Source organism: Actinopolymorpha sp. B17G11 (assembly GCF_040196095.1).
Taxonomy (GTDB): Bacteria; Actinomycetota; Actinomycetes; order Propionibacteriales; family Actinopolymorphaceae; genus Thermasporomyces.
Window position 1 is genome coordinate 401,247 of the sequence record NZ_JBEFTW010000001.1, and the last position, 113,105, is coordinate 514,351.

Annotated in this window: 105 protein-coding genes, 2 pseudogenes and 1 riboswitch (2 of these 108 cut by a window edge); of the genes and pseudogenes, 56 read left to right on the forward strand and 51 right to left on the reverse strand. The window is 68.4% G+C overall.

What is annotated here, in order from left to right; all coding sequences use genetic code 11:
* On the forward strand, positions 1–52 hold the end of the coding sequence (locus ABN028_RS01750) for an acyl-CoA-binding protein (RefSeq protein ID WP_349328907.1). The gene continues 242 nt to the left of window position 1, outside the view; the window shows 52 of its 294 coding nt (coding positions 243–294); its start codon lies beyond the left edge, outside the window; it ends in the stop codon at positions 50–52.
* A 174-nt stretch (positions 53–226) separates the two neighbouring features.
* On the opposite strand, the gene ABN028_RS01755 is transcribed toward ABN028_RS01750, so the two are convergent.
* Positions 227–1,297: a glycoside hydrolase family 113 protein gene (locus ABN028_RS01755; RefSeq protein WP_349695358.1), complete on the reverse strand. Its 1,071-nt coding sequence runs from the start codon at positions 1,295–1,297 to the stop codon at positions 227–229.
* 144 nt (positions 1,298–1,441) lie between these two features.
* On the opposite strand from ABN028_RS01755, the gene ABN028_RS01760 reads away from it, so the two are divergent.
* The 3 genes from ABN028_RS01760 to ABN028_RS01770 all read left to right on the forward strand — a co-directional run bounded on the left by ABN028_RS01760 (position 1,442) and on the right by ABN028_RS01770 (position 5,494).
* Complete coding sequence (locus ABN028_RS01760; RefSeq protein WP_349328905.1) at positions 1,442–2,071, forward strand: TetR/AcrR family transcriptional regulator; 630 nt, start codon at positions 1,442–1,444, stop codon at positions 2,069–2,071.
* A gap of 172 nt (positions 2,072–2,243) precedes the next feature.
* Positions 2,244–4,670: a glycoside hydrolase family 65 protein gene (locus tag ABN028_RS01765; RefSeq protein ID WP_349695359.1), complete on the forward strand. Its 2,427-nt coding sequence runs from the start codon at positions 2,244–2,246 to the stop codon at positions 4,668–4,670.
* 32 nt (positions 4,671–4,702) lie between these two features.
* Positions 4,703–5,494 (forward strand): HAD family hydrolase, encoded by a 792-nt coding sequence (locus tag ABN028_RS01770; RefSeq protein WP_349695360.1) that lies wholly within the window; start codon positions 4,703–4,705, stop codon positions 5,492–5,494.
* 80 nt (positions 5,495–5,574) lie between these two features.
* On the opposite strand, the gene ABN028_RS01775 is transcribed toward ABN028_RS01770, so the two are convergent.
* Both ABN028_RS01775 and ABN028_RS01780 read right to left on the reverse strand, forming a co-directional pair.
* Positions 5,575–6,222, reverse strand: coding sequence for a response regulator (locus tag ABN028_RS01775; RefSeq protein ID WP_349695361.1), 648 nt, complete (start codon positions 6,220–6,222; stop codon positions 5,575–5,577).
* Entirely contained in the window at positions 6,219–7,373 is a 1,155-nt protein-coding gene (locus ABN028_RS01780; RefSeq protein WP_349695362.1) for a sensor histidine kinase, read from the reverse strand. Before ABN028_RS01780 ends, ABN028_RS01775 begins: the two co-directional genes overlap by 4 nt.
* A gap of 161 nt (positions 7,374–7,534) precedes the next feature.
* Between ABN028_RS01780 and ABN028_RS01785 the strand changes: the two genes are divergently transcribed.
* The 4 genes from ABN028_RS01785 to ABN028_RS01800 are packed head-to-tail and all read left to right on the forward strand — an operon-like array spanning position 7,535 to position 11,286.
* Positions 7,535–8,248, forward strand: a complete 714-nt coding sequence (locus ABN028_RS01785) for an ABC transporter ATP-binding protein (RefSeq protein ID WP_349695363.1) — start codon at positions 7,535–7,537, stop codon at positions 8,246–8,248.
* Complete coding sequence (locus ABN028_RS01790) at positions 8,245–8,997, forward strand: hypothetical protein (RefSeq protein WP_349695364.1); 753 nt, start codon at positions 8,245–8,247, stop codon at positions 8,995–8,997. Before ABN028_RS01785 ends, ABN028_RS01790 begins: the two co-directional genes overlap by 4 nt.
* A gap of 1 nt (position 8,998) precedes the next feature.
* Positions 8,999–10,258 (forward strand): erythromycin esterase family protein, encoded by a 1,260-nt coding sequence (locus ABN028_RS01795; RefSeq protein WP_349695365.1) that lies wholly within the window; start codon positions 8,999–9,001, stop codon positions 10,256–10,258.
* Positions 10,259–10,293: 35 nt separating this feature from the next.
* Positions 10,294–11,286: a GNAT family N-acetyltransferase gene (locus tag ABN028_RS01800; protein ID WP_349328897.1), complete on the forward strand. Its 993-nt coding sequence runs from the start codon at positions 10,294–10,296 to the stop codon at positions 11,284–11,286.
* A 38-nt stretch (positions 11,287–11,324) separates the two neighbouring features.
* Here the strand turns inward: ABN028_RS01800 and ABN028_RS01805 are convergent, their stop codons facing one another.
* Both ABN028_RS01805 and ABN028_RS01810 read right to left on the reverse strand, forming a co-directional pair.
* Positions 11,325–11,858, reverse strand: a complete 534-nt coding sequence (locus ABN028_RS01805) for a SemiSWEET family sugar transporter (RefSeq protein WP_349695366.1) — start codon at positions 11,856–11,858, stop codon at positions 11,325–11,327.
* A 248-nt stretch (positions 11,859–12,106) separates the two neighbouring features.
* Positions 12,107–14,872, reverse strand: coding sequence for a helix-turn-helix transcriptional regulator (locus ABN028_RS01810; protein ID WP_349695367.1), 2,766 nt, complete (start codon positions 14,870–14,872; stop codon positions 12,107–12,109).
* 282 nt (positions 14,873–15,154) lie between these two features.
* Between ABN028_RS01810 and ABN028_RS01815 the strand changes: the two genes are divergently transcribed.
* Positions 15,155–17,140, forward strand: coding sequence for an ABC transporter substrate-binding protein (locus ABN028_RS01815; RefSeq protein WP_349695368.1), 1,986 nt, complete (start codon positions 15,155–15,157; stop codon positions 17,138–17,140).
* Positions 17,141–17,320: 180 nt separating this feature from the next.
* Complete coding sequence (locus ABN028_RS01820) at positions 17,321–18,742, forward strand: N,N-dimethylformamidase beta subunit family domain-containing protein (RefSeq protein WP_349695468.1); 1,422 nt, start codon at positions 17,321–17,323, stop codon at positions 18,740–18,742.
* 34 nt (positions 18,743–18,776) lie between these two features.
* Here ABN028_RS01820 and ABN028_RS01825 read toward each other — a convergent pair whose 3' ends face one another.
* On the reverse strand, positions 18,777–19,982 hold the full coding sequence (locus ABN028_RS01825) for an MFS transporter (protein WP_349695369.1): 1,206 nt from the start codon (positions 19,980–19,982) through the stop codon (positions 18,777–18,779).
* Positions 19,983–20,185: 203 nt separating this feature from the next.
* Here ABN028_RS01825 and ABN028_RS01830 point away from each other — a divergent pair, with 203 nt between their 5' ends.
* Entirely contained in the window at positions 20,186–21,121 is a 936-nt protein-coding gene (locus ABN028_RS01830) for a tyrosine-type recombinase/integrase (RefSeq protein WP_349695370.1), read from the forward strand.
* Between the two features lie 13 nt (positions 21,122–21,134).
* Here ABN028_RS01830 and ABN028_RS01835 read toward each other — a convergent pair whose 3' ends face one another.
* Both ABN028_RS01835 and ABN028_RS01840 read right to left on the reverse strand, forming a co-directional pair.
* Positions 21,135–22,121, reverse strand: coding sequence for a carbon-nitrogen hydrolase family protein (locus ABN028_RS01835; protein WP_349695371.1), 987 nt, complete (start codon positions 22,119–22,121; stop codon positions 21,135–21,137).
* Entirely contained in the window at positions 22,118–23,224 is a 1,107-nt protein-coding gene (locus ABN028_RS01840) for a glycoside hydrolase family 172 protein (protein WP_349695372.1), read from the reverse strand. The genes ABN028_RS01835 and ABN028_RS01840 overlap by 4 nt, the downstream gene beginning before the upstream one ends.
* 158 nt (positions 23,225–23,382) lie before the next feature.
* On the opposite strand from ABN028_RS01840, the pseudogene dgoD reads away from it, so the two are divergent.
* A pseudogene (gene dgoD, locus ABN028_RS01845) lies at positions 23,383–24,530 on the forward strand (galactonate dehydratase).
* Between the two features lie 54 nt (positions 24,531–24,584).
* Here the strand turns inward: dgoD and ABN028_RS01850 are convergent.
* The 5 genes from ABN028_RS01850 to ABN028_RS01870 form a co-directional block, all read right to left on the reverse strand.
* Complete coding sequence (locus ABN028_RS01850; protein WP_349695373.1) at positions 24,585–25,970, reverse strand: sulfatase family protein; 1,386 nt, start codon at positions 25,968–25,970, stop codon at positions 24,585–24,587.
* A gap of 56 nt (positions 25,971–26,026) precedes the next feature.
* On the reverse strand, positions 26,027–26,923 hold the full coding sequence (locus ABN028_RS01855; RefSeq protein WP_349328887.1) for a carbohydrate ABC transporter permease: 897 nt from the start codon (positions 26,921–26,923) through the stop codon (positions 26,027–26,029).
* Positions 26,924–26,934: 11 nt separating this feature from the next.
* On the reverse strand, positions 26,935–27,921 hold the full coding sequence (locus ABN028_RS01860) for a carbohydrate ABC transporter permease (protein WP_349328886.1): 987 nt from the start codon (positions 27,919–27,921) through the stop codon (positions 26,935–26,937).
* Positions 27,922–27,987: 66 nt separating this feature from the next.
* The gene (locus ABN028_RS01865; RefSeq protein ID WP_349695374.1) at positions 27,988–29,562 is read right to left on the reverse strand and encodes an ABC transporter substrate-binding protein; all 1,575 of its coding nucleotides are present in this window, start codon (positions 29,560–29,562) and stop codon (positions 27,988–27,990) included.
* Between the two features lie 199 nt (positions 29,563–29,761).
* Positions 29,762–30,940 (reverse strand): ArsR/SmtB family transcription factor, encoded by a 1,179-nt coding sequence (locus tag ABN028_RS01870; protein ID WP_349695375.1) that lies wholly within the window; start codon positions 30,938–30,940, stop codon positions 29,762–29,764.
* A 69-nt stretch (positions 30,941–31,009) separates the two neighbouring features.
* On the opposite strand from ABN028_RS01870, the gene ABN028_RS01875 reads away from it, so the two are divergent.
* From ABN028_RS01875 to ABN028_RS01885, 3 genes are read left to right on the forward strand one after another with little or no spacing between them, the layout of a single operon-like run.
* Positions 31,010–31,384, forward strand: a complete 375-nt coding sequence (locus tag ABN028_RS01875; RefSeq protein WP_349328883.1) for a VOC family protein — start codon at positions 31,010–31,012, stop codon at positions 31,382–31,384.
* A 1-nt stretch (position 31,385) separates the two neighbouring features.
* Positions 31,386–33,224 carry an ABC transporter ATP-binding protein gene (locus ABN028_RS01880; protein WP_349695376.1) on the forward strand — a complete coding sequence of 613 codons (1,839 nt, stop codon included), beginning with the start codon at positions 31,386–31,388 and terminating at the stop codon, positions 33,222–33,224.
* Positions 33,221–35,101, forward strand: a complete 1,881-nt coding sequence (locus ABN028_RS01885) for an ABC transporter ATP-binding protein (protein ID WP_349695377.1) — start codon at positions 33,221–33,223, stop codon at positions 35,099–35,101. Before ABN028_RS01880 ends, ABN028_RS01885 begins: the two co-directional genes overlap by 4 nt.
* Before the next feature lie 61 nt (positions 35,102–35,162).
* Here the strand turns inward: ABN028_RS01885 and ABN028_RS01890 are convergent, their stop codons facing one another.
* On the reverse strand, positions 35,163–36,425 hold the full coding sequence (locus tag ABN028_RS01890; protein WP_349695378.1) for a YbiU family protein: 1,263 nt from the start codon (positions 36,423–36,425) through the stop codon (positions 35,163–35,165).
* A 198-nt stretch (positions 36,426–36,623) separates the two neighbouring features.
* Between ABN028_RS01890 and ABN028_RS01895 the strand changes: the two genes are divergently transcribed.
* Together ABN028_RS01895 and ABN028_RS01900 are read left to right on the forward strand one after the other, a co-directional pair.
* Positions 36,624–37,694 carry an ROK family transcriptional regulator gene (locus ABN028_RS01895; RefSeq protein ID WP_349695379.1) on the forward strand — a complete coding sequence of 357 codons (1,071 nt, stop codon included), beginning with the start codon at positions 36,624–36,626 and terminating at the stop codon, positions 37,692–37,694.
* Between the two features lie 177 nt (positions 37,695–37,871).
* Positions 37,872–39,284 (forward strand): HNH endonuclease signature motif containing protein, encoded by a 1,413-nt coding sequence (locus ABN028_RS01900; protein WP_349328878.1) that lies wholly within the window; start codon positions 37,872–37,874, stop codon positions 39,282–39,284.
* A 425-nt stretch (positions 39,285–39,709) separates the two neighbouring features.
* On the opposite strand, the gene ABN028_RS01905 is transcribed toward ABN028_RS01900, so the two are convergent.
* Positions 39,710–40,906 (reverse strand): glycoside hydrolase family 76 protein, encoded by a 1,197-nt coding sequence (locus ABN028_RS01905; RefSeq protein ID WP_349695380.1) that lies wholly within the window; start codon positions 40,904–40,906, stop codon positions 39,710–39,712.
* Between the two features lie 352 nt (positions 40,907–41,258).
* Between ABN028_RS01905 and ABN028_RS01910 the strand changes: the two genes are divergently transcribed.
* On the forward strand, positions 41,259–42,380 hold the full coding sequence (locus ABN028_RS01910; protein ID WP_349328876.1) for a GntR family transcriptional regulator: 1,122 nt from the start codon (positions 41,259–41,261) through the stop codon (positions 42,378–42,380).
* Positions 42,381–42,422: 42 nt separating this feature from the next.
* On the opposite strand, the gene ABN028_RS01915 is transcribed toward ABN028_RS01910, so the two are convergent.
* Positions 42,423–43,037, reverse strand: coding sequence for a dihydrofolate reductase family protein (locus tag ABN028_RS01915; RefSeq protein WP_349695381.1), 615 nt, complete (start codon positions 43,035–43,037; stop codon positions 42,423–42,425).
* Positions 43,038–43,189: 152 nt separating this feature from the next.
* Positions 43,190–43,278: riboswitch (SAM riboswitch) on the forward strand.
* A gap of 7 nt (positions 43,279–43,285) precedes the next feature.
* Here ABN028_RS01915 and ABN028_RS01920 point away from each other — a divergent pair.
* From ABN028_RS01920 to ABN028_RS01935, 4 genes are all read left to right on the forward strand, one after another.
* Positions 43,286–43,909 (forward strand): GNAT family N-acetyltransferase, encoded by a 624-nt coding sequence (locus ABN028_RS01920; RefSeq protein WP_349695382.1) that lies wholly within the window; start codon positions 43,286–43,288, stop codon positions 43,907–43,909.
* A 141-nt stretch (positions 43,910–44,050) separates the two neighbouring features.
* Positions 44,051–44,407, forward strand: coding sequence for an ArsR/SmtB family transcription factor (locus tag ABN028_RS01925; RefSeq protein WP_349328873.1), 357 nt, complete (start codon positions 44,051–44,053; stop codon positions 44,405–44,407).
* Between the two features lie 3 nt (positions 44,408–44,410).
* Positions 44,411–44,917: an SRPBCC family protein gene (locus tag ABN028_RS01930; RefSeq protein WP_349695383.1), complete on the forward strand. Its 507-nt coding sequence runs from the start codon at positions 44,411–44,413 to the stop codon at positions 44,915–44,917.
* Positions 44,917–45,537 carry a dihydrofolate reductase family protein gene (locus tag ABN028_RS01935; protein WP_349328871.1) on the forward strand — a complete coding sequence of 207 codons (621 nt, stop codon included), beginning with the start codon at positions 44,917–44,919 and terminating at the stop codon, positions 45,535–45,537. The genes ABN028_RS01930 and ABN028_RS01935 overlap by 1 nt, the downstream gene beginning before the upstream one ends.
* Positions 45,538–45,668: 131 nt before the next feature.
* Here ABN028_RS01935 and ABN028_RS01940 read toward each other — a convergent pair whose 3' ends face one another.
* The 3 genes from ABN028_RS01940 to ABN028_RS01950 form a co-directional block, all read right to left on the reverse strand.
* On the reverse strand, positions 45,669–46,229 hold the full coding sequence (locus ABN028_RS01940) for a GNAT family N-acetyltransferase (protein ID WP_349695384.1): 561 nt from the start codon (positions 46,227–46,229) through the stop codon (positions 45,669–45,671).
* A gap of 96 nt (positions 46,230–46,325) precedes the next feature.
* The gene (locus tag ABN028_RS01945; RefSeq protein WP_349328869.1) at positions 46,326–47,558 is read right to left on the reverse strand and encodes an alginate lyase family protein; all 1,233 of its coding nucleotides are present in this window, start codon (positions 47,556–47,558) and stop codon (positions 46,326–46,328) included.
* Between the two features lie 77 nt (positions 47,559–47,635).
* A complete protein-coding gene (locus tag ABN028_RS01950; RefSeq protein ID WP_349695385.1) occupies positions 47,636–49,633 on the reverse strand; it encodes an ABC transporter substrate-binding protein in 1,998 nt (665 codons plus the stop codon).
* A 331-nt stretch (positions 49,634–49,964) separates the two neighbouring features.
* Between ABN028_RS01950 and ABN028_RS01955 the strand changes: the two genes are divergently transcribed.
* Both ABN028_RS01955 and ABN028_RS01960 read left to right on the forward strand, forming a co-directional pair.
* The gene (locus ABN028_RS01955) at positions 49,965–51,134 is read left to right on the forward strand and encodes a substrate-binding domain-containing protein (protein WP_349328867.1); all 1,170 of its coding nucleotides are present in this window, start codon (positions 49,965–49,967) and stop codon (positions 51,132–51,134) included.
* Between the two features lie 109 nt (positions 51,135–51,243).
* Positions 51,244–52,428 carry an ROK family protein gene (locus ABN028_RS01960; RefSeq protein ID WP_349695386.1) on the forward strand — a complete coding sequence of 395 codons (1,185 nt, stop codon included), beginning with the start codon at positions 51,244–51,246 and terminating at the stop codon, positions 52,426–52,428.
* Here ABN028_RS01960 and ABN028_RS01965 read toward each other — a convergent pair.
* The gene (locus ABN028_RS01965) at positions 52,418–52,954 is read right to left on the reverse strand and encodes an RBBP9/YdeN family alpha/beta hydrolase (RefSeq protein WP_349693637.1); all 537 of its coding nucleotides are present in this window, start codon (positions 52,952–52,954) and stop codon (positions 52,418–52,420) included. The two genes, ABN028_RS01960 and ABN028_RS01965, sit on opposite strands and share 11 nt — an antisense overlap.
* A gap of 127 nt (positions 52,955–53,081) precedes the next feature.
* Between ABN028_RS01965 and arfA the strand changes: the two genes are divergently transcribed.
* Positions 53,082–54,608, forward strand: coding sequence for an arabinosylfuranosidase ArfA (gene arfA / locus ABN028_RS01970; protein ID WP_349695387.1), 1,527 nt, complete (start codon positions 53,082–53,084; stop codon positions 54,606–54,608).
* A 26-nt stretch (positions 54,609–54,634) separates the two neighbouring features.
* On the opposite strand, the gene ABN028_RS01975 is transcribed toward arfA, so the two are convergent.
* Both ABN028_RS01975 and ABN028_RS01980 read right to left on the reverse strand, forming a co-directional pair.
* Entirely contained in the window at positions 54,635–55,126 is a 492-nt protein-coding gene (locus ABN028_RS01975) for a GNAT family N-acetyltransferase (protein WP_349695388.1), read from the reverse strand.
* 17 nt (positions 55,127–55,143) lie between these two features.
* Positions 55,144–55,821 (reverse strand): DUF998 domain-containing protein, encoded by a 678-nt coding sequence (locus ABN028_RS01980; RefSeq protein WP_349695389.1) that lies wholly within the window; start codon positions 55,819–55,821, stop codon positions 55,144–55,146.
* Between the two features lie 144 nt (positions 55,822–55,965).
* Between ABN028_RS01980 and ABN028_RS01985 the strand changes: the two genes are divergently transcribed.
* Complete coding sequence (locus ABN028_RS01985; protein WP_349695390.1) at positions 55,966–56,658, forward strand: TetR/AcrR family transcriptional regulator; 693 nt, start codon at positions 55,966–55,968, stop codon at positions 56,656–56,658.
* 71 nt (positions 56,659–56,729) lie between these two features.
* Here the strand turns inward: ABN028_RS01985 and ABN028_RS01990 are convergent, their stop codons facing one another.
* Entirely contained in the window at positions 56,730–57,506 is a 777-nt protein-coding gene (locus ABN028_RS01990; protein ID WP_349695391.1) for a glucosamine-6-phosphate deaminase, read from the reverse strand.
* A gap of 313 nt (positions 57,507–57,819) precedes the next feature.
* Between ABN028_RS01990 and ABN028_RS01995 the strand changes: the two genes are divergently transcribed.
* Positions 57,820–58,137 carry a hypothetical protein gene (locus tag ABN028_RS01995; protein ID WP_349695392.1) on the forward strand — a complete coding sequence of 106 codons (318 nt, stop codon included), beginning with the start codon at positions 57,820–57,822 and terminating at the stop codon, positions 58,135–58,137.
* A 22-nt stretch (positions 58,138–58,159) separates the two neighbouring features.
* Here ABN028_RS01995 and ABN028_RS02000 read toward each other — a convergent pair whose 3' ends face one another.
* On the reverse strand, positions 58,160–59,806 hold the full coding sequence (locus ABN028_RS02000; RefSeq protein ID WP_349695393.1) for an LCP family protein: 1,647 nt from the start codon (positions 59,804–59,806) through the stop codon (positions 58,160–58,162).
* Between the two features lie 194 nt (positions 59,807–60,000).
* The gene (locus ABN028_RS02005) at positions 60,001–60,918 is read right to left on the reverse strand and encodes a LysR family transcriptional regulator (protein WP_349695394.1); all 918 of its coding nucleotides are present in this window, start codon (positions 60,916–60,918) and stop codon (positions 60,001–60,003) included.
* Between the two features lie 105 nt (positions 60,919–61,023).
* Between ABN028_RS02005 and ABN028_RS02010 the strand changes: the two genes are divergently transcribed.
* The 5 genes from ABN028_RS02010 (at position 61,024) to ABN028_RS02030 (ending at position 66,673) form a co-directional block, all read left to right on the forward strand.
* Positions 61,024–62,151: a hypothetical protein gene (locus ABN028_RS02010; RefSeq protein ID WP_349328856.1), complete on the forward strand. Its 1,128-nt coding sequence runs from the start codon at positions 61,024–61,026 to the stop codon at positions 62,149–62,151.
* Entirely contained in the window at positions 62,148–63,326 is a 1,179-nt protein-coding gene (locus ABN028_RS02015; RefSeq protein WP_349695395.1) for a DUF5624 domain-containing protein, read from the forward strand. The genes ABN028_RS02010 and ABN028_RS02015 overlap by 4 nt, the downstream gene beginning before the upstream one ends.
* A gap of 31 nt (positions 63,327–63,357) precedes the next feature.
* Complete coding sequence (locus ABN028_RS02020) at positions 63,358–64,197, forward strand: HpcH/HpaI aldolase family protein (RefSeq protein WP_349695396.1); 840 nt, start codon at positions 63,358–63,360, stop codon at positions 64,195–64,197.
* The gene (locus ABN028_RS02025; protein WP_349695397.1) at positions 64,194–65,069 is read left to right on the forward strand and encodes an amidohydrolase family protein; all 876 of its coding nucleotides are present in this window, start codon (positions 64,194–64,196) and stop codon (positions 65,067–65,069) included. The genes ABN028_RS02020 and ABN028_RS02025 overlap by 4 nt, the downstream gene beginning before the upstream one ends.
* A gap of 116 nt (positions 65,070–65,185) precedes the next feature.
* A complete protein-coding gene (locus ABN028_RS02030) occupies positions 65,186–66,673 on the forward strand; it encodes an MFS transporter (RefSeq protein ID WP_349695398.1) in 1,488 nt (495 codons plus the stop codon).
* 54 nt (positions 66,674–66,727) lie between these two features.
* Here ABN028_RS02030 and fahA read toward each other — a convergent pair whose 3' ends face one another.
* The 5 genes from fahA to ABN028_RS02055 form a co-directional block, all read right to left on the reverse strand.
* Positions 66,728–67,903 (reverse strand): fumarylacetoacetase, encoded by a 1,176-nt coding sequence (gene fahA, locus ABN028_RS02035; protein ID WP_349695399.1) that lies wholly within the window; start codon positions 67,901–67,903, stop codon positions 66,728–66,730.
* Positions 67,900–68,769 carry a hypothetical protein gene (locus ABN028_RS02040; RefSeq protein ID WP_349695400.1) on the reverse strand — a complete coding sequence of 290 codons (870 nt, stop codon included), beginning with the start codon at positions 68,767–68,769 and terminating at the stop codon, positions 67,900–67,902. Before ABN028_RS02040 ends, fahA begins: the two co-directional genes overlap by 4 nt.
* A gap of 11 nt (positions 68,770–68,780) precedes the next feature.
* Positions 68,781–69,983 carry a homogentisate 1,2-dioxygenase gene (locus ABN028_RS02045; RefSeq protein WP_349695401.1) on the reverse strand — a complete coding sequence of 401 codons (1,203 nt, stop codon included), beginning with the start codon at positions 69,981–69,983 and terminating at the stop codon, positions 68,781–68,783.
* The gene (hppD, locus tag ABN028_RS02050; RefSeq protein ID WP_349695402.1) at positions 69,983–71,188 is read right to left on the reverse strand and encodes a 4-hydroxyphenylpyruvate dioxygenase; all 1,206 of its coding nucleotides are present in this window, start codon (positions 71,186–71,188) and stop codon (positions 69,983–69,985) included. Before hppD ends, ABN028_RS02045 begins: the two co-directional genes overlap by 1 nt.
* A 162-nt stretch (positions 71,189–71,350) precedes the next feature.
* Positions 71,351–71,977: a TetR/AcrR family transcriptional regulator gene (locus ABN028_RS02055; protein ID WP_349695403.1), complete on the reverse strand. Its 627-nt coding sequence runs from the start codon at positions 71,975–71,977 to the stop codon at positions 71,351–71,353.
* A gap of 184 nt (positions 71,978–72,161) precedes the next feature.
* On the opposite strand from ABN028_RS02055, the gene ABN028_RS02060 reads away from it, so the two are divergent.
* The 7 genes from ABN028_RS02060 (at position 72,162) to ABN028_RS02090 (ending at position 78,663) form a co-directional block, all read left to right on the forward strand.
* Positions 72,162–72,797, forward strand: coding sequence for an isochorismatase family protein (locus ABN028_RS02060; RefSeq protein ID WP_349695404.1), 636 nt, complete (start codon positions 72,162–72,164; stop codon positions 72,795–72,797).
* Positions 72,798–72,855: 58 nt separating this feature from the next.
* A complete protein-coding gene (locus ABN028_RS02065; RefSeq protein ID WP_349328845.1) occupies positions 72,856–73,494 on the forward strand; it encodes an isochorismatase family protein in 639 nt (212 codons plus the stop codon).
* A 21-nt stretch (positions 73,495–73,515) separates the two neighbouring features.
* A complete protein-coding gene (locus ABN028_RS02070; protein WP_349695405.1) occupies positions 73,516–73,749 on the forward strand; it encodes a GNAT family N-acetyltransferase in 234 nt (77 codons plus the stop codon).
* A gap of 264 nt (positions 73,750–74,013) precedes the next feature.
* Positions 74,014–75,327, forward strand: a complete 1,314-nt coding sequence (locus ABN028_RS02075; protein ID WP_349695406.1) for a hypothetical protein — start codon at positions 74,014–74,016, stop codon at positions 75,325–75,327.
* Positions 75,328–75,387: 60 nt separating this feature from the next.
* A complete protein-coding gene (locus ABN028_RS02080) occupies positions 75,388–77,565 on the forward strand; it encodes a hypothetical protein (RefSeq protein ID WP_349695407.1) in 2,178 nt (725 codons plus the stop codon).
* 28 nt (positions 77,566–77,593) lie between these two features.
* The gene (locus ABN028_RS02085) at positions 77,594–77,950 is read left to right on the forward strand and encodes an ArsR/SmtB family transcription factor (protein ID WP_349695408.1); all 357 of its coding nucleotides are present in this window, start codon (positions 77,594–77,596) and stop codon (positions 77,948–77,950) included.
* Positions 77,950–78,663, forward strand: a complete 714-nt coding sequence (locus ABN028_RS02090) for a cation efflux transmembrane domain-containing protein (protein ID WP_349328840.1) — start codon at positions 77,950–77,952, stop codon at positions 78,661–78,663. The genes ABN028_RS02085 and ABN028_RS02090 overlap by 1 nt, the downstream gene beginning before the upstream one ends.
* A 58-nt stretch (positions 78,664–78,721) precedes the next feature.
* On the opposite strand, the gene ABN028_RS02095 is transcribed toward ABN028_RS02090, so the two are convergent.
* Positions 78,722–79,810 carry a bifunctional nuclease domain-containing protein gene (locus tag ABN028_RS02095; protein ID WP_349695409.1) on the reverse strand — a complete coding sequence of 363 codons (1,089 nt, stop codon included), beginning with the start codon at positions 79,808–79,810 and terminating at the stop codon, positions 78,722–78,724.
* A gap of 237 nt (positions 79,811–80,047) precedes the next feature.
* On the opposite strand from ABN028_RS02095, the gene ABN028_RS02100 reads away from it, so the two are divergent.
* The 5 genes from ABN028_RS02100 (at position 80,048) to ABN028_RS02120 (ending at position 84,024) form a co-directional block, all read left to right on the forward strand.
* Complete coding sequence (locus tag ABN028_RS02100; RefSeq protein WP_349695410.1) at positions 80,048–80,398, forward strand: hypothetical protein; 351 nt, start codon at positions 80,048–80,050, stop codon at positions 80,396–80,398.
* Positions 80,399–80,514: 116 nt separating this feature from the next.
* A complete protein-coding gene (locus ABN028_RS02105) occupies positions 80,515–81,609 on the forward strand; it encodes a hypothetical protein (protein ID WP_349695411.1) in 1,095 nt (364 codons plus the stop codon).
* A 48-nt stretch (positions 81,610–81,657) separates the two neighbouring features.
* The gene (locus ABN028_RS02110; protein ID WP_349695412.1) at positions 81,658–82,083 is read left to right on the forward strand and encodes a VOC family protein; all 426 of its coding nucleotides are present in this window, start codon (positions 81,658–81,660) and stop codon (positions 82,081–82,083) included.
* A 106-nt stretch (positions 82,084–82,189) separates the two neighbouring features.
* A complete protein-coding gene (locus ABN028_RS02115) occupies positions 82,190–83,488 on the forward strand; it encodes a 4a-hydroxytetrahydrobiopterin dehydratase family protein (RefSeq protein WP_349695413.1) in 1,299 nt (432 codons plus the stop codon).
* Between the two features lie 20 nt (positions 83,489–83,508).
* A complete protein-coding gene (locus ABN028_RS02120) occupies positions 83,509–84,024 on the forward strand; it encodes a GNAT family N-acetyltransferase (RefSeq protein ID WP_349695414.1) in 516 nt (171 codons plus the stop codon).
* 66 nt (positions 84,025–84,090) lie between these two features.
* On the opposite strand, the gene ABN028_RS02125 is transcribed toward ABN028_RS02120, so the two are convergent.
* From ABN028_RS02125 to ABN028_RS02160, 8 genes are all read right to left on the reverse strand, one after another.
* A complete protein-coding gene (locus ABN028_RS02125) occupies positions 84,091–85,875 on the reverse strand; it encodes an ABC transporter ATP-binding protein (RefSeq protein WP_349695415.1) in 1,785 nt (594 codons plus the stop codon).
* A gap of 8 nt (positions 85,876–85,883) precedes the next feature.
* Entirely contained in the window at positions 85,884–87,722 is a 1,839-nt protein-coding gene (locus ABN028_RS02130; protein ID WP_349695416.1) for an ATP-binding cassette domain-containing protein, read from the reverse strand.
* A gap of 54 nt (positions 87,723–87,776) precedes the next feature.
* Positions 87,777–88,694, reverse strand: coding sequence for an alpha/beta fold hydrolase (locus ABN028_RS02135; protein ID WP_349695417.1), 918 nt, complete (start codon positions 88,692–88,694; stop codon positions 87,777–87,779).
* A 41-nt stretch (positions 88,695–88,735) separates the two neighbouring features.
* Positions 88,736–89,941 (reverse strand): FAD-dependent oxidoreductase, encoded by a 1,206-nt coding sequence (locus ABN028_RS02140; RefSeq protein WP_349695418.1) that lies wholly within the window; start codon positions 89,939–89,941, stop codon positions 88,736–88,738.
* The gene (locus ABN028_RS02145) at positions 89,938–90,546 is read right to left on the reverse strand and encodes a TetR/AcrR family transcriptional regulator (RefSeq protein ID WP_349695419.1); all 609 of its coding nucleotides are present in this window, start codon (positions 90,544–90,546) and stop codon (positions 89,938–89,940) included. Before ABN028_RS02145 ends, ABN028_RS02140 begins: the two co-directional genes overlap by 4 nt.
* A gap of 125 nt (positions 90,547–90,671) precedes the next feature.
* Entirely contained in the window at positions 90,672–91,118 is a 447-nt protein-coding gene (locus ABN028_RS02150; RefSeq protein WP_349695420.1) for a CBS domain-containing protein, read from the reverse strand.
* A gap of 86 nt (positions 91,119–91,204) precedes the next feature.
* Positions 91,205–91,849, reverse strand: coding sequence for a TetR/AcrR family transcriptional regulator (locus ABN028_RS02155; RefSeq protein ID WP_349695421.1), 645 nt, complete (start codon positions 91,847–91,849; stop codon positions 91,205–91,207).
* Positions 91,846–93,393, reverse strand: a complete 1,548-nt coding sequence (locus tag ABN028_RS02160) for an FAD-dependent monooxygenase (protein ID WP_349695422.1) — start codon at positions 93,391–93,393, stop codon at positions 91,846–91,848. The genes ABN028_RS02155 and ABN028_RS02160 overlap by 4 nt, the downstream gene beginning before the upstream one ends.
* 167 nt (positions 93,394–93,560) lie before the next feature.
* On the opposite strand from ABN028_RS02160, the gene ABN028_RS02165 reads away from it, so the two are divergent.
* The gene (locus ABN028_RS02165) at positions 93,561–93,992 is read left to right on the forward strand and encodes a PPOX class F420-dependent oxidoreductase (RefSeq protein WP_349695423.1); all 432 of its coding nucleotides are present in this window, start codon (positions 93,561–93,563) and stop codon (positions 93,990–93,992) included.
* Positions 93,993–94,017: 25 nt separating this feature from the next.
* Here the strand turns inward: ABN028_RS02165 and ABN028_RS02170 are convergent, their stop codons facing one another.
* On the reverse strand, positions 94,018–94,608 hold the full coding sequence (locus tag ABN028_RS02170; protein ID WP_349695424.1) for a DUF899 family protein: 591 nt from the start codon (positions 94,606–94,608) through the stop codon (positions 94,018–94,020).
* 39 nt (positions 94,609–94,647) lie between these two features.
* Here ABN028_RS02170 and ABN028_RS02175 point away from each other — a divergent pair, with 39 nt between their 5' ends.
* From ABN028_RS02175 to ABN028_RS02190, 4 genes are read left to right on the forward strand one after another with little or no spacing between them, the layout of a single operon-like run.
* Positions 94,648–95,004, forward strand: coding sequence for an ABC transporter substrate-binding protein (locus tag ABN028_RS02175; RefSeq protein WP_349695425.1), 357 nt, complete (start codon positions 94,648–94,650; stop codon positions 95,002–95,004).
* Positions 95,004–95,921 (forward strand): ABC transporter substrate-binding protein, encoded by a 918-nt coding sequence (locus ABN028_RS02180; RefSeq protein WP_349695426.1) that lies wholly within the window; start codon positions 95,004–95,006, stop codon positions 95,919–95,921. Before ABN028_RS02175 ends, ABN028_RS02180 begins: the two co-directional genes overlap by 1 nt.
* Positions 95,888–96,097: a hypothetical protein gene (locus ABN028_RS02185; protein ID WP_349328822.1), complete on the forward strand. Its 210-nt coding sequence runs from the start codon at positions 95,888–95,890 to the stop codon at positions 96,095–96,097. Before ABN028_RS02180 ends, ABN028_RS02185 begins: the two co-directional genes overlap by 34 nt.
* Before the next feature lie 26 nt (positions 96,098–96,123).
* Entirely contained in the window at positions 96,124–96,501 is a 378-nt protein-coding gene (locus ABN028_RS02190; protein WP_349695427.1) for a hypothetical protein, read from the forward strand.
* 47 nt (positions 96,502–96,548) lie between these two features.
* Here ABN028_RS02190 and ABN028_RS02195 read toward each other — a convergent pair whose 3' ends face one another.
* On the reverse strand, positions 96,549–97,709 hold the full coding sequence (locus tag ABN028_RS02195; RefSeq protein WP_349695428.1) for a hypothetical protein: 1,161 nt from the start codon (positions 97,707–97,709) through the stop codon (positions 96,549–96,551).
* A gap of 23 nt (positions 97,710–97,732) precedes the next feature.
* The gene (locus ABN028_RS02200) at positions 97,733–98,293 is read right to left on the reverse strand and encodes an RNA polymerase sigma factor (RefSeq protein WP_349328818.1); all 561 of its coding nucleotides are present in this window, start codon (positions 98,291–98,293) and stop codon (positions 97,733–97,735) included.
* Positions 98,294–98,795: 502 nt separating this feature from the next.
* Between ABN028_RS02200 and ABN028_RS02205 the strand changes: the two genes are divergently transcribed.
* Complete coding sequence (locus ABN028_RS02205) at positions 98,796–99,152, forward strand: GNAT family N-acetyltransferase (RefSeq protein ID WP_349695469.1); 357 nt, start codon at positions 98,796–98,798, stop codon at positions 99,150–99,152.
* 15 nt (positions 99,153–99,167) lie between these two features.
* Here ABN028_RS02205 and ABN028_RS02210 read toward each other — a convergent pair whose 3' ends face one another.
* The 3 genes from ABN028_RS02210 to ABN028_RS02220 are packed head-to-tail and all read right to left on the reverse strand — an operon-like array spanning position 99,168 to position 102,411.
* A complete protein-coding gene (locus tag ABN028_RS02210) occupies positions 99,168–99,650 on the reverse strand; it encodes a substrate-binding domain-containing protein (protein ID WP_349695429.1) in 483 nt (160 codons plus the stop codon).
* 45 nt (positions 99,651–99,695) lie between these two features.
* A complete protein-coding gene (locus ABN028_RS02215) occupies positions 99,696–100,658 on the reverse strand; it encodes a discoidin domain-containing protein (RefSeq protein WP_349695430.1) in 963 nt (320 codons plus the stop codon).
* Between the two features lie 22 nt (positions 100,659–100,680).
* Positions 100,681–102,411 (reverse strand): alkaline phosphatase D family protein, encoded by a 1,731-nt coding sequence (locus tag ABN028_RS02220; RefSeq protein WP_349328814.1) that lies wholly within the window; start codon positions 102,409–102,411, stop codon positions 100,681–100,683.
* Between the two features lie 225 nt (positions 102,412–102,636).
* Between ABN028_RS02220 and ABN028_RS02225 the strand changes: the two genes are divergently transcribed.
* Positions 102,637–104,094: a hypothetical protein gene (locus ABN028_RS02225; RefSeq protein WP_349695431.1), complete on the forward strand. Its 1,458-nt coding sequence runs from the start codon at positions 102,637–102,639 to the stop codon at positions 104,092–104,094.
* Positions 104,095–104,122: 28 nt separating this feature from the next.
* Here ABN028_RS02225 and ABN028_RS02230 read toward each other — a convergent pair.
* Both ABN028_RS02230 and ABN028_RS02235 read right to left on the reverse strand, forming a co-directional pair.
* Positions 104,123–104,509, reverse strand: a pseudogene (locus tag ABN028_RS02230) (hypothetical protein); the annotation flags it as partial.
* Between the two features lie 182 nt (positions 104,510–104,691).
* Positions 104,692–105,120, reverse strand: coding sequence for a hypothetical protein (locus ABN028_RS02235; RefSeq protein ID WP_349695432.1), 429 nt, complete (start codon positions 105,118–105,120; stop codon positions 104,692–104,694).
* Positions 105,121–105,433: 313 nt separating this feature from the next.
* Here ABN028_RS02235 and ABN028_RS02240 point away from each other — a divergent pair, with 313 nt between their 5' ends.
* From ABN028_RS02240 to ABN028_RS02260, 5 genes are all read left to right on the forward strand, one after another.
* Positions 105,434–105,766: a YciI family protein gene (locus ABN028_RS02240; protein ID WP_349328810.1), complete on the forward strand. Its 333-nt coding sequence runs from the start codon at positions 105,434–105,436 to the stop codon at positions 105,764–105,766.
* Positions 105,763–106,986, forward strand: coding sequence for an RNA polymerase sigma factor (locus ABN028_RS02245; RefSeq protein ID WP_349695433.1), 1,224 nt, complete (start codon positions 105,763–105,765; stop codon positions 106,984–106,986). Before ABN028_RS02240 ends, ABN028_RS02245 begins: the two co-directional genes overlap by 4 nt.
* Positions 106,987–107,148: 162 nt before the next feature.
* Complete coding sequence (locus ABN028_RS02250) at positions 107,149–107,916, forward strand: SDR family oxidoreductase (RefSeq protein WP_349695434.1); 768 nt, start codon at positions 107,149–107,151, stop codon at positions 107,914–107,916.
* Positions 107,917–108,065: 149 nt separating this feature from the next.
* Positions 108,066–109,247 carry an NAD(P)/FAD-dependent oxidoreductase gene (locus ABN028_RS02255; RefSeq protein WP_349695435.1) on the forward strand — a complete coding sequence of 394 codons (1,182 nt, stop codon included), beginning with the start codon at positions 108,066–108,068 and terminating at the stop codon, positions 109,245–109,247.
* A 108-nt stretch (positions 109,248–109,355) separates the two neighbouring features.
* The gene (locus tag ABN028_RS02260) at positions 109,356–110,252 is read left to right on the forward strand and encodes an RNA polymerase sigma-70 factor (RefSeq protein WP_349695436.1); all 897 of its coding nucleotides are present in this window, start codon (positions 109,356–109,358) and stop codon (positions 110,250–110,252) included.
* 37 nt (positions 110,253–110,289) lie between these two features.
* Here the strand turns inward: ABN028_RS02260 and ABN028_RS02265 are convergent, their stop codons facing one another.
* The 4 genes from ABN028_RS02265 to ABN028_RS02280 all read right to left on the reverse strand — a co-directional run.
* On the reverse strand, positions 110,290–111,075 hold the full coding sequence (locus ABN028_RS02265; RefSeq protein WP_349328805.1) for an aquaporin: 786 nt from the start codon (positions 111,073–111,075) through the stop codon (positions 110,290–110,292).
* The gene (locus ABN028_RS02270) at positions 111,072–111,788 is read right to left on the reverse strand and encodes an arsenate reductase ArsC (protein ID WP_349695437.1); all 717 of its coding nucleotides are present in this window, start codon (positions 111,786–111,788) and stop codon (positions 111,072–111,074) included. Before ABN028_RS02270 ends, ABN028_RS02265 begins: the two co-directional genes overlap by 4 nt.
* 3 nt (positions 111,789–111,791) lie before the next feature.
* Positions 111,792–112,484: an arsenate reductase/protein-tyrosine-phosphatase family protein gene (locus ABN028_RS02275; RefSeq protein ID WP_349695438.1), complete on the reverse strand. Its 693-nt coding sequence runs from the start codon at positions 112,482–112,484 to the stop codon at positions 111,792–111,794.
* Between the two features lie 82 nt (positions 112,485–112,566).
* Positions 112,567–113,105: the 3' portion of a flavin-containing monooxygenase gene (locus tag ABN028_RS02280; RefSeq protein ID WP_349695439.1), read on the reverse strand. 553 nt of this gene lie beyond the right edge of the window; 539 of the gene's 1,092 nt are visible here — the last part of the coding sequence; its start codon lies off the right edge, out of view; its stop codon occupies positions 112,567–112,569.

Here is a 113,105-nt window from a genome sequence, read left to right on the forward strand (position 1 = left end):
AGCGTCGGCCAAACGTGCGTACATCGCTCTCGCCGCCGACCTGCCACGGTAGGTCTCGGGTCCCAACGGTCTCGCACACGTGGGCGAGCTGCGACTGCTTCACCCGGCACGGCGAAGTCAACGTTTCCAGCCGCGGCGAACTCGTGGGCAGACTCTTTGCCGAGCACTACCTGCCGATGCACACCAGAGAACTCGCCCACATCGACGAGAGCGTCAAGGGAACGACCTATCTGACCTGACCGGTCGCGGGCCCCGCCGGCCTGCCGCGGTAGTAGTCGGCGAGCGCGGCGAACGCGGCCTTGGGTTCCCACGGCATGCCGGGGTAGGTGTCGCCGGTGCGGTCCTGGAAGACTTTGACGATGCCGTACGACGCCCTGTCCAGGTCGTCGGCGGGGTCTGCGTCGGGGCGATGCGGAAGCTGGTAGCCGGCGAACGTGTAGACGAATGCCGCGTCGACCCCCTCGGCATCGAAGATGTCCAGCAGTTCGCGCAGGTAGGTGGCCTGTTCGGTTTCGTCGCGAAGGTGGTCGCCGGTAAGCCGGACCGGCGTGACGGTCTCCTTGTCCCACTCGATGATCTCGCCGCCACGGGCGCCCATGTCCGCGGCACCGCGATACGTCGCGCAACCGAACTCGGTGATCGCGACGGGCTTTCCCTGCGCGACAAGGGCACGGATGCCCTTGCGGTAGCTGGCGGCGACCTCGACCGATCGGTAGGCGTCGACGGAGATGATGTCGAACGGCGTCCAGTCGACGTTCTCGAACGGGATGGCGGCGTAGCTGACCCTGCCGCCGAAGCTCTCGCGGACCACCGCGACGGCCGCGGCGAGGAATTCGTTGATGCGTACGGGAACGCCCGGCAGTACCTCGCGCAGGCGATGGGGCGCAGCCAGTAGCTCGATGCGCTCGGCGAGCGTCTCGCCGGGCAGAAAACCCTTGTTCAGCAGGCTCAGTTCCGCGCCGGTGACGAACACGACCTCGGCTCCGGCACGGCGCAACCGCTCGGCACGGTCTGCGCAGTCCGCGAGCAGGGCGAGCATCTCGTCGGTGGTCAGGTCGCACGTGAACGGTGAGTACCAGATCTCCAGGCCGAGCTCGGCGGCAATCGTGGCAGCAATGTCCAGCCGGTCTGGATCGCCGCCGATGACGCGGACCGCGTTGCAGTGCAGGTCGTCGCGGATGACGCGCAGCTCGCGCTTCACCACGTCGACGTCGAACGGTTCGCGGGAGCTCACTCCGGAGTTGAGGAAGCCGGTGTCGTAGCTGATGCCGTTGGCTCGCATCTGGATGCCTCTCACTGCAGGGATCGGGATCGGCGCCTTGGGATCTCCCGGCGACCTATCCTCACTATAGGGTACTGCGAGTACCTTAAGTGAGATCCGGTCAGCGCGCTAGACCAAGGAGGCGTAGGGTACGTCTCGTGCCGGAAGGTGGAGGCGTCGATGGCCGATGACCCGTCGGCGAGGGCGGGCGCCACGCCGTCGAGGCGGCGGGGAACAGCCCTCGAGGCGGCGATCCTCCACGCCGCGGCGCAGGAGCTCGCCGAGGCCGGATATGTCGGCCTGACCATGGATCGGGTCGCCAAGAGGGCCGGCACCAACAAGAACGCGATCTACCGCCGCTGGCCCAACCGTGCCGCCCTCGGCGTCGCGGCGTACCGGCATCTGGCGATCGACAGACTGGAGCTTCCCGACACCGGCGAGCTGCGCGCCGACGTGCTGGAGTTGATGCGGGGAGCAAACCGGCACTGGTCCTCGCCTCTGGGTGAGATCCTTCGTGGCCTCCTGTCCCACGTCGGCGACGACCCGGCCGTGCGCAGGGAGTTGCAGGACCGGTTCAGCGACGGCGGCAGCGCCATCTGGCTGACCGTGCTGGGACGGGCCGTAGCTCGAGGTGAGGCCGCCCCGGAGGTCCTCCATCCCCGAGTGGCCACCGTGGCGGTCGTGCTGCTGCGCAACGAGTTCGTCACCCGTGGAGTCACCACGGTCCCCGACGACGTGCTGGTCGAGATCGTCGACGAGGTATATCTGCCCCTGGTCCGCGGGCGCGGGCGCGCATCGGCGCCAGAGTGATCATCGTGACCCCAGGAATTGCGAACCCAGGGGACGTGACGCACGCGAGGTAGCCTGAATTCGACGGCGCCGGAACGGTCACACTGCGGGGATTCCAGAACTTTTCGCCTCATTCTCAGGTTGCGGAAATCCGCGGCAGGGCCGAGTGCAGTATCGGCGCGAGGGGGCTTTGGTGAAGGGCTTTTCGCTGACCTACGACGGATTCGATCCTCCCGGAGAAGGTTTGCGGGAGGCGTTGACCTCCACCGGCAACGGCTACCTGTGTACGCGCGGTGCCGCCGAGTGGGAGGACGCCGACGGCGTGCACTACCCCGCTACGTACGCCCATGGTGGTTACAACCGCGAAACGACAATCATGGGTGGGTTGCCGGTTCTCAACGAGGACCTGGTGAATCTGCCCAACTGGCTGGTGCTCAAGCTGCGCATCGAGGGCGGCGAGGCCATCAGGCTGGCCGACGTCGAGCTGATCAACTATCGGCACGAACTCGACATTCGCCACACCATGGTCGTCCGTGAGTTGCGGTTCCGCGACCATGACGGCCGGGTGACGACCCTGCGCAGCCGGCGGTTCGTCAGCATGGCCGACGTTCACCACGCGGGCATCGAGTGGACGCTCACGCCGGAGAACTGGTCCGGGCGGGTCGAGGTCGTCTCGGCCCTCGACGGACGCGTGACCAACCATGGTGTGGCCCGCTACCAACAACTCGAGGGCCGCCACCTCGACCCCGTGTCGCCACGTACGTTCGGGCCTGAGGTGATCGCGCTGAAGGTCCAGACGCGCCAGTCGAACCTGTACGTCAGTGAGGGCGCGCGGACACGGGTCTTCGACGACAGCGGCGAGCCGATCAGCGTCGAGCGGAGCCTTTACCAGATGGAGGACTACATCCAGCAGGTGCTGGGCTTCGATGTCCACCAGGGTTCGCCGACGCGGCTCGAGAAGATGGTGACCTTCTTCAACTCCCGCGACCCCGCGACCAGTGACACGCTCGAACGCGCGGGAACCTCGGCCCGGCGCTACAAGGACTTCGGCGAGGCGTTGGAACGCCACACCTCGGCGGTGACCGAGCTGTGGTGTGCCTGCGACCTCGACGTGCCGGGCGACGATCGGGTGCAGTTCCTGCTGCGGCTGCACATCGGGCATGTCTTCCAGGTCTGCTCCCATCACACCGCCGACCTGGACACCGGCGTGCCGGCCCGTGGGCTCAACGGCGAGGCGTACCGCGGACATGTGTTCTGGGACGAGCTGTATGTCTATCCGTTCCTGAACTACCGGATGCCCGAGGTCACCCGGTCACTGCTGATGTACCGCTACCGGCGCCTGGGCGAGGCGCAGGCCGCCGCGCGTGAGTCCGGTCTGCGCGGCGCGATGTATCCGTGGCAGAGCGGGAGCGACGGCAAGGAGGAGACCCAGCGAATCCACCTCAATCCGCTGTCGGGACGATGGGAACCAGACCTCAGCCACAACCAACGCCACGTCAACGCCGCGATCTTCTACAACATCTGGCACTACTTCCTGGCCACGGGCGATCGGGCGTTCCTCGGCGACTACGGCGCGGAGATGATGCTGGAGATCGCGCGGTTCTGGGCTTCGATGGCGCAGTTCAACCCCGAACGTGGACGCTATGAGATCCACGGCGTGATGGGCCCTGACGAGTTCCACGAGAAGTATCCCGGTGCCCACGAAGGAGGTCTGCGCAACAACGCCTACACCAACGTGATGGTGGCGTGGCTGTGCCGACTGGCCCAGGAGGTGCTCTCTCTCCTTCCCGCGAGTCGGGTCGACGCGCTCCGTGGACGCCTCGGGCTTCGTGACGAGGAGCTCAGCAGGTGGGAGGACATGAGTCGGCGGATGTTCGTTCCGTTCCACGATGACGGGATCATCAGCCAGTTCGAAGGATATGAGCACCTGGAGGAACTCGACTGGGACGCCTATCGCGCGAAGTACACCAACATCCAACGGATGGACCGGATCCTGCGTGCCGAGGGTGATGACCCGAACCGCTACAAGGTCGCGAAGCAGGCTGACACGGTGATGCTGTTCTTCCTCTTCTCCGCTGAGGAGTTGAAGGCGATCTTCGACCGACTCGGATATCCGTACGCCGAGGAGACCGCGCACCGGAACATCGTCTACTACGACCAGCGCACGTCGCACGGTTCCACGCTCAGTTATGTCACGCACGCGGGTGTCCTGGCCGAGTACGACCCGGTGAGTTCGTGGGAGCGGTTCCGGGTGGCGCTGGAAAGTGACGTCTGCGATGTCCAGGGTGGTACGACTCAGGAGGGCATCCACATGGGTGTCATGTCCGGCACGCTCGACCTCGTCCAGCGGGGGTACGCGGGGACCCAGATCCGCAACGGCGTCCTGTACTTCGCTCCACGGCTTCCTCGGCAGCTGGAACGGTTGCGGTTCTCGATGCAGTTCCGGGGGACCCCGCTCAGGGTGGAGTTCGCCGAGGGTCACCTCACGCTGTCGGTCCATTCCGAGGGCGTGAGCAGGCCGATCAGGGTCGGCGTCGGTGACGTGATCCACGAGCTCTGTCCCGGGGACCAGCGCACGTTCGTGCTCTCCACCGACAACGATCTCGTGCACGACGTCTGAGGACCGCAGCAGGACCAAAGGGGGAAGCAGACATGGCGAAACGCTTCGAGGGCGGAATCTTCGACGTCGACGGCGTTCTTGTCGACTCGCCGCATGAGAAGTCGTGGCGTGAGTCGCTGCGCGAGCTGATGGACTCGGAGTGGCGCGACATCCGCGACCAGACCACCTGGTCGCCGGACGCGTTCACCTCCCAGGTCTACCAGCAGGAGTTGTCGGGCAAGCCCCGCATGGCCGGTGCGCACGCGGCACTCACCTACTTCCACGTGCCGGACGAGGAGGGAAAACGCGTCGAGGAGTACGCACAACGCAAGCAGGACACGCTGATCCGGCTCATCGACGCCGGCGACTTCCACGCCTACCCGGACGCTCTGCGTTACATCATCGCGGTGAAGGACGCGGGCATCGGAACCGTGGCCGCCTCTTCTTCGAAGAACGCCAACCTTTTCCTCAGGCAGATCCGGCTGGACACCTTCGCTGCTGAGCAGGGCATCTCCTCGCCGTCGGTCCACCCTGGCCTCACCCTGCTGGACTACTTCGACGCCAACGTGTCGGGTCGTGACTTCACGCACGGCAAGCCGCACCCGGAGATGTTCCTCGCCGCGGCCCACGAACTCGGCGTGGCACCGGAGAACGCGGTGGTGATGGAGGATGCCGCGGCGGGGGTCGAGGCCGCGAAGGCCGGCGGGATGGCCGCGGTCGGGATCGCCCGCGCCGACGATGCCGCACTGCTGGAAAAGGCCCACGCCGACCTCGTGGTGACCTCACTCGACGAGGTCGATGTCACCGCACTGACCCAGGGGCGCCTGGAAGTGCGTGGCAGTTAGGGATTCGTGTCCTCGGAGTCCGGGTGCGGTGGATTGTCGCAGACGACTCATGTCTGTGACCGCGCCCGCGCCGCGTTCGGTCAGAGGAGACCGGCGTCGCGTACCTTCATCGCGACATGGACCCGGTTGTCCGTGCCCAGCTTGGCGAAGATCCGGGTGATGTTCGCCTTCACGGTCGCGACGCTCACGTAGAGCCGGTCGGCGATCTCGGCGTTGGACGTCCCTCGGGCCACCTCGATGGCGATTTCCCGTTCGCGCTCGGTGAGGGTGGCCAGCTCACGCTCCGCCTCCGGGCGACGCGGTTCGTGCCGACCGGTGGCCGCCGCGATCACCTGGTGGGTGACGCTCGGCGACAGGACCGGCTCGCCCTTCGCCACGGTACGGATCGCCTCGATCATCTTCGGCGGTGGCGTGTCCTTCAACAGGAAACCGTCGGCGCCGAGCCGCAGAGCCCTGAGCACCATGTCGTCGGCGTCGAACGTCGTGAGGACGAGGATCCGCGGCGGTTCCGGCTGCGCCAGCAGCAGTTCGGTGGTGGTGAGCCCGTCCTGGTGGGGCATCCGGATGTCCATCAACACGACGTCCGGCCGGAGATCACCGATCGCGTCCATGGCCTTCCGGCCGTCCTCCGCCTCGCCGACGATCTCCAGGTCGGCCTCGCCACCGAGGATGAGGCGCAGCCCGGTTCGTACCATCGGGTCGTCGTCCACGATCACCAACCGGGTCATCGCGCGGCCTCCCATGGGAGTCGGGCGTCGAGGACGAAGCGTCCGTCGGCGAGGGCGTGGTCGAGTGTGCCGCCGGCCATCCGGGTTCGTTCGGCCAGGCCGACCAGACCCAGTCTCCCTCCGGGACCCGCGGGCGTCCCGAACGTGGTCGGGTTGCTCACCCGGATGCACAGTCCCTCGCCCGGCCGGCCGCCGAGTTCGGCCCGCACCCGACTGCCCGGCGCGTGCTTGCGGGCGTTGGTCAGAGCCTCCTGCACGATCCGGTACGCATGGCGACCGGTGTGTGTCGGCAACAGGTCCCGGTCGGTGATGGTGTCGTCGACCTCGACCTGCTGGCCGGCAGCGCGTACCTCGTCGAACAACGCGTCCACCTGGGCGAGGGTGGGCTGCGGAGCTTCGAGGCCGCCGTCGGAGCGGAGGGTGCCGAGCACACCGCGGAGTTCGTTCAGGGACTGGTGCGCGTTCTCCTGGATCGCCAGCGCGGCAGCACGGGTCTCCTCCGCCGAGAGGTCCGTCCGGTACGCCAGCCCACCCGCGAGCATCGACAGCAGCGAGATCCGGTGGGCCAGGACGTCGTGCATCTCCTGCGCGATCCTGGCGCGCTCGGCCAACCTGGCACGCTCGATCTGCTGCTGTTGTTCGCGTTCGGCCGCCAGCGCCGCTGCCCGCTCGGACGCGGCCAGGTCGCGGCGCCCTCGTAGGTACAGCCCGAAGACGGTCAGCCCACCGAGAACGGTGGTCCCGGTCACGAGGGAGACGACCGTGGCCTGGGTGAAGCCACCCCAGCTGGCCTGTGTCGCCAGGCAGAGCCAGCTCACGACCGCAACGGGGACGAACTGGCGCCAGCGGCGATGCGTACACAGGGATACGTACGCGACGTAGGCGGGGCCGGTCGCCGTGGTGGAGAACGCGGTCAGCAGGGCGGTCGCCAGGGCGGTCTGCCACGGCCAGCGGCGCCGCCACCGCATCAGGACCAGACCGACGAGGCTGAGCCCGACGTCAGCCAGCGCCGACCAGAGCCGGGCATGGTCCTCGGACACGACGTGGACGAGGACGGCGCCGAAGAAGAGCATCGGCAGGCCGGCGCACAGGTAGCGCAGCGCGACGCCCTGCTTGTCCGGGGCCGGCTGGTTCTCCGTCCGGTCGTCCACGGCCCTCAGCCTAGGTCTCATCGAGACGATCTCTTAGCGACCTGGGTCGATATCGGGGTGGCCGCAGGTCTCGATCGCGGGCGGCGGACCTGTCCCCGCGTCTCGGAGTTCTCGCCCTGGGTTCGATGCTCGGCGGCCTGGCAGCAGGTGGACTTGGGTCTGTGATCGAACTCAGGCGAATCAGCAAGATCTACACCGAGGTGAAGGCGCTCGACGACGTGTCCTTCTCCGTCGAACCAGGAAGCATCACGGGGTTTCTCGGCCCCAACGGTGCCGGAAAGTCCACGGCCATGCGCATCCTGGTCGGCCTCTCCCGCCCGACGTCGGGCTCGGCCACGGTGCTCGGCAGGGCGTACGCCGACCTGGACTGCCCGGGGGCCCAGGTCGGCACACTGCTCGACGCGAGCGCCCAGCATCCGGGCCGCACCGGGCGGGAGGTCCTGACCCTGGGGGCGATGCTGCTCGACCTGCCGAGGTCGCGGGTCGACGAGATCGTCGACCTGGTGGGGCTGACCAGCCGAGAGGCCGGCCGACGGGTCGGTGGCTACTCGCTCGGAATGCGACAGCGCCTGGGCATCGGCCACGCCCTCCTCGGCCACCCCAAGGTGCTCGTACTGGACGAGCCGGCCAACGGCCTTGACCCGCAGGGAATCCAGTGGATGCGCGGGTTGCTCCGGCACCTCGCCGACTCCGGGTGCTCGGTGCTGCTCAGCTCGCACCTGCTGCACGAGGTGGAGCAGGTCGCCGACCGGATCGTGATGATCGGCCGCGGCCGGGTCCTCGCGCAGGGCGCCGTCGACGAACTCAGTCGGGGCCGGAGCCTCGAAGACACCTTTCTCGAACTCACCGCGAACGCCGATCGGAGTGCCGCATGAACCGCGCCCACCCGAAAGGAAGACCGATCCCGTTCCCTCGCCTGCTGTCGGTCGAGACCCGCAAACTCTTCGACACCCGCGCCGGCATGGTCGTGACGGGGATCCTGATCCTCGTGTCCCTCGGAGCCATCGTCGGGCGCGGCCTCGTCACCGGCCCGCACTGGCACACCCTGGTCGGCACGGCCGGGATCGGGTTCGGCACCCTGCTCCCCGTCCTCGGAATCCTCACCGTGACGAACGAATGGAGCCACCGCACCACCCTGACCACGTTCGCGCTCGAACCTCGACGTGCGCGGGTCCTGGCAGCGAAATGCCTGCCACCGTTGATCCTGGCCGTCGCCGCCTCGGCGTTCGCGATGCTGGTCGCCGTACCCGTGACGGCCGTCATCGGGAGGGTTCAGGACGTTAGCGCGACCTGGGAAGTCGCGCCGGGCGCCCTGCTTGCCTGGACCGCGTCGAACGTGCTCGTGGTCGCGATGGGGCTCGCCCTGGGCATGCTGCTCCTGAACGCACCTGCCGCGATCGTGATCTGCCTGTCGACCACGGTCGTGTGGTCCGTCGTCAGCAGGCTCGGCGCCGCCGGCGAAGCCCTGGCCGGATGGCTTGACCTGAACACCAATGCCGCCTCCCTGATGTCCGGCGACATGACTGGTGATGATGCCGCCCGCCTGGCGACGTCGATGCTCTGCTGGATCGCCGTTCCGACGGCCATCGGTGTCGTACGCACCGTTCGCAGGGAGGTGAGCTGACGTGCGAACGTCGTTCGTCCGCACGATTCTCGGCGGGGTTGTTGTGGGTCTGGCCCTGATCACGACAGGTTGCGGCGTGGACATGTCCCGGGTGACCTCAGAGGCGGTGGTCCCGCTCGAGCAGGCATCGCTCGACAGCGCCGCCGACAACCGGGTCGTGGGCATCGGTGAGGCGACGCACGGCAACCGGGAGTTCGTGCGGATACGCAAGGTGATCATCGCCAGGCTGGTGCGGGACCACGGCTTCCGTACCGTCACCCTGGAGGCTGACTTCGGCGGTACGGCCGTCGCCAACGACTACGTTCTGACGGGCCGGGGCAGTGCCGTGGCCGCGGCCGAGGCCCTCGGCTTCGACATCTACCGGACGCGCGAGACCGCGGACCTGCTCGCGTGGATCCATGATCACAACGCGAGTGTGGCTGCCGGTGACAAGGTGCGCCTCTACGGCTTCGACATGCAGCGCTATGACCACAACAAGGCCCGCCTCCTGCGTTATCTCGCGACCGTGGACCCCGATCAGGTCCGTTCGGTAGCGGAGTCACTGGCCGACCTCTCCGACGCCACCAGATCCGAACAGGACAAGGAGAAAGTCGCCGCCGCCGCGGACGCGGCCGAGCGGCTCGTCGTCCGGATGAGGGCGAACCGGCAGGCGTATGTGAACGCAAGCTCACCGGAGTCCTTCGCGCTCGCCGTGCACCACGCCGAGACGATCTGGCGTGGGGCCGAGTTGCAGACGTCAGGAAACGACTACGCGCGCAAGCGGGACGCCTGGATGGCCGAGAACGTCAGCTGGATCACCGACCTCGAGAACGCTCACGGACGGAGGAAGGTCGTCGTCGCCGGCCACAACGGCCACATCGACAAGACCGGCGCGGCGTTCCGGTTCGCGTCGATGGGGGAGCGGCTGGCCCGCGCGTACGGTGAGGACTACTTCTCCATCGGCACCGAGTTCGGCACGAGCACGTTCGTCAGCAGGGACGAGGGTTCCGGCGAACGTCGGCGGTTCACGGTGAGCCATGACACGCCGCTGGCGAAGCTGTTCGGCGACGAGCGGTGGGGATATGTCGACGTGGCGCGGGCCTCGTCACGGGCCGGCAACAGTGAGCTGCTTGGCTCCAAGACCCGGATGGGGAGCGTCGGCGACAGCTTCCGGCCGATCTATCGGCATCTGAGCTGGGCTTACACAGTGACGATGGTGCCCGCCCATGCGTACGACGCCCTGGTGTACGTGCCACACGCCGGCCCGGTCACACCGCTGTGACCGCCTCGGCCCCTGATCGGGTTAACGTTCGGCCTATGCGTCCACGCGTGCCGACGGCACGGGAGTTGGCCGGCTACTTCCTGACCGCCCAACACCCGTTGACCCGCTTGTGGGTCGATGACGGCGTGCGGATGGAGCTGCTGACCGCGCAGCGGTTCGACGACGTGGCCCTGGCAACGGACCTGGAGCTCGCGGCGTCGAGGACGCTGCGGTTCGCGCCCGGTCAACCTGCCGAGACACTCCTCAACCGGTGGGTGGGCGCTGGCGAGGATCTCTTCGCGATGGCGAGCATGAGGTACGAGGGCGGAGACCCGACCAGGCCGTTCGTGGACGCGACGGTGACGAGTCGACCGTTCAGGGCCGATGACCTGCCGGCGTTGGCCCGGGCATGCGCGCAGCCCTTCGCGCCGCTGCGACCGCGCTATCTGCGGCTGTGGAGTGCCGAGCCGGTCGACTACTTCCCGGGAACCGCGCGGGACCGGCGGTCTGTCGCCGCGCCGGTGCGGGACCTCCGCGTCGGGACCGGCCAGGTGGTACCAGACGAGCTGGCCCTCGCACCGGCCTCGTCCCTGGCGTACTACGACGAGGCCCGGGTGGCGTACGACGACGTGGATTCCGAGCACCACGCGCATGCGCACCAGGCGGTGCTCTCGGACCGCGACGATCTCGAGGAGTACTTCGCGGCCGGCACGTTGTTCGACGTCACGGTCGGGGGTGAGTGGGCCGGCTACGTCGCGGTGAGCACCGAGGGAGAAACGCTCGGCATGCCGGCGTACGTCGTCAAGGAGCTCGTCCTCGCCACGAGGTTCCGCGGGCGCGGCTACGGAGCACACCTCGCCACGTTGCTCGCCCGTGCCGTGCCGGACGAGACCCGTGTCCTGATCGGCAGGATCCACGCCGACAATCGCGGCGCCCGGCAAGCCGCCGCGCGCGCCGGCCGCGTCGACGTCGGCGGATGGCTCCAGGTGCCCTACCTGTTCCATGATCATGAAGGAAGATCGGCGTATACGCCCCAAGAACCTTCATGATCACGATCATGATCACGGGGCGCTCGGTGACCGTCGAATCAGTTCAGCATGGCCAGATCGCGATGCCGCCCCACCGCAGGTGAGAGCCGGATGTGCTCGACGCGAGGGGCCGCCGGCGTGGGAGGGCACGCGGATCCCACTCGCCGCGTGGGACCCAGCCGGGTTGGCGGTGCCACGCCGTCGGGCTGCGGGCGCGGCTCAGGTTCCCTGCCGGTCGCCGATTCCCTGCCGGCCGCCGATGCCATGGCGGATGCCGGTTCCATGGCCAGACCGGCCTGCGGACGCGCCTCGACCCCTGCGGCCGGGTGACGGCGACGCAAGCGCAGTGCGGTCACGAGTGTCGCACTCGCCCCGAAGAGCCCCGCGGAGTTGACGATCAACAGCGCAGGATCGATCCGGAGCAGGCCGTATGCCAACCAGATCACGCTGCCGGTCAGGGATGCCGCCAGGAAGGTGACGGAGACCTCGCGCGCGGAACCCGCGCGCCGCAGCTTGCGGGTCTGGTCGAGGAGGGCGAGCGCCTGAGCCAGTCCGACGGACGTCGCGACGGCGGTCAGGACACCAACGATCATGAGCGTTGCCTTCGTGGTCGTGGAGGGGGCCCCGGGCTTGTGACTTAGGTCCTTCGGTCGGTGCGGACATTCGCGCCGCATTCACAAGAGTTCAGCCCGAAGGCGCTTCGGCAGATCGCAGATTCGCACCAGATGCAGGAGGGCGTACGCACAGCGGAGCACCGGCAACGTGCAGCGACCTCACCTGAACAGGTGAGTGGTTCACGTCGGGACGGCGGCGAGGCGGCGGCCTTGTGGCGATTCAGCCTTTACGCGTGTTCCAGGACCACCCTGGTCAGCTGCACCCGCGAGTTGACCCGGAGCTTGCCGAAGATCGAACGCAGGTGGGTGCCGACGGTGTTCGGCGAGAGGAAGAGCGCCTGTGCCACCGCACGGTTCGTACGCCCCTCGGCGATGAGCAGGGCGACCTGGCGTTCGGTCTCGGTCAGCGCCGGCCACCCCGAGCGCGGCCGTGACGCCGTGGTGAGCCAACGCCGCCGCCGTACGCCCGCGGTCTGAAGGCGGCGCTGCACCCGGCGGGCCTCACCGGTGGCGCCGAGACCGACGAAGGTGTCCCAGGCGAGATCGAGTTGCTCGACCGCAGCGTCTCGGTGACCGTGCGCGAGCAGGACCCGGCCGTGGTCCTCCACGGCCATGGCGCGACTCAGGGGACGCGGGCTGTCGCGCAGAAGCGTGGCGGCCCGGTCGAGGAGCTCCACGTCGTCGGCGACCAGACCACACGCGTGCGCCGCGGCGCCTTGGACGGTGGGCACCCCCGGGTTGCGCTCGGCGTACAGCTCGGCCAACCGAGCGGCCCGCCGGGCAAGATCGGGATCGTCGGCGTTCCTCGCGATCCGGACGATGATGGGCAGTTCCGCGTGATACCCGCTGTAGGTGTGACGGGTCAGTGCCGCCGGCGAGTCCGCCGCGGCGGCGAGCAGGTGGGCGGCACCCGCCGGGTTTCCCGAGGCGTCGAGATAGAGCGCCTCGGCAAGTGCGCCCTGCGCCGAGCCCAACCGGACCTCCGACCTCCGCCACCGTCTGACCTCGTGCAGATGGCGGTCGGCCTGACGAAGATCGCCACGCAGCAGGGCGATGCGGGCGAGCAGGGAGTACGCCTGTACGCGATAGCTGTACTCCTGCAGGTCCTCGGCCAGTCCCACGATGGTGAGCGCTCCGGCTTCGGCCTCGTCCAGCCGCCCGGCCGCGAGGTCGAGTGCGGCCTGCCACCAGCCGAAGGCCGGCACCTCCCAGGCCCCGCCGTGCTCCTCGGCCTTGCGACGCGCGTCGGCGAGGCCCCAGCGCGCTTCTTCGTACCGGTCGAGGTGTCCCAGCGCCACCAGCTCCCCTGCCTGGGGAAGACCGCCGAGTAACGCCCGAACCTGCTGAAAGTGGTCCAGCGCCGCGGCGAACCGTCCATCGGTGGTCGCGGCATGTCCGAGTGCGCGTAGGGCGGTCGCCCGAGCGTCGCGGTGCCCGAGCTGTTCGGCTTCCATGAGGGCGGCGCTGCCGGCTTCCCTGGCAGCCTCCGGATCGTCGCCGCGCGCCAGTGCGAGGGCGCGCTGTGCCAGCAGCAGCGCGTGCACCGGCGCCGACACCCCGTCGAGGCGAAGAGCCGCGTCGACGCGGGCGAGGAGTTCCTCGTCGACGCCGAGATCCCACAGTGGCCGGGCGAGTTGGGACTGGATACGTGCGGCCGTCTCGTTGTCCGGGGCAGAGCGGAGCAGCTCGTCAGCGGCGGAGATCGCATCCTGCACCCGCCGCGCGTGGACGAAGACGTCCACGACATCCTGGCCCACCTCCAGCTTCAGCGGATCCCGCGGATTGAGGAGTTTGTACGCACGGGTGATCAGGTTGACGGCGGTCGTGGGCGTCCGCGGCACGACGTCGGCCGCGGCATGCCTGAGCACCCCGGCCGCCTGCCGATCTCCCGCCGTTGCGCCCACCATGAGATGGTGCGCGGCTTCGACGGCGGAGCGTCCGGTCGCCAGCAGGTGCTCGGCCGCCGACCGGTGGAGGACACGGCGTGCCGACGGCGCCAGATCCTCATAGGCCGCCTCGCGGATCAGGTCGTGGCGGAACGCCACCTGGTGTCCGTCGTCGAGCAGGAGTCCGTCTCGTACCGAATCCTCGAGCTTGGGCAGGAGCGTGGTGGTCGGCTCGCGGAGCAGTGCCGCGGCATCCTCGACGTTGAACGTGTCGCCAAGGACCGAGCCCACACGGAGCAGCTCCCATGCGCCCGTACGCGATCCGTGCATCCGTCCCCGCAGCGCGTGACGGAGGCGGGTCGGCACCTTCTGACCGGCGGGCGCGAGATCCTCGCCATCGACCAGGGCCTCGTTCACCAGGCCTTCGACCAGCTCCACGGCCAGGAAGGGATTGCCGCCGGCTCCCTCGAGCAGGCGCGTCAGCCGCGGCCCAGGGTGCCGGTCGAGCCGGTCCTCGGCGAGAGCCAGCATCGCCTCGCGGGACAGCGGTCCGAGCTCGATGTGGCGTACGGGCACGTCGCGGCCCACCGCCGCGGCCAGGTCGCTCACTCCCGGACTGTCCGGACGAACCGTGAGGAGCCAGACGATCGGCGAGGTGGCCACGCGGCGCGGAAGGAGCCGCAGGGCGAAGAGCGTCAACGGATCCGCCCACTGCACGTCGTCGACCGCGACGAGGAGCGGAGCGTCCTGGGATCGGTCCTCGAGGGTCGCCGCGAGCCGATCCACCAGCCACAGCTGCTGGTCGAACAGGGGGCCCAGGGCGGCGAAGTCGTCCGCCGAGAGCAGCGGCGGGCGGCTGGACCGCAGCGCGAGCAGCAAGGGGGCCATCGGCGAGATCTGGTCCAGTTCCTCGGCCTTCCCCGCCCCCACCACATATCCGGCGCGTTCAGCCTGGGCCACCATCGACTCCAGCAGGGCGGTCTTGCCCATGCCCGGCTCGCCACTGACGACGACGACCGTGCACTGTCGCGCTGCGGCGGCGTCGGCGAGTACCTGGTGAGCAATGCCCACTTCTGCTGAACGTCCTCGCAGAAGGGTTCGGATCATGAGTAGTCCCCGTACGGATCGAAGCTGGGCCGGAGTCGGATCGGAGGTGGGTCGAAGGCCGATCGTGGAGCGTGGCGTACCACCTGCCACCAGCGTTGCACGCGCCCCAAAATGTGTGCGCCGTGCGTGCCTCCTGTCCCGGTGATGTATCGGCCGAGTTGGCCGATTTGGACTGGAGAAGCAGGATCTCGGGGTCCCCGGCTGAACTGTCCTTGACAGGCGGCTCCCCAGGCAGTGTCGTACCGCGCACGAACTGGTGGACTCATGCCCTGAGGAGGCACCGTGTTCCAGAACGCGTTCACTCGTCGCAATCTGCTCGGCCTCGCACTGATGTCAACGGGCGCGGTCGCGACCGCCTGCTCAGGAGACGGCTCCAACCGGGCACCGTCGGACGCCGCGCCGAGCCGGAAGATGCCCGGTGAGTTCCGCGAGTCCCCGATCCTGGCCCAGCAGGTGAAGTCGGGTGAGTTGCCCGCGCTGAAGGAGCGGCTGCCGAAGAAGCCGTACGTCGTGAATCCCGGCATCCTGGTGGACGACAAGTTCACGCGGATGCGGCCCGGAAAGTTCGGCGGGACCTTCCAGCTGGCCCAGGAGTCGCCGGCGGGCGATCCGATCATCTTCATCGGGATCAACGAGCCGCTGATCTGGGCGCCCAGCGGTCTGGACTTCGACGAGAAGCCGGGGATCCACGGGAACGTCGTCGAGGAATGGGAGGCCAACACCGACGACTCGGTCTACACCTTCCACCTGCGGCAGGGGTTGCGCTGGTCCGACGGTGAGCCGGTCACCATGGACGACGTGCGGTTTGCCTTCGAGGACGTGCTCCACAACGAGGACATCACGCCGATCTTCCCCGACTACCTGCAGGCGGGTAAGCGCGCGGACGCCGCGCCGGCGAAGCTCGAGGTGATCGACGACTGGACGTTCAGCCTCACCTTCGACAAGAGCTACGGCACCTTCCCCATGCAGCTGGCGATCTTCGGCTGGCGAGGGTACGGCGACATCATCAAGCCGCGGCACTATCTCGAACAGTTCCATGTGAAGTACGCGTCGAAGGCGAAGCTGGCCGCCCTGGTGAAGGACGCCTCACTCCCCGAGGGCGAATGGTTCAACCTGTTCAACGCCAAGCAGCTGACCAGCTGGCTGTGGAACGCCACGACCGAGCAGGGCCTTGGGCACCCGACACTGCTGCCGTGGGTGCTCAAGGAGGTCAATGGCGGAACCTTCAACTACGAGCGCAACCCGTACTACTTCAAGGTCGACGCCGAGGGCAACCAGCTGCCGTACATGGACGGCATCCGCTCGCAGGTCGTACAGAACAAGGAAACTCTGACCTCGCGCGCCCTCTTCGGCGAGTTCGACTACCTCGGTGAGCGGGCGACCTTCCGCAAGCTCGAGCTGTTCGCCGACAAGGCCGACAGCGGCGACATCAACATCCTCATCCCCAACCAGCACGTCATCCCGACGACGATCTTCCTGAACCTCACCCACACCGACAAGGTGTGGCGACAGGTCACCGGTGACGTGCGCTTCCGGCGTGCGCTGAGCCTTGCCATGAACCGCGAGGAGCTGATCGAGAACTTCTACCTGGGCGAGTTCGCCAAGCTTCCGGAGGAGACCAACTCCGGAGAGTTCAACCCGGCCGAGGCGAATCGGCTGCTCGACGAGATGGGGTTGGACCAGAAGGACAGCGAGGGTTGGCGCCTGGGGCCGGACGGCGAGCGGTTCCGCATTCCGTTCGAGGTGGCGGACCTGTCGGAGAACCACATCCCGCTGGCCGAACTCGTGGCCGAGTACTGGAAGGAGGTCGGGGTCTACACCACGCTCCGCAAGATCGACGCCACGGTGCTCGGTGAGCGGCAGGAGCTCAACGAGCTCAAGGCCACGGCCATCTGGGTGCACCATCCGATCTGGCGGTCGGCCGGGATGGACGACTACCTCCCCTTCAACAACTGGGGTCCGCAGTGGCAGCTGTGGCACGCCACCAAGGGTGAGGAGGGCGAGGAGCCCCCTGCCGAGGTGCGCGAGTTGTTCGAGCTGCACACCGAGTTCACGTCGGCGCGGCTGGGCTCGCCGGAGAGTGATGCGGCGATCGACGGCATCATCAAGAGCATTCGCGACAACGTGTGGATGCTGAACCCGTTCGAGCAGGCGGACTGGCCGACGTTCTTCACCAAGCGGGTCAAGAACGTCGCGACAGGCGTGAAGAGGGACGTCTACGGCATCATCGTGACCTACAGCATGGAGCAGTGGTACCTAGATGACTAAGTCCAAGGGGAGTCGCCTGACTCGCAGCTCCCCGCATCCCGGCTGGCGGCGTTCTCGTCGATCGGCGCACAAACCCAGTGCGCCTTCCTCCTCGGCCTTGCCATCCGGGCGCGGATGAGCCGCTCGCTTCACCGGCGCCCCCTTGCACTTAGTCATCTCGACGGGGAGTAGGCGTTGTCTGTGGAAGCCACCCCGTCAGACGTCATCCGGGCCGAGAACGCCAAGCCTGGCACGACCGACTGGATTCTCACGAAGGTCACCCGCGACGCCGACGAACAGTACGCTGCCGGCTGGCGTGTCCGGACCGGAATCCAGGGGTACGTCTCGCGCCCCAGCGTCCGGCCGGGGCAGACGTTGACGATCCACGTGAGTGCCGAGCTGGAGGACCGTTTCCAGCTCGACATCTTCCGCATGGGTTACTACGGCGGCACGGGTGGGCGGCTCGTCAGGAGGTTGAGCCCGCTCGACCTCGGGCACCGCATCGCCACACCGCAGCCCACGCCCGCCGACGGCCCGAACCACCTCGTCGAGTGCCGGTGGGAGGAGACCGTCCGCCTGGAGATTCCGCACGACTGGGTGAGTGGTGTCTACCTCGGCAAGTTGCGCACCTGGCGAAACTCCGAGTCCGAGGCGTACATCATCTTCGTCGTGCGTGACGACCGTCCGGCGGACGTGATGTTCCAGGTCTCCGACTTCACCTGGACCGCCTACAACCGTTGGCCGCAGTGGCGATCGTTGTACGACACGCCGACCAGCCCGTGGGACCCTGGGAGCGAGGAGGCCTATGACGCCGGCTTCTTTCGGCCGTACGCGGTGTACTGGAACGGCATCCCGGCCGGTTTCGAACCGTTGACCAACGGGTCGGGGGAGTTCCTGATGACGGAGTTCCCACTGGCGTACTGGCTGGAGAAGGAAGGCTACGACCTCACCTACGTCTCCAACCTCGACACCCACGAGGACGGCGCGGGACTGCTGCGGAGCAAGGCGTTCCTCTCGGTGGGACACGACGAGTACTGGACGCGGGAGATGTTCGGCAACGTCACCGCGGCGAGGGACGCCGGTGTCGGTCTTGCGTTCCTGTCCGGTAACTCGGTCTCAGGTCGGATCGAGATGCTTCCCGGTGCCGATGGCCGTTCCCCTCGTGGAATGACGTTGGTCGACCGCGGATTCGACGAGGCCGAGCTGATGGGGTCGACGTCGCGCGGTGTCGGGCTGGCCGACTGGACCTGTGTCGCCCCGGACCACTGGGTGTTCGACGGCACGGGGATGAAGCACGGCGACAGCATTCCCCACCTCGTGGGATGGGAGTACCACGGTCATCCGGTCGCCACGGGACACGACTCGATTGTGGTCCTCGCCGAGGGCCAGGTGACGAGCGACGTCGGGGAGCCGAGCGATCGCCGTTATGCCGCGACTCTCTACACCGCGGCGAAGGGCAACTACGTGTTCAACGCCGCGACGTGCTGGTGGTGCAAGCTGCTCTCGGCCCCTCCGGCGGCCATGAATCCGCCGTACCTCGACTTCGGCGACGGTGACGACCGGGTCCGGCGGATCACCAGGAACGTCCTCGACCGGATGATCCAGGCCGAGATTCCGCGCTGAGGGGCCCGGTCATCGTGGTCCCGGGCTGAACGCCTCACCGGCGCAGGGCGACGTAGCCGTAGGCCGCGCCGAGAACGAGGAGCGGTACGCCGAGCAGGAAGGGCGCGCGGAGTCCCAGCGCGTTCGCGGCGAGGCCACCAAGAAGAGCGCCGAGTGGCGAGGCGCTGAGGATGGCCGTCTGGTTCGCGCTGGTGACCCGGCCGAGGAGGTCGGAGGGGCTCAGTTTCTGTCGCAGCGTGGTCGTGACGACGTTCCAGACGCCGAACGCGAAGCTGCTCACGGAGAGCATCAGCACGGTGAGGATGGTGTGCGAGGTGAGCCCGAGGACGGCCTGCGCGGCCGCGGCCGACAGGAGCAGGCTGGCGAGCAACACACCGGTCGAGCCGACGGTGCGGGAGATCCGCGCCGCGCTGAATCCGCCGGCCAGTCCGCCGATGGCGCCGATGCCGAGAAGGACTCCGTACGCGCTCGCGGGCAGGTGCAGGATGTCTCGTATGTACAAGACCATCAGGGCGAACCACGCGCTGTCGGTGAGTAGGAAGACGACGCTGAGGACCGTGACGGCTCGCAGCCTCCGGTGGCGTGCCAGCCAGCGTGCGCCGTCGGTGATGTCGCGCCAGAGCCGTCGCGGGCGAGCGCCGACGGACTCCACGGTGGCGTCGCGGAACACGCTCGGCAGGGAGAAGACGAGGGCCGCCGCAAGCGCCGCGGTGCCGGCGTTGACCGCGAACGGGATCGCCGCGACCAGCCCGAACAGGTAGCCGCCGAGCGGCGGTCCGATCAGCTCCGACCCGGCGGAGCCCGCCGTGACAAGTCGGGAGTTGGCCCGGTCCAGCTGCTGGTGTCCGACGAGCTTCGGCGTCATCGTCGTCACGGCGGTGCTGCCCAGCGTCCCGCACGTGCCGCAGGCGAAGGCGATCGACAACAGGAGCGGCAGGCTGGCCCGGTCCAGAGCGACCATGGCGGCAAGGATCGCCACCAGCAGGGCGTTCGCGACGCCGGCCCAGGCCGCGAGGCGCCGGGAGTCGACGCGGTCGACGATGGCGCCGGCAGGCAGGCCGAATACCAACCAGGGCAGCTCCACGGCCGCCGCCGCGGCCGCGACCATGGCGGGGCTCGAGGTGAGTGAGGCCGCCAGAAGTGGGAGGGCCGCACCGTGGATCCCACCTCCGAACTGCGACAGCGTCGACGCGGACCACAGCCGGCCGAACTGCTTCCCGAGCCCCCGCGTCGATCCCATCCCATGCCTCCCGGTAGCCGTTCTGTCGTGGCCCTTGTGTCGGCTCGCCACTTGCCTTGCTTGGCCGACACTGTTTGGCCGACGCTGCTCGGCCGATACTGCGGAATATCGGAAGTAACCTACCTGCTGACTTCTGATATCGGAAGCCTCCGGGAGGCTAGAATCGCCAGCGGAGCTCGAGGGCGAGAGGTGGTCGATCGCAGGTGGCGCTGATCAGCGCGGACCAGGCGCACGCCGCTCTCGAGTCCTACGACGCGCACCTCACGGCCACCGGTCTCGCCGACCAGTCCCGCCGGGCCTACCGGTCCCGGGTCGCGGGCTACCTGTCCTGGCTGTCCGGCGGCGACGTCGGTGGTTCCGATCTCGGCGGCGGCGACCCCTTGGCCGACCGGCAGGCCCGCGACCGCGCCGTGCGGGAGTACCGCGCCTGGGTGACGGGCGAACGCCGCGCTCGCCCCTCCACTGTCAATGCGATGTTGACAGCGGTGGACCACTTCTACAGCCACCTGGGGCTCGGCCCGGCGGAGGTCGTGCGGGAGGAGCTGCCGGATCCCGCACCACGCATCCTGGACGAGGACCAGCAGCGCAGGTTCCTCGACGCCGTTGCCGAGCGGCAGTCCGTGCGCGACCGGGCCATCGCGTACGCCCTCTTCTACACCGGCGTACGCGTGGCCGAACTCGTCTCGCTCGACCTTCCCGACGTGGTGGTCGGCCGGCAGAAGTCCCGCCTCGTCGTGCGCGGTTCCGCTGGTAGCAGCCTTCGCGAGGTCCCGCTGCGGGCCGAGCCGGTCGAAGTGCTGCGGGGATGGATCCGCGAACGGCGTACGTGGCGAGGTGCCGACCACCTCCAGGCGTTCTTCCTCAACCGCCGCGGCGGTCGGTTGACCTCCCGATCCGTCGACGACCTGGTCCTACGCCTCGGCCGCGAAGCGGGCATCGCCGGGGACGCCGACGCGCCACCGGTCACGCCACACGTCCTCCGGCACACGTTCGGGGCCCGGCTGCTCCGCGGCGGCGCCTCGCTCGTCGCCGTCGCCGAGTTGATGGGCCACAAGCGGCTCGACACGACGCGTCGCTACACCCCACCCGACGCCGCGGGTCGGGAGCACGCCATCGGCCTGCTCCTTGCCGGGCACTGAGCGCTACCCGCCTCTACACCTCAGGAGGCGCGGCCCGCAGGCGGAGATTGCGGGCGATCTGTGCGTCGATCTGTTCCGCGCCGATCGTGGCGACCATCGACTCGACGGTCGTGGTGTCGTCCTCGGACCAGAACAGGCCGATGTCCTCGCGCTCGTCGTAGTGGAACCCCACCCGGTCGCCGAACCTCTCCCGGAGTGCGTTGCCCTCCCGCAGGGCGGGCGACCAGCCGAGGACGGCGTGGCTGAGGTCGAGCCGGTGGACCAGCACGGTGCCGTGGTCGTGGATCCGGGCGGCGACGAGACCGGTCGGTTCGTACACCGTGGCGTTGTCGCGTGGGGTGCTCGACACCACGAAGTACCGGTGCCGAGCCGCGTGCGCGGCCGTGCGGACCGTGGCGGGTGAGGCGCTGGGGAACGCGACGATCTCCGCCCCTGCGGCGCCGAGTGCGGCCCAGCCGTCGTCGTAGACCACGTCCCAGCAGATCTGGACGCCCAGTGCCCCGAAGTCGCACGCGAAGACCGGGAAGTCGGCGCCAGGTGTCACGCCGCCCTCGTCGTCGGGACAGCCGACGACACTGACTGGATGCGCCTTCCGGTAGATCCCCGCGACCTCGCCGCGCCGGTCGAGGAGCACGGCGGCATTGGCGTACGACGGACCGGCCGGGCCGTCCTCGGCCAAGTCCAGCGGGAGCAGGAGATAGGTCTGGTGCCGACGGGCGAGGCCGCGGAACCGGTCGACGGCGGGATCATCGAGCCGGACGGACCGGTCCGACGCCTGGTCGGCGTTCGGTGTGAGGACGGCCTCCGGGAGGACGGCGAGGTCGAGGCCGCGTTCCGGCCACGCCTCAACCGCGCGGGCGGCCATCTCGTCCACCAGCGCCGCAAGCTCCTCCGCCCGGCCGGCGAGGCCGGGATAGGGGGCCGCCGCTCCGAAGACGGTCGTCCCGACGACCACCTTGCGCGGAAGGTCGCCCGCCGTCGACCGGCGCCCGGCGCTCATGCGTCGGACCGTGCCGGCGCGTCGGCGCCCGCCGGTGCGAGGTCCGCCAGTCGTGCCGCCCGGTCGGGCAGGGTCGGGAACGGCCGGGAGGGAAGGGACTGGTACCAGTACGCCACGCTGCAGTAGTCGTCGGAGAGGTCGAACATGCCGCGCGGGTCACCGTCCAGGGCCCCCGCCGCCCGGTAGCCGGTGAAGTCGTCCCCGAAGTGTTCCCTTGCCTTCTCGTAGTCTCCGTACCCGATCTGTTGGATCGTCACCGCGAGGCGCTGCCGGAAGTGGATCGGGTCGGCGACGTGCAGGCGGTAGATCGAGTAGAGACCGATGTCGCCGTCGACCAGGGGTGCACCTTGGTACGGCGTGGAGACCCTCCCGAGGCCCCACGCCGAGCCCATGTAGTCCTCGGCGCCGGTGCCGCAGATCGTGGGGTGCTCGCGGTCGTCGTCGAGGAAGAACTTCACCTCGCCCTCGCCCCACCAGCAGTCCCGGTAGATGCTGCGGACGCCGAGAACCGTGCCGAGGTAGACGCCGCGCCCCTCCACGCCGTCGAGGATCACGAAGTCCTGGTGCAGCGGGCACGGGTTGCTCCGCCTGAACTGCGCGTGGAACGCCCCCGCGGTCTCGTCCAGGTCGTCGCCGACGGTGAAGTCGACCTGGTAGAAGAACATCGGGACGTCGGAGCCGGACTCGTTCTCCACCGTGATGCGCGCGTGCTCGCGGAACGGCATCGGGATCCAGCAGTTGAAGCCCTTGCCGCCCTGCATGGACAGCAGGGTCGAACCCATTTCGACCTGCCGGCCGTGTGCCACCCCGAAGAAGTCGCCGAGCGGCACCTCGACACTGGGGTGGGCCTGCCCGTCCCAGTACATCCGCAGGATGGTGTTGCGCAGGTGGTCGACGTTGCCGGGTGGGATCGTGCACCAGATGTGGCGGACGACGCCCGGCCCGGTGTGGTCGAGCAGGGTCGCCGTCGCTCCCCGCGCCAGCGGGGACAGGCAGGGTGACCCCTTCCGCCCGCCGCCCGCCTGGCCGCCGGCGCCCGGAGCGGCGGTCCGGTTCTCCGCCGTCGCCGCCCGGCTCCGCAGATCCTTCAGTTCGTACAGCATGGACGGTTCCATGTCCCTTCGTGGCCGAGACTTCCCGCAGATGAACGCTACGCGAGATCCTGCTGCGGTTCCGCGCGAGTCTTGTCGCCGTAGTGTCGAGTTCCAGGTCCTCACCGGGTCCATCCGAAACCCCCCTCAGACAAGGCGGTTCACCCCTCATGAAGATCACCAGGGTCGAGACGTTCCTCGTACCTCCGCGCTGGTTGTTCCTGCGGGTGGAGACCGACGACGGCGTCGTCGGATGGGGCGAGCCCGTCCTCGAAGGTCGGGCCGAGACCGTACGCACGGCCGTGCACCAGCTGGCGGAACTCCTGGTCGGTGCCGATCCGCTACGTACGGAAGACCACTGGCAGGTGTTGTCGAAAGGTGGCTTCTATCGCGGTGGCCCGGTCCTGTCGAGTGCGGTCGCGGGTGTCGACCAGGCGCTGTGGGACATCGCCGGCAAGGTGCGTGGCGCGCCGGTGCACGAGCTGCTCGGTGGGCCGGTCCGCGACCGCGTACGCGTGTACGGCTGGATCGCCGGTGCAGACCCCGAAGCGATCGCCGAACGTGCAGCGGCCGCTGCCGAGGCGGGCCTCACGGCCGTCAAGATGCTCGGCGCACCACACACTCTCGGTGCGGTGGACACCCCGCGCCAGACCCGTCTCATCGTGGCGCGGGTCGCGGCGGTTCGCGAGGCGCTCGGGGACGACCGCGACCTGGCTGTCGACTTCCACGGCCGGTTCTCCCCGGCAATGGCGCGCAGGGTCCTCACCGTCTGGAGCCCTACGACCCGTTGTTCGTCGAGGAACCGGTGCTGCCCGAGCACGGTCAGGTGTTGCCACGGATCGTGGCGGGCACGGTCATTCCCCTCGCGACCGGCGAACGGCTGTTCTCCCGCGCGGAGTTCCTGCCGGTGCTCGAGGCCGGCATCACCGTGGTGCAGCCCGATCTCTCGCACGCGGGCGGCATCTCGGAGGTACGCCGCATCGCCAGTCTCGCGGAGATCTTCGGCGCCACCCTTGCCCCGCACTGTCCGCTCGGACCGATCGCCCTGGCGTCCTCACTCCAGGTCAACTTCGCGACGCCGAACTTCCTGATCCAGGAGCAGGCCCTCGGGATCGAACACGACGGCGGAAGTGAACTCCTGGCGGACTTCGTCGACTGCGAGGTCTTCCGGCTGGTCGACGGGCACATCCCCAGGCCGACCGCTCCTGGACTGGGCATCGAGGTGGACGAGGAAGCCGTGCGCCGCGCGGACAGGGAGGGCCACAGGTACCGGATCACTCCCTGGCGCCACCCGGACGGTTCGTTCGCCGAGCTCTGAGTCTCGTTTGCCGCGCTCTGGGTCTCGTTGGCCGAGCGCTGGGTCGGGCGGCGATCAGGAGCTGGTGGAAACCCGGCTACGCGGGGTGGAACCGCTGCTTCCCAACGCCGCGAGCTGACGCTGGATGAACGCCTCCGCCCGATCCTGCTCGAGATCCGGGTCGCAGAACTCCTCGCGCAGGCGTTCGGTCAACGTACGCACCACATCCGGCGCGTCCGTGGCGAGGTTCCGCAACTCGAACGGATCGTCGTCGAGGTCGAACAACTGGTGCGGTGCCCTGGCGTTGTGGAGGAACTTCCAACGCCCCTGACGGATCATGAAGGAGCTGCCCCGGGTGCCGTGCCCGTGGTACTCGGCGAAGACCGCCCGGTCCGGATCGTCCGGATGCACCTGCTGCAAGGGGGTTCCCGAGAGGTCCGGCGGTCGAGCTGCGCCGACCGCGGCGAAGGCGGCGGCGTTGAGGTCCAGCTGGGACACGGGAGTGCGCACGCGTACGCCCGACGGGAAACCGGGTCCGGCGACGACCAGTGGCACGCGTACGGAGTCGTCGTACATGCTGCACTTCCACCACATGCCGAACAACCCGAGCATCTCGCCGTGGTCGGAGGTGAACGCCACGACGGTGCGGTCGAGCTGGCCGGTGCGTTCGAGTGTGTCGAGGAGAATCCCCAGCTGCCGGTCGACCCAGGTGACCCGTCCGTAGTAGGCGCGGCGGTGCGCCCGCGTCACCTCCTCGGTGAACACGTCCGTGCCGAAGTGCTTCCGCAGGTCTTCGGCGTACGGATGCTGGGCGGACGTGGCCGTCACGTCGTACTCCGGCAGGTCGTCATGACCGGCGTAGAGATCCCACAGCTCCTGGGTGACGCGGTGCGGGAAGTGCGGCGCGATCAGGTTGACCTCCATCGTCCACGGCTTGCCGAGGTCGGTGGATCGGCCGAGGAAGTCGAGCGCGTCTGCCATCCGTCGCTTGTCGGCGCGGAACGGGTCGTCGACGACGCCGACGCCACGCGCGCGCTGGCGTGCATCGCCCCGCAGGGCAAGGGGTTCGCGGCTGATCTCACCGTCGCCGTCGGCGCGGTAGTCGGCGCCGAGCATCTCGCTGAACCCGAGCTCGTGCGGCCGGCGGTAGGCGTCGACCTTGCCGGCGTGGACGGTGTGCACGCCGGCTTCATCGAGCAGTCGCCCGTAGGACGGGTAGTTGGGTCGGTCGATGACCATCGAGTTGTTGTAGGCCTGGATCTCGTGCACCGGCCGACCCGAGATGAACGACGACCGCGACGGACAGCACAGCGGAGAAGGGCAGTAGGCGTTCTCGAAGACCACCCCACGCGCTGCCAGGCGGTCCAGGTTCGGCGTCTGGACGAACGGATGCCCAGCGGTGGAAGCGATTCTGGGACCGTGCTCGTCGTCTTTGAGGATGAGCACGTTCGTTCCCGTCATGTGGTCAGGCACCTCCGCTGTACCCACGGTGGGATGGACGCCACTGTGGGGTTGGCTCACTGTTTGACGGCTCCCGCGACGCCCTCGACGAAGTAGCGCTGCAGGAAGAGGAACAACACGATGATAGGCAGCAGGCTGATCGTGGCGGCGGCGGCCATGCCGCTCCAGTCGGTGAAGTACTCACCCTGGAAGGAGTAGATTCCCACCGACAAGGTACGCAGCTCCGGCTGGTTGAGGGTGAGCACCAGGGGGAGCAGGAAGTCGTTCCACGAGTGCATGAACTGCAGGATGACCGCGGTCGCGACCACCGGCTTGGCCAGTGGAAGGTAGACCTGCCAGAAGATCCGGAAGAAACCGGCGCCGTCCATCATTGCGGCCTCCTCGAGCTCTTTCGGCAGCTGACTGAAGAAGCCGGCGAAGAGCAGCGTCGCGACCACGTGTGCCCCGCCCGCTTCGGCCAGCGTGATGCCCCAGAGCGAGTCCTGCAAACCTAGTTTGTTGATCAGGTCGAAGACCGGAATGATCGTGTAACCCTCTGGCAGGAAGATGGCGGCCGCGAGCAGGCCGATGACGACTTTCTTGCCAGGAAAGCGGTAGCGCCCCAGCACATAGCCCATCATCGAGACGGCAAGCACGGAGATGATGATGGACATGACCGTCACGAAAACTGTGTTGAAGAAGTAGTCCCCGATGTGGGCGTCATTCCACGCACGGACGTAGTTGTCGAGCCGGATCGCCTTGGGAAACAGGCTCAGTCCGGCGAAGATCTCGGCGTTGGTCTTGATCGACGAGGAAACCATCCACAGGAACGGATAGATCCAGACGAAGCAGACCGCGAACAGCACCGCGGAGATGAGGGTTGTGCGAAGCCAGGTGGTCATGCGCCCGCGGGTCCGCCTCGGGCGCGGCGTGGTCGGCGCACGCTGGCCGGCCTGGCTGTCGAGGGTCACCATGTGTCCTCCTCTCACCCGCCGCCCACCAGTTGGGATCTGGCCTGCGCGGCCCTGCGGGCGACGTAGACCTGGAGGATTGCGATCAGCATGACGACGACGCCGAAGAGACAGCCGGCTGCTGAGGCGTAACCCAACCGGGGCACGCCGCCGGCCTGGTCGGCGGCGAAGGCGGTCTGGTAGATGTAGACCTCGATCACCTGCGTCGAGAAGTACGGCCCGCCCTTGGTCATCGCCTGCACGATCGCGAAGACATGCAACGTGGCGTTGGCGGTGAGCAGGGTGATGATCGCGGCGAAGGGCAGCAGCACCGGAACGGTGATGTAACGCACCAGTTGGAACCTGCTGGCGCCGTCGACCTTCGCCGCCTCGTAGTAGATCTTCGGCACGGTCTGCAGCGCGGCCAGCCAGTAGATCATCGTGATACCGAAGTTCTTCCACACCTCCACGGCCATGACCGACCACAACGCGGTGTCGGGGTTGCCGAGGAAGTCGACGGGTGCTGGCACGATCCCGAGTCCGGTCAGCGCCTGGTTCATCGGACCCTGGAAGGGGCTCAGCACGAACGTCATCACGATGCCGACGATCGCTGCCGTGGTGATGACGGGCAGGAAGAAGAACGTACGAAAGACCGGAGCGAGCCTGAGCATCTGGTTGTTGAGCAGGATGGCGACGAGAAGCGACAACACCAGCCGGACCGGAACCGCGACCAGGACGAAGAGGAACGAACGGCCGAACGCGTCCCAGAACAGCGGGTCGTCGACCAGTTCGCGGTAGTTGTCGAGTCCGACGAAGGTCTTGTCCGCGGTGAACCCGGTCCAGTTCAGGAACGAGAAGTACCACGACATCACCATCGGATAGAACGTGAACATCCCCGCCAGCACCAGCGACGGGACCATGAACAGATAACACCAACGGGACTTGAGGATCTGCTGCCAGGTCCCGCTCGAGCTGCCGCGTCCCGCGCGGGCGAGCTCACGGGTGTCGCGTGTGACCGCCATCACTGACCTCCGGGCCGGAGCTGGCGGGTCGCGCACGCCCCACGTCGCTCACGCGCCGCACGCCGCTCACGCCAACTCGTCGTACATCTCGGGGGTGTAGTCCTTCGTGGGGTCCCAGTTGGGGAACACCCAGTCGTCGCGGGAGACTTCCGCACCCTTGGCCTGCGCGGCCTCGATCGCGTCGTCGAGTGCCTGGTTGCTGCGGTCGTACAGGTCGCGCAAGGCCGCCTTGACGTCATCGACCTGGCCGCTGAAGATGCCCTGGGCGATGTCGACCAACGCTGGTTGCACCGGCTTCTGTTCCAGGATCACCTGGACGGTGTCGGGGTTGCGTACCGCCACCATCGGGGCGGCGTGGAGCAGCCGGTTGGCGACATCCCAACCTGCCTTGGCGCGGCCGGTGAGCAGGTTGGTCTGCCGGGCCCGCTCGTTGGCCTCCGGCATCAACGAGCTCAGGTTGCCCTCGGACGCGGTGACGATGTTCGTCTGACCCTCGAGGCTGCCCATGTAGGAGAACAGGTCGCCCGCGATCTCCTTGTGCTTGCCGTCGGCGAACACGAACGCCTGGTTGGAGCCGACCTCCTGATACGACGCCGGCGCCCACTCGCCCGCGGTGGGGCTCGGCGGCATCGCGACACCGAAGTCGTAGTCCGGGTTGATCGCCGGCCACTCCGGGATGTCCCACGGACCGTCGAAGATCATCCCCGCGACCCGCTGGGGCATCCGCGCGCGTGAGTCGGCGTCGGCCAGGCTGAGGAAGCCGGGGAAGATGCTGCCGTCGGACTTGATCGCCAAGAGGAGTTCGAAGGCGTCGAGCAACTCCGGTGCCGTGAAGGTGAACTCGCCGGTCTTCCAGTCGATCCCCGAACCCGCATCGCCGCGGAGCCCGGCCAACTCGGCCAGGCGGGTCGCGACACCGCTGATCGCCGTACCGGCGAGCATCAGCCCGTAGTAGTCGCCTCCGCCCTGCTGGGTGACCTTCTTCGCCGCCGCGCGGAAGTCGTCCCAGCTGAGTGGCTGGCTCTCCGGGTCGTAGCCGGCCTGGTCGAGATACTCCCGGTCGTACATCAGCAGGTGTCCCCAGCGCTTGCTCGAGGTCACCGGCCAGGCGTAGGTGCGGTCGTTGAAGATGTGCACGCCCGAGATGAAGGCGTTGTCCGGGAATCCCTTCTTCCAGGTCTCGAAGTCCGGGATGAGGTCGTCGATGGGGGCGACCCATCCTTCGTTCACCATCACCTGCACGGGAACGTTGTTCGGCTGCGCGAACACGTCGGGTGCGGTGCCGTTGCGGACGCCGAGTGGCACCACCTCGTTGATCCGCTCCCAGGGTGAGTCCTGGTAGTCGATCGTGATGTTGGTGTGCTTCTTCTCGTACGCCCGGAACAACGGCTCTTCGAACATCGCCTTCAGGTCACCGCTGTCCATCCACTGGAACGTGACCTCGCCGGTCGGCAGCTTCGCACCGCTGTCGGGGATGTTGTACCTTCGCGCCGGCTTCTTGCGTTGCGGGCCGCCGCCGGCATTCGGATCGGTGACGACCTCGCACCCCATCAGGCCGATTCCCAGGCCTGCCCCACCCAGAGCGGCGAGCATGCCCCGCCGCGAAAGGCGGCCACTGATCGGCTGTCCGTTCCTGCCCATCGCCCACTCCTGGTCCTACGAGCCACCGTGCCCGGCGGCTGGAACGATCGAGATATCCGGCGAGTCTGACATCGCATGGTTATACGATTAACTTCACGTCTCGCTGGGTAGGTTGCTCCGATCCGTGGGACCTGTCAAGGCCTCGACCGGACCATCGCCGGGCCGTCGCGTGACCACACCTGGACAGGCGCCCGGCCGCTCAGTCCAGGGCCGTGAGCAGGGTCTGGCACGTTTGGCGGATCGCGTCGCGGTCGACGGCGATGCGCCGGTCGTCCTGGACGGTGACCATTCCGGCCCGCCGCAGTGCGGTGACCTGTCGCGAGATCGTGCTCTGGTGCACCTCCAGCGTGTCGGCGAGCTGCTGCATGGTAAGTGGCCCGTTGTCGAGCAGGTGCAGGGTGATGGCCAGCCGGGTCCGGTCGCCGAGTGCATGCATGGTCGGCGCCAACGCGGCCAGCCGGCCGACGGAGATGCCGGTCCGTTCGCCTCCGTTCGTACGCACGGTCGTACCAGCGGATCGACCCGACGATGTGGTGGTCGCCGACCAGGGCGGTTCGCGGTGTGGGGTGAAGAGCACCCACGTGGTCTGGTCGGCGAAGAGCGACAGGCTCCGGCCCAGGCCGGGTGAGGGCATCACGACCAGCTCGGTCGCGGCCTCGGCGGCGGCGGCGTACTGCTCGTCGGGCCGCAGTCCGGTGACCATGCTGATCCACTGCGCGCCGCCGCAGCCCGGCGGCGGGGAGGGTGTCGACGCGACCGCCGTACGCATGGCGTCGAGTGACTCGCGCCAGACCCGGTCGAGCCAGCCGTCCCAGATGACGTCGAGCAGGTTGAGCAGAGCAGATCGAAACGTCGTGGCGTCGAGCAACTCGTTCGCTCGCTCGGCGGCGTTCGGAACATTCCACGCGCGAAGGACCTCGGCAGCGTCCCGGCGCATCGACGGCGAGGGCGCAGACAGGAAGGTGATTCTCGCCGCCGTCGGCGCCGGATCGCGCGGTGGTTTGCCGTAGTGCATCACCGAGTCCACGCCCCAGTCGATCAGGCCGAGCACGAACTCGTCCGGCCAATCGGCGATCCAGCGTCGCAGCGACGGCCAGTCTGTGTGCCCGGCGTGCTCGGCAGGAAGGTGGTGGAGGAGAACCGCGCGCAGGACGGCGCCGTGCGCCAGCGCCGCCCGGACCGGCCAGCTCTCCTCGACGGCGTCGGCCGGCACCTGCTCCGCCAGGGCCTGCAACTCCGGCGTGGGCATGGCTTTCCAGGCCAGCGCGTAGTCGACCAGCAGCATCGCGGTCGGCATGGTCGCGGCGAGGGTCGGTTCCGCGACCCGCAGTAGTGGAGCTGGCCGCGCATCGGCGAGATCTGGCACCGGTCCGCTCATGTGCCTATTATGCGCATTGCGCAACTCGCACGCCACGGTGGCGTCGGCGTACGGCGAAAGGAGGCCGCAGTGGGCACTCTGGCGTTCGACGGACTGGTGATCTTCTGCGCCGACCTGGAGAGATCGGCGCAGTTCTACGAAGACGCGCTCGGGCTGAAGCGGCAGTCCTCCGAAGGCGACATCGCCCTGCACCTGCCCACCAAGGGCGATCCCGAGGGTGCGTGGCTGCTCCTGCACCAGCGCCACGACCTGTCGCCGCCGCACTACCTTGGCTACTTCGCTGTCGATGACGTCGACGGCATCGTCGAGCGTCTGAGGTCGGCCGGGTACCGGATCAGCACCGAGCCGAACGACCAGCCGTGGGGCGTCCGGGAGGCCGGGGTTCTCGACCCCGACGGTTACGGCCTGACGCTGAGCGCGCCGCTGCCACCGTCGGGTTCCTGAGGTGGCGGTCGCGGCTCAGCCGACCGGCGCGGTCCGGGCCTCGTGGTGGGCTCGGCTCCGTGACTCGGCCGAGTGTCAGCTGCTCTTCCGCGCCATCTGGCAGGCGGACCGCCGGCTGGCCGCCGCGTGGTGGGCGCTGATCGTCGTCCGCGCGGCACTGCCCCCGGCGCTGGCGGTCTCCATCGGCTGGCTGGTCGGATCGGTCGCCGGCGCCCGATCGATCGAGGGAAGCAGCTCACTGGGGCTGCCGCTGGCGGCGGTGGGCGCGCTCTTCGCGCTGCTGCAGGTTCTCGGTCCGTTGCACACCGAACTCGCGACCAACCTGGGGGACCGGACCGCCGCCGCACTCCAGGACCGCCTGGCGACCGCGGCGGTGAGTCCGGTCGGCATCGCGCACCTGGAGGACCCCGACCTGGCGAGCGACTTCAGCCTCGCCCGCGACTTCGACCTCGGGATCACCTCGCCCGCGCTGCGCGTCTGCATGGGTTACATCGGGTCAGGATTCGTCAGTTTCGGCGCCGGCATTGTCTCGGCGCTCGTCCTGTGTGGGTTCCGCTGGTGGGCCGGCCTGGTCCTGCTCGTCGTCTGGCTTTCACCGCACATCCTGCTGCGCGACAGTTTGGCGTGGAACGACTGGCGCTCCGACGAGGTGAGGGAGCACCAGCGGCACGCCGACTACGCGTACCGGATGGCGGTGGACTCCCCGGCGGCCAAGGAAATAAGGCTGTTCGGGCTGGCCGAATGGACGGCGACCCGGTTCACCGACCGGCGCAAGGCACTGCTCGAGATCTCGCTGCAGGCCACCCGCCTCAAGGAGCGTTCGGTCAGCCTCACACTGCTCGTTCTCATGATCGGCAACGGTATCGTCGCGTGGGCGCTGGCGCGGGCCGCGTCGAGCGGTGACCTCAGCCTGTCGCGGCTTATTGCGTACGCGGGAACGGCGATCGGGGTCAGCGCCCTGGCCACGCTGGAGTTCGACTGGTGGCTCGCGGACGGGTCGCGCCCGGTGCCGGTCGTCGCCGGGCTGGAGCCGGCCATGCGTGAGGTTGGCGACCTGCCGGCCGGAACCGCTTCCGCACAAGGGCTGCCGGCCCGACAGATCCGGTTCGACGACGTGTCGTTCGCCTACCGGGCGGACTCCCGGCCGATCCTCGACGGTCTCGACCTGACGATCGAGGCTGGTACGTCGCTCGCGATCGTCGGCCAGAACGGCGCGGGCAAGACCACGCTCGTGAAGTTGCTCGCCCGCCTCTACGACCCGACGTCAGGAACGGTGAGCGCCGACGGCATCGACCTGCGGACGTTCGCGCCCGACTCGTGGCGGGCCCAGATCGCCGCGGCGTTCCAGGACTTCGTGCGCTACCAGCTCACGCTGCGCGAGAACGTCGCACCATCTGGCGCCCCGGATGAGGTCGTACGCACGGCCTTGGCGCAGGCTGGCGCGGCGGACCTGGCCGAGCTCGACACCGTCCTGTCGAAGCAGTTCGCCGAGGGCACCGACCTCTCCGGCGGTCAGTGGCAGCGGGTCGCACTCGCCCGCGCGCTCGCCGCCGTGGCGCAGGGAGCCCAGGTGGTGATCCTGGACGAGCCGACCGCGCAGCTCGACGTACGCGGTGAGGCGGAGGTCTTCGACCGCATCCTGGTGGCCACCCGAGGACTGACGACGATCCTCGTCTCCCACCGGTTCTCGACCGTGCGCCACGCCGACCGCATCTGCGTGCTCGAAGGCGGTCGCGTCGTCGAGTTGGGCTCACATGAGGAGCTGATGGCCGCCGGCGGGCGGTACCGGACGATGTTCGACCTGCAGGCGGCCCGCTTCGCCGAGGGGGAGGACGCGTGACCGCCACCACCGAGCCGCAGGCGCTCCCGCGCACGCTGCCGACGCTGTGGCGTTCGATGCGTCTGGCGGGGGGAGGACGCGTGACCGCCACCACCGAGCCGCAGGCGCTCCCGCGCACGCTGCCGACGCTGTGGCGTTCGATGCGTCTGGCGTACGAAGCCGAACCGAAGCTGATCGCACTGTCGTTCGGGATGGCGCTGCTGGAAGCGGTACCGGACAGCCTGTTCGCGGTCTGGCTGCTGTTGCTCGCCGATGGATTCTCGCAGGGTAGCCAGGGCAAGATCCTTGCCGGCTGCGTCGGCTTGGCCGCATCGGGCGTCGGGTCGTGGGCGTTGCAGACGCTGGCGGGCCGCATCCAACGGACGTTCCGGATGAGGGTCGGCGCGACACTCGAGGGCCACGTCGCGAAGCTGCAGGCGCAGGTCCCGACCATCGAGCACCAGGAGCGGCCGGACTATCTCGACCGGCTCTCGGTGTTGAAGGAGCAGGCCTGGCAGCTCGACCACATGTTCCTCGCGCTGTTCAGCATGCTCGGTGCCGCCTTACGCCTCGCGATCACGCTGGGCCTGGTGATGTCGGTCCATCCGGCCATGGTGGTGCTGCTGGCGTTCGCCCTCCCGACGGTGTGGGTGTCCGCCCGCCGATCCGCGGTGTCCCAGCGGGTGTACGAAGACGTGGCGCCGTACGAACGCCGGCACCGGCATCTCTTCACACTCGGCACGACCCAGGCGCCAGGCAAGGAGGTCCGCCTCTCCCGGATCGGCCCCGACCTGGTGCGCCGGCGTCGCGAGGCGTGGGAGTCGTGGTACGCCCCGCTTGCCCGCACCCGTTGGCACACCGCGTGGTGGCAGGCCGCCAGTTGGTGCCTCTTCGCCGCCGCGCTCGTCGGTGCCGTGGTGGCGACCGCGACCGTCCTGTCCGGAACCGCCGGGGAGGTCCTGCTGGTGGTGACCGCGGGGAGCCGGCTCTCCCAGTACGTCGCGATGACGGCCGGCCAAGCCGACTTCGTACGCATGTGGCTGGACGCGTCGCAGCGACTGGTCTGGCTCGAGTCCTATGCGAACGAGCATCGCGACACCGCGGACGGCGTCGTACCGGATCGGCTTTCCGACGGCATCGTCCTCGACCACGTGTCTTTCCGCTATCCCGGCACGGACCGGTGGGCGTTGGAGGACGTCAGCGTCACGTTGCCGGCGGGTTCGGTGATCGCTGTCGTGGGCGACAACGGAGCGGGCAAGTCGACGCTGATGAAGCTACTGTCGCGGTTCTACGAACCCGCGAGCGGTCGTATCACCGTCGACGGTGTCGACCTGGCGCGGCTGCCCGCCTCGGAATGGCGAGCGCGGATGGCCGGCGCCTACCAGGACTTCTTCACCTTCGAGTTCCCCGCCAGCCACTCGATCGGTGTGGGTGATCTGCCCCGCGTGGACGACCGTCCGGCGGTGAAGGACGCCGTACACCGTGCCGGAGCGGACGACGTCGTTGCCCGCCTACGGGACGGTCTCGACACCCAGCTCGGACCCACCTGGGACGACGGCGTCGACCTTTCGTTCGGGCAGTGGCAGAAGGTCGCGCTGGCGCGCGGCTTCATGCGGGACGGCACCCTGCTCCAGGTGCTCGACGAGCCCACGGCCGCGCTCGACGCGGAGACCGAGCACGCGCTCTTCGAGAGCTTCTCCCAGCAGGCGCGCGGCGGAGCTGGCGCCGGCCGGATCACGATCCTGGTCTCGCACCGGTTCTCGACCGTACGGATGGCCGACCTCATCCTTGTCCTGCAGGGATCCCGACTCGTCGAGGTCGGATCTCACGAGGACCTGATGGCCGCTGGCGGTACGTACGCCGAGCTCTACGGCATCCAGGCCAAGGCGTACCGCTGACGCTTGCGCCAACGCCCGCACGACCCTTCGCCCGACCGAGACGTGCGTCCGGCGTTGTCGGTCAGAGGCCGAGCTGCCTGCGCCCCACAGCGCTCAGGTCGTCGACCGTCGGACGTCCGGTCCAGCTGACCTCGTAGTCCTCGGCGGCGAAGTCGGACGGACTCTTACCGGCAAGGAAGTCCTGGCCGCACCGGGTGGCGTACTCCAGGTTCTTCCGGCACCACGGCGAGGCGGGGACGTACATGACGTTTCCCCACCCCTTCTGGTCCTGGACGGGACCGACGGCGTGGATCATGTCACCGTGCCACCAGACGGTGTCGCCCGGCCGCACGGCCGGGATGGGCGTCAAGGCTGGCAGGAGAACCGCGTGGTACTGCTCGGTGATCGGCAGTGCCTGCCCGTTGACAGCGCCGCAGAGGTCGTCGTCGGCGATGTCGTCCTGGAGCGCGCGGAGGAGGAGGTAGACCATCGCGTGGGGGATCGGAACGACGTGCAGCACGCCTTCGCTGGGCTCCATGTCGGCCAGGGCGGTCCAACCCTGGAAGGTACGGAAGGCCGAGCACATGACGGTGGAGGGAAACTCGTTCACCTCGGTGCGATAGGCGCCGTCCCAGGGATCATAGGAGCGCCAGTCGCCGTCGAAGACGTGCCGGAAGACGTTCTGGTAGGCGGGGAGCACCCAGCGTTCGACGGAACCGGAGTCGGTGTGGGGTGAGAGCCCATCGGACGTGGTGCCGGGTGGTCGGCGACGCACCCGGTCGGGGTAGGCCGTGTCCAGGTGGGGATCGAACCACACGCGTCCTTCGGACTCGTGCTTCCAGAAGCCGTTGAGGAAACTCCGGGTGGCGACCATGTGCGGGTCCTCGCGCGCCTCCATCTGCGGCCTGGACCAGTAGATCGGAAAGATCGGCGGCACTCCCGCGGCCAGGCCGCCGAACACGCCGTCGTCGATCCAGCGGTAGGTCTCGGCGAAGTTGTTGGCCTCGACGTAGTCGACCAGCTGCTGGTCCCACGCCTCGGCACGCTCCCGTTCGAACGTCCCGCGCACCACCGCGCAGCCTCGTCTGCGTACGGCTGTGATGGTGTCGGCGGGGACGGACTGGTGGGCGATGTCGGCGAATTGAACGACCGGCCACACCTCCTCGCCGGCATCGCGCGCGGCGGCAACGGCCGCCACCTCCGTCCGCATGGCGTCCTCGACCTCGCGGAAAACGCCGGCGTAGTCGCCGATCCTGCGCCGCAGGTCCGCTTTCGTACGCGCGATCGCGGCAGGTATGTCGGCCGGCACGTGCGTGGTCCCGGGGGTCGTCTTCGTGGTGGTCATGGTCGGCTCCCACCTCCTTGCCGAGTTGGTCTTGCCGAGTTGGTCTTGCCGAGTTGGTGAGGTTGGTAAGGTTGGCTTACTAACTCTGCTGAGGTTAACCGTGACGGATCGGCTCCCGCAAGAGGTGAGATGACGAGCCCACCGACGCCAGGGCGGCGAGGAGAGCGCGATCTGCCCCGCCTGGCGATGCTGCGCCAGGTGACAGACCGCACTGTCATGGACCACGTGTTCACCGGCGGACGGGTCACCCGCGTCGAGCTTTCCCGGCTCACCGGCATCTCGAAGCCGACGATCTCTGAGTCCGTACGCCGTCTGGAGGCAGCGGATCTCCTGGAGGAGACCGGCGTGCAGACCGGCCGGCCGGGCCGGGTCGCGACCTATTACGAGCTGTCGCCTACCGCGGGATGGGTTCTCGGCCTGCAGGTCAGCCAGGAAGGCGTCCTGGCCCGGTGCGCGGACCTTGCGGGAGGCACGATCGCCGACCGCAGTTACTCCCCGGTGCCGGGCGGTGACGTCCGCGGCCTCGTCCGGCGCCTCCGCAAGGCCACCAAGGACGCTCTTGCCACACCCGGGCCGCTCCGCGCGATCGCCATGTCCGTCGCCAATCCGGTCGACCCCGCGAATCACGAGATCATCGCCCTCTCGGGGTCGCCGTTCCCGGAAGGCCTGCTCGACCCGCGTCAGGTGTTCGACAAGCTGACGGACGCGCCCCTCCTTGTCGGCAACGACGTCAACCTGGCGGTCCTGGCCGAGCGTCGGGACGGCGACGCCGGTGCGGCCGAGAGTGTTGCGTACGTCTATCTCGGGGCCGGTCTCGGCATGAGCCTGTACGTCGGCGACAACCTGGTCCGCGGCGCGAACGGTCTCGCCGGTGAGATCGGCTACCTGCCCGACATCAGCCCGTCCGGGCAGACCCTCGTCGGTGTGTTCGACCGGCTCGGCTTCACGCAACGTCCGGCAACAACGCTCGACGTCGACCGGATTCTGGCCACCCTCGACGCCGGCACCAAGGATGCGGGTCGGGTACACGATGCGGTTGCCCGGGTCGTCGCGGTCATCTGTGCGGTGGTCAATCCGGAGCTCGTCCTCCTCGGCGGACCGATCGGCAGCCATCCCGGCCTGATCGGGCCCGTCCGCGCAGCCGTCGCCGGTTACACGCCGACGCCGGTACGTATCGAACGTCCTGCGGTGGCCGGCCAGGCCCCGCTTGCCGGTGCCGTCCACCGCGCGCTCGACCACGCCCGAGAACTGCTGTTCCAGAACGCCTGAGAGCACGCGGGCAAGGGTCGGCGCGTCAGCCGGCTCGGTCGTAGAGGGGAGATGAGCGCCAGCTGTGGCGGGGTCCGTAGGTCCCGTTGTGACGACGGCTCGAACTGGGCAGATATTACTTGCATATAAGGAGTTCGAGAGATGCGGCAGTGATCATGTACTGGTAGAATCGGCCGTATGTTCGACCACGGGGGTGTGGACTTCTCGGTGCTGGCTTCGGCTGCGCCGGGTACTGAGCTTGGTGCGGTGTTGGCGGGGATCGACACCGCCGCGGTGAACGGCCACGCCCGGGTGATTGTCTTGCAGGCGTGGGAACGGCAGGCGTCGTGGGTGGCGGCGCGGTTCTATGAGTCGATGGCGCATGTGGCGCGGTCACCTGCGTGCACACCTGATTCGCCGCCGGAGTTGAACCGGTGTTTTGGCGAGTTCGCCTCGGCGGAGGTGGGTGCGGCCATTGGGTTGTCGCCGCGGTGCGCGGATCGTGAGTTGTCGTTCGCGTTCGAGTTGACCGAACGACTGCCCGCCACCCACGCTGCGCTCACCACTGGTCGGATCAGCCTGGCCAAGGCACAGGCGATCTCCGAGGAAACCTGCTGCCTGGCACCCGAGCTTGCCGCACAGGCGGAGGATTTCATTCTGGCCGCCGATGACGCCGCGGGGATCGGGTTGACGCGGGCGCAGCTGGTGCGCCGGTTGCGGCGCAAGGTGCTCGAACTCGACCCCGACGGTGCCGAGGAGCGGCGTAGGGAGGCGCAGCAGGGCAGGCGGGTCCGGTTCGGTGCGGGTGTGGATGGGACCGGCAGTATCTACGGCCTGGACCTACCGCTTGCCGGTACGGCTGCGGCACAGGTGTTCATCAAGACCACGGCGAAGCGGATCAAGACCGCCGGTGATGGGCGGACCTTGGCGCAGATCGAAGCCGACGTGTTGCTGGACCTGCTCCGCGGCCGCCAACCCACCCCACCACACGCCGACGCTGCTGCCGATGTCGAGGCTGCTGTCGATGTCGGGGAGTCAGCTTCTGCCACCCGCGCTGACGCCGAGAACAGCTGGGACGACCCGGGTGACGGCGGCGAGTGCGTCGAGACCGGTGACGAAGCCCTGGTGGCGAAGGTGGAGCTGGTCGCGGATCTGGAAACGTGGCTGGGTCTTGGTGACAAGGCGGGTGAGCTTGCCGGGTTGGGTGCGGTCACACCCCAGGTGATCGGTGACATCAAGAACGCCGCCGCGGGCGGGTTCGAGTACTGCCGCACGGTCACCGTCGGCGGGAAGGTTGTCTACCACCAGGCCAGCAGCCGCCGATATAGACCCACCGCTACCCAGCGCAGATTCATTCAGGCGAGGCATCGGGTCTGCGCTCATCCTGGGTGTTCCAGACCTGCCGATTCCTGCGACCTCGATCACGTCGTCGAACACCGGTTAGGTGGACCATCGTGCGCCTGCAACCTCGCCCCGCTATGCCGACGACACCACAGGGCCAAACACGAAGCCGGCTGGTTCTGGACCCAGAACAGTCCCGGCGAGCTCACCGCACAAAGCCCGCTTGGCCACACCTACGCCATCCAACCCGAGCCGCCACCTGGCGAATGACCGGCACCGCCTGATCAGCACTGTCATCCGATCAGGAACGCCGCGGACACGATCCCCACCGATCAGGAAGAACACCGCGTCGCCGCCGATGGCAAGACCCCGACCCAGCCGGGCGGCCGAGTCCCCGACGATGCGGATGTGGGCGGGGTCGGCTGGCAGGTAGCTGACATTCACGGTGGTCCCGACCGGATACCACTTGTCGTCACACACCTCCGGTCGAAGCGACGCTCAAACCCATGCGGACGCCCACGTACGGCAGAGAAGGACCAGACTCAAACCGCACCAGGCTTTCCGCCCCGGTTGGAACGCGCCTCTCTCGCCACGTTGCAGCGGGCTCTGTCGAGCCCGGAGTCAGGCCCCGCTCAGCGCCGAAACCCACGAACGCGGAACTGTTCCCAGTCGCGCCTGTGAGCAACGCGACCGGGTCAGGTGAGCCTGGCGTACCTCGACGGGTGCCACCCGAGCATGGCCTCGATGCGGATCATGCCGGACTGCTCCAGCAGCGTCACGGGGTTGTCGCCGGTGAAGCGGTACAGGCCGGTCGTGTGGTCGCGGAACCGTGCGTACGACTGGTCGGCGTACCACTCCATCGCCTTGCGGTACGAAGGGTGCGTCTCGACCGCCGCCAGCTGCAGCAGGTTGGCGAAGAGGATCGCGTGGAACCTCGCCGGCTGGTCGAAGTAGCGCTCGTTCTCGGCGAGGAAGGCGAGCGCCTTGGCCGCGGTGTCGCGTGCGTGGTCGAGATACTTCTGCTCGCCCGTCGCGCGATGGAGAAGGACGCCGGCGCCGATCATCGTGCCCTGGTTGTACGACCACTGCGTCTTCTCGATGTTCCCGGCGAGGTCGACGTGGTCCCAGTAGAGGCCGTTCGGCGCGAGCATGTACGTCCGCACCCATTCGTACATCCGGATCGACCAGTCGAGGTAGTGGTCGTCCTTCGTCGCGAGGTAGAGGTGGAGTCCGACCTCGGCACCCGGCGCGTTCGAGACGGTGTTGCGGTCGTTGCTCCAGGGGGCCTGTGTCCAGAAGACGCCACCCGGGCAGGGATGGCTCGGGTCCGTGTCCCAGCCGAACACCACGAGGTCGAAGATCTCGGCGGCCCGGCGCAGCGCGGCGGCGTCTCCGCCAGAGGTCATGTAGTGGCGCTGGATGAACCCCAGGGCATTCCACTCGTTGTCGTCGTAGAACTTGTCCCCGCCATGCCCGGCCGGCGGTCGCAGGTAGGAGTCGTACCCAGGCGGGTCGGTCTCGGCGTTCCAGTAGGCCTCGAGAGCCGTGTAGCGGTCAGCTACGTCGTCGGTGTAGCGCTTGCCGATCTCCGGCAGTCCGGCCATGTCCTGGGTCGCGATCATCGCCTGCGAGAACGGCCAGACGTACGACCACGGGTTGCCGCCCGTGTGGGGGTACTCCTCGAGGTAGAACGACGTCTGCGAGTCGTAGAAGTAGCGTTGCAGCGCGGCGTAGCTTTCCCTGGCGCGTCGCGCGTACTTCGTCAACGCCTGCGACGGCACCTGCGCCGCGTGTGCGGTCGATGCCGTCGTTGCGAGTCCCCACCCTGCGGTGGCCGCGAGACCGCCGACCAGCACGGCACGGCGTGACGGCCCTGAAAAGTGATGCTTCACGAGGTCCTCCCGGTGATTCGGCGGTCCCCGTGAGCCGCTCGGTCGACACGTTGGCGCCTGTCCTGCGTGATGGCGTTCCGAGCTCAGGCACCCGGAACGCCATCACTCACAGGGCAACCGAGACCCAAGGTGCTCTCGATATATCAACATGTCAATGAGATGACATGTCCGTTTCCGGGCGACTGCGCGGTGCGCGGTGTGGTCGCGCGATGGCGCGGGCTAGACAGCCAGGACTGCTGTGACGCTTGGAAGGGTTGGCCATGCGAGACGTTCACGGTGCGGTGGTCGCAGGATAGTATGCACATGGTCGCAAGATGGTATAGATCTGCCCAGCCGCCCCTCGGGAGGACGCGTGCCCGATCCATTCCTCTACGAGCGGGTCTACGACTACGTCCTCCACCAGATCCGCACCGAGACTCTCAAGCCAGGGGAGCGGGTCCCGTCCGAGAAGGAGCTGGCGGAGCAGTTCGGCGTCAGCCGCATCACCTCCAAGCGGGCGCTTCGCATGCTCGCCGAAGCCGGTGTGGTCGACCGCAGGCGCGGCATGGGGTCGTTCGTGACCGATGACGTCGGCCGCATCGACGCCGTACGTCACGCTGGTGCTCGACCACGTGAGCGGCCACCGAGCACCGGCTGCCTCGCCCTGGTGCTTCCCGACGCCTCTGAGGCGTACGGGCTGGAACTCCTCTGTGCGATCGAGGAGCGGTGCGCAGAACTCGGCTACCACCTGGTCGTCCGGCGGACCCGGGACAGTCAGCAGGTCGAGGAGCAGGCGATCGATGCCCTCGTCGGTGGTGTCGCGGACGGACTGATCGTCTTCCCTGTCCACGGGGAGTTCTACAACGCAAGCCTGGTGCGGCTCGTGCTCGACCGCTCTCCGCTCGTCCTGGTCGACCGGTACCTTCGTGGGATCCCGGCATGCTCGGTCTTCACCGACAACGCAGCCGCGGCTCGTGCCCTCACCTCTCGCGTGCTCGACCAGGGACACGAGCAGGTCGCCTTCCTGTCCCCACCGGTCGAGAACACCTCCAGCATCGAGGAACGGATGCAGGGATACCGTGACGTCCTGCGTGAGCGCGGACATCCACCAGACGCCGAACGCTGTTTCACCGAATTCCACAGCACACTGCCGGGGTCGCGGTCAGCGGACGTGGCGAGCGCCGACCGCGAGGCTCTGCGCGCTTTCCTCAAACGCGAACCAGGCATCACCGGCTTCGTGGCCTGCGAGTACAACATCGCCGTCCTGCTGCGACAGGTTCTCGAGCACGCGGGTGAATGGGATCCCGACCGTCGGATGATCGCCTGCTTCGACTCACTGGAATCGCCGACTGATGCCGGCACCTTCGTCTACATCAAGCAGGACCAGCAGGAGATGGGCCGCCGCGCCGTCGACCTTCTCCACGCCCAGCTGGGCGGCGACGACGTGCCGCTCAGGTCGGTCGTACCGTTCACCCTTGTCGATCCGACCAGGTGAAGGCTGGGAAGAACCCCGCGACAGCAGGCGTTCGTCGGCCTGTCAGGACGGGCGGACGGCGTAGATGAGGTGCAGGGCGCGATCCCCCTCGATGGTCCGCGGGTTCTCCAGCAGTTGTTGGGGCAGGGAGGAGGATCCGAAGAAGCGCTTCCCACTGCCGAGAATGACCGGTGCCACGCTGAGGTGGACCTCGTCGACCAGACCGGCCTCGAGAGCCTGGCGCCCGATGTCGCCCGAGGTCACCGACACGTCGCCGTCGCCGGCGTAGGCCTGTGCCTGCGCGATGGCGCTGGGCACACCATCGGTGACGAACGTGAACGGCGCGTCGGGGAACCCCCAGTTGGTGGGCGGCTGGTGAGTCACCACGAAGACGTGATCGCCTGCCGCGGGTACGCCGTGCCATCCGTTCGTGATGTCGAACAGGTGCCGACCGATCACCGCCGCGCGAACATTGCCCGAGGTCGAACGAATGTACTCGGCGCTGGCGGCGCTCACATGGAAAACCCGGTCCGGATCTCCCATGGTTGTCGCCACGTCGCCGTTTCCGTACCACTCGAACAGTGGGCCCACATTGTCGTTCTCGTCCGCGATGAACCCGTCAACGGACACCGTGGCCCCCACGATCACTTTGCCCATGATCGGGACCTCCTCAGTCATCCTCATTCGTTTGCCGAACCGCCGATTCCGCGGGTGACGCAGGTGCAGACCACGATCGTGGCGCGGATTCATCGGTGTTCGCGGCAGTTCGCCGGTTCGGTGGCGGCCGACGTTGACCGCCGTCCTACGCCGAGGCATGATCCCCTCACCGAGGTTCATCCAGAGGATCCGAGGGACCTGGCCCAATGACGGTCCGGCAACCTGCCCTACGGCAAGGTGCCAATGCCAGGAACGATGAGGAGGCACTCATGAGCGCATGGCTCGATGTGCCCGTACTCCATGGATCGTTCGTTCGGCTGGAGCCACTGGCGATGGCTCACGCGTCGGATCTGGCGCGGGCCGCGGAGGAAGATCGCCGCACCTACGGCTTCACCGTGGTTCCCCGTGCCGCCGGGGTGAAGGAGTACCTGGCGACCCAGTTCGCTCGCAGGAGCGAGGGACTCACGCCCTTCGCGCAGGTCCGGCAGCGGGACGGTATGGCCGTGGGTTGCACAGCCCTCTGGAACCCGCGAACGTGGCCGGACCGGCAGGACCTGCGCGCCATCGAAATCGGCTGGACCTGGCTTGCGGCGTCGGCGCAGGGCACGGGGATCAATGCCGAGGCAAAGCTGCTGCTCTTCACGTATGCGTTCGAGACGTTGGGGGTGGCCCGTGTCGACCTCAAGACGGACGCCCGCAACGAACGTTCGCGCCGGGCGATCGACGGCCTCGGGGCGCGCTTCGAGGGGGTGTTGCGCAGTTGGTCGGCCTCGTGGGCGCCTGGGGAGGCGGGGGCGTTGCGCGACTCGGCCATGTTCTCTGTCGTCGCGACCGAATGGCCGTCCGTCAAGTCGGCACTCGGCGCGCGGATCGAGGGCCTGAGCATTCGATAGGGCCTGAGGCGAGCCTCGACGTCTATGCGGAGTACGGCGTGACCCCTCTCTGCGAGGGATTTCCCGGATACACGCTGGATCTCGCTGCCGCCTGATTCCTCACGACTTGACGCATGCCGATATGGGCATATGATGGCGGACATGGCACGAGCCGCGACGACGTCGGACGTCTTCAACGCGATCGCCGAGCCGCGGCGCCGGGAGATCCTGGTGCTGCTGCGGGCGGGTGAGCGGCCGGTGACCGAGTTGGCCCGGGAGTTGGGGATGACCCAGCCGCGCGCGTCCAAACACCTGCGGGTGCTCCGGGAGGTCGGGCTGGTGCGGGACCGCAAGGCAGGCAAGCAGCGCCTGTACGGCCTTGACGCCCGCGGGCTGCGACCGGTCCACGAGTGGACCGGTGGGTTCGAGCGCTTCTGGAGCGAGAGCTTCGACCGGCTGGACGCGTACGTGCAGGACCTGAAGCAGGCCCGTCTAGAGCAGGCAGGGCAGGAGGAGTAGCTGATGAGCGCGACGGGACGAGGAGGGCCGGCGCAGTCCGCGACGGCTGACCGGGAGATCGTGATCTCCCGGGTCATCGACGCCCCGCGGGAGCTGGTGTTCGAGGCGTTCACCGAGGTGCGGCACCTGTCGCGGTGGTGGGGGCCGGAGGGGTTCACCACGACCACGCGGTCGTTCGAGTTCGGCGTCGGCGGGGAGTGGGACTTCGTGATGCACGGGCCGGACGGGACGGACTACACCGAGTGGATCTCCTGGACCGAGATCGCCCCGCCGGAACGGATCGCGCTGCTGCACGGTGAGTCCCGCGGCGACCCGAACGCCTTCGAGTCGGTCCTGACGTTCGAGCCCGACGGTGCGGCGACCCGGATCGAGATGCGCACGGTGTTCCCCACCAAAGAACTGCGCGACGAGGCGGTCGAGAAGTACCACGCGATCGAAGCCGGCCAGCAGACCCTGAGCAAGCTGGCGGCCTACGTCACCGAGATCACTCGGTTGGGAGCGGAGGACTGATGGCCGGGAAGGTGTTCTTCAGCGTGTCGATGTCGCTGGACGGTTTCATCGCGCCCGAGTCCCTCGGGGACTTGATGGGGCAGCAGTGGGTGGAACTGCAGCGGTGGGTCTTCCCACTGCGGTTCTTCCGGGAGAACCTGAAGCTCGGCGGGGGCGGCGAGGAAGGGCGCGACAACGAGATCGTGCGGGAGACGTATCTGCGCACCGGCGCGAGCGTCATGGGCAAGCGCATGTTCGACGCCGGCGAGCAGATGTGGCCGGAGGAGGCGCCGTTCCACACCCCGGTGTTCGTCGTGACGCACGAGAAGCGTGACCCCTGGGAGCGGCCGGGCGGGACCACCTTCCAGTTCGTCAACGACGGCATCGAGGCCGCCCTCGACCAGGCCCGCGAGGCCGCCGGCGACCGAGATGTCCGCATCGCGGGCGGCGGCGCGACGATCCTGGAGTACGTGAACGCCGGCCTGATCGACGAGTTCTCGATCGCGCTGTCGCCCGTGCTGTTCGGCTCCGGAATCCGCCTGTTCGAGGGCGTGGACGCGGGCCGCGTGGCCCTGGAGCCGATCCGCGCGGAGCCCTCCCCGAGGGTGACGCACCTGACCTACGCCGTCCGGCAGCGGTAGGCGCACGGCGGACGACACACGGCGGACGACACACGGCGGACGGCGGACGCGAAGGAACACCCACGCGGGCCCCGAATCGTGAGCCGCGTCAGGGATCAACTGACGGTTGGTCCACGAACCCGCCCGCCGCCTCAGCGATAGTCATGTGCGAGAAGGCCGTAGATCGCACTGTCGTGAAAGGTGCCGTCCTCCTCCAGGGAGTACGCCCGCCGAAGGCCTTCTCGCTGAAATCCCAGTCGCTTGAGCAGGCGTACCGACTCGTGGTTGTCGGCGATCGTCTCCGCCTCGACGCGGTTGAGGTCCATGCGGGTGAACCCGAACCGGAGGATGGCCTCGAGGGCTTCAGTCGCGATCCCGCGGCCCCAGTAATCGCGCCGGAGGTCATAACCGATGTCGGCGCGGCGATGGAATCTCTCCCAGGAGTTGAATCCGAAGAGACCGATGGCGCGACCATCGCCGCGATGCGTGACCGCCCAGGAGATCCCCCTCTGCGCGGAGTAGTCCCGGCGAATCTCGTCGATCAGGTGGGCAGCTTCGGTCACGTCCCGCATCGGCGCGGAGTTGTACTTCTGCACCTCGGGGTCGCTGCGCCAGACGAACAGGTCGGCAGCGTCGGCAGCTTCCCACTCCCGCAGCACCGTCCGCTCGGTCGAAAGGTGCGGAAATGTCGAGAAGTCGAAAATGGCCGTCACGCCGGCACGCCTCCTGCTGTATCTGAGGCAGATCAGTCTAGGGCCGCGGCCGCACTTGTCCTGGTGGGCGTTTCCTGGCGGTCGGGCGATCGGCGATCACCACGGATTGTTCGCGTGGGTGAGGGTTTCCCAGGCGAGGAAGTAGTTGGCCCCGGTCGGCCTGACGCCCGGCGTCTCGAGAAGTCGTTCCGTCCGCTTCAGCCTGACGCCGTACCGGTTGTGGTAGTGGTTGAACGCCACCTCCAGGGTCGGGCCGAGGGTGCGCTCCTTCGTTCCACCACACAGCCAGTCCGGAGGATCGGCGCCGAGGTCGTACTTCGCGTGGAACTCCAGCGCCTTGGTGACGCGTTCGCCCACTTCGGAGTAGAGCTGGAGCCCCTGGAGTCGGGCTGTCTCCGCCACGTGTGCCGTCGCGTCGATTCCCCAACCCACATAGCCGAAGTTCCGGCAGGTCTCCTGCGAGAGGCCGTCGACGAACGTCGTCTGGCCGTGCCAGTAGTCGATCAGCTCCTCCGGCGTGTCCTTCCCGCCGTCCGGTGGCGGATGGGGCAGTGGTCCGTCGGACTCGAGGTAGAAGTATGCGGGCACCCGGCGTTGCCAGATCCCGATCGCGTGGTCGAAGGACTCGCGGTCGTCGAGGAACACCGATATTCCGACGGCCGCGTCCATCATGATGAGTTCCCAGTTGCCGTTGTGTCCTGGTCGGCGGTCGAACACCTGCGGCAGGTGAACCTCGCGCAGCATCGTGGCAAAGCGTTCCACCCGGTCGGCCGGCCAGCCGTCGTAGGTGTGCCGCATCAGCTCACCCGCCCGCGCGAACGACGCACCCGACCACCCGGCCTGCAACGGTGCGTTGCTGTTGGTGTGTCCGGTCAGCGTCGCCGACCAGGCGTCCAGGATCTCTGTCGCCTTGCGGGCGTGGGCTTCCTCGCCGGTGAGGTTCCAAAGGAGCGCGTGCGTGTAGGCCGCGAGGGCATCTTCACGCTCGTCCGTGCAACCGTGGTTGGGATTCGAGTTCGACCCGCACTCGACGACCACCCACGGCTTCGGCTCCCGCGTGAGGGAGGCGAGCGCGCTCGACCGCATGGCGGCGAACGCCGTCGCCCACGGCTCGGCCCCCGAAGCCACCTTCTGCCGAACGAACTCCAGCTGCCCTGCACTCACCAGGACACCAGGATGCCGAAAGTCCGAACCCGCTGTCTGCTGGGTGTCGGCCCCCGCGGGCGTGGTTGCCGCCCGAGTTGGCTCACCGTGGGAAGGAGCGCCGAAGGTCAGCATTCCCGCACATGTCAGGGCGGCGACCGCCGCCAGTCTCCGTGATGCCCGCATCCGCCACTCCTCTTTTTCCGTACGCCGGTACTCAGGGATCGTCGGGTCCGCCGCACGGGCGGACCTGGGGTGCGCTGCTATTCGATGAAGTACTGCTCCGGACTGGTCGGCCCTGGCGTGGGGTAGAGGTACGCCTCGGGCATCGTCTTCGGCACATTGTGGAAGTTGTTCGCGACGATTCCGTAGCCACTGGTGGGCAGGACGGTGCCGATGGCCCAGAACTCCTCCTTGGCGATCTGCAGGATCTGCCGCATGAGGTTGGCCTGTTCGCCCTTGTCGGTCGTACGCCGGACCTCGCCGTAGAGCTCCATCTGCCGCTTCGCGGCCGGCGGAGGCTCTCGGCCCTCGCGGCCGCCGGAGGTGAACCACAGCGCCCAGGGCGTGGCGAAGATCGACTCATGGTCGAACGGCATGTACCACCGCAGGTCCAGGATGGCGTCCTGCAGTCCGCCGTCACCCTGCCAGACGCCGGCATCGTGTTCGTTGGCTTCCTTGCGTTCGTAGAAGAGCGTGCGGTCCTCCGCCTTGACCGCGATGTCGACGCCGACCTCGGCCCAGTAGCCCTTGACGAGGTTCATGGCGTCGACCCAGAAGTCCTTCAACGTCGGTGTCGGGATCTCTACGGCGAAGCGGATCGGTTCGCCGTCGGGGCGTAGCCGGATCCCCTGCGCGTTCCGCTCGGTGAACCCTGCCCGGTCCAGGTGCGAGTTGGCCTTGTCGACGTCGTAGTCGGTGTACTGCGTGGCAAGTTCCTCGTCGTAGAACTCCGACTCCTTGCGCGGCGCGCCCTGCCAGGGCACACCCTGGCGCTGGAGGACGGCCGTGATGAGCTCGGGCCGGTTGATGGCGTGGGAGAGGCCGATCCGGAAGTCCTTGTTCTGGAAGACGTCTCGCAGCGCCTTGTCCTTGTGGGCGAGGTTCAGCCCGATCATCATCTCGTTCATCAGGGCCGGGAGGAGGTCGAAGAAGTCGAAACCCTTGGCCTCGCGTCCGCGCGCGATCACCGGCTTGTTGCGTACGGTGTTGATGTGCCGGCAGTGCATGTTCAGCTCGCCGTTGCTGGCCTTGAGGACGATCACCTGGGCGTCGTTCACGATGTCGAAGACGACCTCGTCGAGGTAGGGGAGCTGCCGGCCGTCGCGATCGGTCTTCCAGTAGTACGGATTGCGTTTGGCGACCATGCGGGTGCCGGTGCCGAGCGCGGTCGTGTACACCCACGCGTTGAGTGTCGGAAGGTCAGGATTCTCCGCACCTTCGGTCTTGCCGCCGTAGAACTCCACCCAGTCGGCGGCGTTGGACTCCTCCACCAGAGTCTCGACATTCTTGTTGTACTTCTTGTGGAACTTCTCGAGATGGTGCCGCGGCGAGATCAGCGATGCTCTCGGCGTCGCGAGATGCTCCAGGAAGAGCCCATGTGGCTGGGAGAACACGAACCGCACGGAGAGGTCGTCCGGCGCGTCGACCTTCGGCGCCTCGCCGTTGGGCGCCAACCAGGTCGGGGGGACCGGACTCAGCTCCTCGTTGAGCAGCTCGTCCTCGACGACGTAGAGCACGTCCGCGGCTGTGAAGGGTTCTCCGTCCGACCACAGCAGGTTCTTCCTGAGGTGGAACGTGTATTCCTTGCCGTCGTTCTCGACATCCACCGACTCGGCGACGTTCGGAACGACCTTCCTGAAGTCCGGCGTCCAGCGCACCATCGGGTCGTAGCCGACCGTGCGGTCCAGCCAGGTCACGTCGGCGGGACCGAGCAGAACCGAGTGCCACGTACCGCCGTAGCGGCCGGGGCGGTCGACCACGTCGACGACCAGGGGCGAGGCGGGCATGCGTTCCCGCAGCGGAGGCAGCTTGCCGGCCTCGACGAGTGCGGCGAGATCTGGAGCCTGAGTGTCCCCGGTGGCGCCCCGGCCACCGTTCCTCCCGGACGGATCACGCGACAGGAGGTCGCAACCGGTCGACGAGGCGGTCGCCAGAATGGTGGCACCGCCGACGCGTAGGAGGTCGCGCCTCGACAACCCGCGCTCGGACATTGCTCGTCGGGCCGGCCTGCGGTCGGACAGCCGGTGGGAGACGTTCATGCGTCGCAACCCTTCTGATGAGCGTGGAGCGGTGTGTTCTTCTGACACTGAGGAGAGCGCTTTCCTCGCTAGCCACCTCGGCGGGCGCCCGGGTGGGGGCGTCTCGATGCCGACGGATCTGCGACGTCTGTGTGCGAATAGCACCAGACTGTTCGAGAGTTCTCACACCGTCGTGCCAGGGCGGGACATTGTCAAGAGATCTAGGCGAAATCTCGGGGCAATGTCTCGTCATGCGAACAATGATGTTCGATAACGCAATCAACGACACAATGGTCCACGGCCGCAGAACGACACCCGCCAGCGCTTCGACCGCTGACCGAAAGCGAGACCCATGGACGCTGAAGAACGCCGGTCACAGATCCTGGATCTGGTCCGGGCCCGCGGGTTCGTCCGCGTCACGGATCTCGTCGCGGACTTCCAGGTCTCCTCCATGACGATCCGCCGCGACCTCGCTGTCCTGTCCGGGCGCGGCGTGATCGAGAAGGTCCACGGCGGTGGTGTCGTCGGCCCAGCGACGTCCGCTCCGCCCGAGCAGAGCCTCGGCCCGGCGGACCCGGATCACCAGCGGGCTTCGGGGATCCAGGGCCAGTCGGCCGACGGCAAGGACGCCGGCACCCACATCGGGATCGTCGTTCCCAGTGGTCACTACTACTTCCCGATCGTCGTGGGCGGCGCGCGTCGGGTGCTTGACGCCAGGTCAGTCCGGCGGGCGCTGGCGATCTCCGGCTATGACCCCGAGCAGGATCGGGTCCTCGTCCAGCAGTTGCTCGACGCCGGGAGCACCGGGCTGCTCCTCGCACCGAGCGTCGCGCTCGGAGACGAGAACGCTGAGCGCATCGACTGGTTGTTCGAGCTGCCTGTTCCTGTCGTTCTCGTCGAGCGTACGGTGACCTCAGCCGATCGCGGCGCGGCGCTGTGCTCTGTGCGTACCGACCATGAACTCGGCTGCGAACGCGCGGTCCGCCACCTTGCCCGCCTCGGCCACCGCGGGGTCGCACTGGTCACCCAGGGGACCTCGCAGACGAAGAGCCGGGTGATCAACGGATGGCAGCATGCGGTGGTCGCATGCGGTCTGGACAGCGCGCTCTCGCCACTCGTCGCCACCAGCCCACAGGCGAACCTCGACCTCTGGCCGACCAACGATGCCATCCGTTCCGTCCTCGACGAGCTTCAGGAAGCGGGAGCGACCGCCGCGCTCGTCCACAGCGACCAGACCGCACTCCCTCTCCTCCACCATGCCCGGATGCGGGGGTGGCGCATACCGCAGGACCTGTCCGTCATCGCGTACGACAACGAGATCGCGGAGATGGCGGACCCACCGCTGACCGCCGTGTCGCCGCCGAAGGCATGGGTCGGTCAGGCGGCCGCGGAGCTGCTCATGGAGCTGGTCGCGGGTGCCGGCTCAGGCCCCGTCCGGCACGTGGTGGCCGAGCCGGAGCTCGTCGTGCGCAGGTCGACCGCCGCGCCCCGGACGACGCCGCTTCCGGAGCCCCTGTCCTGACGGCTGCCTCGCGGCCCGACCGATACTTGGTGTCAACCCGGCGTCGACGCCGGGCCGGTGTCGACGCCAGGCGCGGGCGGGCGAGCGAGAGACGGCGGCAGGAGGAACGATGGGAAGTACGCCGAACGGGGCATTCCCGCGCCGCAACCCGGCTTCCCGGACCGTGTTCTCGTCGATCCTTGCGCACGGACCGTCTTCCCGTGGTGACGTCGCGCGGCGTACCGGCCTGTCGGCGGCCTCGGTGACGAAGTCCGTCCGGCCTCTTCTCGCGGCCGGGTTCCTGCAGGAGGGGGACGCCGCCGGAGGCAGCGTCGGGCGCCCAGTCCGTGAGCTCCGGGTCCGGCCGGAAGCCGCGTGGTTCGCCGGAGTCAAGGTGACCGGGGACGAGGTCGTCGGCACGCTCACCAACCTCTCGGGTGTGGCGCTCGCGAGTGGCCGGCTGCCGCTCAGATCCCCTCGCGTGCGGACGGTCGTGTCGAGGATCTCCGCCGCCGTACGGAAGCTGCGCGACCATGCCGGTGGCGAGCTGGCGGCGGCCTGCGTCGCGGTCTCAGGCGAGGTCGAACGCGACACCGGGCTCGTGCGGTTCTCGCCTTTCCTCGACTGGCACGACGTACCGCTCGCCGAACTCGTCGAAGCCTCGCTCGGGATCAGCACGGTCGTCGAGAACGACGTACGGGCGCTCACGTTGGCGGAGAGTACGACGGGAGCGGGCGTCGGTGCCTCGGTGCTGGTCGTCGTCACCATCGGGACCGGGATCGGATGCGGGATCGTCGTGGACGGGCGGGTCCTGTCCGGCGCTCACGGAGTCGTGGGCGAGCTCGGCCACATCCCACTCGGTGACCCAGCCACCCCGTGCTACTGCGGTGGTCACGGATGCGTCGAGGCGGTGGCAGCCGATCCGGCGATCGTCCGGAGGGTCAGCCAGGCGACGGGTGTTCCCTTGTCCACGATCGCCGAGGCCGCCGAACTCGCGAGGTCCGGTGGACCTGCCGCGAAGGTGTTCGCCGACGCGGGTGCCACCCTCGGTCGGGCGCTGGCGACGGTCGCCAACCTGGTCGGCCCGGACCGCATCATCGTCAGCGGCGAAGGGCTTGCGGTGTACGACCTGTTCGCCGAGCACGTTCGGACCGCGTTCGTGGATCAGGCCTATGGTTCCGCGGTTCAGTGCACGATGGTCCTGCAGCCACATTCGTTCGAGGACTGGGCGCTCGGTGCCGCCGCGGTTGCCCGCGATGCGTTCCTGCGGGGCCGGACCCGAGACGCCGTGGGCGCGTCCCGGCTCAGTCGATGAGCTTGTCAAGGAGTTCGAAGGTCTCGTACGGCTGGTCGTGGTCGCCGAAGTGCCCGTCGTCGCGGACGATCTGGGTGCCGCCGAGTCGTTCGAACATCGCGCGCCCCTGCCGGTCGTCGCAACCGTAGGGGTCGTGGCGGGAGTTGATGAAGTACAGGTCGCGGACGTGGGACCTGATCGCGGCCCAGTCGTAGGTGGCCTGCAGCACAGGCTCGTCGCTGGCATTCGGCGGTGTGGAGTACCCGGCGACGAGAACAGCCTGGGCCACGGTGGCATCGATGTGCTCGAGGATCGCGAGGAGGAGCGCGGCGCCGCCGGAGTGGCCGATGAGCACGGTGTGCTCGTCGAAGGTGTGGTTGGCCAGCACCTTCGGCAGGAACGTGGCGATGGGCTCTACATTGAGGCCGGGGTAGTGCGGGCTCTCGACGGCGTACCCGCGGTCGGTCAGCCGCCCGCGTAGCCACGGGAGCCAGCAGACGTCAGGGTCGGCGCCTGTTCCGTGGAAGATGATCGCCTTGCGGCTCACAGGATCGTCCTTTCGTGACGGTCGGGTCCGCCGCACCCCCATAGCCGGCGTACACGGGCGGGTGCTGCCCATCTTTACACCAGCGGCATGATCGGATGTCGTCACGACAGCACTGGAGGGAATTGTTGTGGAGAAGCACCCAGCGCAGTTGTTCGTGGACCCGCACCATGTCGTGGGCAGGGTGGATCCGCGGCTGTTCGGGTCGTTCGTCGAGCACATGGGCCGCTGCGTGTACGACGGGATCTACGAGCCGTCCCACCCGAGCGCAGACAGCCACGGCTTGCGCGGCGACGTACTGGACCTCGTGCGGGAGCTGGACGTTCCGATCGTCCGCTATCCCGGGGGGAACTTCGTGTCGGGCTACCGCTGGGAGGACGGCGTGGGCCCGACGGACGACCGGCCGTCGCGGCTTGACCTGGCATGGCGGTCGACCGAGACCAACGCGTTCGGCCTGCACGAGTTCGCCGAGTGGTGCCAGGCGGCGGGCACGGAGATGATGCTCGCCGTCAACCTCGGCACCCGGGGGGTCGACGCGGCGCGGACGCTGGTGGAGTACGCCAACCATCCCCGGGGTACGCAGTGGTCGGACCTTCGCGTCACACACGGCGCGCCGGAGCCGTTCCGCGTGCGCACCTGGTGTCTCGGCAACGAGATGGACGGTCCCTGGCAGATCGGGCACAAGACGGCGCAGGAGTACGCCCGACTCGCCGAGGAGACCGCCAAGACGATGAAGTGGGTCGACGGCTCCATCGAGCTGGTCGCGTGCGGGAGTTCCGCGCCGTCGGTGGCGACCTTTCCCGACTGGGACCGGGTCGTCCTGGAACATACCTACGACCATGTGGAGTACATCTCGGTGCACCGCTACCTCTCCCGCGCCCGCGGGCTGGACGACTACCTCGCGTCGGGCATCCACACCGACGAGCAGATCGAGGCGGTCATCGCGACCTGCGACCACGTACGCGCGAAGAAGCGGAGCCGCAAGCGGATCCACCTCGCCTTCGACGAGTGGAACGTGACGCCCACCCGCCACGAAGGTCCCGGCAAGGAGGAGCCGGAGGACTGGCCGTTCGCACCACCGATCGCCGAGGGCACCTACGACGCGGTCGACGCGGTGGCCTTCGGTGGCATGATGCTGAGCCTGCTGCGCCACGCGGACCGGGTCCGGATCGGCTGCCTCGCGCAGCTGGTCAACGTGCTGGGGCCGATCAAGACGCGGACGGACGGCCCCGCCTGGCGGGAGACGATCTTCTACCCCTACCTCCACGGCTCGCGGTGGGGACGCGGGACCGTCCTGGATGTCGTGGCACAGTCGCCGACGACGCCGGTCGAGAGCCTGGGTGACGTGCCTATGCTCGACGCCGTGGCGGTGCGGGCCGACGACGCAAGCGTGACGGTGTTCGCCATCAACCGCTCCACCGATGCGGAGCTGGACCTGACGCTCGATCTCCGTGCGTTCGGCGACGTCTCGGTGATCGACAGCCTGACGATGTACGACGCCGAAGGCGGCGCACGGAACACGCCGGACGAACCCGACCGGGTCCTACCGCGCCCACTGCCGACGGCGGTCGACGGCTCCACCGTGACGGCCAGCCTCGCGCCGGTGTCGTGGAACGTCCTGCGCTGCGGCGTGACCCGGGAGGCAGCTGTGGTGTGACGACTGTCGAAGGCCGAGGTGACAGCTCATCGGCGTACGTCCTTCACGTATCTGTGGCAGGGCACGGGAATCGGCCCGTGAGCACCAGGCGCGGAGTGGACGAACGGCCCGGTGTCGGTCCAGCCGCGGCGCTCGTAGAAGCGCCGCGCCATGGAGTTGCCCGGCACGACGGCCAGCCATGCGGTCGCGTGGCCGGCTCCGCCGACCTGACGTTCGGCGTCGTCGAGGAGGAGATCGGCGATGCCGGCGCCTCGATGGGCGGCCGCGACGTATACCTGGTCCACCTCGTCGGCGTGCACCATGACGAAGCCCGCGATCTCGCCGCTGGCCAGCGCGACGGTGGTGTCGTCGACGCGTTGGGCGGCACGGGTATGGAACGACTCGGCGGTCCGTGCGGTGACGAGGTCGTCCGGCACGTTACCGAGGTGGGCGTCGTTCCAACCGGTGCGCCAGATCTCCGCGATCGTCGGTGCGTCGCCAGGACGCGCGCGGCGCACCTCGATCTGCTGGTCGGTCACGGCGTGCATCGTACGACTCAGGCATCAGGATGCGGCACCGTGCGGTACAGGTGGATGGAGGCGGCAGCGAGCCAGCCCCAGATCGCGAGGACGGCGATCCACAGGGTGAGAACGCCGAGTTCCCGGCTGGGCATGACCGCCCCGCTGAAGAACCCGACGACCACCACGATGCCGCTGATCCTCGACCACCACGCCCACGTGGTCTCCCGCCGTCGTGCACACCACCTGGCGACGACGAACGTGGCCGCTGCGAGGAGCAGGAAGCCGACCGCGCCGAACGCGAAGTGGAGGATGCCGCCCAGTGACAGCTCGCTCGTGGAGGCTCCTTCTGGGAACCCGTCCATCGGGTCCGGTGCGAAGATCGCGCTCGCGACGAGGCACACGCCGAACGCTCCGAGGAGAATGCCCGCCCAGGAGGTCCCGCCCGACCGTCGCATCGCACGGGTGAATCCCAGGGCCGCCGCCATCGTCATGAGTCCGGTCAGGGCGAGGTTGAGCGTCTGGATCCATCCGTACGCCCCGAGCATGAGCAGGCTGAGCGGATGCCGGGTGATGTCGAATCCGTCGCGGGTGAGCGCGAGCACGACCCCGAGCGTGAGGTAGAAGGGACCCGCGACCACGCCCCAACCGAGGAGGGAACGGGTGACGGCGGCTGTGCGGTCGAAACGCTCGTTCAGCTGTGACGTGCTGGTCATGGGCTTGGACCCTTCTGCTCGGACCGGAGCCAGCGGCGGGTGTAGTGCACTCAGTAGGGCAATACTGCACTTGTGGGTGTAGTTATACACTGATCAGTACCCGAGTGGAAGCGGAAACGACGAGATGAGAACAGGGGGCTCCGGGTGGCCACAGGGAGACAGCCCACGCCAACCGACGCTGCGGCACTCGACCCGCGGATCGCACGCTCGCGCGCGGCGATCGTCGCCGCGGCATCCGAGCACTTCCTGACGAACGGATATCTCGGGGCGAACGTGGACGACATCGCCGCGGAGGCTCGGGTCTCCAAGCGAACGGTCTACAACATCTTTGGTGGGAAGGAGCAACTGTTCCGGGAGATCCTCGCCGAGGCCTTCGCCGTCGCCGAGCGATTCTCGACCGAGGTTGTCTCCACGCTGGCTGACGCCGACGACGCCGACGAGGCTGCGGCCGAGCTGAGGGCCACCGCCGTCAACCTGGTCCGCCCTGTCCTGAGCGGGCGGGTCGTGAGATTGCGGCGGCTGCTCATCGGAGAGGCGGAGCGGTTCCCCGAGCTGGCGAGGGACTACTACGAACGCGCACCTGACCGGGTGATGGACGCGCTTGCCGGAGCGATGGCCCAGCTGGGTAGGCGCGGGTTACTGTCTGTCGACGAACCGCGCCTGGCCTCTGAGCACTTTGCCTTTCTGGTCCTTGGGGCCCCGCTCGACCGGGCACTTTTCACAGCGAGCGACCAGGAGCCTCTGACCGACGAGGTTGAACGCCGTGCACTCCAAGGTGTCGATGTGTTCCTGCGGGCGTACGGCCCGGTCCGGAACTCCACCGGACCGGCCGGCTGAGACAAGCTGACCGAGCCTTCAGGGCGCCACCAGCGAGCGGCCCCGAGTGGTGAGGTGGCCGCTCGCTGCCGTCAGCTGTCGAGCAGCGATGCGGACTGCCGATCGAGCAGCAGTACGGCGTGTTCCTGGTGTCGAAGAATGGTCGCGGGGCACGCGGGCGAGACCTCGTCGTACACCGTCGCTCGTACGGCGGGCGCCTTGCGGAGCTCAGGCACCACCACCTGGAGGGCGCGCGCCGACAGCAGGGCGGGCACGGTCACGGTGATGGCACGGGGCGCAGTCTCCTCGACAGAGCCGAAGTGCCCTTCGCCGACCTGCTGGACGCGCGACTCGTGGTCGAGCTCGATGATCCGGACCCAGGCGTCGTCGACGAAGTCGACCTGGTGGGGCTCGTTGAACGCGATATGGCCGTTCTCGCCGATTCCCATGCACACCAGATCCAGCGGCTCCGCGCGCAGGAGTCCTTCGTACCGCCTGCACTCCGCCTGCGGATCCGGTGCGTCTCCTTCGATGTAGTGGACGTGCGCCGGCCTCAGCGGATCGGTGATCCTTTCGCGGATCCAGCGGCGGAAGCTCGCGGGGTGTTCGGCGGACAGGTCGAGGTACTCGTCGAGGTGGAACACCGTGACCGCATCCCACGGCACGCCAGCCTGGTCCTGCAGGGCGGCGACGAAGTCGAGCTGGGAGTTGCCGGTCGCGAGCACGACCCGCGCGCTCCCACGAGCGGCGACCGCGTCCCGCACCACCGTGGCGGTGAACTGGGCGGCGGCACGACCCAGGCTGGCCGAGTCGTCGAAGATCTGGATCCGCAGCTTGTCGACCCGACGTTCCTCAGCTGCTCCGATCACGCTGCCTCCCAGAAGACGATGTTGGCCTCGCTCGAAGCTCGCTGGCTCCGGCCTGGAGCGGAGGCGCCGGCGGTCCCGTGCGCGGGTGGGGTCTGATGCTAACGCTGCAGCAACCGCGCACGAAGATGCGGCCGTACGAAGGTGCGTGCCCTCAGGCGTAAAATTTCTTGTAGGACCTCAACCCTGGCGTCCATACCCGCAAGGGCCCACGCCTCTGACATCGCGGTCGGCGGGGGACGGGCAGGCCGCACAGAAGTGGTGCCTGGGCCGGTCGGTCGATCATGGACGCCGATCGCGGAGGGAGGGCCGTACCATGAGGTTTCTCCGCGGAGTTTCCGCCATACCGGTCTTTCTGCTCGCCACTGTCCTGCTTGTCGTCGCTCTCGTCCTCTGCGTGACGATTCTCCTGCTCCCGTTGGGAGTTCCGCTCGCCCTCCTCGCGATCCGCGTCTACGCGGTCGGAGTGAGGTTGCTGCTACCGCGCCACAAACTGCCGCGCCACAAAGAGGTGAAGCGCGGGGTCCGCACGAAGTGGCGTCGGGCGTCCAAGCACCCGGCGAAGCGGATGAAGAAGGTATCCAATAACGCCAGAAAACGCGTACGCAAAGTGCGGAAGGCCGTTCACATCTGAGCTGCTGGGCCGCTGCCGCAGCCTATCCCTCGTCGTAGGCACACGCCTGGGTGAGGTTGTCGAGGTGGTCCGGCGGTGAAACCTGCTTGTCGTCACTTGTGTGCAGCGCCTGCCGAACTATCGACCGCATGTGGGCGAAGTCTGGATTCGAAGGCTTGATGACATCGCGGAGGAAGGCGACATTGGTCACGTTCGCCTGCTTCACCTTCAGCCCGAGGTCGACGAACGCCGGAAGCGTCGAGGCCGGTATGTCACTCTGCACGATGTCTTTCGACGTCTTCGCGACAGCTTCATAGCGGGTGAGGAGCGTTACTGGGTTGGCCTGGTCGATGATCGCCTTGATCACACACCGCTGGCGAAGCATCCTGTCCCAGTCACTCGCGCCGTAGCGGCCGCGGGCGAACCAGAGTGCCTTCCATCCATCCATGCGCTGGTTTGGCCCTTCCTCGATGTAGCTGTGCGGCTTCAGGCCGGCGTCGGCCTCACCACCGATCGCGACGCGTTCGTTGACGTTGAGGGTGAGCCCTCCGAGTGCGTCGATGAGCCGCTCGAAACCCTTCAGGTTGACCAGGACGTAATAGTCGACCGGGATCGCGAGCGCACCCGACACGGCCTGTTTCACCGCGACAGCGCCGGGGTCGGCGGCCTTGACGAGACCGGGATGCGCCTCTGGGACGCTCTCGTAGACTTCCGTGAGCAGCTGCTCCTCCACGTCACCAGGGGCCTGGAACCCGTTCGGGTACGCCTGTGCGAGGGCACTTCCGGTGGGGAATGGCACCTTCTGCAGGTTCCGGGGAACGCTGAACAGCACGGTGTCACCGGTGTGGGTGTCGATGCTCGCAAGGATGATCGTGTCCGTGCGGGTCCCCGTCCGGTCCGGACCTGCGTCACCGCCCAGCAGCAGGACGTTGATGCGATCGCGCCCACCCCACGGGTCTTGTACGACGCCAGCGGGGCTCGCCGGAGCGGGGCTCGCCGAGGCTGGCTGGGTCGGCGCTGGCTGGGTCGGCGTTGCCTGGGTTGGCGTTGCCTGGGTTGGCGTTGCCTGGGTCGGCGTTGCCTGGGTTGGCGTTGCCTGGGTCGGCGTTGCCTGGGTTGGGGCTGGCTGGCTCGGCAGTGCCTTCGTCGGTGCGGGACTCGTCGATGCCGGCCCTTGCACTGCGGGACTCGTCGGTGCGGGACTCGTCGGAGCGGGCCGCGACGCATGCGTGGCCGTGCTGGTCGATGCGAGACTGTTCGCTGCTTCCTGTACGGAGAAAACCTGTTCGATCACGCTCTTCTGAATCAGCGCGTAGCGTCCTGCGACGACGAAAGGTGCCAGGACCGCAAGTGCCAGCGTGCCGGCAACCAGGTTCCCGATGATCGTGGACGAGCGACGCCGGGTTCCGGCCGTGGGGCTCAGCGAGCGATAGGTCACGATCACGAGCAGGCACCATGCCGCGCCCAGCGTGGGCACAATGAGCCCGATGAGCAGCAGCGCTCGTGGTTCGACCGACCAGTGCAGCAACGTCCGCTGTCCGCTGAGGGCAAGAGTGCCTCCGGCCAGGCACAGAACGCCGAAGATACCGACGACTGTCAACCCGAGCCTGCGCCGCCCCGCGACGATCAACCCGGTGCCGGGAATGATCGTGCCGAGGACTGTCATCGCGACGGCGAGTGGCACGGACATCGGACGGCGCCGGGGTGCGGAGCTGGTTTGCTTCCCAGACATACTTTGGTTGCCAGACATACATGGAGTCTTCCTACGGGCGGTGTTCTCCTGAACCTCCTCCCTTGAACCCCTTGCCAGGTTCGGCAGATGCCAGAATTGCGTCATCACCTCGAGTGCGCGGGCCGCAGCTCGCCGGTGTGACCCGGTTGGGCTCAGCGGGCCTCGGCGACAGGTAGTTCGGCACTGATCGCCCGCAAGGCGGCGATCACCGCGGCGATGCGCGGTGAGAGGTGCTCTCCGTCCCGGGCGATCACGACGTTGTGTCGAACGGTGTCGAGCCCCTCGATCGGAATTCGCACAAGGTGGGCGTCGGCGCCGGCGGGTGTGAGCTCCGGGGCGATCGTGACGCCCCATCCGATGCCCACCAGCCCGATCGCGGCGCCGATGTCGTCTACGGTGGCGGTCACCCGTGGCTCGAAGCCGGCCGCCGTGCACAAGCTCGTCGTGAGCCGGCCGAGCGCGCCGTCGAGGCTCACGATCCACGACTCGTCCCGCAGCTGCGCCATCGCACACTTTCGTGCGTGTGCCAGCGGATGCTCCAACGGAACGCAGAGCCGCAGCGGGTCATGTCCGAGCACCCACTCGCGCAGGCCGGAGGTGCCGCGATGGTGTGCGGAGCCGTACCGCGACACGATCACCATGTCCAGCTGGTCGCGGACCACCGCCTCCGGCCCGGCGTCGTCGGTGGTGGCGGCCAGCCTGATCTCCATGTCGGGGAACCGGCGACGGACGTCGGTCAGGGCACGACTCATGATGCGCGGGCCCTCGCGGAACGGCACGCCGACCCGGAGCAACCCGGAGACGCTCGCGGCGTCGTGGGACAACGTCGCCTCGGCGGCCCGCAGCTCGGTGAGGATGCGTTCGGCGTGCTCGACGAGGGCGCGCCCTGCTGTGGTCAGCGTGATCCGATTGCCCGCCCGCTGAACCAGCGGTGTACCGGCCTCCTTCTCCAGGGCGGCCAGCTGCTGGGAGACGGCCGAGCGCGTGTAGCGCAGGGCGCGGCCTGCGGCCGCGATGGAACCCTCCGACGCGACTGCCCGCAGCATGATCAACTTGCGAACGTCGAGCATGTGTCCAGCTCCGCTAACGGTCAGAGTCGTCAAACGTAACGTCAGCTTACTTGCCTCGGCCAGCGGGCGTGACCTGTACTTGTCCGCGACGTGTGAGGAGTCGGTATGTGTGCAGCGCGGCTCACCGAGTGGTGTCGAATACCGACCTCCGGTGCACGGGCTGTCGAACCCTTCGAGCTCGACGGGATGTCGCTGTTGGCCGTGCCGCAGCTCGCCTACGACCTGCCGGGACGACCCGCCGACATGAACGGCGGCGACAGCGACACCGACCTGTTGCTCCTGCGCAGGACCCCCGGAGGCTACGAGCCGTTCCAGACCCTTGCTGTCCCCGGCGGCGAGGACGCGGAGTTCTTCCGCATCGGCGACCGTGCGTTCCTCGCCACGGCGAGCATCCGCCGCGGCCGGGGCCCTTATGAGTACGCCACGGAGTCGACCATCTACACCTGGTCCGGCTCGCGCTTCGAGCCGTTTCAGGCCGTCGCGGGCTTCGCGGCCAAGCAGTGGCGCCACTTCACCGTCGCGGAACAGCATTTCCTCGCGCTGGCCCAGGGTGTCGCGCTGCCGGACACCGCGCCAGTGAACCGGCCGTCACTGATCTTCCGCTGGGATGGCGAGGCGTTCCGGTTGTCGCAGGAGATCTCCTCGCGGTGGGGGTACAACTGGCATGCGTTCAGCGTGGGTGGTCAGGACTTCCTGGCCCACGCCGACCACGTGGAGCCGTCCCGCCTTTATCGCTGGGACGGCGGTCGTTTCGTCGTCCACCAGGAGGTTGCCGAACGACACGGCCGCGCCTTCGCCACCTTCCACGCCGACGGTCACGACTACCTGCTCGTCGCCTGCCTGCTCAGCCCGTCGCGCCTGCTGCGCTGGGACGGTGACCGGTTCGTCGATCACCAGGTCCTGGACGGGTTGGGCGGCCGCGAGCTCGCCGTACTGCCGGGAAAGCACGGGCCGTACGTGGTTCGGGTCAACTTCATCCTCGGCACCCGGGAGGCGCCGGACACGGCGCTGAGCTCGACGCTCTACCAGTGGCACGACGAAAAGCTCGCCGTCGTGGGGGAGTTTCCCACTTTCGGTGGCACCGACGTCGCGGTGTGCGCCGACGGGCAAGGGCCGCTGGTCGCGGTCTCGAACGCGCTGAGCGCCGACGTCCGGTTCGCGACGGACACCGTGGTCTACCGCTTCACCGAACCAGCGCCGCGCCAACGCGACAGAGGTAGGTGCGCAAGGTGACCGCTGCCTGCGAGAGTCCCGAGCTGCTTCGGCTGTTCACCGCCTACACGGCCCAACCCGAGGGCATCGGCAGGCAGCTGGCACGAGCCGTCGTCACCCGCAGCACCAACGACCCGCTGATCGTCGCGACCGGCGCCGACCTCGCGATCTACCCCGGCGGTGGGAAGCCGCCGCAGGTCGAGAGCTTCCGCCTCTCACCCCGTGGGTTCAAGGAGCTGACCGCCGTATCCCACCTCGGCCCTGCGGTGGCGAGCCTGGTTCACCTGCGCACCGTGCTCGGTGACAGCTCCTGGCGATCCGGCGCAGAGCGCCTGCTGGCCGAGGTCACCTCGACCCGGTTGGCGAACAGCGTCGAGCTGTGGCGGGACCGCATCGCCGTCGAGGCGTTCCAGGGACGGGAACAACAGGTCGCCGATCTGGTCGACTACTCCTGCGCGATCACCGCGCGCTACCTGGCCGCGGCGCTGGCCGACGAGGACTACCTCACGCCGGAGACGCTGCGGTCGGACTTCCTCGCCGGGGGAGGCGAGGTCGAGGTCCCCGTACCCATGAACCACATGATGGTCGCGACGTTCTTCCTCGCCGGCCTGGACGTGAGCTTCCGCATCACCCGTTGGCTGCGTTCGTACGACATCGATTGGGAGCGGGCGATGGTCGTCATCGCCGGCCAGCAGGGTCGCCCGACGGCCGGTGTCACCTGGGCCACGAACAGCGTCGCCACGATGATCCTTGGCGCATCGAGCCACCGCCTGCCGCTGGAGCGGATGTACCTGGCTCCGCACGCGGAGACCTTCGCCACACCGACCGGTGGCGACCTGTCCGAGGTGGCCGCGTTCGAGCAGCGGTTCCGCGACCTCTGGTGTGGCACCAGGGCAACCGTCGAGCTCGGAGCCGTGATGTTCGACGGCTACCCGCGGTACGCCCCGGCGGGCGTGCGATTCCCGGATGTCAGCGACCCGGCGGTCACCGAGGTCAGCGAGATGCCGTTCATCGGCTCGGCGGACGACATGCACGCCATGGTCACCAGGCTCCGGGTGCTGCTGGAGGACCCGCGGCAGCTGCTGTCCGGTGCCGTTGTCGACTTCGCCGTCGAGTCGCTCGCGGCGGCCAACTACGACCCGACCCGGGTGGTTGTTCCCGGGCTGACCGGGGTGTTGTACCCAACCGACCTGTGAGGAACCCGACGGATCTGTGAGAGGTGGTGTGATGCGTACACACGACGACTCGGCCGGCGACGACTTCCTGAGCCGCCTTCGCGCCGGTGGGCTCACGCTGATGATGGGCATCCGCTGCGGCCGTACCACCGACGTCGTACACATCGCCCGCTCGACGGGGCACCACGCCATCCTGGTCGACCTGGAGCACTCCACCATGTCGACCGACGTGGCTGCCACATTGTGCGGCGCGGCCGACAGCCTGAGCATGACGCCGTTCGTACGCATCCCCGAACGCGAGTACGGCATGATCGGCCGGCTGCTCGACGGCGGAGCGCACGGAATCGTCGCTCCGCGGATCGAGACCGTGGACCAGGCCCGGCTGGTCGCCAGGGCGTGCCGGTTCGCCCCGCGCGGGCAGCGCTCCCAGACCGCCATGGTTCCTCAGCTCGGCATGCGGCCCCTGCCAGCTGGAACGCTCAATCCCGCGCTCGACGACGCGGTTGTCGTGCAGATCCTGCTCGAGACGCCGGCCGGTATCGCGAACGCGGACGCCATCGCGGCGCTGGACGGCGTTGACATGCTCGCGATCGGCGCCAACGACCTCACCGCCGAACTCGGCGTGCCCGGACAGTACGACGATCCGCGGGTGCGTGAGGCTGTCGCCACGGCGGCGCGGGCATGCAGGCACCACGGAAAGCTGCTGACCGTCGGCGGCGTCGGCGACAAGGCGAGCTTCGAGGCGCTCGTCGCCCTCGGCGTCTGTCCCCTGGTGTTGACCGGCATGGACGCCGCCCTGCTCTACCAGGCCGCCGGTGCCAGCGCACAGCGAGCGATCGCCGCCCACCAAACGACATCACCTGGTCACGCTGACAGCGAGGACACCTCATGACTCCCGAATTCGCGCGTACCCTGCCGATGCGGCGGGCCGAGACGAACACCAGGCCGCGGTTCGTGCTGCCACCTCGGAGCTGTGACACGCATTTCCACGTGTTCGACCCGGGATATCCCTGTGTGCCGGAGCCCCTCTACACCTTCCCGGACGCAAGCCTGGAGAAATACCTCCGGCTCACAGAATGGCTCGGTATCGAACGCATGGTTCTGGTGCAACCGACCTACTACGGCACGGACAACACGTTGTTGCTCGACGTCCTGCGGAACCTCGGGCGGTGCTGCCGGGGCGTGGTGCGCATCGACGACGACATCGCCGACAGTGAGCTCGATCGCTATCACGAGGCCGGGGTGCGCGCGATCCGCCTCGACCTGTTCGCCCGCGCCTCCTGGCCGCTGGATGATCTCGTGGCCTACATCCAGAAGATGGCGGCCAGGGCGCGACCGCGCGGGTGGCACCTGCAGTTCTACACACCTGGCGCGACCGTGCGGGACCTGTTGGGATTCTTCGGCGACCTCGAGGACACCTTCGTCATCGACCACATGGGATACATGAAGGAGTCCGACGGGCTGACATCTGCCGATTTCGAGCGGCTGCTGAAGATTCTGGACGGCGGAGCGTGCCACATCAAACTGTCGGGACCGTACCGGGTGGTGGCGGGCAAGCCGTTGTCTGCCGCCGAACCGATCGGACGCGCACTGGTCGAAGCCCGACCTGACCGGCTCATCTGGGGCTCGGACTGGCCACACCTCCCCGATGGCCAACGTGACACCGGGGAGCTGCTGAACCTGCTCGCGGACTGGGCGCCCGCCGAGGGAGACCTTCACCAGATCCTCGTCCGTACACCCGAAAAGCTCTTCTACGCCTCCTGACCCGCGAATCCGCGGGGGCGTCTCCATCGATATTCACCATTACGAAAGGAATCAAAGGTTGCCTTCTTTTGGCCCATTCGACGAGCCAATTCGACCTTTGTACGAAAGGAATCATCATGGTGCAACCCTCGACAGCGTCGCATCCCGGCGACGCGCCGGGCGGCGCTAGCGCGAATAGCGACTGGCGGCTCCGCGCTCCCTTCGCCATTCTGCTCGTCGCACTCCTGTGGGCAGCGCAACTGGTCAACGCGGCGTCGGTGATCACGGCGACCGCCCAGGCACAGATCGCGCAGTACTTCCACACCACGCAGATCGCGTGGTACAGCCTCATCTACGTCCTGTGCGGGACGTTGCTGTTGCCGTTCGTCGTCAAGCTCGGCGACATGTTCGGCAAGAAGCGCATCATGATCGTCGTGATCGTCATCGGCCTGATCGGCGACGTGATCAGCGCACTCGCCCCCACCTACGCGGTGTTGCTGATCGGGCGGGCGATCTCCGCGTGCTACGTTCCTGTCGCACCGTTGGTCTTCGCCACCGCTCGGGACATCTTCCCCGCGCGCCGGGTCGGCACGGCCACCGGCATCATCGGCGCCACGCTGGGTGCGATCATCGCCGTCGGCCCGCTGATCGCGGGCTTTCTGTTGGACAACGTCGGTTTCCGTGGCGCGATCTGGTTCGTTTCGGCCTGTACCGCGGTGGCGCTCCTGTTGGTCATCGTGCTCGTCCCCGAAACTCCGCGGCGCGCCGCCGGGGCCTTCGACTGGCTCGGCGGGGTCCTGCTGGGCGCGAGCATCATCGCCTTGATGTACGGCGTCAGCCAGGGATCGGTCTGGGGATGGCTGGACGCACGTGTGCTGGCGCTGGCCGGAGGTGCGGTCGTCATCCTGCTCGGCTTCGTCCTCGTCGAGCGAAGAGTCGCGCATCCGTTGCTCGACCTGCCGATGCTGTCACGGCGTGAGGTCGCCACGGTGTTGTCCGCCGGCTCCATCGTCCAGGGCACGGCGTTCGTCGCGGCAGCGATCATGACCGTGGTCATTCCGCTCTACCCGCGGATTCCCGGTGTCTCCGACGGGTTGGGCTGGTCGGCCATGCAGGGTGCGCTCGTCGGCCTGCCGGCAGGTGTCGTGTTGTTCGTCGTCGGCATGGCGGCGGGCGCGTCGACCCGCCGCTTCGACCCTCGGGTGCCCTGGCTGCTCGGCGTCGTGATCACCATGGCGGGGCTGGTTGCGGCGGGCTTCTACCACCACAACGCCGTTCAGATCATCGCCACCGGCATGCTCACCGCGCTGGGTGCCGGCATGGTGTACGCCTGCAACCCGATCCTCATCCTGTCCGCGGTGACGCCCCGCGAACAGGCCCTGGCCAGCGGCATGTCGCTGATGTTGCTCGGTGTGGTGATCACCTTCGTCACCCAGGTGCTGTTCACGGTGCTGGGCAGTCACTCCACCGTCGTGAAGGGCACCGCGCTCTACCTCGATGCCGGCTACCGCAACGGCTACTTCGTCCTCGCCGGATGCGTGCTGATCGGCCTGGTCGTCTCGCTTCTGATCCCGAAGTTGCGCCGACCAGCCGACATCGAAGCCGGAACCGCCGCGGCCGGGTAGTCCCTGCAGCAACTTCAGCGCCTACCCGGGTTGAGTGCTGGTCGTCCAGGCGCATCACGTTGGCGGTGGCACCACTGTGCCGCGTACGTCACCGAATCCGAGACGCTCGCCGCCGGCGGCCGGTGCGGTCGCCGAGATCACCACCTCGTCGCCGTCCTCCAGGAACGTGCTGGACCGGCCGCCGACGTCGAGCGGTTCCCGACCACCCCAGCTCAGCTCGATGAACGAGCCTCGTTGGTCTGACTCCGGACCGGAGATCGTGCCCGAGCCGTACAGGTCGCCGGTGCTGGTGGACGCGCCGTTGACGCTCATGTGGGCGAGCATCTGTGCCGGCGACCAGTACATCTCGCGGTACGGCGGGCAGGAGACCAGCTGGCCGTTCCACCGCACCTCGACGTCGATGTGCAGTCCCCACGGGTGTTCCTCACGGAGGTAGGGCAGCGGTACCGGCTCCTGCGGTGGTCGCGACACCCGGGCCGCGTCCAGCGCGAGCATGGGCACCACCCACGGCGAGATCGAGGTGGCGAAGCTCTTGCCCAGGAACGGACCCAGCGGGACGTACTCCCAGGCCTGGATGTCGCGGGCCGACCAGTCGTTGACCAGGACAGCGCCGAAGACCCGCTCGGCGAACTCGCCGACCGGCACGGGCCTGCCGAACGGCGACGGCGTGCCGACGACGAAGCCCAGCTCGGCCTCGATGTCCAGACGCCGGCAGGGGCCGAAGACCGGCGAGTCACTGTCCGGCGTCTTGTACTGCCCGCAGGGCCGGACGATGTCGGTGCCAGACACCACGACGGTCCCGGCGCGGCCGTGGTAGCCGACCGGCAGGTGCTTCCAGTTCGGCAGCAGCGGCGGCGAGTCAGGGCGGAACATCCGGCCGATGTTGGCGGCATGGTGCTCGGAGGCGTAGAAGTCGACGTAGTCGGCGACCTCGATCGGCAGGTGCATCCGGACGTCGGAGACCGGGTGGACGGCGGAATCAGCTACCTCGCCCGTCGCCAGGTCGGTGACCCGCCGGCGAACCTCCACCCAGCGGTCGATTCCCTGCGCCATGAAGGCGTTCAAGGACGGTCGGGCGAACACGTCGTCGTCCAGCGCCACCGCGAGGTCGAGCACGTGGTCTGCGACCCGCGTGCCCACGCGCGGGGCTTCCCCGGGCATGGAGAACACGCCATAGGGCAGGTTGGCCAGCCCGAAGAGCGAACCCTCCGGGATCGGGATCTTGCTCATCTGGGGACTCCGTCACCGACGCGAACCAGTCCGAGCTCCACGAGGTCCTCGACAGGCTCGCGGATGCTGCAGGTGCCGAACGACAGGAAGCGCGCTCGAACCGCCGCGACTGCATCACCGTCCAAGCCGGCGATCCGTCGGGCGATCGTGCCGGCATCGCGTTCGGCCAGCACCGTGGCCAGTGCCTGCGCACCGGCCCCACGCAGAGCCGCATCGACGGCGAGCAGCAGGTTGAGGAAGCCGTGCTGCTCGAACCCCGTTGCCAGGTCGGTGTTGCGTACGCCGTGATGCAGTCCGGCGGTCGCCTTGAACGGCACGCCGGCGTCAACCAATGCCGTGATCCGCCCGGCGAGCTCGGCTTCGCCAGGATAGAGGTCTGCGCTCATCCCGCCGGTGCGAAGCTTGGCTCGGTAGCCGTGCCGCGCGCATTCGGCGATGGAATCACCTACGCGGTCGTCTCTCGGGATCTCGACGAACACCGCCGTGTCCGGGCAGGCATCCAGCGTCCGCTCGAGCGCGGCGAAGACCTTCACCGTTTCGTACGCCTCCGGCATGGCGACCTCGAGCGCATCCAGGCGTACCGGCAACGCGGCGACACCGGCCAGCACGGACGGCACCAGTCGCGGCCACGCAGGTAGCGTGACAGCAAGATCGAGCCGCTCAGCATGGTCGAGCCGGTCGGCCGGGTCCAGCAGAGTGCGGAGCTCGGAGAGGGCGTCGGCGGGCACCACGAGTGGACCGACCAACCCGCCGTAGCGGGCCGTCCGGTGCCGCAGATGCGCGGGCACGGCGTCGCGAAGCGGCATCCGGCCGGGCGGGAAGACGGCAGCGTCGTCACACAGGCGGGCGAACAACGCTGGAATCATGGAGTCACTCGTCATTGCGGACCCCGGCCGGCCCAGGTCCAGGCGTAGCGGCCGTCGTCGCTGGCGATGCCGGCCTCGCCCAGCTCGAGGGGCCGGAACGTGTCGACCATGACGGCGAGCTCGTCGACCTGGTGGACTCCAAGCGATGCCTCGATCGCGCCCGGCTGCGGGCCGTGGGCGTAACCGCCCGGGTGGAGTGAGATCGACCCGAGCCCGATCCCCGAGCCCTTGCGCGCGGCGTAGTCCCCGCCGACGTAGAACATCACCTCGTCGGAGTCGACGTTCGAGTGGTAGTAGGGCACCGGGATCGCCAGCGGGTGGTAGTCGACCTTACGCGGGACGAAGCTGCACACCACGAAGTTCGTGCCCTGCCAGGTCTGGTGCACGGGCGGCGGCTGATGCACCCGGCCGGTGATCGGCTCGAAGTCGGCGACGTTGAACGTGTACGGATACAGGCAACCGTCCCACCCGACCACATCGAACGGGTGGGTCGCATACGCCATCCTCGTGCCGAGGATGCCGGACGGTCCCGCGCCCCGATGCTTGACCAGCACCTCCACGTCGGTGCCCTCACACACCAACGGCTCGGCAGGGCCACACAGGTCGCGCTCGCAGAACGGAGCATGCTCGAGGAACTGCCCGAACCGCGACAGGTACCTCGCCGGCGCCCCGATGTGGGAGTTCGCCTCGATGCAGTACGCCTGAAGCGGCGCGTGGCCTTCCAGGACCCAGCGATGCGTGGTGGCCCGCGGGATGATCACGTAGTCACCCGGCCCCACGTCCAGCACGCCGAACACCGTCTCGACCGTCGCCGTGCCTGCCTCGACATAGACACACTCGTCACCGACGGCATTGCGGTAACACGGCGAGGGTTGCCCTGCCCACACGTAGCTGATGCGTACATCCGCATTCCCCAGCACCAGCCGCCGGCCGGTCACTGGATCCAACGCCTTCCACTCGGCGTTCTCGAACAGCCCATGCAGCTTCAGATGTCGCGGCACCAACGGGTGGTTCGGCCGGGTCGCAAGATCCCCCATCTCCCACGGTTGCGAGTCGACGATCGCCGACGGTACGCCCACGTGGTAGAGCAACGACGAATCCGAGGAGAACCCCTCCTCACCCATCAACTCCTCGCGAAGCAGTGACCCGTCCGGCTGACGAGCCTGCGTGTGCCGCTTCGCCGGCACGTCGCCAACCCGGCTGTAGTACGGCATCAGAGGTTCCCTCGCTTCGCCTGCTCGCGTTCGATCGCCTCGAAGAGGGCCTGGAAGTTCCCCTTGCCGAATCCGAGCGAGCCGTGTCGCTCGATGAACTCGAAGAAGACCGTGGGCCGGTCGCCGAGCGGCTTGGTGAAGATCTGGAGCAGATACCCGTCCTCGTCCCGGTCGACCAGGATGTGCCGGGAGCGCAGCTCCTCGATCGGCACGCGGACCTCGCCGATCCGGGCGCGCAGCTGCGGGTCGGTGTAGTAGGAGTCCGGAGTCTCCAGGAACTCCACACCCCGCGCGCGTAGCGTGTCGACGGTGGTGAGGATGTCGTTGGTGGCAAGGGCGAGGTGCTGGACCCCCGGGCCGCCGTAGAACTGCAGGTACTCATCGATCTGGGAGCGCCCCTTACCGACGGCGGGTTCATTGAGCGGAAACTTCACCCGACGGTTGCCGCTGGCCACCACCTTGCTCATCAGCGCGGAGTACTCGGTGGCGATGTCGTCGCCGATGAACTCCGCCATGTTGGTGAAGCCCATGACCCGGTTGTAGAACCGCACCCACTCGTCCATGGCGCCGAGTTCGACGTTGCCGACCACATGGTCGAGCGCCTGGAACAGCCGCTTCCGACCGCCGGCGGGCCGGACCAGGGTGGAAGCCCTGGCGACATAACCGGGCAGGTAGGACCCGGTGTAGTGGGAGCGGTCGACCAACGTGTGCCTCGTCTGGCCGTACGCGGCGATGACCGCCAGTCGTACGCTGCCGTGCTCGTCACTCACGTCGTGGGGTTCGGCGAGCACCGTGGCACCCTGACTCCGGGCGTGGGTGATGCACGCGTCGACGCCGGGCACCTCGAGGGCGATGTCCACGACGCCGTCACCGTGCTGGCGATGGTGGTCGGCCAACGGGCTCGCCGGATCGGCGGCGCCGTTGACCACGAAGCGGACCGCGCCGCTGCGCAGGACGTAGGACCGGTGCTCGCGGTTGCCGGTCTCCGGGCCGGAGTAGGCGATGAGCTCCATGCCGTAGACGGCCTGGAAGAACAAGGCGGCCTGGGTGGCGTTGCCCACGATCCACGTCACCGCATCCCAGCCGGTGACGGGGAACGGGTCGCCATCGGCGTCATAGTCGACGAGGCCGACGAGCTCCCGAAGCTGGTCGAGATCGAGTTCGGCGAGTCGCTCGCCGCTGGTCAACGTCTGGTCAATGGTCATTGCGCGGCCCTCCGGGACGGCGATGTGCTGGCGCAATGAATAGTCAGTCGGCATGGGCCAGGCAAGGTGGCGCATTTGTGCTGGCTGGTTTGCCCTCTTTCCGACCTGGCCAGCCGAGTTGGCTGTACATATTGCCCAGCTGTCGGATCGTCGCCACGGCCGTCACCGACGAGGGCTGTCCTGATCGTCGGCTTCGAAGGAGACCACGGTCGCCAGCAGTGCGCGAAGACACGTCGTCAGATGAGCCTGTAGCGTCGCGGCGCTCATCTCGGCCAGGGCGCCGGCGCGCGCGATGTAGCGGCTGAACGTCACGCCGATCAGCAACGACGCCATGAACGGCGCCACGGCATCGGTCGCCTCCTCGCCCAGGATCTCGCGGTAGACCTCGGACGTGCTGCGCTGCATGGCCTCGAGCAAACGTCCGGATGCGTTGTCGTCGACGACGGCACTGCGGAGCAGGGCCAGGAGCGGGTCGGTCCCGGCAGACGTTTCCATCCGTCGTACGTATCCGGCCGCGAGCCGCTCGGGAAGCGTTTCCAGCGGGCCCGCCGCGTCGTCGGCGAGGTCACGGGTGCCAGGGACCGCGGCGAGGAACAGTTGCTCCTTGGTCCCGAAGTGGCGGACGACGAGACCGTGAGTCACTCCGGCGCGCCGCGCGATTTCGCGCAGGGTCGCCTGCTGATACCCACGCTCGGCGAAGACCTGTGCCGCGGCGGCCAGGATCGCCTCACGATTGAACTCGGGGTCGCGCCTGTAGCGGCGCTGCGCGGCCGCGCCTTGCTGGCTCATGTCAGTGAAGGTACCGGCGTATGCGACCAGACTCGGGCAGGCTGCCTTCTCCTGATTAATGACCATCTGGACATTACGGCGACATGCGCCCTACACTCTGCTGACCGCATGGTCATTACGGATCGCCCGGGTCCCGAGAACCTGAGCTGAGCCCACGACCCGGAGCGCGGCGAGGAGGTGAGTCATGGCTCGTCATCTCACGGCGGAGAACAGCGCGATGGTGCTGATCGACTACGCGATCGGCTTCGCGACCATGTTCCGGTCGCAGGCGACCGCCGACAACGTCAACAACGCGACGGCTCTGGCGAAGATCGCACGCATCTACGGCCTGCCGCTCATCGTCACCAACGGACCCGATGACGCACCGGCGGGCCCGCTGTATCCGGAGCTCACGGCGGCGCTGGGCGTCCACACCTTCATCGAACGGTACGGGGAGTTCGACGCCTTCGACCGGGAGGAGTTCGCCACCGCTGTGCAGGCGACCGGGCGGCGGCGACTGGTGATGGCCGGCCTGATGACCGAAGGCTGCCTGTTGGCGACCGTGTTGACCGCCCTGGATCTCGGCTTCGAGGTCTTCGTCGTCGAGGACGCATCGGCGGGCGAGACGCGGGGGACGCACGAGACGGCGGTGCAGCGCATGATCCAGGCGGGTGCCCGCCCGGTCACCTGGTTGAGCCTGGCATCGGAGTACCAACGCAGCTGGTCCAACGAAAAGACCTCCGCGGCGTTCGGCGAGCTGCTGAGCCAGCACAATCCGGCGTTTGCACTGCACTACGCCCACGAGAACCATCTGCGGCCGCCGTCGCCGACGGCCCTCTGACCCAGCAGTGCCCACCGGGCGACTACTGCGCCCGACTCCACCACCGCGGGGAGGATCGATGGAGATCGAACGCCGCACCGCCGCAAACACCGCGATCGTGCTCATCGACTACGTGACTGGTTTCGCGAACATGATCGGGTCACAGACGATCGACCAGAATGTCGCCGGCGCCCGTGCGCTTGCGCAGACGGCGATGGCGTTCGGCGTTCCTCTTGTCGTCACCATGGGACCCCGACGGGATCCGCGCGGTGTCCTCTACCCGGAGGTGGCAGAGGTGATCGGCGAGCATCCGGTCGTCTACCGCCAGGGATCCTTCGACGCCTTCGCCTATCCCGGCTTCGAGGAGGCGGTCAGTGCGACCGGCGTCAGGCACCTCGTCCTCGCAGGGCTGATGACCGATGGATGCGTGCTGCAGACCGGCCTCACCGCGCTCCGCCGTGACTACGGCGTAACGCTTGTCGTCGACGCCACCGCGAGTGGAACCGAGGTCGCCCAGCAGGCAGCCATCAGCAGGCTCACCGCTCTCGGGGTGACCCTCACGACGTGGCTGTCCTTTGCCGCCGAGCTGCAGGTCAGTTATGACAACACCGAGACGCTCGCGGAGTTCCGCAAGATCCAGGCGAACTCGCCGAGCTATGCAAAGCTTCAGGTCACGCTGGCCGGGACGCTCAGCCGCGCCAGTGGGTGCAAGCCCTGAGATGATGCTGCGATGGCCGATATGACCATCGACGACTTCACGCCATCGCTGTTGGATGCCGCCGATCGCCAGCGATCCGGCATCGGGACCGCGCTCATCAATGCGCTGGAGGTGCGTTTATCCGGTGTAGAGCAGCTGTATCTCCTCACCGCACGCGAGAGCCCTGCGCACCGGTTCTATGAGCACTGTGGCTTCCGGCCCGCTCGCCGCCAGGGTGTGATGGTCAAACGGTTGGTGGGCACCACCCAGGAGTGAGGGGTGGACGTTCCTCGCTGGGAGGCGTCGAGGAACTGGGGCGTGATGCCCCTGGCGGCCAAGGCCCCGGCATCGCGGGTCTGGCTCGTCCTCGCCGACGGTGACCTCACGAATGTCAATCCTGCCAGGTCCTGGCGCGCATGGATGGCGCCCTTGGTCCGCGTCGGGAGGGGTCCCGGGCCGACTGCTGTGCACTAGGTCATCGTTCCGCGTGGGCGGGCGGCAGCCAACTGGCGGCGATGGAGCACAGATGGGGAGGGCCTGATGCGAAGTCCGTTACGAAAGCCGGCCGGGGTCCTTGCGGCGGCCGTGCTGGTGGCGACGGCGGCCTGCAGTGGTGAGGCGATTCGAGACGACCGCGGCGACGCCGACGGCACTCCAGGGGCACGAAGTACGCGTGGCCTGGGCTTCAGCGGTGATCCGAAAGTCCGGCCGGCATTGGCGTTCGAGCGCAGGCCGGCGCACGTCATCCCGTTCGGCCCGATGGAGCATCCGCCGGTCACCCTGTACGGGCGGGCCGTCTGGATCGCCGACGAAGCCGGCGTGACGGCAGTGGACGTGACCACTGGCAGGACCATCACCCGCGTCAAGCCCAGGCACAAACCGTTGTACGAGGCACATCAGCCTCAACGCCTGACCAAGGACGAGGGCGAGTACCTGCAGTACCGCGTTCTGCCCCCGCAGGTGGCGCAGATCAACGGCGCACCGGCTGTGCTCGCCATCGTCCCCGTCGAGCTCGGGACCCGGAACGGAGGCGCGCCGCAGAACGGGTTCGAGGTGATCGCGGTGCGGGCTGCCGACGCCAAGGTGATCTGGCGGCTGCCCGTCGACATCGACGGCGAGCCGGACGGCCGGCTGGGTGCGTCTGTGTGGCGACCTCCGTACCACGGTATGGCGGCCGTTCAGTGGACCGTGGACGGCGGCCTGCGGGGCACCTTCGCGATCGCGCTGGAGAAGCCGCGCCTGCTGTGGCAGCGTACGGACTTCGAGCTGATCGACGGCTACCAGCAAGCCTTGGTCGGCTTCCGCGACAACGGCGACGATACCTACACGATCGCCGGGGCAAGCCTCGCCGACGGCCGCGACCTGTGGAACCTGTCGGAGCTGTCCGGCGAGATCTCAGCCGGTGGCCGGTACGACGAGAGCTATGGCGGCGGGCCGTGGAGTCTCGTCGACGACGACGCTCTTGGCGCCAGGCTGGTGGAGATCGCGACCGGTGACACTGCCCTGTCCGGGAAGACCGGCTTGAACGCCGACATGACGTGCGGCATGCGTGAAGGCGGCAGTGCCGTGCTGTGCACGTCGAAGAAGGCTGGTGCCCTGGCGTTGGACGTCGGCACCGGCGACGTGCTGTGGGAACGCGCGCCCGGCACCGGGCCGGACGCCTGGAGCGGCACGGTCTCGACGATCACCAAGGACTACGCGTACGTCGACCGCTCCGATGGGCCGGTCGTCATCGACGTCCGTTCCGGAAAGGTGGTCGGTGCCGACTCCGGCATCGTTCCCGATCGGGCCAACGCCTACGCGGGGCTCGTCTTCACCGGCACCGACATCGAGATCCACCTCCCCCGCAGCTAGCCCGGCGCTGAACTGCTCGCACCGCCTCGGTGCGGGACGTGGAATGGAAGGAGAGCCATCGTGAGGTCGCGACTTGTCGGCGTCATCGCCCTGGTGCTCGGTGTGCTGCTGTCGGCTCTGGCCACGTTGCCCGCTGCCGCGGACCCAGCCGATCCGTACAGCGATGTCCCGCGGAATCGGATGTACGAACGCGCGAGCGAGCGGGAGCTCTGGGCGAAGCGGGTGCGCGACGGCAGGGCCTCCGGTAATCCGGGTGAGGCGAGGAAGCACGCCGCGGTCAACTATGCCGCGGTCTGGTGGCGGATCACCGGCTACGACGACGACACCATCCGCCGGTTGCGGTGGTTCGCGAAGTGGAACGAGAGGAACCGATCGCGCACCAGGACAGAGCCGCCGCTCGTGGACATCACGATCATGACCGCGAAGGAGCTGCGGCGCGACAACCGTGCGCTGTACGACGAACTCGTCGAACGCGGTATGCGCGACGATGATGTCGTCTCGCAGATGGTGACCAGGAGCACCCCGCCCAAGAAGGGAGAACGCGGCTATCACGCCGAGGAGATCCTGCTCCGCCTGCGGTACAACCTGGAGTATTTCGACGCGCAGCTCGAACGCAGGGGTGTCGAGGAGATCGACCAGGAATTCCTGGAGGAGATAGGCGAGGATCTGCGGCCGCGCTCGGGAATCGTGTCCACGCCCAGGGATCTCATCTACGGTGTCACCGAGCGGGAGCCCTGCAGCTATTCGGGCTCGCCGGCCTGCCACCGATACTCCGATCTCCTGGACCACATGGTGCCCTACGGCGAGAAGATGGAACGACGGGCGGCCCAAGGCGACCTGGCGCGCATCCTGCAACGAACGGCGCAAGAAAACGTGGCACGGCTCATCACCACGACCTACGTCCGAGATGAGGTCACCAAGGCACGTCGTCCCTTCCAGCCGGCCGAGCTTCCCGGCAGGCGCTATGACTACGAAGGAGACGACCCCAGGCGGGACCCGCCAGGGCTCGAACGAATGCTGGACCCCGCTCACCAGGACAGCGGCGGCATCGACTTCTCCAACCTGGAGCTGCGGTACATGGCAGAGGACTCGTCCTCAGGAACGAAGGACGGCGTGCGGTATGCGTTCAGCGGCGAGCCAGGTGGATCGACGGACACCCGGAGCGCCTTGACCGGTGCACGAAGCGTCAATACCGCGTCCGATGCGTTCTTCGTCTGGCTGGCATTGCCGGAGTCCAGCTTCTGGGTCAATCTCAATCCGAACGAGCCCCACCGCATTGTCGGCCACCAACTGGACAAGACGGACGTCGGCCGGATCATGCTTGACGCCGACCTGCAACTGAAGAAGACGGTGGGCACGCTGATTCACCCCGATTCCTCACAGGGCAAGCAGTTCTGGAGCAGCCTGCAGGGCTACAACGGCGAACGCTGCTTCTCCCACCGGGTATGGATCACGCCGAAGCCCGCAAAGATCTATGACGAGAACGGCGAGCTGTACATCATCGACGCCCCGCTGGATGTGCAGATGGAGCAGGAGTACATCCAGAACGTGGGGACCGGCAAGTACCAGGGCTGCCCGTATCAGCCGGAGGCGATCGAGAACCACAACGCGGACATGTATCGCCGGCTGGTTCTGCCCCGGCTCATCGATTCGGTGAACACCGCGCCGGAGTACGCCGCGTTGCGGCAGATCTACCTCAGCCGGATCGCCGCCGAGTGGTACCGGGAACGCAGCAGAACGCATGCGATGGAACTCACCAACCTGATCGACAGCGGCGATGTCGCACGCTGGCCGGCGGCTGAGAGCTGGACCCCGAAGGACACCTACAGCCGCTATCTCCGGTCGTACACAAAAGGCGAGTTCCACACCCCGTCGTACACCTATGGCGGCGTCATCCTCACCGATGTGCCGAAGCAGAAGGTCACCAGGGCAGAGTTCGAGCGCAGTTGGCCCGGCGCGCGAACGGCCGTCACCAAGGCGCTGAACGGCGAATCCACCGAGGCGGCCAGGGGTCAGATCTGGTTCGGCGGCACCTCGACCGAACCCACGAAACAGCGACCGCAGCCGACCACGGGCGCGCAACCAGTCAACGGCATCGGCTGGCCGCCGCACCTGGTACAGGTCCTGCTGCTCGCGCTGGCAAGCGCCGCCCTGCCGCTTGCGATCGTCATCTGGCGACGGCGAACGCGAGCCGGCCACCCGCCAGGGCTGACAGGCGGAGAGTCCACTCTTACCTGAATTCACGATTCCCTGTATCGTCGCCTCCATGGTGACTGCCGCGACCGACATCGACGTGCTCGCCCGCTTCGGCCGGGCGATGGCAGATCCGATTCGTTGCCGGCTGCTGCTGGCGCTGCGGGAGGCCCCGTCCTATCCGGCCGACCTTGCCGACGTCCTCGGGATCAGCAGGACCAGGCTGTCCAACCACTTGGCCTGTCTGCGTGGCTGTGGTCTGGTCGTGGCCGTCCCGGCCGGTCGACGGGTCCGCTACGAACTCGCCGACCCTCGGCTGGGTCACGCCATCGACGACCTGCGCTCGACCGTGTTGGCTGTTGCCGCCGACCAGGCCTGCACCGACACCACGATGGAGCCATCCCCGGCCGCGCTGAGGCGGCACCGCTGATGGCCTCCGCTGTCACCGCGGCGCTGACCGAGCGGCGCCGGAGCCAACTCACCAGCCGGGTCCGCTGGCTGGTCGCCGCCACCATCAGCTACAACGTCGTCGAGGCCGCAGTGGCGCTCACCGCTGGAACGATCGCCTCGTCGACCGCGCTGATCGGGTTCGGGCTGGACTCGGTGATCGAGGTTTCCTCCGCCGCCGCCGTGGCCTGGCAGTTCTCCGCCCGGGACCATGCCGTCCGTGAAGCGCGGGAACGCCGCACGCTGCGGATCATCGCGATCTCGTTCTTCGCCCTGGCGGCGTACGTCACCGTCGATGCCGTCCGCGCCCTCACCGGCGGCAGCGAGGCCCAGCCCTCCGTGCCCGGAATCGTTCTCGCCGCCCTCTCGGTAGTGATCATGCCGGTCCTGTCACTGGCCCAGCGACGTACCGGACGCGAACTCGGCTCTGTCTCGGCCGTCGCGGACTCCAAGCAGACCCTGCTGTGCAGCTACCTCTCCGCCGTCCTGCTCACCGGCCTTGTACTCAACAGCACACTTGGTTGGTCCTGGGCCGACCCGCTCGCCGCTCTCGCCATCGCCGCGGTGGCCGGCAAGGAAGGCTGGGAAGCCTGGCACGGCAAGGGCTGCTGCACCGCAGCCGGAGTCACGACCTCACCCGGCGCCCACCAACCAGGGCAGTCATGCACCTGTGCACCCGGCTGCGACTGCTCGTGACACCTGAGCTAGCGCGGAACCCTGCCAGCTTCTGGACGTAAGACATGGGGCGTCGACGTCATTCTGGCTGGCCTCGCGTCCAGGAGGACTTCGCCTCCGCGGCGATGCCGCGGGCGTTCTGGGCGTACGACTTCTCCGGCTCCCTGGCCACGGCGGCATCGAGGACTGCGGGGTCGACGTGGATGGGCACGTCAGTGACGAGTGCGAGGTTGAGGGCGTCGCTGGGCCGGGCATCGACGGTGACGCCGCCTTCGAGAACGGCCTGGGCGTAGAAGACCTTGTAGGTGGCGAAGTCCTTCTCGGTCAACTGGGTGATGCGGACCTCACGGAGCCGGCCGCCGGTTGCGTCGACGAGAGCGGCGGCGAACTGGTACGCGGTAGGTCTCGGCAGCTCGACGTCTTCCAGACTGAGCGCCAGTGCGGCCGCCTCGGCCCGACCGATCCAGATGGGCAACTGCCGTTGCCCGTCGACCTCGGTGAGCAGGACTATGTGCCGATCGGGCGGGGTCTCCTTGACGACGTCGGTGACCCGCATGGGGACGAGTTGGCTCCCGGTCTCGGACATGGTGAGCTGTTCCTCTCTGGGGATGGCAAGTCGCTGCCGGAGCGAAGCGCGCGCTTTGTGCAGGCGGGTCTTCACCGCACCTACAGGGATGTCGAGGTGGGCGGCCACCTCGGCCTGAGTGAGGCCGGCGAGGTAGAACAACGTCACTGCATCGCGTTGGCCGGCAGGAAGGGTGGCGACAGCGGCCCGTACCCGGTGAGCGGCCTCGGCGGCCTCGGCGAGCTCCTCCGGACCGGGGTCCTGCTCGACGGGCTCTGGCATCCGTCGCCCGCTGGCCAGGACATCCAGGGAGTACGCCGGACGGCTCTCGGTCTGAAGGTGCCTGCGGCACAGGTTGAGCCCGATCCCAGCAAGCCACGGCCCGAAGCGGTCGTCACGGCGCAGCCGCTTCAAGGCGAGCATGGCGGCGACCACCGCCTCCTGCGCCATGTCTACGGCCAGGTCGTGGTCGCCGAGCATCCGGGCGCACAGGGCCCGTACCAGCGGATAGTGCCGGGCTACCAGCGCCGCGAACGCGTCCTTGTCGCCGTCACGGGCGGCGGCCACAAGTCCGATTTCATCCCACGCCACAGGCCGGGCCATCGATGCGATCACCTCCGCCGACGTGTCCTCACTGGTGGGTAGTCACGTGGCGGCCGTCGCAGGTTACCCGGCCTGTCACACCCCGATCTTGAACGCGGCCCGAGGACGTTGCTTGACGAGGCCTGTTCGGCGCTCACCCGAGCGTGAGCTATCACGTTGGCGGGCAGAGATCGGCAGGCCACAGCGTGCGAGCTGAGCCGGGACCGGTCCCGAGCCGCCGAGGTTAGTGTGAACGCCATGCCCGCATGTGACATCTGCGATGCGCCACCCGGTCCGGACGCCAAGCGGTTCACCGCCGATCGGCTGCGTGCGGCCGTGGACTCAGGTTACCGGCCCGCCGCGGTCATCGAGCACTACCGGAGCCTGGCTGGCAGGCTCGGCCTCGACCGGGGCGACGACCACTGGTACGGCGAGTGGGTCGCGCAGGTGCGCCAGGACCGGACCGACTGGTTGCTGTGCCAGTCCTGCTGGACCGGACTCGAGGCACACCTGAAGCGGCCGGACACCGGGCAGTTCGCCGGCGCGCCGCCGGTGTCCCCGTCGGCGTCCCCGCCGCGGCGACGCTGGTTCGGCCGCTGGCGGCGGTAACGGTAACTCGACCGCCGCGTACAGGACACAAGATGTCCCGTACGCCTGCCACACTCTGAACCCACTCGCCCAGTCCCAGGGGTGAACGGGGAGGAGCGACGACGGAAGGGGAAGGCATGGCGACGGGCAGTCATCCTGCGGTGGATTGGCTACTGGGCTCGGACGAGCCGGCCATCCGGTTCCTGACACGTCGTGACGTCCTCGGCGAGGCGGTTGACGAGGACGCGAGCGAGATCATGTCCGGTCCGAAGGTGACTGCGCTGTTGTCTGGCCAGCGGGACGACGGCGCGTTCAGGGGTGAACCTGGAATCATTCGCCGCTATCGCGGGAACAGCCGTAGGCCGGAGGATGTCATAGGCGTCGATCACGTGCCGGCCGGTGTTGCCGGCCACTGGAAGTCGACGCAATGGCGGCTGGTCTCGCTGGTCGAGCTTGCCATTCCACCGGGCGAACCCCGTACCGTCGCGGCCGCGAACTACCTCCTGAACGACATTCTCGACCGCCGCCGAAATCGTTTCGGTCCAAAGATCATCAACGGGCTGCCACGCATATGTGTGAACGCGGAGGGAGCCGCACTGGTCATCGGCTCCCGGCTGGGGATGGCTGCCGACCCGCGGGTGCAGCAGATGGCCGAGGCGCTGCTCGACTGGCAGTGGCCCGACGGCGGATGGAACTGTCACCGCAACGCATCCGGGCGCCGCTCCAACTTCCACGAGTCGATCAATGCCGCGTGGGGGCTGCACGAATATGCACGGGTGACCGGCGACGCCGCAGCCGCGGCCGCCGCCGACCGGACCGCTGAGCTGTATCTGCAGCATCGTCTGTTCTACAGCCTGGGTACCGGAATCCCCAGCCGCTTCCGACCCCACCCACCGCCGGCAGGCCAGGTGATCAACACGCGTTGGCTCCAGCTTGGCTACCCGTCGTACTGGCACTACGACATCCTGGCCGTCCTGATGCTCCTCGCCCGGATCGGCCGGATCGACGACGCCCGCGCCAGCGACGCCCTCGACCTGCTCGCACGCAAACGCCGACCCGACGGCCTGTGGGCCGCCGACCGACAGTGGTGGACACCTCCCGAGAGCCGCTTCGCCCACCAACACGAGGTCGTCGACTGGGGACGAGCCCACCAGCCCAGCGAGATGATCACCCTCCACGTCCTCCGAATCCTGCGCGCCGCCAGACGCCTCGCTCACGCAGGCGTTGCCTAGGAGGTCCCACGCATCGCGAAAACACCAACCAACCGGCATGAGGTCACCATGGACAGGCCGTCCCGGATACAGCTCGGTGCACTGACGATCGCGGCAACGCGGCCACGGATGCTGGCCCGCTTCTACTCCACGCTGCTGGGCTGGCCCTACATCAGGGAGGAGGAGCCTGGACCGGGACGACCACCAGACGCAGGCTACGCGCTGGTCTGCCCTCCTGACGGCGTGGCCGAGCCGGCCTTGAACTTCGAGTACGACCCCCACCATCGACGTCCCGTATGGCCGAGCGTCGAGGCGGAGCAGACCACTACGCAACACCTGGACTTCGGTGTGGACGATCTCGACGGCGCGGTTGCGTGGGCGATCGAGTGCGGCGCCACTCTTCCCGACTTCCAGCCGGCACCGTCACAGCACCGCGTGATGATCGACCCCGAGGGTCACCCCTTCTGCCTCTGCGCCAGCGGGGAGGAAACCTAGCGGCGAGCTGCCGGGCGCTCTTCCTGCTGGACCTGCGTGCCCCTGGGGGAGTTCGTTGCCCAGATTTGGGAGGCCGACGGTCGGTGACCCGTGGCATGCTGCCGCCATGGGTCTGACGGCGAAGCAGTTCCAACAGGCGGGCGGCGTCGAGGACTGGCGGGTGCTCGCGTTCGGGGCGAGCGCCTGGTTCGACGCTCCGTCGCAACCGGCCGGCGCGGCGCTGGTTCGCCGCGTTGCCGAACTCACCGGCAGCGCCGATCACCTGCCGGACATGGACCTGCGCGCCGGTGGGGTCCACGTCCGGATCGGCACGCCCGGTTCTGCGGGCTTCACCCAGACTGACGTGGCGCTGGCGCGGGCGATCTCGGCGGCGGCGCGGGACCTCGACCTGGCAGCCGATCCGTCCTCCGTGCAGACCGTGCAGCTTGCGATCGACGCACTCGACAAGCCCGCGGTGATGGCGTTCTGGCGCGCCGCGCTCGGCTACGAACGGCTGGATGACGACGACCTGGTGGACGCGATGCGGCGGGATCCGGCGATCTGGTTCCAGCAGCAGGATCAGCCACGGCCGCTGCGCAACCGGATCCACGTCGACGTCGCTCGCCCGCATGCGCTCACCCGCGAAGGGGTGGGAGCGGTCGGCGGCCGCTTTGCCGATGTCGGCGACGTCACGCTCGCCGACGCCGAGGGGAACGAGGCGGACGTCATCCCGGTGGGGCCAGGCGACGCGCTGGGCGAGGGACCGGAGACAGCCGACTGGCGCGACATGTTCGGCGTGATGACGTTCTACCCGCTCGCCTCTCCCTTGCGGGCAGCCGAGCTGGCCACTGTCGTGGCCGGTCTGGCCGACGACGCGGGCCTGCCGCTCCTGGTGGACATGCGCCCGGACGGCGTCACGATCGACTCCGGCAAGGACCAGGGGGAGGACGAGGGATTCGGTGACCTGGCTCGCCGGGTCCAGGCGGCGGCGCGCGGCATGGCGCTCACTGCGGACACGACTCGTCTACGCTTCGTTCAGATCGGGATCGACGCGGTCGACATCCCAACGGTCCGGGGCTTCTGGCGGGCTGTCCTCGGGTACGAATACGACCCGCGGTCCGAGTTCGGGGTCACCGACATCTACGATCCGCGCCGGCTCAACCTGCCGATCTTCTTCCAACAGATGGACGCCTCGGAGGAGGCCAGGCGCAACCAGCGCAACCGCATCCACGTCGACCTTTTCGTGCCCGACGACCAGGCTCGCGGGCGCATCGACGCAGCCATCGCCGCCGGAGGGCGGATCGTGTACGACGACGAGGCGCCGGAATGGTGGACCCTCGCCGACCCCGAAGGCAACGAGGTGGACATCGCGGTCTCGGTCGGGCGTGAAGAACTCTGGCTGGCCGCGCGAGCAGAGTCGAACTGACACTTCGCAGCGACTGAAGGGTGAAGGTCTTGGGGACGATCCACACGGGTGTGGTGGAACTGCACCTGACGGTCCGGGACATGGAGGAGGCCGACCTGCCGCTCGTCGCCTGCTTCTACTCGCCACTGGGCCTGGAGAAGATGACCGAGGAGCTCGAGCGGGCGCGCCGTGGCGTCGTCGACCATCTGGTCGTGTGCTCGCCAGTGGGGCTGCCGGTCGCGAAGGGCGCAGTCAACTACGACGAGAAGCCCGAGGCGGGGGTGATCTGGACCCTCTCCGTCCGCACCGAGCTGCGCTCGCTCGGGATCGGGTCGGTGCTGATCGCTGCGGCCGAGGATCGGATCCGGGCGCGCGGACTGCGCCGTGCGGAGATCAGTGCGGAGGAGAACAATCCACGGGCACGTGCGCTGTACGAGCGGCTGGGTTACGTGGCGTATGGCAGGGAGCCCGCCTCCTGGGACCAGGAGGCGGAGGACGGCACGATCCAGCGGTACGAGACGATGTGCACGGCGTTGCGCAAGGACCTTGGCCCCTGAGGCAGGTCGATCATGTGGGCTCGGTGTCCGCCCGGACCCCTCGGGGGTGCGGTACGTGGTCGTTCCCTAGCGATAGGCGCGGGCCTGCAGTTCGAACAGTTCGGCGTAGCGCCCGCCGGACCCGACCAGGTCCTCATGCGCTCCCGTCTCGGTGATCTGACCGTCTTCCATGACGACGATCAGGTCGGCCATGCGTACCGTCGAGAACCGGTGTGACACCAGCACCGTGAGACCGCCCGTCCGGGCCGCCGCCACCTTGGCCGCCGCCGCGAACTGCTCGAACAGCGCGTGTTCGGCGGCCGGGTCGAGCGCGGCGGTCGGTTCGTCGAGCAGCAACAGCAGGGGCTCGTCCCGCATGAACGCACGGGCCAGCGCGAGCCGCTGCCACTGGCCGCCGGACACCTCGACCCCTTCGGAGAACCGCTTGCCGAGTTGGGTGTCGAGCCCGTTCGGTAGGTCGCGTACGACGCCGACCGCACCGCCGCGACGAAGCGCGGTCCCCACCGTCTCTTCGTCGTCCATCCGGGCGAGATCGCCGATACCGACCGACTCGCGCACCGTGAACTCGAACTTGGTGAAGTCCTGGAAGCTCGCCGACATCCGCTGCCGCCACTCGCCAGGCGGGATGGCGCGCAGGTCCACGCCGTCGACAAGCACCGCCCCCTCGGTCGGGTCGTAGAGCCGGGCGAGCAGCTTCACGAGTGTCGTCTTGCCGGCGCCGTTCTCGCCGACCAGCGCCACTGTCGAGCCGGCTGGCAAGCTGAGGTTGACATGGGACAGCACCGGCTTGTCCGAACCGGGGTAGGCGAATCCGACGTCGCGCAGGACGATTCCGGAAGTCAGCCGTTTGGGTGCCGGCGCGCTGGTCTCAGCCCACGCGTGCTCCTTGGCATACTCGCGCAACCAGTCGTAGCGGGCGAAGCTCCGGATCACCTCGCCGACCCAGTAAACGTTCTGTGCGATCCCGCCGGTCATCTGGTCGATCTGCGGCGCGATCAGCAACAGCAGCACGACATCGCCGGCACTGGCCTGGCCCTGACGCGCCCGCCACACCACCCAGATCACCGCGGCGATGTAGGCGGCCGCGAATCCCAGCCGCACCGTGCCGTCGATCAGACCGCCCCGCTTCGTGGCGCCGAACAGCACGCGATAGCGGTCGTTCTGCAGCTTGATGATCCGGTCGACGAGCACCGAGTTGAGCCCGAAGACCCTGAGCTCCAGGCCACTTCGCGGATCCTTCGCGATGTCGGCCAGCCGGTCGGTCAGGCGCTCCTGCTGCATGGTTTCTTCCCAGGCCTCCTGCTCCATCCGACCACTGACGTACGCCGACCAGATGCGCGCCGACCCGAGCAACGGCAGCACCAGCAGCAGTGGATGGACCGACGCCAGGAGCGTGAGCACCGTGGCCGTGTTCGCCAGTGTCGCCACTGCGAAGAGCAGGATCTCGGCGCCGACGCCCAGCCGCCAGGAGCGCTCCCGGATCAGCTCCAGCCGGTCGGCGAAGTCGGAGCGCTCGTGATGCATGATGCCCGGCACACCCGTGGTGACATCGAGCAGGTCGGCGTGCACCTGGCGGGCGACGCGTTCCTGCGCGGTGTCGCGCATCGGATCGGTCAGCACCATGCTGACGAACGACACGGCGAAACCGGCGACGATCACCCCGATGCCCCACCCGATGGCGGAGGTCTCCGTGCCGGTGAGACCGTCGACGAGCAGCTTGACGCCGTACGTCTGCATCGGTGACGTCACCGACTGGACGGCGACCAGCAGGCACAACAACCCCATGAGCACAGGAGCGGCCCGGAACGCGGTACCGAGCCAGAGCCGCAGGATCCGCACTGTCCTATCCATCGACTGGCCTATCCATCGACCGCCTCCAGCTCGGTGTCGCGCTCACCGGTGACGTAGCGCTCGGCCTGCAACCGGAACATCGAGGCGTACGTGCCGCCAAGCTTCACCAGCTCGTCATGGCTGCCGGACTCGGTGATCCGGCCGTCGGCGAGCACGCAGATCCGATGCGCGTCGCGGACGACGGAGAACCGGTGCGAGATGATCAACGACGTCACGCCGCTGGTCAGCTCGAGATAACGCTCCACCAGCTGGGCCTCGGCGCGTGCGTCGAGCGCAGCCGCCGGCTCGTCGAGCACCAGCACGCCCGCACCGGCGTGGACGGCGAACAGCGCACGCGCCAGCGCGAGCCGCTGCCACTCGCCGCCGGACAGGTCGACGCCGCCGTCGTAGGTCTTGTCCAGGATCGTGTCCCACTTGTCCGGCAGCGCGTTGATCACGTCCTCGATGCCGGCCTCCCGCGCGGCCAACTCCAGCGCGCCGGGATCCTTGGCGTGTTCGACGGCGCCGAGGACGACGTTGTCGGTGGCGGGCAGCGGGAAGCGCAGGAAGTCCTGGACGATCGCCGCCACCCGGCGCTGCCACGCACCGAGATCGAGCTCGGCCAGGTCCGTACCGTCGATCGTGATCCGGCCGCTGGTCGGCTGGTAGGCGCCGCCCAGCAGCTTGACCAGGGTCGACTTGCCGGCACCGTTGACACCCACCAGTGCGAGGGCCTCCCCCGCCCGGATCTCGAGGTCGAGCCCGCTCAGCACCTCGTGGTCTGAGCCTGGGTAGCGGAAGCTCACGTTCTCGAAGCGAATCGCCTCTCGCGGCATCTTGTCCACCACGTCGTTCACCTCGGCGTCGTTCACCTCGGCGACGGGCTCTGGATAGCGCTCGGCGATCAGCTTCGGCAGATCGCGCATCGAGCGGTAGGCCGACAACGCGCGTCGGATCATCATGACGCCGAAGCCGTTGTAGGACATGCCCACCGCGAGGATGGCCGGGACGGTGGTGGCCACCTGGGTCAGCGGGAGGTCACCGGCCAGTGCGGCCCGGCCGACCAGGAGGACCGCGCCGGCCTGCGCACCGAGATGGATCACGCCGACGCCGATCGCGGCGACCGTCCCACGCCGTCGGGCCTCCCAGACCGGCCGGAACGACTCGGTCCACTTCGCGACGTACCGGTCGACCAGAAAACTGCCCAGGCCGAAGACCCGCAGCTCCTTCGGTGCGTCGCGCATGCCGAGGTTGAACGCGTAGTCGGCCTGGCGCTGCCCCTCGGTGTTGCCGAACCACGAGTCGAGCTCGCGCTCGCAGGTCGTCGCGCGGTAGTACTCCATGAAGAGGGTGACCGCGACCAGCCCGATCGCGACGGGCCAGGAGAACATCTGTCCGACGAGCGCGGCCGAACCGAACAGGGTGAGCCGGCTGGACAGGAGCCAGCGCACGTTGCGTACACCACGGCCGACCTGGAAGCCGGCCTTGCCCTTGGCATGATCCTGGATGTCCTTGATCTGCGGGTCTTCCAGATGTGCGATCCGGCGCGGACGCAGCACCGGCTCGGTGATGCCGATGGCAAGCGCGCGGTGGACGTGGTTGTCGAGGTTGAGTCCGATCATCTGGTCGAACGTCGGCAGCATGCTTTCGACCAGGAACGCCGCGAGCAGCGCGGCGAGCAGCAGGCTGAACGCGGTCAACGACAGCGCGTCAGGCTTGTTGGCGATCACTCCGGGCACCGCGCCGACGACCTGGCCGACCAGGAACGTCAACAGCACGCTGAGCCCAGCGGAGGCGATCGCCAGCGCCAGCGACGTGGCGGCACTGGCGGGTGCGATCCGGAACATGTAGCGAAGGAGGGTGAACATGGCTCGACGACCGTAACGCCGGCCGCCGACACACTCGACCGGTTTTCGGCCGACCTAGGCGAGCCCGAGGAACGAGCGCCTGGCCTCGTCCGCCGTTCCGCCGTTGAGCGACAGTCCCAGCAGGTGCCATCCGCCGGACACGATGTGCAGCTCCGCCTGTGGGATGGTCGCGGCGGCGTGATAGGCGTTGCTGGGTTCGGCATCGCCGTCCTGCGAGCCGTGAAGCACCAACGTCGGGCAGGTGACGCCGGCCGTCAACGAGTCGTCGAGCGTTGCCCACTGTTCGAGGTCGTTCTCCAGGCCGGGTTCTCGGTCCTCATAGGGAGTGAGCGCGCCCAGCACAGCGCGGACATACTCCATCTTGCTGCGATCGGTCAGAATCCAGTCGACCGTTGTCCGCCGGGTCTGGCTGTCGAGGGACGACTCCTGTCGCACGAAGTCGGAGATGGCGGTGCGGGGCCAGCGGTGGGCGGCGACGGAGGTGAGCCACGCACCGTGGCGGCTCAGGTAGATCATCTTGACGAGGGCAGGTATTCGGGGGGCGTAGTGCCGGCTGATGGCGGACTCGAGGACCAGCGCGGTCGTCCTGGTTGGGTGTCGGCGGGCGAACTCGATGGCGGGCGGTCCGCCACCGCTGAGGCCGTAGGCGACCACTCTCGCCACGCCGAGCTCGTCGAGCAGAGCGGTAGCTGCATCCGCCTGCTCCGGGAAGGTTCGTCCCACCTCGAGTGGCGTGCGGAGGTAGCCGGGGCGGGACCAGCCGATGAGCCGGCAACCGAGGCTCGCCAGGGGAGCAAGCAGGTCGGTCTGCTCGTGGCCGCCGGGTCCACCGTGGAAGTACAGGACCGGCAGGCCGGTCGACGACCCGCTCACGGTGTACTCGATCGGCCCCGTACGCGTGGTGGCCAACTGGCTGCCCATCCTCAGCTCCGCTCGCCGTCGGGTGGCGAAACGCTTGTAGCCGTACGGCATGAGCACTCCCTTCGCCGTCGCGTCCACCGACGGGTGCGCGCTTATCCGGAGACGATCACCCGACGGCCGCCCTTGTCCGCCAGCCGCGTGACGACCGCCGTCGACTTGCCGGCTATCGACCCGGCGACGTAGCGATCGAGGAGGGGAAGCCGGGCGAGCCTCAGGATCGCGCGGCGCATCCGGAGCTGCAGGGCCGAGCGTGGAAGGAACCACCGGACGCTGTCCCTGGCGACCCGCTGCTTGGCTGTCACGACTGGCCGCATGGCACGCTCGTACTCGACCAGGGCGGCGTCGACAGTGCCGGCGCCGGCCAGGTGTTCGGCGAGGACGTATCCGCCGGCGATCCCGAGAGACGCTCCCTGGCCCGCCAGCAGCGACACCGCACCGCAGGCGTCGCCGACGAGGACGACCCGGCCCCGGCTCCAGGACGGCAGCTCGATCTGGGCGACCTGGTCGTAGTAGACCTCGGTCGGTGCCGGGCAGGCGGCCAGTGCCGTGGGAGAGATCCACCCCAACGAGGCGTACTCGCGGCGAATCGCCTCCCGCGGATCGTCGGGCAGCGTCGGGTCGGGCGTGCGGTGCACCGCGAACACGGCGACCTTTCCCTCGCGTAGTCCGTAGAAGCCCAACTGTCTGTCGACGGAGTCGGTCAGGCAGAACTGTCCGTCGACCTGTGCATGGATCGCGTCATCGTCGAACACGAACGCCGCGGTGTGGAAGCCGAGGTACCGAAGGTAGGTGTCTTCCTCGCCGAAGACGATCCGGCGCACCGCGGAGTGAATGCCGTCGGCTCCCACGAGTACGTCTGCTTCGAGCACGGCGTTGTCGGACGTGGTGACCGCCACGCCGTCCGCGTCGTTGGCGACGGAGATGATGCTGGTGTCGAATCGTAGGTCCACGGTGTCGGGCAGACTTTCGCGCAGTCCACGTTCGAGATCTGACCGCGTGATGCTCAACAGCCGACCGCGCACGATCTTGGCGAACTGTGCGAACCGCATCCCGGCACGGCGGCGTCCCGCCCCGTCCCGATAGGTCACCTCCTCGACGTGATAGCCGAGCTCGGCCAGGCGAGGCAGGACTCCCATCGCCTCGGCCGCGTCGTAGCCGGGGCCGAAGAAGTCGAGCATGTAGCCCTGCGTGCGTGGAGCCGCCGCCTTCTCCAGGACAACGACATCCCAACCGAGGGCGGCCAGCCGCTGTGCCGAAGCCAGCCCGGCGATCCCGGCACCACACACCACAGCCTTCATCTGCTTGCACGATCCTTCCCGTTGCCCCGCTGTTGTCGGCGAGCAGGTGTGAGGAGCCTTGCCAGGACAGGCGTCACGGTCGCGGCACTCGTACCGGGGCTGAGCGCCCGGTGCAGGACGAGCCCGTCGACCGCGGCCGCGACAACAGCGGCGGTCTGGTCCGGTGCCGCCACGCCGAGCCGCGCGAACCGCCTGGCGAGCAGCTCTCGGAAGTCCGCGACGACTGCCGCGAGTGCCGTGTGCAGCGCCTCATCCCGGGTCGCGGCCAGGAAGGACTCGACGAACAGCAACGACATCGGATCACGCCCGCTGTAGCCGTCCAGGGCCGACAGGATCACCTCCAGGGCGGCCTCCGGTGTCGAGGCATCCTCGAGCAGCGTCCGGAACTCCTCCATGACGCCGTGCATACTGTCGAGCGCAGCCCTGGACAGCAGCGCCTGCACCGACGCGAAGTGGTAGTGCACCAACCCCGGCGCAACCCCGGCCCGCTCGGCAAGCATCCGCGTACTGACCCCCGACCAGCCGACCTCCACGATCAACTCGGCTGCTGCGGCCAGCAGTCGTCCCCGCACTTCCCGACCACGGACCGTCGCCGATGCGGCCATCACACGCCCTCTGCGGTCATCGAGATTCCTGGTCATTCGCCCTGGGCGGTTGCCCAACTTTAGCATCGCGCGATGACAGCGCGACACCGAGGACGAAGGTCGCGGTCGCGATCAGGCGGTGACGCTCAAGTGCCCAGCATTCGGTCGAGCAGGGTGTCCAGGATGATCACCCCGGCCAGCGACCCGTCCGGCCCCACGACGGCTACCAGTGGGCTGCGGGTCCGAGCCATCAGCGCTGCGATCTCCAGCACGGTGGCCGAGGGGTCGACGACCGGTAGCTCCCGGCGTTGGTCGGGTAGGCATTCGCGGACCGTACGGTCCTCCAGTCCACGCAGGAACACGTCGGCGTGCGCCTCGTCGATCACCCGGGCGAGCGCCGGATCGTCCTGACAGTAGGCGGGCACACCGAGCCGCAGCACCTGGGTGCCCGGCAGTACGGTCGCCGGCCGGTTCTGCTGATCGACGACCACCAGGCCCGGCAGATTCTGGCCGGCGAGCAGCCGAGCCGCTTCGATGGCCGATGTGTCCAGGCCGACTGTGGGAAAGTCGGCCGCAAGGTCGCGTGCCCGCATCGGAAGCTCCTTCGTCCGGAATCGCTTCAACGACGCCGACCAGACTTCCCGGCACACCGCCGAGGACACTATCCCATCGCCGGCGGTCAGTCGCCGAGGCTGCCGAGGGCGTCGAAAGCCTGGTCGATGAGGTCGGGGAGTTCGGGTGTGCCGTTGCCCTCCGCCCACGTGGTGATCGCAGTGGTGAGTGCAGCCAGCGCAGCAGCTGCGACGACGCGGGTCTCCAAGGTGACGTCGGAGTCGGCGCGGGCCGCCAGCGTCTGGGCGAACAGCTGCTCCGTGGCGGCCAGGTTGTGGATCATTCGGGCCCGCAGGGCCGGAGTGTGCAGGATCAGCCGGGTTCGGACGAGGAGGGCGTCCCGGTCGGCCGCGTAGACGAGGCCCAACCCTTGGCGGATAGCTTCGCGGAGTGTGGTGAGCGGGCCTTCGTCGCCGGGGCGGCCCTCGATGAAGGCGACCAGCAGCGGGTCGTACTCGTCGTTCTCGACCACTGCTTCCTTGGTGGGGAAGTAGCGGAAGAACGTCATGTGCGACACGCCCGCGGCCGCCGCGATCTCGGCGACCGTCGTCGTCTCGTAGCCGTTGGCCAGGAACAGCCGCAGCGCGTGCTCCTGGATCGAACGCCGGGTCTGCGCCTTGCGCTGCTCGCGAAGACCGGGCGGGCTGGGCCGGCCCTCCGAGGCAGGTGCGGGTGCCGGTCCGGATGAGCGGTTGACGCGGCGCGGGGTCACAGTCGACCAGTCTCCACGAACCGGCCCAACCAGCCGTCCAGATCCTCGCGGCCCAACCCGCTCCGCCACGCGAGGTGGCCATCGGGCCGGACCAGCATGCTGAGCGGGGCGGACGTGCCGATCGGCTCGAGAACGGTCACGCCTTCGGCGCCGAGGCGCTCGAGTGCGGTCTCCTCGTCTGCGCCACCGACGGCGGCCGCCGGGCGGAGGAATGCCCACTGGCCACCGAGCTCTGCGTGCAGCCGGGTGCGGGTTCCGTCGGACCGCTGGCAGGCAAGATCCGGCACGCGGTCGCCGACCCGTGGGGTCCCGCCGGTCGGCGCCCACCGCAGCGGCCTCGGCCGCTGATCACCGAGCGGGCCGTTGCGGTAGGTCACCTTCAGCTGCGAGGCATGCTCCCAGATCAACCGCTGGATGGTCGGCCGGTCCATCAGCGGGACGAACAGGTGGTCACGAACCCACCGGGCGGGCGCGTTGTCGCCCAGCACCAGGCCGGTCATCGCGCTGGTGGAGCTCAGCACGTCGGCTGCGATCGGGCGACGTTCGGCCTGATAGGTGTCCAGCAAGGCGACGCCGGCGCGGTCGCGTAGCACCAGGGCAAGCTTCCAGGCGAGGTTCTCGGCGTCACCCAGCCCGGTGTTCATGCCCTGTCCGCCGAACGGGCTGTGGATGTGCGCCGCATCGCCGGCGAGGATGATGCGCCCGCTGCGGTAAGTCTCGGCCAGCCGCCGGTGGACGCGGAACGTCGAGGTCCACACGGTCCCGCGTACGGTCGTCGACGCGCAGCCGGCCTCGTCGCGCAGGAGGCCGATGAGGGTGTCGAGCACGGCACCAGGCGGTGTCCCGGCCGTGGGCGTGGGCGTTGGCTCCACTGGTGCCATCAGCCGCCAGAGGTCCGCACCCGGTAGGGGAAAGGCGCCGAGCATCCGATCGCGCCGCAGCCACACCGCGACACCATCGCGAGGAAGCGGAAGGTCGGCGTGGATGTCTGCCAGGAGGAACCGCTCGATCAGCGGGACACCGGGGAATCCGATGCCGGCGAGTTTGCGGACCTGGCTGTGCGCACCGTCGCAGCCGACCAGCCACCCGGCCCGTACGACCTCCCGCTGCCCGGCGACCTCGACGCCCACGCCCGTCGTGTCCTGACTGGCGTTCACGACCTCGCGTCCCCACTCGACAGGGACGCCCAACTCGAGCAGCCGGTCGGCGAGAGCGGACTCGATCTCTGCCTGGGAGACGAGCAGGCCCGGCCTCGTCACCAGCTTCGTCCGTTGGCCCACCCGCAGCGTGGCCGCACGGCGCCCGTCGAGGTGCACCGCGACGTTGGCGATGCCGAGGGACCGGTCGGGCAGGTCGCCGAGCGCCCCCAGACGGTCGAGCACCTCGGCACCCCGCGGTTGCAGGCCGAGTGCGCGAGACGTGGTAGCAGGTCCGACCGCCTTGTCCAGGACGCGAACCGAGGCGCCGCCCTCCACCAACCCGCAGGCGAGGGCGAGCCCGGTCGGCCCGGCACCGACAACCACCACGTCCACACGTCCAGTCATGGAGGTAAGTGTTATTGACTAACGTATGTTAGTCAATAACACTACGAGGGTCGCCCGAGGTTTCGGTCGGTCCCGGACAGCTTCGCCGTCAGTGCGACGCTGCGGCGCCACCGTCGAGGCCCGAATCGCCAGGAATAGTCGGCAGCCCGTCGTGGGTTCGCTCGGACATGACCGTCACACCATTCAGCCCGCGCACGCTGCTCGCGCAGAGTCGACTCGGTGTCCTCGCGACGATCAAGTCGAACGGCCGCCCCCAGCTTTCCCCCGTCACGCCCTTCTACGACCAGGAGGCCGGCATCATCTACGTGTCGATGACCGAGGGACGCGCCAAGACGGCGAACCTGCGTCGTGACCCGCGGGCCGCACTGGAAGTCACCAGCCCCGACGGTTGGGCGTGGGCCACCGCCGAGGGCACGGCGACACTCACGGGTCCAGGAACCGACCCCCACGGCCCCGAGGTCGAGGCACTGGTGGACTACTACCGCGCCGCCGCCGGAGAGCACCCGGACTGGGACGAGTACCGATCGGTGATGGTGTCCGACCGTAGGGTGCTCATGGCGATGACGGTCGATCACGTGTACGGCGCCAAGATCCGCTGACACCTGTCCTGCAGGGCGTCGACCGTCAGGTGCTGAGGTCGTCGGAGCGTCCGGCGTCCACGCGTGGCCACTGCGCGATGGGACGTCCGTTGGTGCGGAAGGGGTTGGCATCCGAGCGCGGCGGCGGCCAGCCGGCGGGTGTGTCCTGCCAAGCCTCGCGCCGGCCGTAGGCGGTCATGTCCAACAGCCCATAGGTGTTGTCCATCGCCTCCAGGCCGCGGCCGCTTGTCCAGTACGTCTCGAACACCCTGTCCTCGTGTCGCAGGTAGCAGACCAGAGGCGCCGGGGACCGTTGGCGATCGCCGAGCAGGGCATCCGCCGCGTCCTGCGCCGAGTACCAGGGCACGTCCCACCCCATGAAGTCGCGGTAACGGACGCTCACGTCGTACGGGCCCTGGCACAACGTGGCGTACGTGACGTCGCGCGAGTGCAGGTTCGACAGCTCGCGCACCTGGCCATTGAAGAACGTGCAGCCCTCGCACTGTTCGGCCGCGGAGTGGCCGACGTGCCACATGTGGAAGTACGCGATGAGCTGCTCCCGGCCCTCGAACACGTCGAGCAACGTGACGGGCCCCTTCTCGCCGATCAGCGTGACCGTGGCGTCGACCTCCACCATCGGCAGGCGTCGCCGTGCCGCCGCGATCGCATCACCCTCGTGGGTGTGCAGTACGGCGGGAACCTGCTGCTGAGCGCGCCTGCCGCCAATGACCTGCAGATCAGGCAGTACATGTACGGCCATTCGCTGTTGCGCTATCTCAACGACGGCCTCGATATCGGGCCTGGCCTGGTTTCGAGCTGGGAGACCAACGACGACGCGTCGGAGTGGACGCTGCACTTCCGCGAAGGGCTGAGGTGGTCCGACGGCGAACCGTGGACCACCGCCGACATCATGTTCTGGTGGGAGGACATGGTCCTCGACGAGGACCACACCGAAACTCCTCCCGACGAGTCGAAGTCCGGCAAAGGCACCCTCATGAAACTGACCGCGCGCAGGACGACCACACCCTGGTGATGACGTTCGACGCGCCCGGTCCCCTGACGGCGGCGCGGCTGGCCAGCTACGTCAACAGGGGCAACGGCACCACCTGGATGGAGCCGAAGCACTACATGCAGCAGTTCCACCCCCGGTACAACAAGTCCGTGGGCAAGGACTGGGCCACCGCGGACGGTGAGTTCGACCGGAAGCGCGACTACACGGCCAATCCCGAGTGCCCGACGATGACTGGTTGGCGGCTGAAGTCCTACCGCGACGCCCGCCAGGCGGTCTGGGAACGCAACCCTTACTACTGGTGCGCCGACCCCGACGGGCGACAACTTCCGAACATCGACACGTTGACCATCGCGGTCGTCGACGATCCGGAAGTCGGTCGCCTGCAGATTCAGGAAGGCAGTCTGAACTACGTTCACGGACCGTTCGCGGGTCTCACGCTGGCCGACATCTCCGGGTTCAAACAGACCGAGAACCGTAGTGGTGTCGAGGTGCTCCTCTGGGACGGCGGCAGTGGCACGGGATCGATGTTCTATTTCAACTACGACCACAAGGACCCGCGGATGCGCGCGTTGGTCCGCGAGCCGAAGTTTCGGCAGGCGCTCTCGCACGCGGTCGATCGGGACGAGGTGCAAAAGCAGGTCTACTTCAAGACCGGTGAGCCGACGACGGGCACGATGAGTCCGAAGGCCATCGAGTGCCAGGTCAACGACGAGGGAAGGAAGGTCTACCGCGAGTGGCGCGACTCGTACGTGACGTACGACCCGGCCCGTGCCAAGGCCCTGCTCGACGAGATCGGCGTCGTCGACAAGGACGGCGACGGGCGGCGGGAGATGCCAGACGGGAGCCCGCTGAAGATCCGCCTCGACTACCCGGCCGAAACCACCGAAGATCACCTGCAGAAGAAATGTCGTACGGCTGCCGGCCGCGCGACCTGCTGAAACGTGACTGGGAGGCCATCGGCGTCACCGTCGCTCAGAATCCGGTCTCACCCGACGCCTTCGGTGTTCAATGGGACGCGGGTCTGCTGGAGACACAGTCGGCCTGGGAGGTCGGCAACGGCCCCGACCATCTCGCCCAGGCGGCGTGGCTCGTCCCGATTGAACCCACTCGCTAGTCTCCGCTCGAGGGTCAGTTCTACAAGTGCGCGGCACGCCGGAGGAGAAGTCCCAGAAGGACGTCGATCCGTTCGAGCGGACCCCGCCACGGATGGAGCCCGACCCGGACGGACCGATCGCCGCCCTGTGGAAGCTGTACGACCAGAGCAAGGTCGAGCCGGACGCGATCAGGCGTCGGCAACTGGCCTGGGACATGGTCAAGATCCACGTCGAGGCCGGACCTTTCTTCATGGGGACGGTGTCGAACACACCGCAGCTGGTCCTCGCGCACAAGGACCTCAGGAATGTGCCGCGCCGGGAGAACCTTGCCCTCGGCGGTTTCGTCAATCCCTGGCAGCATCCGTCGCCAGCGGTCTACGATCCCGAGGCGTACTTCTGGGCCAACCCGGACGAGCACACCTGAGTAGAGGGTGCGGCCTGGACGCCTCAGGCCGCACCCTCGAATCCGGATCAGGGCCGGTCAGTCTGGCTGTCCACCGGCGCCCGCAGAAGCGTCTCCCTGACCGACAGTGGGGCGGGCACGTCGAGATTCAACAGCCGCGGATGGCCGAGGATCGCGACCTCGTACCCCATGACGAAACCCGTCTCGGGATCGAGGAGGAGCGTCTCGCGGAGGGTGGAGGTCGGGTAGTCCGGCGCCGCGCCACGTCGCTCCTGTGCCACGATCGCGAGGGAGGTCTGCTTCCGCCACGTGGTCGTCGTGTACGCCCGAAGTGGCAGGTACCGCGTGTCGGCCCAGTCGAAGTGTTCCTCATGGTCGGCGAGGACCCGGAGGAGTGCCGCACGGACCTCAGGGCTGAGCCGCGTTCCCCGTCCCCCTCGCCCGTCGCCCAGCTTGGGCTCACCCGACAGCGTGGCCACAGCCGCGAGAAGCTGCGCCGTGCCGTTGTCCTCGATCGGCTGACTCCGCATCGCCCGAAGCTTCGCGGCCATCGCCTGCGGATCCGAGGGGAGGGTGCGTGGCCGGCCGAAGTGGCCAGGTGGGTAGATCGTGTCCTCGATCCCTTCTCCCCACCTGCGTGCCTCCGCGCGGGCCCGCTCGGTCGCGGGATTCGGGAAGTAGGGCCTGCCGTAGTGCTTTCTCTCCCGTCCCGAACCATCCTGGTTGTTGATCCACTGCTCGGTGACGGTGGGAACGGCAACCGACTCCGCGCCGCCCGGGGCCTCCGCGTTGGTGCTGAGGTCCCAGCCCCACGACTTGCCGTACGTATATGGCCCGACCGCCGGAGGCGGGAGTTTCTCGACCTTCTCGGCCAACTCCCGCAGAACCTGCCGCGTGGTGCGGCCCGGGATCGGCGCCAGCGCCAGCACCGGTGGTGTCACCGCGGCCTGTGCGGTCGGACGCGAGGAGCGTCCCGGCATCGGCAGTTGGTCGGCCAGGACAACCGCCGCACCGGCTGCACCGGCGACACCCAGGGCCAGCACCCGCCGGCGCGCCACGCTCGTGCCCGAGCCTCGTTGTCGACCGGCGGCGTCGGCGTGTGCGTCGAGTAGGGCCTCCACCCGCCGGGTCACCCGCGCGGAGATCTCGGTGTCCCGATCGACCGCCACCGCAGGGTCGGCCGGCATCAGCGTCCGCACCCGTCCCACGTCCCTGCTTGTCCTGGTCACCTTGCTCACCTTGCTCATCTTGATCACCGCGTCCGTTCTTCCAGTCGCATCGCCTGCGTGCTCTTCGCCACCTCGGCGCGTTCGTCCGCGGCCAGCCGCTCCCACCGCTCCAGCCGACGTCGCGCCCTGTGCAGCCGGACCGCGAACGTGGCAGCTGAGCAACCAAGGACCTTCGCGGCTCCGGCCACGTCCATCCCCTCCCAGGAGACGAGCATCAGCACCTCGCGGTCGCGGACGGAAAGTCCGCGTAGCGCATGCACCGCGGACGCTCTGTCCAGCGCCGCAGCCTCAGCCGCCGGTCCAGCCGCCTCACCGGTCGACCCACGTAATCGCTCACCCAGCCGGGACGCACGTTCGCGCTGGCGCATGACGTCGGCCGCCACCCGTCTCGCTATCCCGTACAACCACGGCAGGACCTCACCCCGGAGCTGCCTGCGGCCACGCCAGGCGAGGAGGAACACCTCCGCTGCGGCATCCTCCACGGCGTCCGCCGGCAGCCTCCGCCACAGGAACTTCACCACCAGCACGTGATGCCGCTGATACATGTCCTCGAAGGACGCCCGATCCGTCAGGTCTGAGCCCACGCCACCCTCCCCGTCCGCCTAGCAAGCGTTTCCGCACCGCTCGCGTTCGAGGAGACAGACGGCCTGAGTCGTCGATCATTACAGGATCTCCTCGAACGCCTGGCTCACGTCCGCGCATCCGCGAGCGTGCCGCGGGTGCGACCCGGACGTCGCGCCGTCAGCAGCCCTACACTGTTCTGCCCCAGGCCCCCAGGCCCCCCAGGCCCCCCAGGCCTCGAGGCACCGGGCCCCAGGCGCAGCAGGAGGCGAGCGGTCGTGACAGGCCTCTTCGACTTCTCGGCGTATCCCAGGCTCACCACCGAACGCACGGTGCTGCGGGAGTGGCAGCCCGGAGACGCCGCCGACCTCTTCGTATGGCGCAGCGATCCCGAGGTGCAGAGACACAACTCCGAGCCGATGCGGGACGTGACCGAAGCCGCCCAGCTGATCAACGCTTCGCGGGGCCTACTCCGCGCAGCGAGGGATCTTCTGGGCGGTCACCCATCGCGGAGATGGGCGTGCCATCGGCCTTTTCGGGTTCAACTCCTGGGAGAGACACCACCGCCGGGCAGCGATCGGCTACGACCTCAGACGCAACTACTGGGGGCGCGGAATCGCGACGGAGGCTCTCGCGGCCATCCTCAGCTTCGGGTTCACCCGCATGGACCTCAACCGGGTCGAGGCGGAGACGATCGCCGATAACCATGCGTCAGTACGACGGCTCCAGCGCCTGGGGTTCCAGCGCGAAGGTCTCCGGCGGGCGTACACGGTGGAAGAGGACGGTACGTTTCACGACAGTGCGATCTACGGCCTCCTCGCCTCCGACTACCGGCGCCTCCGCCCCGCCCACACCGTCAGGTCGCCGGATCGACGAGAGTGAACGGGACGACCGACTTCAGCGGCACCTGGTCGCCGCGCAGCTGGTCGAGGAGAAGGTCGACGGCACGGCGCCACGCCCCATCTCCTGCTGGTCCTGCTTGATGTAGACGAAACTTCCGGCGCCCTGGGGTGATTCCAGGGAGTCGAAGCAGGCGATCACCCGGTCGGGTTCATTCTCACCGGCGTCTTCGAGCACCTGGCGCAGGAGGACGGCGATGTTGTACTCGCAGGCCACGAAACCGGTCAGGCCTGGCTCACGTTTCAAGAAGGCGTGCAACGCCTCGCGATCCGCCCTCGCCGCGTCGGCTGACCGCGAGCCCGGCAGAGTGCTGTGGAGCTCGGTGAAACAGCGTTCAGCATCCCCGGGGAACCCGCGTTCGCGCAGGGCGTCCCGGTATCCCTGCATCCGTTCCTCGATGCTGGAGGTGTTCTCCACCGGCGGCGAGAGGAAGGCGACCTGCTCGTGTCCCTCGTCAAGCACGCGTGCGGTCAGGGGCACCCTTCCAGATACTCCAGGCTCACCTGAGGGCGGCGTACCAGCTGATCACTCCGCCGCGCTCTCCCGGCCGAACAGCACGATCTCGGCGGCGGAGGCGTAGTCCGCGATCCCTTCGGTGGCCAGCAGCTGGATATGGCGTGCCCCCGGAGCGCTGAACGCGGCGGTCTTGCGGGTGGCGTCGCCCACCCAGGTGCCACTCGCCACCTCGGTGAAGGTCACGCCGTCCTCACTCGCCAGGATCGTGTACGCCGTGATGGTGCCGTTGAGGTTGCCGTCGACGCGTGGCTGGTAGGACAGTTCGGCGACGTCGTAGCGTCCGCCCAGGTCGAAGGTGATCGACTGCGGGAGGAAGGTCCGATCCGGACGGAACCTCGCGTGCCAGATCGTGGCGGTGCGGCCGTCGATCGCCTTCACCGCCGCGTTCTCGGGCTCCTGGGCACTCGTCGACGTCACGCCCATCTGGCTCGGCGGCACGCACCGGCGGTCCTCCGGAGCGGACACGGCGACCGGAACGGAGAGCCGCGCCTTCGGCGGTCCGGGCTGTGCCTCGGGCTCCGCGCCGAGTTCCACGTCGTAACCCCCGTCGAGGGTCTCCTCGGGCACGTAGAGCTGGACCGGCACGGTCACCGTGGCGCCGGCGGGAACGTAGGTGGAGATGCGGGTGTTCGGGCTCCACAGCGGCGCCTCGGGGCTGATGTGGACATCGACGAACGTCGCGGCCGACTGGTTCGTGACCGCGACGCGGATGATCTCGGTCATGCACTGCCGCAGCTCCAGGCGCTCCGGCTGGGCGGACAGCACCAGCGACGAGGGGCCGGACGCCTTCGCCGCCGCTCCCGACGCTCCGGACGCCGCGGCGGCGCCGGAGGCCAGGGCAGCAGGAAGGACACCCGACAACAGCAGGAACGCGGTCGCTGCCGCGAGGATGCGGTGGACGCGGTGGGTGCGGTGGGTGCGCGCGGAGACGACCGCGGAGACGACATGGACGCGGAGGCGACGGTCACGCATCGGATAGCTCCTTCGCTGGCTCTCAGCTCGTCGGGCCGCGGCCCAGCCGGTCGTCCTTCTGCCGGCGTTCTTCCTCGGTCTCGAACGCCGACGACGGCAACGACGGCACCGGGTTCTGGTCGGCGAGTTGCAGACCCGGATTCCCTGCCTCGGTGACGAAGCTCGCCCGGGTGTAGATCTCGGCACCGGGTTGGGTGATGTAGGGCAGGACGCGATAGTCCGAGCGCCACAGTGCGGGCGTCAGCGTGCAGCTGACGTAACCGCGCTGGCCGTTGAAGAACTTGATGTGCGGGTTCTCCGCGAGGATCCGGTCACCGGTCTCGGTGCTGTCGGCACCGTCACGTCCCGAGGCGATCGACGTGCCGATGAACTCCACACCGATCGTTGGAGCGGCCGGGTCGCTGAAGTCGACCTTCAGATCGCTTGCGTAGTTGGCGTGGACGTCTCCGGTGAGTACGACCGGGTTCTCGATCCCGCCGTCGGCGATGGCCCCCAGGACGCGGTCGCGCGAGGCGGCGTACCCGTCCCAGGCGTCCATGCTGAGCAGCACGTCCGCACCAGCGGCGAAGTCGCGCTGGGCCATGAACACCTGCTGCGCGATGACGTTCCAGGTCGCCGACGAGGAGGCCAGACCGTCGAGCAGCCACGCCTCCTGCGCATGACCGGGAAGGCTGCGGGCGGGATCGAGGCTTTCGGGGTTGGGCGGATCGGTCCCGTCGCCGGCGGCCTGATCGTCGCGGTACTGACGGGTGTCGAGGACGTTGAACTCGGCGAGCGTGCCGAACCGCAGCCGCCGGTAGAGACCCATGTCGGGTCCTGCCGGCATCGAGCTGCGGCGCAGTGGCATGTGCTCGTAGTACGCGCGGTACGCATTGGCCCGCCGGACCAGAAACGCTTCTGGCGAAGGGGTCTGGCTGCTCGCCTCTGGGATGAGGCCGGCGTAATTGTTCTCGACCTCGTGGTCGTCGGAGGTCACGATCCAGGGAAAGGCGGCGTGGGCGGCCTGCAGGTGCGGGTCGGACTTGTAGAGCGCGTACTGCAGCCGGTACCTGTCCAGGGTGACGGGCTCGGTGATGAGGTCGTCTGGCAACACTTCGGGATGGTTGCGATATCCACCGTTGGGCGGGACTCCGTACTCGTACATGTAGTCGCCGAGGTGGACGACCAGATCGAGATCCTCGGTCGCCATGTGTGCATACGCCGTGTAGTAGCCCTCGCTGTACATCTGGCACGACGCGAACGCGAACCTGAACCGGTCCGGCCGCGAACCTTCTGGCGGCGCCGTCCTGGTGCGTCCCACCGGGCTGATCTCGCCGCCAGCGGAGAACCGGTAGTAGTACCAGCGGGCCGGCTCGAGCCCGGACACCTCGACATGGACCGAGTGGGCGAGTTCGGGAGAGGCGAACGTGGTCCCCGAACGTATGACGGATCGGAAGTTCTCGTCCTCGGCGACCTCCCACCGGACACGCACGCGGACGTCGGGCATCCCGCCGGCACCACTCACGTCCAACGGCTGCGGGGCGAGCCGGGTCCACAGAACGACACCGTCGGGCAACGGGTCGCCTGAGGCGACTCCGAGCTGGAACGGATAGTCGACAAAGCTCTGCTTGGCCATGGTGCGGGTGGTGAAGGGACCCTGGCCGAAGACGAGTGCCGTGGCAGCTCCCGACGCGACACTCAGGAACTTCCGCCGATCCAGGTCGCTCGCGAGGTGGCGGTTCCGCAGCAGTCGGCCGACAGGATCGTCCCGCATCACGCCTCATTCCCTCCCACGCCGTGACCCTGCACGACGCCCACGCCCGGTTCGTGATCTTGGTGCCCGTGAAGGTAGACGAACGGACGGTCGCGAGGAATCGCCAGCGGGGGAAGCGGACGTCCGGTTCCGGCGCTGCGAGGTGCGGCGGCCGGGAGTTTCCTGTGGTACGCAAGAGCACTAGCACACGGCTTCGCTCCACCGACGCGAGAGGAAGCGCCACGCATGACACCACCTCCGGTCCCTCGACGGCGACGCGTCAGCAGGCGGACCCTCACCGCCGGTCTCGCGGGTGTCCTCGGCGCAGCAGCAGCCGCGACGTCGGCACCCCTACCGCCCACGGCGTACGCCGGTGTGGTCGCACCGAGGGCGGCCAGGAGCCCTGTCGTTTCCGGCGCCTACACCCAGGTCACGGTCGACGGTCAGCGCACCGGCCTCGGGTTCGAAGGTGCCGAGCACGCACTCGTCGCCTATGCCGCCATGCACCGGGTCACGGGTGACGCGCATCAGCGCACGGTCTTCGAGGCGCTGCTGGAGTACGTCCTGGCCCGCCGGCCCACCCACATGGGTTCCCTTCTCGGCGTCCAGGTCCTCAGCGATCCGTACCTGCGGGCCCATGCACAGCTGATGGCGAACGTGGACCGGCAGGCCGCGACGCTCGTCCAACGCTTCGCCGATGATCCCGACCGCCTCCTGCGTACCGGCGACATCCGTACGCTGGCGGGCAACGCGAGCTTCCTCACCGCCTACGCACGCCACCACGCCGATCGCGGGACCGCCGGAGGCGGAAGCGACAGTGAGGGCTCACCCACGGCAAGTCTTGTGAGGGCGGCGGATCCGAACGATGTCGACATGGTCGCCACGGCCCTGCTCGACCGGTTGGTCGACCTCCAGCTCACCCTGCCAGAGGCCATCGACCGGTTCGACAATCCCCGGCTGGTGGGCGGGTTCCCTCATCTGGTCGAGGGACCCGACGGCTCGATGGGAGCCTGGGACGTTCGTACGTGGTCGCCGGCGATGTTGTCACTGGACCAGTACGCGGGTGTGCGCGCCCTGTCCGACGGCTTCGGCCGCTACCGCAGGCCAGCCTACGAGCGCAGCGCCGCTGCCGCGGCCCGGCCTCTGCTCTCGACCACCGCCATCGATCCTGACCTGCTCTACGCCGGAAGTCCTGCGGGCTTTCCGCTCGACGGCGCGGAGTTCGCGTTCGGCGAGGAGACCGGGGAGATGCCGTACCTCCTCAGTTACGGATGGTCTCCCAACGCCGTCGCGGACCTCGGCACCGCGCTGCGTGCCGTGCTCGCCAACCGCGTGACCGTGCCCCGGTCCCGCCCATGGGCCGAGCTCTACTGGCGCGACGAGCCTCCGCAAGCTGTGCTTGACAGGACGAGGTTCCACGCCGGCCTGGCGGCTAAGATCGCGTTCACCCACCGGTTCGTCGAAGCGACCCAACTGCCCGTGCCACCGGAGTTTCCCTGGATCGACCTCGAGCGGACGACGTTTCCCGGCACCGGCGACGACGACATCCGCCGCGGCGGGTGGTACGACGGGTCGGGCCGGGGCGCGATGTCGGCGGTCTACTCCCGCATCGCCGTCCACGGATACGTCGCGAGTGGCGGCGCCGACAGCGCCATGCTCGGCCGCGCGGGTCGCTGGTGGGACGCGATGATCGTGTGGGAGTGAGGCTGCCACCTCGTCCGAGCTCACGACGTCAGCGGTACGCCTTGGCCTGGAGGGTGTAGAGCTCCGCGTACGTCCCGCCGGCGGCCATCAGCTCCTCGTGTGAACCGACCTCGACGAGTCGGGAGCCCTGCAGCACCAGGATCAGGTCGGCCATGCGTACGGTCGAGAACCGGTGCGAGACGAGGATGGTGATCCGGCCGCGACGGGCCCGCCCACCACGCTCACCGCGACCTCCCGCGCCACCTTCTGTCGTGCCCTCGCGGGCCTGCCGGGCGAAGCTCTCGAACAGCGCGTGCTCGGTCTCGGCGTCGAGGGCCGCCGTCGGCTCGTCGAGCACCTGGAGCAGCGTCCCGTCGCGCATGAATCCCCGCGCCAGCGCGACCTTCTGCCACTGCCCGAACGACAGGTCGACACCGTCGGCGGTGTCGCGATGGTCACTCGCGTACGACTCGAGCCAGACCAGACGCTGCGAGGCGTCCAGCCACATGCGAACGAAGTCGGCGCTGCCGGCGTTCATTGCGACGTACTGCGAGAGCCGGCTCCCGGCCGTCACCACCAGCAGGACCTCCCCAGCGGTACCGGACAGGACGGTGGCGGTCACCACCACGGCGCCCACGAGCGCGGCCGCGAAGAGGCACCAACTCGCTGCCTGCCACCACGCCGTGTGCCACCGCGTGCGGGCGAGTGGTGCGTACCACGACTCCCACTCCTCGCGCGGGCGGCGCACCAGGTCCGTGCCGATCCGGGAGAGGCGAACTCCTTGCCCGACGCCTGCGTCGTGCCGAGCATGAACAGATGCCGGTGGCGGCGTTCGTGGGGTGCCACCTCCTCATAGACCCGCTGCGACACGGCGGACCGCCGGGCCGAGACCCAGACCGTCGGAAGGGCGAACACCAGCAGCAGCACCATCGCCGGATGGACCGACATCACCAGCGCCAACGTGATCATCAGCCGGACCGCTGAACCGAGCACGTTGAACAGCGCGAGATACATGTGGTCGAGCTGGTACGTCTGTTCCTTCAGCACCGAGAGCCGGTCGAGGTAGTCCGGCCGCTCCTGGTGTTCGATCGTCGGGACTCTCCCGAACGAGCAGTGCTTGCCTGCCAGGTGGTCCTGTCCACGACGCGCGGCCGGCCGATGTTCGAGTCATCGTTCATGGTCGCCTCCATTTGGCTGTGGTCATGCCCACCGACGAACGGGACCCGCCGCGATTCGACACCGATCGAACGGATCCCGAAGATCTTCTTCCGGGGCTCACCCAGGGCGGACACCACGGCCTGCGGTGTCCGCCCTACCGTTTGTACAGTCAGGTCGGACGTCGTGAAGGAGGTGTAGGTCGGTGAAGTACGCGTTGGTGATCTGGCACGGCGAGGAGCACGCTGAGTCGCCGCAGGAGATCGACGCCTGGCCGGACCACAAGGCCTGGATGGACGACCTCGTGGCCCGCGGCATCTTCCACGGCGGCGCCCGGCTGCGGCCCACGGCCACGACGAAGGTGCAGGTCCGCCGTGGCGAGACGCTGGTGTCCGACGGCCCGTACGCCGAGACCAAGGACCTCATCGGTGGGTTCCTCGTGATCGAGTGCGCGCACCTGGACGAGGCGATCGAGATCGCGGCGGGGCATCCGTTCGCCGCGTTCGGCACGGTCGAGGTCCGACCGGTCTGGGAATGACGCGGGAGTCGAGCGACGACGTCGAGGCCGCGGTCGCCCGCGCGTTCGCGACGGAGTGGGGACAGGTCGTCGCCACACTCATTCGCATCACCGGCGACTGGGACCTCGCCGAGGACAGCGCGGCAGACGCGTTCGCCACCGCGCTCGAACGGTGGCGGCGCGACGGCATCCCGCGCAGTCCCGGCGCCTGGCTCACCACCACCGCGCGCAACCGGGCGACCGACCGGATCCGCCGCGAGGCGACCGGCAACGCCAAGCTGCGCCAAGCCGCGCTGCTCGCGCGCGACGGCGACGAGCCGGCCGAGCCCGACGAGGTGCAGGACGATCGGCTCCGGCTGATCTTCACCTGCTGCCACCCCGCGCTGCCGTTCGAGGGCCGGGTCGCGCTCACGCTACGGACGCTGACCGGTCTCACCACGGCGGAGATCGCGCGCGCGTTCCTCGTCCCCGAACCGACGATGTACCAGCGGCTGACCCGCGCCAAGAAGAAGATCCGCGAGGCCGCGATCCCGTACCGGGTACCGCCCTCGCACCTGCTGCCCGAGCGGCTGCCCGCGGTGCTCGCCGTCCTCTACCTGCTGTTCAACGAGGGGTACGCGGCGACCGCCGGCGCCGACCTGATCCGGCAGAACCTCAGCGCCGAGGCGATCCGACTCGGCCGCCTGCTGGTCGAGCTGCTGGCCGAACCCGAGGCCAGGGGCCTGCTCGCGCTGATGCTGCTGCACGACGCCCGGCGCGCGACGCGAGTCGGGGCCGACGGCGAGTTCGTGCCGTTGGACCGTCAGGACCGCACGCGTTGGGACCAGGCCGCGATCGCCGAAGGCCTGCGGCTGCTCCCGTCGGCGCAGGGTCCGTACCAGTTGCAGGCCGCGATCGCCGCCTGCCATGCCGTCGCGACGAGCGTCGAGCAGACCGACTGGGCACGGATCGTGTCGCTCTACGACGCTCTGCTCGTCCACGCGCCGTCACCGGTCGTCCGGCTCAACCGCGCGGTCGCCGTCGCGATGGCCGACGGGCCGGCGGCGGGCCTCGCGCTGGTCGACGAACTGGCCGCCTCGGGTGACCTCGCCGGCTACCACCTGCTGCCCGCGACGCGCGCTGACCTGCTCCGGCGGATGGGCGACTCCGAACGCGCCGCCGAGGCGTATCGCGAGGCGTTCACACTCGCCGCCACTGACGCGGAGCGCACCTACCTGAGGGCCCGGCTCGACGAGCTCTGAGCGCTCCGTGCGGTCCGATCGCTCCCGTGGCGCACGTCACATAGCCGTGCTGTCACAGGGATCGGGTCGCCGGCATCTTCACGTTCGTCAGGACGCCGCGCGAACCTTCCGGGCGGCCCGCAACTCCACGAGACAGACCTGTCTCGGACGGGAGCTTTGGTCATGAACGAGCACACCACACACCGGAACGTGGCCATGATCACCGGAGCGAACAGAGGGATCGGCCGCGCGACCGCCGAGCAGCTCGCTGCGCTGGGCATGACCGTCTTGATCGGCGCCAGAAACCAGCGGCGCGGAGAGGAGGCCGCCACGGCCGTGCGCGCGGCGGGCGGCGACGCGCACGCGATCACCCTGGACGTCACCGAGCCGACCACCATCGCGGAGGCCGCGACCTGGGTCGAGAAGCGCTTCGGCCACCTTGACGTGTTGATCAACAACGCTGGCATCACCGGGTCCGGGCGGGTCTCGCCCGAAGACGCCCACGACCAGGTACCCAGCTCGGTCGACCTGGACATGGTCCGGTCGGTGTTCGAGGCCAACGTCTTCGGGGTGATTGCGGTGACCAACGCCATGCTCCCGCTGCTGCGGCGGTCGGCGGCGCCGCGCATCGTCAACGTCAGCAGCGCCGCCGGGTCGCTGACCATCACCAGCGCACCGGACGGTCCGCTGGCGGGACTGCCGACGTCGGCCGCGTACACGCCCTCGAAGACCGCGCTGAACGCGCTGACGGTGCAGTACGCCAACGAGCTTCGAAAGGACGGGATCCTCGTCAACGCCGCCGACCCCGGCTATGTCGACACGGAAATCAACAACCACAGTGGGCACCTCACCCCCGCACAGGGCGCCGCAGTCGTGGTGCGCCTGGCGACGCTCGACGCGGAAACTCCGACCGGCGGGTTCTTCAACGAGGACGGCCCGGTGCCCTGGTAGCCGTCAGGTGAATAGAGCCGCTGGCGGGAGATGCACCGCAGACGCAGGCGTCGGCGTCGTCAAGACGCTCGGGTTCTTCAGACACGGATGTCACAGCGATCGATCGCGCGGTGTCTTGCGGTCGAACTCCAAGAAGCGAGGGACACACCATGACTGAGAACAGCGATGTGGTCGTGATCGGCGGCGGGTATGCCGGTGTCATGGCCGCCAATCGCCTGACGCAGCGCGACGACGTGACCGTGACACTGATCAACCCGCGCCCAACCTTCGTCGAGCGGATCCGCCTGCACCAGCTGGTGGGCGGGTCCGGCTCCGCGGTCACCGACTACAGCGAGTTCCTGGCCGAGGGCATCCGGCTGGTGGTCGACGCCGTGACGCGGATTGACGCGGCCGGGCGGAGCGTGACGTTGGCGACCGGCGGCACCCTCGGCTACGACTACCTGATCTACGCGGTGGGCAGTGGCAGCGCCGACACGGGTGTGCCCGGTGCGGACGAGTTCGCCTACCCGATCGCCACCCTGGAGGCGGCGCTGCGGCTGCGGCCGCTCCTCGACGCCACGCCCGCCACGGCCGCGGTGACGGTTGTCGGAGCCGGCCCGACCGGCATCGAGACTGCTGCCGAGCTGGCGGAGCAGGGGCGCCGGGTGACGCTGGCGTGCGGCGATGTGCTCGGCCCGTACCTGCATCCTCGGGGTCGAAACTCGGTGGCCAAGCAGCTGGCCAAGCTCGGAGTGAACGTGGCCGAAGGCCCCGGCGCGAAGGTGACGGCGGTGACGCGCGATGCCGTGCGGCTCGGTGACGGCCGCGAGTTGCCGAGCGCGGTGACCATCTGGACCGCCGGCTTCGGCGTGCCGGACCTGGCCGCGCGCAGCGGGCTGAGCACCGACGCGCTGGGCCGCCTGCTCACGGATGAGACGTTGACGAGCGTGGACGACGTGCGCATCGTCGCGGCTGGGGATTCGGCGGCACCGTCGGACCTGCCGTTCCGGATGAGCTGCCAGGCCGCCACGAGGATCGGCGCACATGCCGCCGATACGGTGCTCAGCCGGATCGCGGGTGAGCAACCCGCGCGGATCAACGTGGGGTTCTTCGGCCAGTGCATCAGCCTTGGCCGTCGTGCCGGCATCTTCCAGTTCGCCTCCAGGGACGACTCCGCGAACAGGTTCTATCTCGGTGGCCGACCTGGCGCGAAGCTCAAGGAGTTCGTTTGCAGGCACACCGTCAAGCATCTGGCGGACGAGGCGGGCAATCCCGGCGCGCTCACCTGGGTCAAGGATGACAGGCGCCGGCAGTTGCTGCGGGCCAAGCGCGGCGAGGTGGTGGCCCGCTGACCGGCAGCCTAGGCGAGGCATCCGTGTGCGGACGTGTCGCCCAACGGATCTGGACGCATGCGTGAAGGGCGTCGGCAACCAGACCGCCGCGAAGGAGAGGGTGGAGATATGAGCGACCACGCCACCAACCCGGCGACCGAGGCATTCGTCGCCCACCGCAACCTGCTCTTCACCGTCGCGTACGAGATGCTCGGTTCGGCGGCCGACGCCGAAGACGTCCTCCAGGAGACCTGGCTGCGGTGGGTCAGGGTCGACTTGGGGCAGGTGCGCGACCAGCGCGCCTACCTGGTCCGGATCACGACCCGGCAGTCGCTCAACCGGCTGCGCACCATGAGGCGCCGCAAGGAGACATACATCGGCCCCTGGCTGCCCGAGCCGCTGCTCACGGCTCCGGACGTGGCCGAGGACGTCGAGCTCGCCGAGAGTGTGTCGATGGCGTTGATGCTCGTCCTCGAGACGCTGTCGCCGACCGAACGCGCCGTCTTCGTGCTGCGCGAGGCCTTCGACGTCAGCTACGACGAGATCGCGGCTGCCGTGGACAAGAGCCCCGCAGCTGTCCGCCAGATCGCGCACCGCGCCCGTCAGCACGTCGATGCCCGCCGCCCTCGTGAGGCGGTCTCCCCGAACGAGACTCGGGCGGCTCTGGAGTCGTTCCAGCGCGCGCTCGCAACCGGGGACCTGCAGGGCCTCCTTGACGTGCTCGCCCCTGAAGTCGTCCTGGTGAGCGACGGCGGCGGCGTCAAGCAGGCGGCGCTGCGGCCGATCATCGGTGCCGACAAGGTGGCCCGCTTCATCGCCGGTGGCTACGGCAAGGCCGTTGGCGCGCTCGCCACTGTCCCCACCGTGGTCAACGGCAACCCGGCACTCGTCGTACGCCTGGACGGCGAGATCGACGGCGTTCTGGCGCTCCGTGTCGAGGACGCCCGCATCATCGGCCTCTACTACGTCCGCAACCCGGAGAAGCTGTCCCGGGTCGAGTCCGAGATCCCGCTCACCCTGCGATGAATGCCGGTGGAGGAGCCCCACCGTGCAACGCCCCTTGTCAGCGCCCGATGGGGTCCGAGTGCGCACTGCCCTCTCTGGCGTGAGTGGACCCCTTGCTCGCCTTGGCTGCGTGGGCCTGCTCCGTGCGGGGGTACAGCACGGCGAGGAGGGCGGTGCCGGCGGCTGCCCCGACGAGCTGTGCGGCGATGAAGGGTGGCGTCGAGGCTGGCGAGATGCCGGCGAAGGTGTCGGTGAAGGCGCGACCGAGGGTGACCGCGGGGTTGGCGAAGGAGGTGGAGGAGGTGAACCAGTAGGCGGCACCGATGTAGGCGCCGACGGCGGCCGGCGCAGCGGCCTGTCTGCCGGTTCGTACGAGTGCGAAGATGAGCAGGACCAGGCCCGCCGTGGCGACGATTTCGCCAAGCCACAAGTGGGGCCCGGTTCTGGTGGTGGCCGACCATGACACGGGAGGGAGTGTGTACATCAGGTTGGCCAGGATCGCGCCGAGCGCACCACCGGTTGCCTGGGCGGCGATGTAGCCGCCGACGACCTGACCGGACAGATTGTCGCCGGTGCGCCTCCGGAGCCACCAGTCGACCAGAGTGACCACCGGGTTGAAGTGCGCGCCGGACACCGGTCCGAAAGTCAGGATGAGGACGGCGAGCGCGAACGTGGTGGCGATCGAGTTTTCCAGCAACTGCAGGCCGGTGTCGTTCGGTGAGAGGCGGGACGCGGCGATGCCGGATCCGACGACGGCGGTGACGAGCAGGCCGGTTCCGAGGAGTTCGGCGACGAGCCGCCGGCTGAGTGGCGGAGTCGCGGCGGTTGGCTTCTCTGCGGTCATCGAATCGTGGGTACGTCGAGTTCGGCGAGCAGGTGCCTGACTCGGCGTTCGATCTCGTCGCGGATAGGGCGCACCGACTCGACGCCCTGTCCGGCCGGGTCGTCCAGGGACCAGTCCTCGTAACGCTTGCCGGGGAAGAGCGGGCACGCGTCACCGCAGCCCATGGTGACCACGACGTCGGCGGCCTGGACGATTTCCTGGGTCCAGGGCTTGGGGAATTCTCGGGAGATGTCGATGCCGCGTTCGGCCATGGCTGCGATGGCGGAGGGGTTGATCTCCGTTCCAGGCGCGGAACCGCCGGACCATGCGACTGCGCGATCACCGGCGAGGTCGGTGAAGAAGCCCAGGGCCATCTGGCTGCGTCCGGCGTTGTGGACGCACAGGAACAGGACCACGGGCCGGTCGTCGTGGCTTCGGTCTTCGACCTTGGCCAGCGCGGCGAGGCGCTGGCGGGCGAACCGTTCGGCCAGCAGGGGCAGGTAGTCCGGGACGGTGCTGGTGGCGGCGAACTGGCGGTAGCTGTGGTGCAGGAACCGTTCGATGGTCTCCGTGCCGAACGCCTCGGCGAACTCCTCATGCAGCCGTTCGGCGGAGCTGTGGAGCGCTCGCCGCTGGTCGATGGTGAGGTCGTTGCGTCGATACTCGGAGGGTTCGTCGTCGGTGTCGGTGCGGTTCACCGGCGCGGCGATGCGATGGTCGGTGCGGTCGGTCATGGATCAGGCTCCTGGCCTCGGTGGTGGGACGAGCGCGGGTGCGAGTCGGTCGATCCGTTCGGCCAGCTCGGCGTAGGCGGACTCGAACGCCTCATCGGTGTCGGCTCCTGCGGGATCGGGGACCGACCAGTGCAGGCGGTCGGAGTCAGCAGCCGCGAGGTGTTCGTGGGCCGTGTCGCAGACAGCGACGACGAGATCGTCGGGCCGGCGCACGTCCGCGACGTGGGCGGTGCGGGCGCGGGCAAGGGACAGCCCATGCCGACGGGCGATCCGAGCGGCGCGGGGATGCACCCGCGCGGCGGGCTGCGTGCCGGCGCAGACCACCGGGATGGCGCTGCGCCGTGGCCACATAGCTGCCGCGAGCTGGGAGCGCGCCGAGTTGTGCGTACAGACGAACAGGATCCGGCTCGTCGCTGCGAGCGGGGGCGGGGCTATTGCAGAGATGGCGCCGGGCACCAGGCGCAGGTAGGTGCGGCGACGGTCGCCTTCGGAGCGGGTGCGGACCAGTACGCCGGCGTCCTGCAACACCTGCACGTGGTGGGCGACGAGGTTGGTGGCCAGCCCCAGGCGGTCGGCGATCTCCCCAGGGGACACGTCGCCCACGGCGAGGGCGTCGACGATCGCCAGCCGGGCGGGCTCGCCGAGCGCGGCATGCACCCGTGCACGCCCTGCCAGCGAAAGTTGCTCAATAGACATTGACTCAATACTCGGTGAGTCATGGTCCGCCCGTCAAGGGCGGGCGGTGGCGCGGACGTCAGGCGAACGCTCGCGCCACGGGTCACCCCTGGAGTCCGACGGCTACGGCCGCGCCGCGCGCGTGCGCCGCGAGCGGGCCGACGACGTACTCGGCGTCTCGGCTGGCGCCGCGCAGAGTGTTGGAGGAGAAGGAGCGCTGGAACTCCAGCCCCACGTAGGCAAGGCCCGCATGGGTGGAGGAGATGCCGCCGGCATGCAGTGGGGCACCGGTGGGGTCGAGCGCGCCGAGGGGCTGAAGGTAGCCGAGGTTGGGTCGGTAGCCGGTGGCGAAGATCACCGCGTGGACGTCTTCGGTGGCGCCGTCGGCCCAGACGATCTGATCGTGGTCGAACGCGGTGAACATCGGGCGCCGGTCGATCAGCCCATCGTGCAGAGCGGCGGCGTAACTGCCGGTGTCGAGAACGAGGGTCTGCTGGACGATCTTGGCCAGCCATGCGGGTGGGAGGTAGTCGAAGCCGGAAACGGCGAGCCAGTAGTGCAGATCCCTGCCGAGTCGTCGTTGCGGGAGGAAGTTGATCGGATGGCGGGTGGCGAGGGTGACGGTGGCGACCTGGGCGAGTT

What these genes read in the sequence shown, in the direction of transcription:
- ABN028_RS01835 (WP_349695371.1), bottom strand. Translation starts at nt 22,121, where the DNA reads ATGAGCGCCGGGCGCCGGTCGACGGCGGGCGACCTTCCGCGCAAGGTG.
- ABN028_RS02225 (WP_349695431.1), top strand. Translation starts at nt 102,637, where the DNA reads ATGACACCACCTCCGGTCCCTCGACGGCGACGCGTCAGCAGGCGGACC.
- ABN028_RS02130 (WP_349695416.1), bottom strand. Translation starts at nt 87,722, where the DNA reads ATGTTCACCCTCCTTCGCTACATGTTCCGGATCGCACCCGCCAGTGCC.
- ABN028_RS02055 (WP_349695403.1), bottom strand. Translation starts at nt 71,977, where the DNA reads ATGAGCCAGCAAGGCGCGGCCGCGCAGCGCCGCTACAGGCGCGACCCC.
- ABN028_RS01945 (WP_349328869.1), bottom strand. Translation starts at nt 47,558, where the DNA reads ATGCGGGCATCACGGAGACTGGCGGCGGTCGCCGCCCTGACATGTGCG.
- ABN028_RS02145 (WP_349695419.1), bottom strand. Translation starts at nt 90,546, where the DNA reads ATGGCCGCATCGGCGACGGTCCGTGGTCGGGAAGTGCGGGGACGACTG.
- ABN028_RS01775 (WP_349695361.1), bottom strand. Translation starts at nt 6,222, where the DNA reads ATGACCCGGTTGGTGATCGTGGACGACGACCCGATGGTACGAACCGGG.
- ABN028_RS02125 (WP_349695415.1), bottom strand. Translation starts at nt 85,875, where the DNA reads ATGGATAGGACAGTGCGGATCCTGCGGCTCTGGCTCGGTACCGCGTTC.
- ABN028_RS02215 (WP_349695430.1), bottom strand. Translation starts at nt 100,658, where the DNA reads ATGCGTGACCGTCGCCTCCGCGTCCATGTCGTCTCCGCGGTCGTCTCC.
- ABN028_RS02170 (WP_349695424.1), bottom strand. Translation starts at nt 94,608, where the DNA reads ATGGTGGAGGTCGACGCCACGGTCACGCTGATCGGCGAGAAGGGGCCC.
- ABN028_RS01915 (WP_349695381.1), bottom strand. Translation starts at nt 43,037, where the DNA reads ATGACTGAGGAGGTCCCGATCATGGGCAAAGTGATCGTGGGGGCCACG.
- ABN028_RS02180 (WP_349695426.1), top strand. Translation starts at nt 95,004, where the DNA reads ATGACGTTCGACGCGCCCGGTCCCCTGACGGCGGCGCGGCTGGCCAGC.
- ABN028_RS02270 (WP_349695437.1), bottom strand. Translation starts at nt 111,788, where the DNA reads ATGACCGACCGCACCGACCATCGCATCGCCGCGCCGGTGAACCGCACC.
- ABN028_RS01805 (WP_349695366.1), bottom strand. Translation starts at nt 11,858, where the DNA reads ATGATCGTTGGTGTCCTGACCGCCGTCGCGACGTCCGTCGGACTGGCT.
- ABN028_RS01930 (WP_349695383.1), top strand. Translation starts at nt 44,411, where the DNA reads ATGAGCGCGACGGGACGAGGAGGGCCGGCGCAGTCCGCGACGGCTGAC.
- ABN028_RS01870 (WP_349695375.1), bottom strand. Translation starts at nt 30,940, where the DNA reads ATGAGCGGACCGGTGCCAGATCTCGCCGATGCGCGGCCAGCTCCACTA.
- ABN028_RS02140 (WP_349695418.1), bottom strand. Translation starts at nt 89,941, where the DNA reads ATGAAGGCTGTGGTGTGTGGTGCCGGGATCGCCGGGCTGGCTTCGGCA.
- fahA (WP_349695399.1), bottom strand. Translation starts at nt 67,903, where the DNA reads ATGAGCAAGATCCCGATCCCGGAGGGTTCGCTCTTCGGGCTGGCCAAC.
- ABN028_RS02250 (WP_349695434.1), top strand. Translation starts at nt 107,149, where the DNA reads ATGAACGAGCACACCACACACCGGAACGTGGCCATGATCACCGGAGCG.
- ABN028_RS02105 (WP_349695411.1), top strand. Translation starts at nt 80,515, where the DNA reads ATGGCGACGGGCAGTCATCCTGCGGTGGATTGGCTACTGGGCTCGGAC.
- ABN028_RS01855 (WP_349328887.1), bottom strand. Translation starts at nt 26,923, where the DNA reads ATGGTGACCCTCGACAGCCAGGCCGGCCAGCGTGCGCCGACCACGCCG.
- ABN028_RS01900 (WP_349328878.1), top strand. Translation starts at nt 37,872, where the DNA reads ATGTTCGACCACGGGGGTGTGGACTTCTCGGTGCTGGCTTCGGCTGCG.
- ABN028_RS01825 (WP_349695369.1), bottom strand. Translation starts at nt 19,982, where the DNA reads ATGGGATCGACGCGGGGGCTCGGGAAGCAGTTCGGCCGGCTGTGGTCC.
- ABN028_RS01800 (WP_349328897.1), top strand. Translation starts at nt 10,294, where the DNA reads ATGCGTCCACGCGTGCCGACGGCACGGGAGTTGGCCGGCTACTTCCTG.
- ABN028_RS02030 (WP_349695398.1), top strand. Translation starts at nt 65,186, where the DNA reads ATGGTGCAACCCTCGACAGCGTCGCATCCCGGCGACGCGCCGGGCGGC.
- ABN028_RS01950 (WP_349695385.1), bottom strand. Translation starts at nt 49,633, where the DNA reads ATGAACGTCTCCCACCGGCTGTCCGACCGCAGGCCGGCCCGACGAGCA.
- ABN028_RS02095 (WP_349695409.1), bottom strand. Translation starts at nt 79,810, where the DNA reads ATGGCCCGGCCTGTGGCGTGGGATGAAATCGGACTTGTGGCCGCCGCC.
- ABN028_RS02110 (WP_349695412.1), top strand. Translation starts at nt 81,658, where the DNA reads ATGGACAGGCCGTCCCGGATACAGCTCGGTGCACTGACGATCGCGGCA.
- ABN028_RS02165 (WP_349695423.1), top strand. Translation starts at nt 93,561, where the DNA reads ATGACCGTCACACCATTCAGCCCGCGCACGCTGCTCGCGCAGAGTCGA.
- ABN028_RS01840 (WP_349695372.1), bottom strand. Translation starts at nt 23,224, where the DNA reads ATGCTGTACGAACTGAAGGATCTGCGGAGCCGGGCGGCGACGGCGGAG.
- ABN028_RS02020 (WP_349695396.1), top strand. Translation starts at nt 63,358, where the DNA reads ATGCGTACACACGACGACTCGGCCGGCGACGACTTCCTGAGCCGCCTT.
- ABN028_RS01960 (WP_349695386.1), top strand. Translation starts at nt 51,244, where the DNA reads ATGGGAAGTACGCCGAACGGGGCATTCCCGCGCCGCAACCCGGCTTCC.
- ABN028_RS01810 (WP_349695367.1), bottom strand. Translation starts at nt 14,872, where the DNA reads ATGATCCGAACCCTTCTGCGAGGACGTTCAGCAGAAGTGGGCATTGCT.
- ABN028_RS01865 (WP_349695374.1), bottom strand. Translation starts at nt 29,562, where the DNA reads ATGGGCAGGAACGGACAGCCGATCAGTGGCCGCCTTTCGCGGCGGGGC.
- ABN028_RS01980 (WP_349695389.1), bottom strand. Translation starts at nt 55,821, where the DNA reads ATGACCAGCACGTCACAGCTGAACGAGCGTTTCGACCGCACAGCCGCC.
- ABN028_RS02010 (WP_349328856.1), top strand. Translation starts at nt 61,024, where the DNA reads ATGTGTGCAGCGCGGCTCACCGAGTGGTGTCGAATACCGACCTCCGGT.
- ABN028_RS02005 (WP_349695394.1), bottom strand. Translation starts at nt 60,918, where the DNA reads ATGCTCGACGTTCGCAAGTTGATCATGCTGCGGGCAGTCGCGTCGGAG.
- ABN028_RS02260 (WP_349695436.1), top strand. Translation starts at nt 109,356, where the DNA reads ATGAGCGACCACGCCACCAACCCGGCGACCGAGGCATTCGTCGCCCAC.
- ABN028_RS01770 (WP_349695360.1), top strand. Translation starts at nt 4,703, where the DNA reads ATGGCGAAACGCTTCGAGGGCGGAATCTTCGACGTCGACGGCGTTCTT.
- ABN028_RS02255 (WP_349695435.1), top strand. Translation starts at nt 108,066, where the DNA reads ATGACTGAGAACAGCGATGTGGTCGTGATCGGCGGCGGGTATGCCGGT.
- ABN028_RS01860 (WP_349328886.1), bottom strand. Translation starts at nt 27,921, where the DNA reads ATGGCGGTCACACGCGACACCCGTGAGCTCGCCCGCGCGGGACGCGGC.
- ABN028_RS02220 (WP_349328814.1), bottom strand. Translation starts at nt 102,411, where the DNA reads ATGCGGGACGATCCTGTCGGCCGACTGCTGCGGAACCGCCACCTCGCG.
- ABN028_RS02000 (WP_349695393.1), bottom strand. Translation starts at nt 59,806, where the DNA reads ATGTCCGTGCCACTCGCCGTCGCGATGACAGTCCTCGGCACGATCATT.
- ABN028_RS01920 (WP_349695382.1), top strand. Translation starts at nt 43,286, where the DNA reads ATGAGCGCATGGCTCGATGTGCCCGTACTCCATGGATCGTTCGTTCGG.
- ABN028_RS02085 (WP_349695408.1), top strand. Translation starts at nt 77,594, where the DNA reads ATGGTGACTGCCGCGACCGACATCGACGTGCTCGCCCGCTTCGGCCGG.
- ABN028_RS02265 (WP_349328805.1), bottom strand. Translation starts at nt 111,075, where the DNA reads ATGACCGCAGAGAAGCCAACCGCCGCGACTCCGCCACTCAGCCGGCGG.
- ABN028_RS02075 (WP_349695406.1), top strand. Translation starts at nt 74,014, where the DNA reads ATGCGAAGTCCGTTACGAAAGCCGGCCGGGGTCCTTGCGGCGGCCGTG.
- hppD (WP_349695402.1), bottom strand. Translation starts at nt 71,188, where the DNA reads ATGACCATTGACCAGACGTTGACCAGCGGCGAGCGACTCGCCGAACTC.
- ABN028_RS02090 (WP_349328840.1), top strand. Translation starts at nt 77,950, where the DNA reads ATGGCCTCCGCTGTCACCGCGGCGCTGACCGAGCGGCGCCGGAGCCAA.
- ABN028_RS01890 (WP_349695378.1), bottom strand. Translation starts at nt 36,425, where the DNA reads ATGACCACCACGAAGACGACCCCCGGGACCACGCACGTGCCGGCCGAC.
- ABN028_RS01790 (WP_349695364.1), top strand. Translation starts at nt 8,245, where the DNA reads ATGAACCGCGCCCACCCGAAAGGAAGACCGATCCCGTTCCCTCGCCTG.
- ABN028_RS01850 (WP_349695373.1), bottom strand. Translation starts at nt 25,970, where the DNA reads ATGACGGGAACGAACGTGCTCATCCTCAAAGACGACGAGCACGGTCCC.
- ABN028_RS02025 (WP_349695397.1), top strand. Translation starts at nt 64,194, where the DNA reads ATGACTCCCGAATTCGCGCGTACCCTGCCGATGCGGCGGGCCGAGACG.
- ABN028_RS02245 (WP_349695433.1), top strand. Translation starts at nt 105,763, where the DNA reads ATGACGCGGGAGTCGAGCGACGACGTCGAGGCCGCGGTCGCCCGCGCG.
- ABN028_RS02040 (WP_349695400.1), bottom strand. Translation starts at nt 68,769, where the DNA reads ATGATTCCAGCGTTGTTCGCCCGCCTGTGTGACGACGCTGCCGTCTTC.
- ABN028_RS02185 (WP_349328822.1), top strand. Translation starts at nt 95,888, where the DNA reads ATGTCGTACGGCTGCCGGCCGCGCGACCTGCTGAAACGTGACTGGGAG.
- ABN028_RS02115 (WP_349695413.1), top strand. Translation starts at nt 82,190, where the DNA reads ATGGGTCTGACGGCGAAGCAGTTCCAACAGGCGGGCGGCGTCGAGGAC.
- ABN028_RS02150 (WP_349695420.1), bottom strand. Translation starts at nt 91,118, where the DNA reads ATGCGGGCACGCGACCTTGCGGCCGACTTTCCCACAGTCGGCCTGGAC.
- ABN028_RS01925 (WP_349328873.1), top strand. Translation starts at nt 44,051, where the DNA reads ATGGCACGAGCCGCGACGACGTCGGACGTCTTCAACGCGATCGCCGAG.
- ABN028_RS02160 (WP_349695422.1), bottom strand. Translation starts at nt 93,393, where the DNA reads ATGACTGGACGTGTGGACGTGGTGGTTGTCGGTGCCGGGCCGACCGGG.
- ABN028_RS01760 (WP_349328905.1), top strand. Translation starts at nt 1,442, where the DNA reads ATGGCCGATGACCCGTCGGCGAGGGCGGGCGCCACGCCGTCGAGGCGG.
- ABN028_RS02100 (WP_349695410.1), top strand. Translation starts at nt 80,048, where the DNA reads ATGCCCGCATGTGACATCTGCGATGCGCCACCCGGTCCGGACGCCAAG.
- ABN028_RS01935 (WP_349328871.1), top strand. Translation starts at nt 44,917, where the DNA reads ATGGCCGGGAAGGTGTTCTTCAGCGTGTCGATGTCGCTGGACGGTTTC.
- ABN028_RS02135 (WP_349695417.1), bottom strand. Translation starts at nt 88,694, where the DNA reads ATGCCGTACGGCTACAAGCGTTTCGCCACCCGACGGCGAGCGGAGCTG.
- ABN028_RS01955 (WP_349328867.1), top strand. Translation starts at nt 49,965, where the DNA reads ATGGACGCTGAAGAACGCCGGTCACAGATCCTGGATCTGGTCCGGGCC.
- ABN028_RS02065 (WP_349328845.1), top strand. Translation starts at nt 72,856, where the DNA reads ATGGAGATCGAACGCCGCACCGCCGCAAACACCGCGATCGTGCTCATC.
- ABN028_RS02070 (WP_349695405.1), top strand. Translation starts at nt 73,516, where the DNA reads ATGACCATCGACGACTTCACGCCATCGCTGTTGGATGCCGCCGATCGC.
- ABN028_RS02060 (WP_349695404.1), top strand. Translation starts at nt 72,162, where the DNA reads ATGGCTCGTCATCTCACGGCGGAGAACAGCGCGATGGTGCTGATCGAC.
- ABN028_RS01995 (WP_349695392.1), top strand. Translation starts at nt 57,820, where the DNA reads ATGAGGTTTCTCCGCGGAGTTTCCGCCATACCGGTCTTTCTGCTCGCC.
- ABN028_RS02275 (WP_349695438.1), bottom strand. Translation starts at nt 112,484, where the DNA reads ATGTCTATTGAGCAACTTTCGCTGGCAGGGCGTGCACGGGTGCATGCC.
- ABN028_RS02045 (WP_349695401.1), bottom strand. Translation starts at nt 69,983, where the DNA reads ATGCCGTACTACAGCCGGGTTGGCGACGTGCCGGCGAAGCGGCACACG.